The following is a 113393-nucleotide window of genomic DNA, read 5'->3' as shown; positions in this document are numbered from 1 at the left end:
TCAGATACAAGTATTAGAAGGACTAGAAGCCGTACGAAAACGTCCAGGGATGTATATCGGTTCGACCAGCAGCCGAGGACTCCACCATCTCGTATGGGAGATTGTCGATAACTCGATTGACGAGGCGTTGGCAGGACATTGCGATACCATCAACGTCTATATTCGCCCGGACAATTCCATCACCGTAACGGATAACGGCCGTGGGATTCCGACCGGGATTCACGAAAAGACAGGAAAATCAACGGTTGAAACCGTATTGACCGTACTCCATGCCGGCGGGAAATTTGGCGGCGGCGGGTATAAAGTATCCGGCGGTTTGCACGGGGTGGGTAGCTCTGTCGTGAACGCCTTGTCCGAATGGATGGAAGTCGAAGTCAGACAAAATGGCAAAATTTACTTCATGCGCTTCAATGTGGGGGCGCCGGAAGCAGATCTCGCTGTGATCGGTGAAACAGAGGAAACGGGTACAAAAGTAACGTTTAAGCCGGATCCGACCATTTTTACAGAGACGACTGTCTATGAGTATGAGATCTTGCAAAAACGCATTCGCGAGCTGGCTTTCCTGAACAAAGGACTGCGAATCACGCTCCATGACCAGCGTCCAGGGCAAGAGCGCAGCGAGGAGTTCCACTATGAGGGCGGGATTATCTCTTTCGTGGAATATCTGAACAAAAATCGCGAGAAAATGCACGATGTCATTTACTGTGAAGGAGAACGCGACGGACTGCAGGTAGAGGTAGCGCTGCAGTACAATGACAGCTTCGTCAGCGGAATCTACTCCTTCGCGAATAACATCAATACGCACGAGGGCGGAACGCATGAAGCGGGCTTCAAGACAGCTTTGACCCGTGTCATTAACGATTACAGCCGTAAATTCAACTTCCTGAAAGAGAAGGATGCCAATCTGACGGGGGATGACGTACGCGAAGGATTGACTGCGATTATCTCAGTGAAAATCCCTGAGCCGCAATTTGAGGGACAGACGAAAACCAAGCTGGGGAACTCGGAAGCGCGCAGCGTAACTGAGTCCATCTTTGGCGAAAGATTCCAGAGTTTTATGGAAGAGAATCCAGCTGTCGCGAAAAAAGTCATTGAAAAAGCATTGATGGCACAGCGTGCGCGTGAAGCAGCCCGCAAAGCACGCGAGCTGACCCGCCGGAAAAATGCGCTGGAAGTAGGATCCTTGCCCGGAAAACTGGCCGATTGCTCTTCCAAAGATGCATCCGAAAGCGAGCTGTTCATCGTAGAGGGTGACTCTGCGGGCGGCTCCGCGAAAATGGGCCGTGACCGTCATTTCCAAGCGATTCTGCCATTGCGCGGGAAAGTATTGAACGTAGAAAAATCCCGCTTGGACAAAATTTTGGCCAACAACGAGATTCGCGCCATCATCACGGCATTGGGCACAGGGATTGGGGAAGACTTTGACATTTCCAAAGCCCGTTACCACAAAATCGTGATCATGACGGACGCGGACGTAGACGGTTCTCACATCCGTACCTTACTGTTGACTTTCTTCTTCCGTTATATGCGCCCGCTGATTGAGGAGGGCTTCGTCTATATCGCTCAGCCTCCGCTCTATAGCATCAAGCAGGGCAAGACCATTCATTACGCCTATAATGATCAGCAGCGCGATGCGATCCTGGAGACACTGAAGCCGATTCCGAAGCCGGCCATCCAGCGTTATAAAGGATTGGGTGAAATGAATGCCGAGCAATTGTGGGAGACGACGATGGATCCGGCAGCGCGTACTTTGCTCCAGGTGAATCTGGAAGATGCGATGGATGCGGATATGGTCTTCGAGACATTGATGGGCGATGAGGTTGAGCCGCGTCGTGAGTTTATTGAGACGTACTCCAAACATATACGTGATTTGGATATTTAACCTGATAAAACTCTACCCCGACTTGTTATAAGTCGGGGTGTTTTTGTGAAATAGGATGCCCTACGGATCAGCATGCACAACAAGAATTTTGAGTATTAACTAGAGCAGCTCCTCGGTTTTTCCGGTTTGCTTTATCATCCTTCTCCACCGACATCCAAGAATTACGGGCCTTGCATTCTAATTGTTTTTGCATTTGTTTCATCAGAAATTCGACAACATAAACATTTTCAAGCATTATGCTCACCATCCCTTTTTTATGAGCAGCAGCTGTTCTTTTCATGCGTAACACTTGTATCACAGCATTCGCCTGCATGGCTGGGTTGATTGGGGGAACAGCACGCAGCATCATTTCCGCTGTGGACGTCCGTGTCTGCTTTCGTGTAAAAGAACTCCCACTCGTTACCGTCTGGATCATGAATCCAGAACTTATCCTGGAGGGCATAGCAGCATGTGGTGTTCATTTCATCATATTGGGAGAGGATGCCGTTCTCTTCTAGTCTGTTTTTATGAGCAATGACTTCTTCCGTGCTTTCCACCTGAAAACCAAAATGCCCGACTTGGTTACCACTTACCTCGTCACGAAGATTAAGCGTGAAGTTTAACCCTGGTGTTTCAAGCAAGAACTTCGCATAGTCAGGCTTTACTTTTACAGGTTCTGCCCCAAACAGCTTACTGTAAAACGTAATAGATTTCTCCAAATTTGTTACATGAAGACCCACATGCGCGTATTTCATTTCAATGCCCTCCTAATATCAATTTATTTTGATGTATATAACAAAAAAATTTGATGCAAGGTTTAAAAAAATTTAGCAGCAATTGGTGTCCGTTCGAAAGAGGCAGCAAAGTTCTTCGGATAAAAGATGGTTTACCTCTTTGGTGTTCAATTCGTAGTAGTTCATTGTTGCTTCCGTTTCTTTAATCAAGAGGTTCGCGTCGAGAAGGATTTTTAAATGGTACGACAGTTTCGATTGGGCCATATCCATGATATCAGCAAGATCGCAAACGCATGTCTTCCCTCGCTTCGTCAGTTCGTACATGATCTGTAATCTTTTCTTATCGGCCAATGCTTTAAACTTGGCTTCATACTTCTCAAACGTGACATCCATATTGTTTGCAATAGGAAGTTCCTTCATTGTGAGATCACCTCCATCAAATTTTCTTGATAAATTAAGGATATCACCAATGTTTTACAAATGCAATCATAAATATCAAATATTTTTGATGGAGAGCGTCGGTACTCCCCCAACGCTCTCCCATTTTGCTTATTTACTGCAGCAAGAGCTTCCTTTTGAATTTTCTTTTGCTTGAGATTCAACCTTCGTTTCTTCTTTTACTTCAACAATTTTTACGTCACAGCAAGAACTTTCTTTTTTTTGAAACAGTCCTTTTAAAATTCCCATTGTGAAATACCTCCTTAGATCATGTAGAACAAGAATCCGGATATGGTTGACATCGTAAACACAGAGCCAATAAATGCGAAGACAAGTTTCTTTTTAAAGATACTATTTAACAATGTCAGTTCAGGTAAGCTTGCACCTGCCGAGCTAATCATGAGCGCCATAACGGGCCCCAGGGCCATGCCTTTCGCAATCATGATTTGTGAAATCGGGATCATCGTGGAAAGCCTAATGTAGAGTGGAATTCCGATGATCGCTGCAACAGGAACAAGCCACCACTTATCACCTCCCATATAAGTGGTAATCCAATCTGTAGGAACAGCGCCGTGAATGAAAGCGCCAATACCTGCGCCAATGAGCAAATACGGATATACGGTCTTCATGAGTTGAAATGTTTCAGCAAAAGCTGCTTTTATGTCAAACTTTTTGCCTGGCTTTTGATACCCCGAAACGACGACTTTTTTGATTTGATTTTCAAAACCAAACTTCTCTAAAGCAAAGCCAATCACGACAGACAGTACGGAAGTGATTACGGTATAAGCGATCGCCACCTTATATCCAAGAACAGCGGTCATTAGGGTAATAATCGTTGGGTCAAGTACCGGTGAAGAGAACAAGAAAATCATGACGATCCCAAAGCGCACTTTTTTGTTGAGAAGATTGACCACGACAGGGATTGTTGAGCAAGAGCAGAATGGCGTAATAAACGCGAAAGCTAATGCTACTACTGCACTAACCAACGGATGGCTCTTCTCCATGAGTCGTTCCATTTTATCGTAGGGAATCAGGCCTTGAAGCAGGTTGATCAGGAAAGAAATACCGATGAATAACAGGGAAAGCTCCAAAGCGATGGATAAGAAACTTTGAAACACCAGAGACCACATACGTCAACACTCCTTATTACTTGCAAAATGCAAGTATATATTCTATAAGAAGAGCAAGGTGGTTGATCTTGCTCAGGCTAATGGCTTACAACAGACTGATGACTTGGACATAGCCTCGTTGAGAAGCCTAACGGATTTGATAACCATTTCTCGTTCAAATTCACTCATGTTAGCGAATACTTCGTTTAAATATTGATTCATTTGCTCGTCAATCGTTGCTGCAACAAACTTTCCTTCGGTTGTCAGCGCAAGGAGATATACCCGCCTATCTTCAGGAAGAGGCGTTTTTGTCACCAATTCCATCTTAACAAGCGTCTGGATCTGGCGACTAAATGTGGTGATGTCCATCCCTAACGTATCAGCCACATGTTGCATGGACGGTTTATTTTGTCTGCTGATTTCATATAGGATATGGCTCTGCACCAGAGAAACTTCAATTCCGCCAATTTGACAGCAGTTTTTATTTAAAAGACCAAATCGTCTCGTCATAACCTGGAACAATTCGCGAAGGTTTTCCATTAATTTCACCTCTTGCTTCAGTTATATCACTATTATTTGCAAAATGCAAATATTTTCGTTTGGGCAATTCTTAATCAATTTGCCAAGGAGATCGTTTCTTATTTTGGACGTCATCATGTATTGGTCATGGGTGCTGGCAAATATCATATTGGCAGACCACGCCGTTGAAAAGGATAAGAGGAGTGACATGCTGCAAATGCAAAATTATCGTTTGAACATAGGTTTCTAAGGGAATTCAAACTATACCAATAGATTCAGGAGATCAAAAATGAAATACACCGGTAAAGTGTTTGCAACTATCGCCATGCTTATTGTGATGATTTTATGGCATGTCTTATATATCATAACGGACCGTGCAGAGTACCTCACTTACATAACATCTAAAGGATCCCAAATCGAGATTTTTACAAACCTGTTTGGCTTAATGATCGCTTTGTGGGCAGGACATCAGTTTGACAGAGCAACCTTTTTTTCTCAAAAGGATGCTTTGACGAAAGTGTTTAACAGACGTTTTATCGATGGCAAATTCCCAAAAATGTTAACGCAAGCAAGAAAAGGCAATAGGGAATTGAGCCTGCTTGTGATTGACATCAACCAATTCAAACAAATGAATGATCAATACGGCCATAAATATGGGGATACCGTACTGCAAAAGGTAGCGAGCGCGCTGGTGGAGCAAACTAGAAAAACCGATATTGTTTGCAGATGGGGAGGAGATGAGTTCATTGTGATTTTGCTTGATTCGTCCCTTGAAACGGCTCTATCAATAAAAGCAAGGATCGAGAGGACTCTTGCCAATGACGAGATCACGCTCTCCATAGGTTGCGCAGTTTATCCTCACGATGCAACGACAGTGGATGATTTGATGAAAGCAGCTGATCATCATATGTACAAAGTCAAACGCGGCCAATAAAAAAACAGAGGCAAAATCGGAACCCCAGACGGACACTGGATTGTGGCATTCCTTATTGACAGGGAAAATCCGGTTCCTTATTATAGTAAGGCGGCTAATCATTTTTGACGTATATGCATGTATAAAAAGAAAGGAGGAATAACGAGATGGAATTCGACTTACGAGACTTGCCTACCAGAGCGACCCTCCAGGAATTATCCAGAAAAATCCCGGAGCTGGACGTATCCTCCGTGGAAACGGCGCTGCTTTTCATGCGGGTAGCAACCAATGTGTTTCACCACATCCATGATAATCTGGCCAGATTCGGGATATCGCAAGGAAAGTTCAATCTGTTGATGATCTTTTATAAAGAAAGCGATCGTTCCTTTCTCCCATCTGAGCTGGCGGAGAAAGCGGGCATTACCCGGGCAACGGTGACCGGCTTGCTGGATGGATTGGAGAGAGAGGGCTTGGTAGAGCGCAAGAGCCATCCCAAGGACCGTAGAATGATCATGACCAGAATGACGCAAAAAGGGATCGAGCGGATGCAGGCTGTGCTGCCGGACCATTTTTTGCTGATCTCCCGATTAATGCAAGGATTGACGGAAGAGGATCGTCGCATGCTGATTTCTTATATCGAGCGAATCGATGCAGAGATTCCGAAAGCAGAAGGGCAACAGTAGAGTGTCCGCTTCTTCTGTGGGCACAATAGTTAGGTGGCTAACTACATAGAGGGCACCATATGATGGGAATAGGAGAGAAAAATCGCATGAATAAAAATGGAATGATCCCGGCAATCGCCATCGTTTTGCTGATCGGTGGAGGCGCTATGCTCATGAGCAAAGGCTATGACCCGGTAACGGTAGCAAGCGAACAAAAAGGAAGCCTGCTGACGGCTGAGCAAGTCAATGTCTCCTTTCAGCAGGTCGGGGGAAAAATTACCGAGGTGTTGGTAGAGGAAGAACAGCATGTCAAAAAAGGCGATGTGCTCATGAAGCTTGATTCTACCGACATTGACCTGGAAATCAGCAAGCTGCAAAAGGATATCGCGCAGCTGGATGCACAGATCAAGCAGACGGCCAGCTCCATTCAGGTAGGCTACGAAAAAATCAATACGCAGCAAACGCAAGCGCTCATTGGCATCAAAAAAGCAGAGACATCCCAAAAGCAGGTATTCGATGGTGCGAGGGATGAGGACATCAGGCAGCAGCAGCTGGCGGTTCAATCCGCGATGGCCAGCTATGAGGATACCAAAAGATCGTATACCCGCATGAAGCAATTGTACGAGCAAGGTGCATTATCCAAAGCGGACTATGACAATATTTCAACGGCGCTATCCTTAGCAGAAAAGGCGGTCATGCAGCAGCAGGAGGCATTGGCCAAAATGATGACGGGCGCGACAACGGAAGAAAAAATGCAGGCCTCGCTGTCTACCGAAAATGCCAAAACCGCTTTATCCCAGGTGGATCAAGCCCGTAAAGAATTGGATACCCAAAAGGTAGAGATTGAGAGATTGCAGGCGCAAAAAGAAGGGCTGGAGGTTCAATTACAGACGCTTGGGGTAAAACGGGACCGCCTTACGCTGCAGGCTCCGCAAGATGGGAAGATTATCAAGGTCGTTTCCAAGATTGGCGAAAACGTAGCAGCGGGGGCACCGGTCATCATGCTGGAAACCGATCAGCTGTACTACGATGTGTATGTCGATGAACAGCAGGTGACAAAGCTCAAGGCTGGGGAAAAGCTGCAAGGTCATTTGGTCGCTCTGGATCAAAGCATTGACGGTAAGATCGAGTTCATTACGGCAGCTCCGCAATTTGCCAATTTACGCATGAGCAGAGAAAAAGGGCAGGCGGATCTAGCCTCTTTCCAGGTGCGTGTCCAAGTAGAGCGCACCGAAAAATTGCTGCCCGGCATGACGATCGAGGTGAACCTAGATGAAATCCCTGCGCGATGAATTTTTCTTGCTGCTGAGCGGGAAAGCCGGGAAGTATTACATCATGGCGATCGCAGCCCCTGTCGTCATTGTCTTGATTTTTAGCGCCATATTCGTCAATAACCAGGTGAACGAGGGCAAAGTATTCGTCGTCGATATGGACAATACCGCTTACAGTCAGCAATTGATAGAAAAGATGAATGCCTCCCAGTACATCGACATCCAAGAGGTGGTTCATGAAAAAGTAAACGTCGACGAGGTGTTTTACGGGGACAAATATCTGGCGGTCATGTATCTGGCCGAAGGGTTGGAGGAAAATCATTATAAGGCGATGCCCAACACCATCGGCTTGTTTTTGGATAATACGAACACGATGGGGACGGCGAATTTGCGCACCGCTGTACAGGAGGTAGTGACGGCGGAAAACATGGCGGTTTCCTTGCCACGGGTCAAAGCGATGGGGATTAGCGACGATCAAGTGACCGGCACATTGTCCAATATCAGCATCCAGCAGCGCATGCTGTATAATCCCAATAGCAATTATGCCAATACGACCGTACTCGGTTTTGTGATTTTATATCCGACGCTCTTTTTCAATATGACGGCACTGCCTTTGATGGCAAGGCTGCGGATGACTGGGCAAATCAGAGGAGAAATCATGGGGAGATCCGCACTTGATGTGGCGAGTCGTGTGTTGCCCTATTCGTTTTTTATGGGGGTCGGACTCTTCTTCGGGCTTGGGCTGTTGAAGCTCGTTGGCGGTTTCCGATTCGCAGGCAATCCCCTGGAGTTTTTGCTTCCTACATTTTTGTACACCATCTCTACCGGATTATTGGCCATGTTTGCTTCCTGGAAAGCCAAGCACCCAGGCGAAGCGATGAGCAAAATGATGCTTGTCGTGGTACCGGGTTTTGTTTTCAGCGGAGCCACGATCTCACAAGCTATCTTGCCGGTATGGGCCAAGATGATCGGCAATTTTTTCCCGATGGTCTGGTACCTGCGTTTCATTCGCGACATGGGGTTGCGCGGAGCTTCCCTCGGTGACATGATCCCGGAGATCGGCGGATTTTTGCTGCTGACAGGTTTGTTCTTGCTCCTGGTCGTTCTCCGTTACTATCAGGAGCGGCGCAGTATGATGAAAGAAGCGGCTCAGGAAACCGGAGAGCCTATGGCAGCGAGCGGCCACGTCTCCTAGCATTGGCTAGATTGATCGGATTGGATAGGATTCCAAGCAAAGGCTCATAATGTAACCGTTACTTTCTCGTAAAGGGTGAATACCATGCCAAATCAACAGATTAACGAGCTGGTTACGCGGATCAATCAATCTGTCCAATCGATCAATCAATTGGCTGCCAATAACTTGGTTGCCGCCAATCAGGTGCAAACGATCGTGAATTCCTTGCAAAATGTGACCACACAGCTGAGCAACCAAAATGCCAGCCTAAGCAAACAACAAATCGATCCTTTACGCAATCAAATCACGCAGATCAGAACGGAGCTCGAAAAGGCAAACCAGGTCATGGTTGAGTCGGAAGGACAGCTCGCCACCATGTACCGGCAATCCTTGGGTGAAGCAAAAGAACAGTTTGAGCACGCAAGCCAGTCCCAGCAGCAGAGCATGAGCGGGTTTGCCAGTCAGACCTTGCAGGCCTATGAGGAGGAGCAGCAGCTAACTGACCAGCTGCATCAGCTCAATGCGGATTTGATGGCGTTGAGCCACCAGCTGGAGCAGCTGACCTATAGTTCAGTCATTCCCGCTCCGCCTACCGGGAAACCGTTGAAACGCGATAGCGACCCGGGTAAAACGAACCTGGAGTAGACGGCATCACCGTCTCCAATCACGGCGGACGCCAGCTTGATGGTGCCGTAGCCACGCTGGATATGCTCCCCTTGATTGTGCGGAAAGTGGCGGGAAGAGTGCCGGTCCTCCTAGATAGCGGCATTCGGAGAGGCGCGGACATCATCAAAGCCATTGCGCTCGGTGCTGATGCGGTGTTGATCGGCCGGCCCTATATTTATGGACTCGCCGTAGCAGGAGAAGCGGGTGTACAGGAAGTAATCGAGCACTTGATCGCACAAACCGAGCTGCAGCTGGCGATATCCGGCTATACCTCGATCAAAGATCTGGATGATACATGCTTAGCCCAAAAACAAACAGGGATCGCAGAATAATGGAAGTAGCTGTGGAGTTAACAGCGAAGCGGATTGGCCGTTGAAAGAGACGGCTACTTTTTTGTGAAAAAACAAATCGGAAAAATGTTACAATACAGAAAACTGAAAAGAATAAACTTGATAGTGATGTTATGAATCAAAGGATCGCCGAAACGAATGGCGATCCTTTTCGCGGAGGCGGTCAGATGACTTTATTCTTGCTATTTCGAGGACTCCATATTGGAGCGGGATTTACGGCACTGCTCTTGTTTTGGATTCCGATGGTGACCAAGAAAGGGGGGAAGGTACACAATCGCGTCGGTTGGATCTATGTGTGGGCGATGGGGCTCGTCTCTCTATCCGCTTTTTACATGGGGGCGTACCGGATATTTTTTGATAGGGATGCCGATCTGGAACGGATCTCATTCTCCTGGTTTTTGATTTTTATCGCGATCTTAAGCGGTGCGACGGCATGGTATGGGATTCGCGTGCTTCGCTTCAAGAAGCGAAGCGGTGCTCATCGCGTTATTCCCGACCTGTTTGTCAGCGGGCTGCTGCTCGGCTCAGGGATCGCCATCGGCCTTTACGGTTTTACCATCCAATCCCCTCTGATCACCTATTTTCCGCTAATCGGCGTATTTCTAGGCTCCGTTCAGTTGAAATATTGGCTGCGAAAACCAACCGGGCGAATGCATTGGTTTTTTCAGCACTTCAGTGGCATGATTGGGTGCTGTATCGCTACGGTCACTGCGTTTCTCGTGTTCGGTGCCCCGAGGCTTTTGCAGATTCAGTCCACCCATTTGTTGCTCTGGTTCCTTCCTACGATCATCTTTGTTCCGGTCATCATTGGGTTCTCCATTTATTACCGGCGCCTCTTTTCCTCAAAATGATTCCATTTCCGACGGGCCTGCAGAATCGCCAAAATGACGAGGGGATACAAAGCTGACCAACCCAAAAACGGATAAAGACACACCGTGACCACCAACGATATCCATGCAGCAGCGCTCCCCAGCCTGCTGTTCCTGAGCAAACGGACACCAGCCAGGCAACCGCCGATGTACGTAGCGATAAAGGTGGCATTGGGCAATTCGATCAATTGCGCAAGAGTGATGACACCGCTGAATAAAGCCAGCAACCCGAGGAGATTTCCACCCCCGATAAATGCAAGGCCGCCGATGGGAGTCTGGTATTTTGGGTGCAGGACGCCGAACCATTTTGGCGCGGCTCCCTCCTGAGAAAGCGCAAAGGCGATCCGTGAAGCGGCGCTGGAATAGGCATTATGCGCGGCAAAGCAAATGAATAACGCGGCAACGGCGACGATCCAGCCGCCGACAGGGCCTAGCGTTCGCTGCACCATGACACTCAAGGATGCCGCGGAGACATTGCCACCGTAGCTGTGAGTGGCAATCGTCATGAGGGCAACGGTAAAGTAAAGCAGAGCGACGATCCCCGCACTCCACAGAACACCGCGAATGGCATTCCTTTGCGGGTCTACAAACTCCGCGGATAAATGCGTCACCGCTTCCCAGCCGATAAAGCACCAGAACATGAGACCGGCTGCTTGGACCACGCTGAGCCAACCATTCGGGAGGAAAGGCGTAAAGTTGGAGGAGGAATAATGGGGGATCGACGTACCGATAGCCAACAGCAAAATGGATAAGATCAACGAGATGACAATCGTCTGCACCTTTCCCGCCAGCTGAAGGCCGAAAATGTTCATCACGAGCGGTATGATGAGGATAAGCGCGGCCACCGCATACATCTGCAGCTCGCTCCACTGTAGCAATACGGCTACATACTTGGCGCCTGTAACGGCAAGAACGGGTCCGCCAATGGGCACGGAGAGAAGAAAGAACCAGCCGACCATGTTTCCGTAATGGGAACCAAAGGCCAGCCGGACAAAGTGCGAGACGCCACCGGAGCTTGGGTATCTTGCAGCCAGCAGTCCCATCGTGATGGCCATCGGCAGGACAAGAATGGACATCATGAGCCAAGCGATCAGGGAAGCGGGACCTGCCAGCTCCGCAGTGAGTCCGGGAATCAGCAAGATCCCTGAACCGATGACAGAGCCGATATACAGGGCAATAATCTGTGGAAGCGAGAGAACAGCCTGAAGCTTTGTTTCTTGTACGGACGCTTTTGACATGGGATACCTCCTTGCTTCCGGCCAGCTGGCTTACACATGCGAAAAGAGGGTGGAAAGCAGTTGGCGCAGCTCTTGTACGATCACTTGCTGGTATTCGGTGCCTGCGTTATAGAGCTTGGCGATTTCAGTACGTACGCGGGACACATTTTCTTGATAGTCCGGTGCTTCCCGATCGGGGTTATTTTTTCGGAAATCCTCCATGACCGCCTGGATATAGCGCGGTCGCGGTCCCCATTTCCCCAGCACATTGCCTTGTGCATCTACAAATACGGCAATCGGTTGTGCGCGGCCGCCATCTGTCAAAAACAAGTCCATGGTTTCCAAGTGCTGTTCCATGAGCAGCACCTCCACGGTGATCGGGCTTTGCTCCAATACCCGAAATAATACAGGCACATTCCAGATGACATCCGGGCACCAATCCGTACAGAGGATCAGACAATGTACATCCTTTCCGGCACCAATCACATCAAAGAAGGATTTCTCTCCCTCTTTCCAGGAAAACCGGTTATACCAGCTTAGAAACTCATCTTGGTTTCGTGTCATTCCCTCAATAAAGGATTGGGCGTGAATACCTGTCCCCATTTTATGCTTGAGGTTCATCCGTGCAGTCATTCGTCAACATCCCTTTCGTTTGGCCAATTGGTGATTGATGGAACTCACAGTTACAACTTATACTGAAACTGACCTTGCAAAAAGTGTCAGTTTTGAACTGTTTTTAGAAGTCAGTTGACAGAGAGGGATGTCATGCTCCAGCTACATCTAACCACGGAAACCGACCTTCCGTTGTATATGCAGTTATATCATCAGATTCGCAGCCATATTCGCAGCGGGGCCCTTTCCGATGGAACGCGTCTGCCCTCCGTCCGGTCATTGCAGCTGCAGATGAATATTAGCAAAACGACGATTGAGACAGCTTACCAGATGTTGTTGGCGGAAGGATATGCCATCAGCAAACCGAGGTCGGGGCTTTATGTGGCCAATCCGGTAGGGTCCAGGATCAGCTTGGAAATGAACAAGCAGGTTCGCGATCAGCAACCAGGTTCATCAGATACCACCATATGGAGTACGGCTCCTGCCCACATTGAAGTCGATTTCAAACCGTCAGCCGTCGATGAACACACATTCCCCATACGCCTCTGGAGGAAAATGCTCCAAAATGCCATTGAGGGTGCAGGAAGAGAGCTTTGCCAATACGGAGACCCCCAGGGGGAATATTCCTTTCGCAAGGTCCTGGCTGAATACTTGCGGAATTCAAGAGGGGTAATCTGCTCTCCGGAACAAATCATCGTCGGTTCAGGCATCTCTTATAGCGTTGGCATTCTTTCCACCCTCTTTTGCGAGGAAATACGGCATATCGCTTTCGAGGAGCCCGGGTATGCACCGGTGCGGCAGCAATTGATCGAAAATGGCTTCGAGCTGATCCCGATAGCTGTGCATGAGCGTGGACTGTCCCTGTCTGAGCTGGAAAACAGCGCGGCGCAAGCGGTGTACGTCACTCCCTCCCACCAGTTTCCGACGGGCGGGGTGGTCCCTTATGCGGAGCGCGAGCAATTGCTTGGCTGGGCTCGCTCCACAAATGCATACATTATAGAAGATGATTATGACGGTGAATTTCGCTATTTGGGCAAGCCGATTCCCTCCCTGCAAGGCCTCGACCGGGACGGCAGGGTGATCTACATCGGCACGTTTTCCAAGGCATTCACACCTGCCTTGCGTATGAACTATATGGTGCTGCCTATGGAGCTGATGGGAAAAGCAAGACGTATCCAGGAGATGTTCCTTGGGCCATCCCGGATTGAGCAATGGGCCATGCAAGCGTTTATCGAAGAAGGGCATTGGTACCGCCATATTCGGCGTATGCGCAAAACCTATCGCGCCAAGCATCAACGGCTGATTGAATTGATCCAGTCCCATTTTGGAGATAAGGCGGAAATTACCGGGCATAGCGCAGGTCTTCATGTACAGGTCACGATGAAAACGCGGGAAACGGCGGCGTCATTAATCCGGCTTGCGGAGCAGGAAGGTGTGCGGGTCTATGACTTTCGGCAAATGTGGATGAATCCTGCATACGAAGAATATCCGAAGGTTTATGTAGGGTTCGGGGGAATCGGTCATAGAGAAATGGAGAAAGGCATAGGATTATTGCAAAAAGCGTGGTCCGACTGTTTTTGAATCCATAAGAGCGCTAAATTGCTTGCTGCAACCATACTCAACCTTTGAAAAAGAGGTTTTTGGTCAAAAATGATCAATTTCCCACTAATATCGACTTTGAAGAGATGACGAAACAAACGGTATAATAGAAACTGTTGAAAACATTTATAGTAGCATGAGAGGATGATCTTTGTTTGGACAGTATACCGATAGTGCTCAACCTGCTCCTGGTTATTTTTCTCGTTTTGTTGAATGCCTTTTTCGTGGCTGCTGAATTTGCTTTGGTAAAGGTACGGCAAACACGACTGACGCAATTGGCGAATGAGGGGAATAAAAGAGCCCGTTTTGCTCAGAGTGTTACGCAAAAGCTGGACGCTTATCTGTCTGCGACACAGGTAGGGATTACGCTTGCGTCCTTGGGCTTGGGGTGGGTTGGTGAACCAGTCATTGCACATAGCATCGTCGAACCATTGCTGGGAACATTCGCGCTTCCTGACTATGTCACTTCTACGCTTTCCTTTGCCATTGCGTTTGCGCTGATTACCTTTCTCCACATCGTTGCAGGGGAGATGGCGCCAAAATCGCTGGCGATTCAAAGAGCGGAAGAGACATCGCTCTGGGTGGCTGCTCCCTTGGCCTTCTTCTATAAGCTCATGTATCCGGTCATAGTCGTGCTGAACGGCTCGGCAAACCGCCTGCTGAAGTGGTTTGGTCTGGAGCCGGTGTCCGAACATGAAGCTGCTCACACGGAGGAAGAAATTCGCCTGTTGGTGAACGAAAGCCATAAAAGCGGTCATATCGACCAGACAGAGCTTGCTTTGGTGGAACAGGTCTTTGACTTTTCCGAGACGCTTGCACGTGAAATCATGATTCCGCGAATCGACATGGTCTGTCTATATAGATCCAATACCTTTGAAGAGAATCTGGAAGTGATCCGCACCGCGCGCCATACACGTTTTCCGGTAGCGGATGAGGATAAGGACAACATCATCGGGTTTGTCCACGCGACCGATTTTTATATATCCGCACTCTCCAGCCAGGATGTGCAGCTCGATTCCTTGCTGCGCCCGACGATGACGGTACCCGAATCGATGGAGATCAGCCAGGTACTGCGATTGATGCAGAAGCGCCGCTCCCAGATCGCGATCGTCATTGACGAATATGGCGGTACGGCAGGCCTGGTCACCTTGGAGGACATTTTGGAAGAAATTGTGGGCGATATCAAAGACGAGTTTGATGCCAATGAGCTCCCTGATATTGAAAAGACCGAGGCTGGCTTGTCCGTAGCGGGAAAAGTCCTGCTCTCCGAATTGAGCGATCATCTCCCCTTTGAATTGGAGTCGGTTGATGTCGATACCATCGGGGGATGGGTCTACAGTCAGTTGGAGGAAGAGATCGGGGTGGGCAAATCGATCGTCTGGGAAGCTCATACGTTTACCATTACGGAAATGGACAATCACCGGGTTACCCGCATATCCATTACGCCGAATGTAACCGAGCGCATCCAAGCGGAAGAACCGCTGCCCGTAGCGTAAACATTCAGCAAAGAACCGCAAACAGATCCATGGTTTGCGGTTTTTTTCTTTTATGCAACAAATTATATGCCAGGTACGTCTCAATTTTCGGAAGCGTTTTTCCATTTTCTACGTAAAAGTAGTAGAAGGGAGGAAATTGGATGAAATTGATGACGAACTGTTGAAGGGCAACCGGTGGGATCTGACGTGCAGATAGACTTTTTCCTGGATCTTATTCAGCAATATGGGTACTTTGCCTTGTTTTTCGCACTATGGCTGGGGATTGTCGGAATGCCGATCCCGGATGAAGTCATCGTCATGACGGGAGGAATGGTCGCTTCCTTTGATATCCTGCGTCCCATTCCCGCGTTTCTCGTCACCTATCTGGGCGTAGTATCAGGACTCTCCTTGGGATACGTCTTGGGACGTATCGTTGGTGTGTCGGTCCTGGATCGATTGGCGAAAAAGGCAAAGATGCAGCTATACATTGCCAAGTCCCAAGATTTACTGCAAAGATACGGTAATCAGGCGTTGATCATCAGCTACTTTCTTCCGGTAGTCAGGCATGTGGTGCCCTATCTGGTGGGAATCAGTAAAATGTCGTTTCGGCGGTATGCGTTGTATTCCTACACAACTGGTTTTATTTGGACTTTAGGCTTCTTCATTGCGGGTCATCTGTTAGGTGAAAATGCACCGCTTTTTGGGCAAATCATTGCCAATTATAGTAAATATGGGCTGCTACTCATTCCCCTTCTATTAATGGCAGGATACTTTATTCGACACCAGCGGAAGTACTCTAAATGGCGAAAAAACGTCCATGAGTCGTAATGAATGGATATGCTGGGAAAAGAAATAGAATCTATCAATAATTGGCAACTGCGCTTGACATCTGCTTGACATATTCCTTCAGTAATCTATAAACTAAGATCAACATGTGATTTTTGTCGTGGTTGGCAACATGAACGTCTAAAAATACGGAATTGGGGAGATTTTCGATGTTGAATAAAAAGTTGATTATTCCAGTTCTTTCTTCTCTGGTACTGGCAACAGCAATTCCAGCAGTGAATACGGAAGCGTCCGTAGCGAAGAAAACTGTAGTAGCAAACTACAACAATATTAAAGTAAATTACAACGGTTCAGCAGTTTCTGTTGATCCAGAGCCATTCATCATCAATGGCACCACTTACATTCCGCTTCGCGCCATGGGAACTCTGTTCAACAAAAACGTAACTTGGGATGGCGGTTCTTACACCATCAACGTTTCTGACAAGGCAGACACTCGTACAGCTGCTCTGGAAGCAGAAATCGCTTCTCTGAAATCGCAAATCGCTGCGAAAGATTCCACAATCAGCAGCCTGCGCGAAGAGATTGCTGATCTGGAAGATGATGACGATGATGATGATAGTGACTCTATTGACGATCTTGAATCAGATATTCAAGATGAATACGAAGATTACTTTGAAGATGACTATGATGTATCTTTGGATATTTCTGTAGATGGTGACGAGGACAGTGTTGATATTGAAATCGAAGTAGACAGCTCCGAAGGTGACTTCGATGACATTGATGACAGTGACTGGGAAGATCTCGTAAGCGACATTATGGACTCTGTTTGGGATAATGACGACTTTGAAGAAGCAGAGATCGACGGTACAATCTATGATACTGAAGAAGATGAAGACCTGTATGATTTCTTGGGCAACTACGATGATGAAGAAGACGAAGACTACTACAAAGAATTCGATGATGAAGAAATCGACTAATAATAAAAATCTTGCTTCCTGCATGGGAAGCAAGATTTTTTAATATCTAACACATTACAAAAAAGCCAAGAAAGGAGGTACCTCATGAAAACCATCCTGATCGTAGAAGATGAGATCACCATTTCCCGCGTACTGAAGGCCTACCTCGAAAAGGCCCAATTCCACGTCGAGCAGGCCTTCACTGGTGACGAAGCGATCGCCAAGTATGACGCCTTAAATCCATCTTTGGTACTGCTGGATGTGATGCTGCCTGGCAAGAGCGGGTGGGATATCCTGGCCAACATTCGCTCCAAGAGCGCATGTCCTGTCATCATGCTCACCGCTTTGGGCCAGATCAACCATAAACTAACCGGCCTCAACACAGGAGCCGATGATTACATCACCAAGCCGTTCAATGCGGAAGAGGTGGTTGCTCGCGTGCATGCCGTCCTGCGCCGTCCTGCCATCATCGAGGGGTATGACGTGAAGTACTTCGGCGGTCTGAAGGTAGACTTCCGCGCCCATACCGTTACCTTGCACGGCATCGAGCTCAGCTTCACTCCACGCGACCTCGCTTTGTTTTTATTTCTCGTTCAGCATCCGAACCAGACCTTTACACGGGAGCAATTGATCGAACAAGTGTGGGGCATGGATTACGAAGGCAGCGATCGGGCTGTCGATCTGGCGATAAAGCGCATCCGCCGGGCATTGGAAAACTGGCCAGTCACAGAAGGGGAAATCCGGACACTGCGCGGGTTGGGGTACCAGTTTGTCGCCTATGAAAAATAGAAAACGCAAGTCGATGCTGAGCTATTGGACGACTCGTTATCTAGGGACGCTGTTTGTCGGGCTGATTGTCATCGGGGTCATTTCCTCCGTATGGTTGAACTACCACGAGACGGAAAAGCGGCTGAACATCATGAAGCTGATGGTGGAGGATATTGCCGACCGTGCCATAGACAGTGACGGGAAACTGCGGGTAGGTCCATACCTGATGAGGATCATAGATGGAAGACAGCGCATTTTTGAGATTAATCTGATGCCGTTTGTGTTGATTACCGATGGACAAGGAAAGCTTGTCTACGGTCGTGAAGATAAATTTACGCAGCAATTTTTGGAGATAACCGCTCTTGCCAAACCGGAAAATAATACCCCCGCACTCATAACATTACATCATGGGGAACGTTTTTACGTCGTGACACAGGAAATGACTTACGAGGGGAAAGTCGCCGGAAAGGTATATCTCTTTTCCCCTGAAACAGAAATTGTCAAAAGCAACCGCGATCTTTCGCTGCTCTTTATCTTATTGGGAAGCCTGGCACTGCTCGGGTGGTTGGTCATCTATCTGTTTACGCGCAAGCTGTCTGATCCGATTCAAAAGGTCGCGGACGCAGCCAAGCGAATCGTCACCGGGGATTATGACATCCAATTGCAGCAGGATATCCGGGAAAAGGAAATGTATGAATTGATTGATTCCTTTAAAGAAATGGCGGATCGCTTGCGGCAATTGGAGGAGATGCGGACAGAGCTGCTGGCGGGTGTGACGCATGAGCTCAAGACACCGGTTACCTCGATCAGCGGTCTGGTGCAAGCCGTGAAGGATGAGGTTGTCACTGGCGAGGAAGCAAAGGAATTTTTGAATATATGCGTAAAAGAAACCGGTCGACTGCAAAAAATGGTGGAAGACCTGCTGGATTTCAACTCGTTTGCGATCGGGGATATCCGTGTCAGCAAAGAATGGATCGATATGAATATGCTTGTCCAGGAAATTACCCACCAATGGCTGATCACCCAGGAGGAAGACGCCATTCAGCTTCAGACCCGGGTGCCCGCACACAGCGTTACGATCGCCACGGACCCATTACGCGTCCAGCAAATCCTGTATAATCTCTTAAATAATGCGAAGCAGGCTGTCATTGGCAATGGACGGATTGAGGTCACGCTGCACGAAGCGCAGGAGGGCATTCGCATCGATGTGAAGGATAACGGCATGGGCGTACCACTTGAGGAGCAGCCGCTGATCTTCGAGCGTTTTTATCGGGGAGAAGAGAAGAAACACAGGGTAAGAGGATTGGGCCTGGGCTTGCCCTTTAGCAAATTGATGGCGCGAGCGCTAGGCGGGGATTTACGCTTGCAGGAAAGCTCCAGCCAGGGCACGATCTTTTCCCTTACGATTGGACAAGGCAACAAGTAATCAAATGAGAAGAACCCGGGCATGCAGCTCGGGTTCTTTTCGTATCGTAAAAGCACTATTCTTTGTCAGTGATCCAGAGGAAAAAGGTGATCAGCACAAATGCGACGAGGGCCAGAAAAGGAATCGTGATGAATCCGAACCAGTTCAGGTAGTCCACGTTGCAGGGTACGCCAGCCGTGCAAGGAAGCATCTTGGCAAGGCCGGGAACCTTTTGCTGCAGGTAATGATAGAGCGAAATGCTGCCGCCGATGATACTGAGCGGCAGCGCATAGGAGCGGATGGAGTGATCATTGCGAAAGCCGGCGATGCCGAGCAGGATCACGAGCGGATACATGAAAATGCGTTGAAACCAGCACAAGCTGCAGGGGATGTAATGCATGACCTCGCTCAAGAAAAGGCTTCCGCCCGTTGCCACGAGGGAAGTGACCCAGGCCAAATAGATCCCGTATGGCTTCAGCACATGAAGGAAGCTATTTTTGTTCATTCTCCTGCGGTCCTTTCAGCTCTTCGGCGATCAGCTGTTTGATCTCGTTGTAATCAAATGGATTTTGGACGAGCTTGCCATTGATCAGCAGGGTTGGAGTGGAAGTGATGCCCGAGTTGACTGCAAACGCCTCGTCTTCCCGAACCTTCTTGTCAAACGTTCCGGCCTTGAGGTCCTGGGCCAGCTTTTCATAGTCGATTTCCAGCTTCTCCTGCTTGGCCAGGTTTACGAGAAACTCCTGGGTTGCCCATTGCTGATTTTCATCTCCCTGATGCTTGTACACGGCCTCCAAAAATGGCCAAAAAGCTTTCTCATTTTGATGATAGATCGCTTCCCCTGCAGCAGCAGCCGTATAGGAATCCGGACCAAGAATCGGATTGTTCAGAAACGTAAACTTGGCAATACCTTTATCAATGTAATCGCGCTTGATGTACGGAAAATATTCTTCGGTAAATGCTTTGCAAGAAGGGCATTTGAAGTCGCCAAACTCCGTAATGGTGATGGGAGCATTGGCATCGCCTTGCACAGGCTGTCCAGCATACGGCACATTTAGTCCGTCGCCCCCATTATTCCCGGAAAAGGAGACAAGGCCGACGATAATGAGCAAAAGAAGAAAGACGCCGCCTGTGGCCATCATCAAGGTTCGCATCTGTTTTGATTTTTTCGACTTCGTCTCCATCTGCTGCTTTTTTTGCGCTTTTGTCTCTGACTTTTTACTCATGACTGGACATCACCTCTATCAAAATGATATAAACTATAATAAGTATAGTTTAATATACTGCTGATTTATAGACGATGCTGCGATTGTTCCGATAAAAGACACAATCGTCCATCAAAAAAATACTAACACAAAGTTGAGAGAGACATAAGTTTCCCAACAAGAAGGAGAGGAAAATATGGCTACAGTACTTTTCGTCAAAGCAAACAACCGTCCAGCGGATCAAGCGGTTTCTGTGAGACTCTATGAAGCTTTTCTCGCTACTTACAAAGAAACGCATCCGCAAGATACCGTGATCGAGCTCGATCTGTATGCGGAAAACCTGCCTTATCTGGACAATAACATGATTACCGGCATTTTCAAGTCCGCTAGAGGCATTGAGCAGACTCCAGAAGAGCAAAAAGCGTCCGATACCGCAAACAAATATTTGGATCAATTCCTTGCAGCTGACAAGGTTGTTTTCGGTTTCCCACTGTGGAATATGACGGTTCCAGCTGTTCTCCACACTTACATCGATTATTTGAATCAAGCAGGCAAAGTATTCCGTTATACGCCTGAAGGTCCTGTAGGGCTCTTGACTGATAAAAAAGTAGCGATCCTCAACGCACGAGGCGGCGTTTACTCCGAAGGCCCAGCAGCAGCTGCTGAGATGGCTGTTAACTACGTGACAAACATCATGAGCTTCTTCGGCGTGAAAGACATTACCTCCGTGATCATCGAAGGACATAACCAATTCCCTGACCGTGCGGAAGAGATCATCCAAGCCGGCGTGGATAAAGCGGTAAAAACAGCGGAAAACTTCTAAGAAGAACGAAAAGGAAGGCCTTATGCCTTCCTTTTTTGATGTAGGATTTTTTAAAAAGCTTTGTTACCAAAAGAACGAAAATGGCAAAGGAGATTTACGGCGATGAAAATGACCATAGCTTCGGACGCGCTTGCTTGGTTCAAAGAGGAATGGGGTTTTACCCCAGGAGACCAGATTCGCTTCTTTGCCCGTTACGGGGGAAGCAGCACGGTCCAGGATTCGTATTCCATGGGGATATCCAAAGAAACACCCAGAGAAATCGGAATCTCCACGGTAGTAGAGGGCATAACGTTTTATATCGAGAGCGAGGATCTGTGGTATTTAAACGGAATGGACTTGACCGTACAATTTCGCAAAGAAACGGAAGAGATTGTCTTTCTGGTGCAGTAACGATGGAGATGAACCCATCCGGCAATAGGTCACCGGCCGGACGGGTCGTAAGTTACCCTCAGGGTTCACTCTTCAAGGATTCAATCCAATCGGCATAGCAAGTATCGCAGAGCAGCTCAGTACGCTCTTGGGTCCCTTGGAAAAAGGTGATCTGATGAGCGCTTTCCGAGTCATGTTCACAGTAATAGCATTTATACTTGCGCAACTCGATCCCCCCAGCAGAGTTTTGGAAGTGAGAGTAACGAATTTATTTTTCCCGAAAACGGGAGATTGAAGTCGCTTGACAAAAGTTAGCAGCAGCGATTATTATAACTTACATAAAGTAAATAACATAAAGTAAGTAAACGACTAACATCATTGTCGCACTCACGATACAAAACAAGATTGGGAAGGAATGATTACTGTGTCCAAAGATTTCTATGCAGCAGTAGAAGGAAGACGTTCGATTTACGCCATTAGCAAGGAACAGGTTGTATCCGACGAGAGAATTCAAGAAGTGATCGAGCATGCTGTCAAGCATACGCCGACCTCCTTCAACTCGCAAAGCGGACGCGTTGTCGTATTGCTGAATGAGCAGTCCGATAAGCTGTGGAACATCACGAAAGAAACCTTGCGCAAAATCGTTCCAGCCGATCAATTCGCTTCCACCGAGGAAAAAATGAATGCGTTTGGCAGCGGCTATGGTACGGTGCTTTTCTTTGAAGACCAAGATGTCGTGAAAGGCTTGCAAGAGCAATTTGCGCTTTATGCCGACAACTTCCCGGTATGGTCCGAGCAATCTTCCGGCATGCTGCAGTTTGTTGTCTGGACAGCACTGGAGCTGGAAGGCTTTGGCGCGACATTGCAGCACTATAACCCATTGATTGACGATGCAGTGAAAAAAGAATGGAACATTCCAGACAGCTGGAAGCTGCGCGCACAAATGCCTTTTGGCAAACCGGCAGCACCGGCAGGCGAAAAGCAATTCAAACCGCTTGATGAGCGTGTGAAAGTTTTCAAATAAGCATTTCGTTTTGAAGGAGGCATGCAGAAGTGACTGCATGTCTCTTTTTTTGGTAAATCTGAAGGTAGTCCCTTGCGGATTCCCATAATTGCCACGAAGCACGTTAGCTGATCGATGAAAGTACGTGATAAGATAAATAGAATGGATGGAGACTGTTTCCAATTTAGAGAACGAGAAAAGGAGTTTAACGGTACCCATGAAAAAGCAGATCATCACGATTATGTTCAGCGTTTTTATTGTGTTCGTCGGGTTTGGGATCGTCATTCCGGTGATGCCGGAGATCATTTCAGGCTCGGGCGCATCCAATCTCCACCTCGGATTTTTGCTTTCCTTGTTTTCCATCGTTTCGTTTTTTCTTTCACCGATATGGGGAGCCTTGTCTGACAAACACGGCAGGCGACCGGTCATGATTAGCGGACTGATCGGCTATACCATCAGCTTCGTCCTTTTTGCTTTATCGCAAGGAGACTTGCTGTTGATGTATCTGTCCCGCATCATCGGCGGCCTGTTTTCGGGGGCGGTCATGTCCTGCGCGGTGGCGTATGTGTCGGATATATCGACCGAGGAGCAGCGGACCAAAATGATGGGCTTTGTCGGGATGTCGATCGGGCTTGGCTTTATTTTTGGCCCGGCTATTGGCGGGATTGTCAGCAGCATCGATCTGTTCTTGCCATTCTGGATTTCCGCGCTCCTCACGTTTTTGGTAATGCTCGGGGTTATTTTTGTGCTGCCGGAATCCAATCCGCCGGAAAAACGCAAGCCGGTCGTGAAGACGTCGAGGTGGGCCGCTTTTTCCAGCGATTTTACCGGAGCGCAAAAAAACCTGTACATACTTTCGTTTCTTACGACTGCCCTGCTGGCCAGTCTGGAGGCAACCTTCCAGTTCTTTGCCATGCAGCATTTGCAGGCGACGCCTTATGAAATCGGCGTGATGTTTGCGGTGTGCGGGCTGGCAGGGGCTTTGGTTCAGGGAGGTTATATTCGTCGTGTCAAAAAAGGGATGGAGCCAGCGACCATCCGCATCGGTTTTCTTGTCACCGCGTTGGGCTTCGCGCTGTTGCTGATTCCCGTCAACATCGTAGCCATGACGATCTTTCTGTCCATTTTTGGAATCGGCAATGCGCTGGTGCGTCCTTGCGTTACTTCGTTGATTACACAGCATACTTCCCTTGGCAGAGGGGCAGCGTCCGGGCTCAATTCATCCATGGACAGCCTGGGGCGCATTTTAGGGCCGCTGGTCGGTTCCTTTGCCTTCTATTACCATAGCTCCTTGCCGTTTGTTTTAGGGGCGGTTGTGTCCGTCTGCGCGCTCTTTTTCCTGGCGGGCTTTATCAGGCTGAGAGGGAAGCAGCGGGAGCGGGAAGCTCTCTCTTAGAATCTTTGTTCACTTTGGACGAACTGCAGCCAAATATGGTATAATGAAGTATTGCGAAAACCAGTTGGAGGTTTGTCCTTTATGGCATCTGAAACGTTTCCAAAAATTAATATAAGCCAGGAGATGCGAGACTCTTTCATCAGCTATGCGATGAGCGTCATCGTCAGCCGGGCTTTGCCAGATGTGCGCGACGGTCTCAAACCGGTGCATCGACGGGTTCTCTATGCGATGCACGACATGGGGCTTTCTCCGGATAAGGCGTTCCGTAAATCGGCAAACGTCGTCGGGGAAGTTATGGCGAATTATCACCCACATGGTGACTCTTCGATCTATGATACGATGGTGCGCCTTGCTCAAGATTTCAATATGCGCTACCTGCTGGTGGAGGGTCAAGGGAACTTCGGTTCGGTGGACGGAGACCCGGCTGCAGCGATGCGTTATACAGAGTCCCGTATGTCCAAGATCGCCCTGGAGCTTTTGCGGGATATCGATAAAGAAACTGTAGATTTCGTGCCTAACTATGACGGGCGCAAGGAAGAGCCGGTCGTCCTTCCTTCCCGTTTCCCGAACTTGTTGGTGAATGGTTCGTCAGGGATTGCGGTAGGGATGGCAACCAACATTCCTCCGCACAATCTGGGTGAAGTGATCAATGGTGTTACAGCCATGATCGATAATCCGGATATTACCATAGCAGATCTGATGAAAATCATCAAAGGTCCTGACTTCCCGACCGCTGCGGAGATTTTGGGCTACAGCGGAATCCGCAAAGCGTATGAGACGGGGCGCGGCTCCATTATCATGCGTGCGAAGACCTTAATTGAGGAGCACAAAGGCAAACCGCGTATCATTGTGACCGAGATCCCGTATCAAGTCAACAAAGCGCGGCTCGTCGAAAAAATTGCAGAGCTCGTTCGCGAGAAAAAGATCGATGGCATCACCGATCTGCGCGATGAATCGGACCGCAAAGGAATGCGCATCGTGATTGAGCTGCGCAGGGATGTCGTACCAAAAGTCGTGCTCAATAATTTGTATAAGCAAACCCAGATGCAAAGCACGTTCGGCGTGAACATGCTGGCTCTCGTGGATAATCGTCCGCGCGTCCTGAATTTGCGCGACATGATTTACTACTATTTGGAGCATCAGCGCGTCATCGTCCGCAGACGTACCGAGTACGATCTGAGACAGGCGGAAGCGCGCGCACATATTTTGGAAGGCTTGCGCATTGCGCTTGACCATATCGATGAAATCATCAGCCTGATTCGTGCGTCCCGTACAACAGAAGAAGCGCGCGATGGTTTGATGAACAACTACTCGCTCAGCTACGAGCAGGCTCAAGCGATTTTGGATATGCGTCTGCAACGTTTGACCGGCTTGGAGCGCGAAAAAATCGAAAACGAGTATCAAGAGCTCATGGCAAAAATCGCGGAATACAAAGCCATTTTGGCCGATGAAGGCAAAATCTATGCAATCATCAAGGAAGAGATCACAGAGATCAAGGATCGCTTTGCCGACGATCGCCGTACGGTCATTACCTTCGACGAAGAGAGCATTGAAGACCTCGATCTGATCCCTGAAGAAGACGTGGTGATTACCCTCACGCATTCCGGCTACATCAAGCGTCTGCCAGTCTCCACTTACCGCAGTCAGAAGCGGGGTGGCCGCGGTGTCATGGGTGCCGGTACGAAGGACGATGACTTTGTCGAGCATCTGTACATCACCAGCTCGCATGATTCCCTCATGTTCTTTACCAACAAAGGGAAATCCTATCTGCTCCGGACGTATGAGATCCCGGATTTGAGCCGCACCGCCAAGGGTACGCCGATCATTAACCTGATTCAGGTGGAGAAAGGGGAACGAGTGAACGCAGTCATTCCGGTACGGGATTTCAAGGATGACAGCTTCCTGTTCTTTGCCACCAAAAAAGGGGTTGTCAAAAAGACAGAGCTCTCCTCCTTTGCGAATATCCGCAAAAGCGGCTTGATCGCGGTCAATTTGCGTGAAGACGACGAGCTTATCGGCGTGCGCCTGACAGATGGCAATCAAGAGATCATCATGGGAACGAAGAACGGTATGTCCGTCCGCTTCCCGGAAAGCGACGTGCGTACGATCGGACGTAATGCCACAGGGGTTAGAGGGATTACACTCACCGAGGATGACGATGTGATTGATATGGATGTCATCAAGCCGGATGCAGATGTCTTGATCGTAACTTCGAAGGGCTATGGAAAGCGTACGCCAGTCGATGAATACCGGATTCAATCCCGTGGCGGAAAAGGAATTAAAACACATAACGTCACCGAACGCAGCGGCCGCGTCGTAGGCTTGAAAGTCGTGGAAGACACCGAAGACCTCATGATCATCACGACATCGGGTAATATTATCCGACTGGAGATCAAGGGAATTTCTGTCATGGGACGCTACACACAAGGGGTAAAACTGATCCGTGTAGGTGACCATGAAGAAGTCGTATCCGTTGAGAAAGCACCTCATGATAAAGAGGAAGCGGATACGGATTCTGATTCGGATACCAATGAGACTGACGTACAGCAAGACGGTCAGGCTGATGATCAGACAGCAGCAGAAAATCAGGAGGACATCAGCGACAATGACGCTGAGGGAGATTCTGAGGAATAAGCGGAATGACGAGCCGGATTGTCCGTTTTGGACGATCGGCTCTTTTTTCTTGTCACATGTATAGGAAGAAAGTATGATGGAAATAGATAAATCTTTATCATGGGAGGTACATTATGCCCATAGTTGCTGTGAAGAGATTGACGAACGGAGTTAAACTGGCTGAGGACGTTCACACTTCGTTAGGTGGGCTGCTTTTTGCAAAAGGAACCCCCGTGAGTGAAAGAGAAAAAGAGTTCCTTGAAGCATTTCTCGTGGATCAGGTGAATGTGGAGGAGATGGAATCCGCACCGGCTGAACCCAAAAAGGAAGAAACCGTCAAGGAGAAGGAAAGTACGCCTGTCAAAAGCAAGCCAGTAGGTTTCCACCAACAATTTGAAAAAGCGATTTTTTCGTTAAAAGGTTTGCTGCAGCGCGTTCAGGGCGGACAAAATATTCCCGTCATGGAAGTAAGGGAAGTCATTGCACCTATCCTGAAGCTGGCGCAGGAGCAGCCGAATGTGTTGCTCGCGCTGCCGAAAGCAACGAATGTCGATAGCTATACGTATACGCATTCCATCGTGGTAGGACTATTATCCTATATGATCGCCAAGTGGATGAAAATACCGGAGCGGGAATGGATGCAAGTCGCGCTTGCGGGCACTTTGCTCGATGTCGGCAAAACGAAGGTACATCCAAGAATCCTGCAAAAGCCGGGAAAATTGACGCAGCAGGAATTTGAAGAGATGAAAAAACATACGGTATACGGCTATCAGGTGATCAAAGCCTCTACGGGTCTTAGCGAAGGCGTCGCTTTGGCTGCACTGCAGCATCATGAACGTGAAGACGGCTCGGGCTACCCGCTCGGATTGCCCGGAAGCAAGCTGCACCTGTACAGCAAGATCACCGCGGTCGCCGATGTGTACCATGCGATGTGCTCCGACAGGATTTACCGCAAAGCGGCTTCGCCCTATGTGGTAGTGGAGCAGCTGATTCAGGATAGCTTTGGAAAGCTTGATCCTACGATCGTGCATACCTTTGTCAACGGGATTACCCAGTTTTCGGTCGGCATGGCTGTCGAGCTAAGTGATGGCACGATCGGCAAAATCATCTTTAATGACCGGAATCACCCGACCCGACCAATGGTTGAATCAAATGGAAAGATCATCGATTTAAAAACTGCGCGGCAGCTGTCCATTGCCCGCGTCCTGTAAGGATGGAGCGTCCATCCTTTTCTTTTTGCCCATTTCCAAGACAAAAAGAGGAACGACAATTCAGTCAAGGAATCGAAAGCGAAAAGATATACTAGGAGTAAGAAACGCCCGGAAAAGGAGGCAACGTCGCATATGAGACGCACAGGAATCGCTTTACTGTTTTTTTTCCTCTCCTTGCTGGTGGGAATGGGCGCTGCTGACATGACTCCGCAGATCATTGCACAAGGACACGCCCATGCAGCGAGCAATGGCAGTGCCGTCGAGTGGATGGAGGACGAGCTTCTTTCCTCTCCCCAGGAATTGGATCATGCCAAAATTCCGGTAAAGGCCAAAGGCATCTATTTGACAGGCTGGTCAGCCGGCAACAGCAATTTTCAAAAACTCCTGAATTTGGTGAATCATACCGAGCTGAACGCGATGGTGATCGATATGAAGGAAGATGAGGGAAGAGTGACCTACCAGTCCGGTATCCCCCTGGTAAAGGAAGTCAACTCCGACCATACACGCTTTATCCCTGATATCGATCAAATGATGCAAACCTTACAAGAAAACCATGTTTATACAATCGCCAGAATCGTCTGCTTCAAGGATCCCTTTTTGGCAGGAAAAAAAACCGGTTGGGCCATGCAGCGAAAGACAGGCGGTGTCTGGTCTGACAAAAAAGGGGTCGTCTGGATCGATCCTTATCGCAAGGAAGTATGGGACTACAATATCGCGCTGGCCAAAGAGGCAGCGATGAAAGGCTTCGATGAGATCCAGTTTGATTACGTCCGCTTTCCCGATAATGGAAAGAAGGTCGATCAGGAGGTTGCCTTTTATCAGCAAAACGGACGCGCTAAGCAGCAAGTGATCGCTGATTTTCTTGCCTATGCGCGAAAAGAGCTGGCCCCCTACAACGTGTATATTTCGGCGGACATTTTCGGTCTGGTGACATCGGTCTCGGACGACATGGGCATCGGGCAAAAATGGGAGCTGGTCAGTCCGCGCGTGGACTATGTCTCCCCGATGATGTATCCCTCCCATTATGCCAACGGCACCTATGGCTTGGCGATACCCGATGCGCGCCCGTATGAAACGATTTATCACGGGCTTCAGGATGCGCAGGAAAAAGATCAGACGATCAAGGCCAAGCAGCAGCAGCCTGCCATCATACGCCCGTGGTACCAGGATTTTACCGCCAGATGGGTGAAGGGGCATATCCCTTACGGACCGCGCGAGGTGCAGGCACAGATCAAAGCGGGACGGGATCTGGGCGTTGAGGAGTATTTGATCTGGGATGCCGGCAATACCTACAGCGAAGGAGCTTGGCGCAAGTAACAGAATGCCCACACCGCTTTTCGGATCAAGAAAGGCAGTGTGGGCTGTTTGCGGATAACTGGGTGCAGATGAGCGCAGGAAACTGCTCACTGTGCAGCTGCAGAAACCGTTCAATCAAGATCAATTCCGATAGCGTATGGGACAGGACAAGCTCTCCCCACCATTCCGTCTCGTAGCGGCACAGGATGCCGAGCAGATAGAGCAGCAAGTAATGAGTGGCCCATTTGGGAAGAGGCAGATCTGATTCGGAACCATTCCAGAAATACAGATCGCCATGCCGTGTCATGCTGAAGAGGGAATGCTTCGCAAGCTGGTCCAATGAGCCCTGTAAACGGAAGGATTGCCCTGTGATTTGGTCCCGGTCAAGCACTTCGAATGCGACTGAATCTGGTGGAGCCAGGCGATTGAGGTAACCGCAAAGCGTGTCGGCAGAATAGGCAAGCGGCCCCTGGCTTTGTGCTGAGGCGGGGAAAACGAGTACGGAGCCCTTTTCTTTTTGCGTGATGGGCAACCAGGGGCTGGCACCGACAATTCGCTCATAATCAGGCGTCATTTCCGCTAAGGAGGCAAAAAGATGGTCGGTCTTATAGCGCTCTCGCAGCGGGAAAAGCTTGAACAATTGGGCTGCATGGGCAAACAACCCTTCCTTTTGCGGGCGCACCTCGTCATCTAGCAGACGGTAAGGGCTTTTTTTCATTTTCCGGGTAGTGACACCGTGCTGCAGCATCCGGCTGTTTGACGGGTACGAGGGATCGATTGCCAGGATGCATCCTTTTATCATTTGCATGCAACCATAGAAAAGAAGAAGCGGACGTATCAACAGATCGGCATGGGTTGCAGCCTCATAATAGGAGCGAGCCTGCCGCCAGGTGTAAACAAAGCGGGTGCATTGCGAAAAGGCGTGCCGATTGGGATGCTCAATTCCTCGGGATTCGTAGCTGTTTGCTAAGTATTCGCGTGCAGTTGGCTCTGTTTCTAAAAAACGTAAAATCTCCCAAGCGTCGCGCATGAAAGCGATTACCTCCTAGTGCCGCAAATATTCGTCAAATTATCAGAAAAATAGGAAAGAAAGCAGGCATACGTCTATATAATTTCCGAAATTACCGAACATTATTAGTCATTCTTGACAGTAATTTAAGTGGTTTGTTACACTGTCATAAATTATCGAGCGAAAGGGGCAAGTTAGTTGTGAGGGAAGATAAGTTTGCCAAGGAAGGTTTAACGTTTGACGATGTGCTGTTGATTCCATCGAAGTCCGAATTGCACCCACGGGATATTGATGTGACGACCCGTTTGAGTGATACGGTGAAGTTGAACATCCCGCTTATGAGTGCAGGCATGGACACCGTGACGGAATCAGCTCTGGCGATTGCGATGGCTCGTCAAGGCGGTATCGGTGTGATTCACAAGAATATGACCATTGAACAACAGGCCGGTGAAGTAGACCGAGTGAAACGTTCCGAAAGCGGTGTTATCACCAATCCTTTCTCCTTAACTCCTGACCATACCGTTGCAGATGCAGATGCTCTCATGGGTAAATATCGCATCTCCGGCGTCCCCATTGTTGATGAACAGAATCATTTGATCGGCATTTTGACCAACCGTGACCTGCGTTTTGTCCATGATTTTTCCACTCCGATTACACAGGTGATGACCAGAGAAAATCTGGTGACAGCACCGGTAGGCACCACTCTCCAACAGGCAGAAGCCATTCTTCAGCAGCATAAGATTGAAAAACTTCCACTCGTTGATGAAAACAACGTATTAAAAGGGCTTATTACCATTAAAGACATCGAGAAAGCCATTCAATATCCGCATGCAGCCAAGGACTTGCAGGGACGTTTGCTGTGCGGGGCAGCGGTAGGGATCGCAGCAGATACGATGGAGCGTGCAGAAGCGCTTGTACAAGCTGGTGTAGACGTACTTGTCGTGGATACCGCGCACGGACACTCCCTCAATGTGATTGAAGTCGTGAAAAAACTGCGCCAAGCTTACCCAGACCTGACGATCGTTGCCGGGAATGTGGCCACTGGTGAAGGCACACGTGCGTTGATCGAAGCGGGCGCTTCCGTGATCAAGGTAGGGATGGGACCAGGTTCAATCTGTACCACTCGTGTCGTAGCGGGGATCGGCGTACCGCAAATTACGGCAATTTATGATTGCGCCTTGGTTGCCCGGCAATACGGCGTACCGATTATCGCAGACGGCGGCATCAAGTATTCCGGTGATTTGACCAAAGCGATCGGTGCTGGCGCATCGGTAGTCATGATCGGAAGCCTGTTTGCCGGTACGGAAGAGAGCCCTGGTGAATTTGAGATCTTCCAAGGCCGTCGTTTCAAAGTGTACCGCGGAATGGGCTCCATCGGCGCCATGAAGTCCGGCAGTAAAGATCGTTATTTCCAAGAGAATGCGCAAAAACTGGTTCCAGAAGGGATCGAGGGACGCGTTCCTTACAAAGGGCCATTGGCGGATGTTGTCTTCCAATTGATCGGTGGTCTTCGTTCCGGTATGGGCTACTGCGGCACGAAGAGCATCGAGGAGCTGATCAACAACTCCCAATTCATCCGCATTACCGGAGCGGGACTGCGCGAGAGCCATCCGCACGATGTACAGATTACCAAGGAAGCGCCAAACTACTCTGTTTCCTAAAATCTCATCGAAATATGACTGCTGACTCTAGCAAAAATCCCCTCACCCGATTATGATGGGTGGGGGGATTTTTCTGCGGAAGGCATTACCAGCGGAAAGAAAGCCATCCAGACTTCTATGCTTCCTATCATTTATGGTAAACTAACATTTGTGTGTGACAAACGAAGATGGAAACGGGAGAGTGACATAATGAACTTACATAGATGGAAAAAGCGAATTGCAGGTGTAATTCTTTCTGTCGCCCTATTGGGAGCAGCAGGTACAGGTGCGCCGGCTCCAGCAGCTGCAGCGGATACGCCAGCGAATCTGCAGCTTGCTGTGAAATCAGCGATATTGGTCGAACCAACAACGGGAAAAGTGCTGTACAGCAACAATCCGGACATGCCTTTGCCACCTGCGAGCATGTCGAAAATCATGACCGAGTATCTCGTATTGGAAGCTTTGAAGCAAAACAAGATCAAGTGGGATGAAAAGGTTCCAGTGAGCGAATACGCCTTCTTCATCGCCCGCGTGTCGGACTCGGCTGGTGTTTACCTGAATGCAGGAGAAGAGCACAGTGTAAAAGAATTGTACAAAGCGATGGCGATTGCGTCCGCCAATGACGCGACAGTCTTGCTTGCCGAGAAAGTCGGAGGCAGCGAATCGAATTTCGTCACCATGATGAACAAGAAAGCCCAAGAGCTGGGCATGAAAAATACTAGCTTTATCACCGCGACAGGATTGCCTGCCAACGAATTGGGGCCGTATTCGTATACAACCGAGCCAAAAGAAAACCAGATGTCAGCACGTGATGCAGCCATTTTGGCACGCGCTTTGATCCGGGACTTCCCGGAAGCGCTGGAGTATTCCAAGATCCCGCGTCTGGTATTCCGCGAAGGTACAGATAATCCATTGAAAAAAGCAAACTACAACTGGATGCTCCCGGGCTTACCGAATGAGTACCCGGGTGTGGACGGATTGAAAACAGGTTACACGGCAGCAGCGCTCTACTGTTTTACCGGTACTGCCACTCGCGATGGCATGCGCTTGATCAGCGTGGTGATGGGTACCTCTAGTGAACAAAAACGCTTTGAAGAAACCAAGAAGCTCTTCGATTATGGCTTCAGCAATTACAAATTGGTGAAGGTACAGGATAAAGGCGCGACCATCAAAGGCTTCGAAACCGCAGCCGTGAAAAAAGGTGTAGAGCTGAATGTGCCCGCTGTAACAGGCGCAGAGGCGAAAGTACTTACCAAGATCGGTGAAGAAGGCAAATACAAACCAGTTGTCACTTATGATGATTTGACCGCTCCGATTAAAAAGGACCAGCCAATCGGACGCATCGTCTTCCAGGCAGAAGGTGCCGGCAATGCCGAATATCTGCAACCGGAAGACCAGCAAAAAGGCGGAATCGAGATGGTGGCAGCGCAAGAGGTTGAGGAAGCGAGCTGGATTCGTCTCTTCTTCCGCAGCATCGGTCAGTTCATCTCGAATTTGTTCTCTAGCATTACAGGCTAATTCCTTAAAACCTGCTCGATACAGTTTTTCATACCTGTATCTGGGCGGGTTTTTTTGTTTCTAGGAAAGGTGCTTTGGTGAGGCGAGCATATTTCAAAACTCCACTTCATTACTACGCCCCACTGGGTAGCGGAGACTGTCCGCTCCGCAGCAAATCGCGGGGGATCGCAAAAGTGGTAGCCGCTACGCAGTATGGACAGGTTGCGCTTCTTTTTCCCGCGATTTCCTGCTTCAGCTGGGCAGGGCATCGCAGGCGCTCCGTTTTGAAACATGCTTGCCAGCGTAGCAAAAACTATTTTTCAACCTGAAAGAGAATCGAGAAGATAAAGCCAATCTAAAACCGATAATCTTCTAAATGTGTGAATAGATAAGAGAAACCTTTAATACATCATTTATAGAGAAGACAAGCTTTTACTCTGTTTATTTCCTGTTTGAGCTTATTCCAATTGCATCGTGAGGAAGGGAAGAACGGGACGTGCGGAGCTTTTTGTCACACCGACCAAGGTGGAGCTGCCAAAAACGGGACACGCTTGTTGCGCAACCTCTACGTATGAATACGCTTCCCCGAAACTTTTGCGCGACGTCCCGATTTTGGCAGCGGAACCGGACAGTCTACACTCCCTTGCGGGTGTGGCAACTTGCGCAGCCCGCCCGTTCTTCCCTTCCCCACCACAATGTTCGCACAAAGCAGAATAATCTGTTGCCAGAATGAACCACTTGTTTTACAATGAGGGCAAGATCATCTGACCTGATCAATTATCAATAAAACAACAAATTTAATAGGTGCAAATCTCATCGAAATGACAAGGGGAGTGGAACAAATGGCTGAAGTAGGAACATCACGTGTAAAACGAGGTATGGCTGAGATGCAAAAAGGTGGCGTCATCATGGACGTCGTCAATGCGGAGCAGGCAAAAATTGCGGAAGCAGCCGGGGCAGTGGCTGTCATGGCTTTGGAACGTGTTCCTTCCGACATTCGTGCAGCAGGTGGGGTCGCTCGGATGGCTGATCTTGGCATTGTGGAGGAAGTCTTGAAAGCAGTATCCATCCCGGTAATGGCAAAGGCGCGTATTGGTCATTTTGTGGAAGCACGCGTGCTCGAATCCATGGGTGTCGATTACTTGGATGAAAGTGAAGTACTGACACCCGCTGATGATTTGTACCATATCAATAAAAAAGAATTTACAGTGCCCTTCGTTTGCGGTGCGCGTGATCTGGGCGAAGCGCTTCGCCGTATCGGTGAAGGTGCTTCGATGATCCGTACAAAAGGTGAACCGGGCACAGGCAATATCGTGGAAGCAGTGCGTCACATGCGGACCATGCAATCCCAAATCCGCAAAGTGCAAAGCATGTCCTACGATGAGCTGATGGCCGAAGCGAAAAACCTGGGTGCTCCCTATGAGCTACTGGAGCAGGTTCATCAGACTGGCAAGCTGCCGGTTGTGAACTTCGCAGCAGGCGGGGTGGCGACTCCATCTGATGCAGCGCTGATGATGCATCTTGGCGCTGATGGCGTGTTCGTCGGGTCTGGCATTTTCAAATCCGACAATCCAGAAAAATTTGCCCGTGCGATCGTGGAAGCCACTACTCACTACACCGATTACGGGTTGATTGCTCGCGTATCCAAAGGGCTGGGCGCGGCTATGACCGGACTCGAAATTTCCAAGATTCGTGAAGCAGATCGCATGCAAGAGCGCGGCTGGTAAGGTGGCGATCATGAAAATCGGTGTACTTGCCTTACAGGGAGCGGTTTCCGAGCATGTGCGCATGCTGGAGATGGCTGGCGCCACAGCCGGTGCCATTAAAAAGGTGGAAGAGCTGGAGGACCTCGATGGCTTGGTCATTCCGGGAGGAGAAAGCACGGCGATCAGCAAGCTCATGCATAAGTACGGCTTTATGGAGGCTGTCCGCCAATTTGCGGAAGAGGGGAAAGCGATTTTTGGCACTTGTGCAGGGGCAATCCTGTTGGCCAATCGGATCAATGGTCAAGAAGATGTCCACCTTGGCTTAATGGATATGAAGGTCGAGCGCAACGCATTCGGACGGCAAAAGGATAGTTTTGAAGCAAGTCTGCCCATCGCGGGAGTCGCGCCAAATTTCCCTGCGGTGTTCATCCGCGCCCCGTATATCATGGAGCTGGGGCAGCCCGGTGTAGTGCTGGCCAAGTACGACCAAAAAATCGTGGCCGCACGGCAGGGCCCATTCCTTGCGGCGGCTTTCCATCCAGAGTTGACGGACGACTGCCGTTTGCATCAATACTTTCTGGAAATGGTCAAAGAATGCAGCAAAATATAAGCGACAAGAACCGGCACGTCCATACTCGTGCCGGTTTTTCTGTGCTATCAAACCGCTGCTCTCAATAACTACTTTTTCTTTGGATGGGAAATCATAAAGGAAAAGACCCTCCCCTTTACTTTCGAATGGAAATTTAGTACATTACAAGAGATAGCAAACCGTACAAAAACGTAGACGAGAACAAGTACTCTGCATGTTTTTGGTGAAGAGAGTCGGTGGCTGGTGCAAACCGATCCAGGCAGGCAGACGAATCCATCTCCGAGTGGCAGAGGAACAACTTTGCCCGGCAGCGTACCGTTATTTACGTATGAGAGGGCACACCGTTTTCGTAACAGAGTAAAACGGTATGCCAATGAGGGTGGCAACGCGGGTGATACACTCGTCCCTTACCTTAGGGATGGGTGTTTTTATTTTGTATAAAAAGGCCAAACCCGGCCAACAAACGGGAAGGCTTGAAGGAGGATAAAGCAATGTTAGACGTAAAGGTGCTGCGAAATGATCTGGAAGGAGTCAGAGAGCGTCTGCGCTATCGCAACGAAGACATTTCTGCGCTGGATCAATTCGCCGAGGTAGATGAAAAGCGTCGCGAGGTCATCCAAGAAGCTGAGGGATTGAAAAATAAACGAAACACCGTATCCGAGCAAGTGGCAGTCTTGAAGCGGAATAAAGAGAATGCTGACCACCTCATTGCCGAAATGAAGGAAGTGGGCGATCGGATCAAAGTGCTGGATGAAGAGCTTCGTGAGCTGGATGAACAGCTGGAGCAGATCCTGCTGGGCCTGCCAAACCTGCCGCACGAAAGCACGCCGATCGGGACAAGCGAAGACGATAATGTCACGGTGCGTACATGGGGCGCCCCTGAAACCTTTGCGTATGAAGCAAAGCCGCACTGGGAAGTCGCGCAGGCATTGGGCATCATCGATTTTGAAGCCGCGGCAAAAGTAACGGGCAGCCGTTTCGCGTTCATGAAAGGCTTGGGTGCTCGTCTGGAGCGGGCGTTGTCGAGCTTTATGCTTGATCTGCATACGGAAAAGCACGGCTATGAAGAAATTCTGCCTCCATATATGGTGAACCGCACAAGCATGACGGGAACCGGGCAACTGCCGAAGTTTGAGGAAGATGCGTTCAAAGTGGAGGGGCCTGACTATTTCCTGATCCCGACCGCAGAAGTGCCTGTGACCAACATTCATCGCGATGAGATCATGGATGCAGCGGATCTGCCCCGATATTACGCGGCTTACAGTGCATGCTTCCGCTCCGAAGCGGGTTCGGCTGGGCGCGATACACGCGGCTTGATTCGCCAACACCAATTCAACAAAGTGGAACTGGTGAAATTCGTGAAACCGGAAGATTCCTACGAAGAGTTGGAAAAACTGGTGAACGACGCAGAGAAAGTGCTGCAGCTGTTGGGTCTGCCTTACCGGGTACTCAGCATGTGCACGGGAGATCTTGGGTTTACGGCTGCGAAAAAATACGACATCGAGGTATGGCTGCCAAGCTACAATACGTACCGGGAGATCTCTTCCTGCTCCAACTTTGAGGATTTCCAAGCGCGTCGGGCCAACATTCGCTTCCGTCGCGATACCAAATCGAAGCCGGAATTTGTCCATACATTGAATGGCTCGGGATTGGCGATCGGTCGTACCGTAGCGGCGATCCTGGAAAACTACCAGCAAGAAGATGGCTCTGTCATCATTCCAGAAGTTCTGCGTCCGTATATGGGCGGTGTCGAAAGGATCTCGGCAAAAGCATAAAAGTGGTTCGAAGGCTCTCCGTAACAGGCGGAGAGCTTTTTTTGTGTCTGCAACGACGGATCCCGCCATGTATACGCATCAACTTCCCACAAAAAAATTTATTGGAAAATTTGAAAAATGGGATTGATTCCCTCAAAAATGCTGTTATATAATACAAACAAATAAAGGTTGTGTAATAATACAGGGAGGAAGGAGAAAACGCCATGGATTGTTATCGCTGTGATGGAAATGGTGAACAGGATTGCGTACAGTGCGGCGGTGAAGGAACCCATTTTAATGGAGAATTCTGTGGTCATTGCCAGGGGGTAGGAATCGTCAGCTGTGCACATTGCAGTGGCAGCGGTTGCACGGAGTAAGCCACATTTTTTTTGCTACTTCTGTTATATAATACAACAATTATTTTTGTTCTGTATGATAATAGGATGGAGGGACAGTTCTTGACGTTGACAAAATCGAATCATTATCCAGCAGGCGTGGAAGTGTACGGACCTGTTTCCACAGAATTTGCCGAGATCCTGACACCGGAAGCAGTCGATTTTGTAACACAGCTAGTGAGACAGTTTTCACCGGTCAGGGAATCGTTACTGGCAAATCGCGAAGTGCGGCAAAAGGAAATCGATGCGGGCAAACTCCCTGATTTCTTGCCGGAAACAGCTCATATTCGCCAAGGAGACTGGACGATCGCGCCACTTCCTCCTGATCTCCTGGATCGCCGCGTGGAAATCACCGGACCATCGGGAGATCGCAAAATGGTGATCAACGCGCTTAATTCCGGAGCTAAGATCTTCATGGCCGACCTGGAGGACGCCAACTCGCCGACATGGGAAAACACGATCCAGGGACAACTTAACCTGCGCGATGCCGTCAACCGCACGATTTCCTATACCAGCCAAGAGGGGAAGGCGTACACGCTGAAGGATCAGACAGCGACGCTTTTGGTACGGCCGCGTGGATGGCATCTGGAAGAAAAGCATGTCTGGATCGATGGCAAACCGGTTTCCGCCAGCCTGTTTGATTTTGGCCTGTATTTCTTCCATAACGCCAAAAAGCTGCTGGAAATCGGCACAGGACCGTATTTTTATCTGCCCAAGCTGGAAAGCCATCTGGAGGCACGGCTCTGGAACGATGTCTTCCTTTTCGCGCAGCGCGCACTCGGCATCCCAGTTGGCACGATTAAAGCGACGGTGCTGATCGAAACGATTTTGGCCACCTTCGAGATGGATGAAATTCTCTATGAGCTGAGGGACCACAGCGCAGGACTCAACTGCGGCCGCTGGGATTATATCTTCAGCTACATCAAAAAGCTGCGCAACCATCCGGATGTGATTTTGCCTGATCGTTCGCTGGTGACGATGACCGTGCCCTTCATGCGTTCCTATACGCTGCTGACGATCAAGACCTGCCATCGTCGCAACGCCCCAGCAATCGGAGGAATGGCAGCCCAGATCCCGGTGAAAAACGATCCGGCGGCCAACGAGGAAGCGATGAGAAAGGTCAGGGCTGACAAAGAACGGGAAGCGTTTGACGGTCATGATGGCACATGGGTCGCTCATCCCGGGCTTGTACCAGTTGCGCTCTCCGTATTCGATGCCTTGATGCCGGGGGCTAATCAGATCGAACGGAAACGGGATGACGTGAATGTCACCGCAAAAGACCTGTTGGCTGTGCCAGCGGGCGAGATCACCGAGAATGGTGTGCGCACGAATATCAGCGTAGGCATTCAGTACATGGAAGCATGGCTGCGCGGGATGGGGGCGGTTCCGATCTTTCATCTGATGGAGGATGCGGCGACGGCCGAGATTTCCCGGGCCCAGATCTGGCAATGGATCCGCCATCGCAGAGGGGTGCTCCCGGATGGCCGGAAAATCACGCTGGAGATGGTACAGCAGTTCACCCAGGAAGAGCTGGCCAAGATCAAAAAACAGGTGGGAGAATCAGCGTTTCAGGCGGGCAAATATGAGCTGGCGACAGATCTGTTCCTGCGGCTCGTCACGGAGGATGAGTTTGCGGAATTTTTAACGATACCTAGCTATCGATATCTGTAATCGAGAAAAATAAAGGAGGAAGAGAAAATGGGGAAACAAGAAGCGATTACACAATTGCAGGAGAGCTGGAAGTCAGATCGATGGAAAGGTATTGAGCGCCCCTATACCGCTGAAGATGTGGTCAGGCTGCGAGGCTCCATACAGATTGAACATACACTGGCACAGCTGGGGGCTGAGCGACTGTGGAAGCTCTTGCATACGGAGCATCATATCAAAGCGCTAGGCGCGTTGACCGGGAATCAAGCCGTACAACAGGTAAAAGCGGGGCTGAAAGCGATCTATCTCAGTGGATGGCAGGTTGCCGCGGATGCCAATCTGGCAGGACAAATGTATCCCGATCAGAGCCTTTATCCGGCCAACAGCGTACCGCATGTGGTCAAACGGATCAATCAGGCGTTTCAGCGCGCCGACCAGATTCAAACCTCGGAAGGAATAGGAGATATTCATTGGTTTGCCCCGATTGTGGCAGATGCCGAAGCCGGTTTTGGCGGACCTCTGAACGTATTTGAGCTGATGAAAAGTATGATTGAGGCAGGGGCAGCAGGCGTCCACTTTGAAGACCAGCTGGCTTCTGAGAAGAAATGCGGGCACATGGGTGGAAAAGTGCTGATCCCTACGCAGGCGGCCGTACGCAACTTGGTTGCAGCGCGGTTTGCAGCGGATGTCATGGGCGTACCGACGATCATCGTAGCACGTACTGATGCCAACGGAGCCTTCCTGATCACCAGCGATATCGATGAACAGGATCGTCCATTCCTGACGGGAGAGCGCACCACCGAAGGCTTTTTCCGACTCAAAGGCGGTCTCGATGCCGCGATTGCCCGCGGGCTGGCCTATGCGCCATATGCCGATTTGATCTGGTGCGAGACGTCCGAGCCAAATCTCGAGGAGGCTCGCCGCTTTGCGGAAGCGATCCATGCTAAATTCCCTGGAAAGCTGCTCGCCTATAACTGCTCTCCTTCGTTCAACTGGAAGAAAAAGCTGGATGAACAAACTATCGCGGAGTTCCAACACAAGCTGGGGGAAATGGGCTACAAGTTCCAATTCGTGACGTTGGCTGGCTTCCACGCGCTGAACTACAGCATGTTTGAACTGGCCCGAGGCTACAAGGATCGAGGCATGGCTGCCTATTCCGAGCTGCAGCAGGCCGAATTCGCAAGCGAGCCCTATGGCTACACGGCGACCAGACATCAGCGGGAAGTGGGCACAGGCTATTTCGATGAGGTCGCACAAGTCATCGCCGGCGGCAACTCCTCTACGACCGCCCTTAGCGGTTCGACCGAGGAAGAACAGTTTACGCATCAATAAATACAAGGCATCACGGCAGGCGGCTCTCGCAGGGGAGCCGTCTTTTTTCGTTACCGGGAGAAGAGAAGTACCATGCATTTGCAAAAAAGATACAGCGTACATATAATAAAAAGAGGCAATCAGATACGTCCCCGTAGCTCAGCAGGATAGAGCAACGGTTTCCTAAACTGTAGGTCGGAGGTTCGAATCCTCTCGGGGACGCCTGACAAAAAGCCGCGTGGATACGCGGCTTTTTATTTTGCAACTATAAACCAATATCTTTATTTGTTTGTCACTCCCTATAGGGGCTAACCAGCCGCTGGTACAAGACAATATAAGTGTCCAGCTTTTGGCTCAGTTCAATAACGGATTGATCGAGAAACCCTTTTTGACATGCCATTTGATGCAATTGTAATCGCAAGAGCTCAATTTTTTGTTGGAGTTTTTGGACATTCGGCTCAGCTTTTTTCTCCTTTTTCCGGTACTTTTTCGCGATTGTCCGATCATTTTTGGAGTTTTCCCGACAAAGGGAGCGCAGTGTTTTATTTCCGGAGAGGTCCTTAGATCGTGTGGGATAGACAATCGATGGTTCGACGCTGCAGGTATCTATATCAAACTGATAAAATAAATCGAATAAAGTTGGCATATCTGATCAGGCTCCTCTCTTTAATCGATTTTTGCTGCTATTAAAGAAAGTATACTAGGCGTTCTAAAATATATTGGATACACACAAAGTATAGAACGTTTGACAAATTCCCTTATTTTTCAACATTTCTGGAAACAAAAAAAAACGCCCTTAGGCGTTTTTATTAGGAAAACATATGATTCTGTCTATCTGTAGGGAGCTTATCCTCTAGGGTTATCAAGAAATACCCCGACGTTGAGAATTGGTGGCTGATTTTCAGAGGTTTCAACAACATTTGGAAGAAGAAAAGAACAAACTAGAACAAATGAAACAGTTGCAAGAATGGCCATATTTTTCAACACCATAACTCACTCCCTTTTTTCATCTTTGATTTATATTATTACATATGTTTCTCAGTTTTCCCAGAACTTCCAGATCAAGAAACCTACCTTTTTCATAGTGAAAGGCATATAAATCTTCTGTACATGCTAGAATCCCTTTCAAATCATTGATTTCTCCAAAATAATGCATACTTTGCAGGTATGCTTCGATCCCGTCATCAAAACGATTCTGGGACATTAAGAACGATCCTTTCAGTTTGTAATAAGTCCCCAATTCGTGAAAATTGTAGGGGTTAATAAAATCAAAAGCAAAATGCTGCTCTTCTTGTTCCAATATCGTTTCTATCTCGTCTGAATCGTTCATGGAGAAAAGGGCATCGAATAAGTAGTTGACGCGATGCAACCGGTTGTTTCTTGTGGCTTCATTAACGCATTCCTTTAGTAAGGGAATGGCTTCAGCATACCGCCCTTTTTTGGAGAGGATAATTGCCTGAAAATATTTCACCCGCTCGGTAATAAAGCCATATCCCAATTCTACATACAAGGCGAGGTGTTCTTCCAAAGCAGAATAATTGCCCATAAACACAAAGGAGTTACAGATTGCCAAGGCGACTCTTTCCTTCGTCTCATTCCTTGTTGTATCTTCGTCATGACCCTTCTTACCGAGTTCGATGCATGTTTCATATTTCTTCATATCGTGTGAATGAAAAGCCATTTGATAGTACAGCGTAATTCGTTCTCCTTGATGCAAAAAGTCAGCATAATGGAGTGCTTCTACCCCGAGGAGAAATGCTTCTTCCATCCGTTTCAAGTCATTCATTTCAATGAGGAATTGCTGTAACAAGCCTTTTGCTAGGTATTTCTGCATTCCATGTTCTCTCGCAAACCGGACAATCAGTTTGTATAGAGCCAATTTTATTTCTGTGTCAGCTACAGAACATGAAAATGCAAATAAACGTTCCATTAATTCAAGTGTTTCCATGCGGGGAGAATGAAGGAATCGCATTGCTACTTTCACTACCGTTTGGACGTCAGCAACTTCTACTGCGACCGACAAGAGCTCTTGCAGCGTATCAGCACGATGTTCAACTTCGGTATAGAGTTCGATAATGGCGGCAATGGGAATCGTAAGAGGTTTCGCTAGTTGGAGGACAGTTCTGAGACCTGGCCGTTTTGTATCGCCACTTTCGATCATGGAGATAACACCTTTACTTATACCTGATATCCGGGCCAACTCTGAAATGCTAAGATCGGCTTGAATCCTGTATTTTTGGACTAGTTCACCTATGGTTGAATAAAGTAATGGCGCTTCATTGATTCCCATTTCCATCACCCCATCCATTTCCTATATTACCCATTTAATGGTGTGATTCTATCATTAAACGCTCTATTTTGGAATATTGTCTTTTCATTTATTTATGGATTTTTACAATTTTTAGCGATCCGTTTGCGTTTTTGAATGAACACGCAATATATGGGTTCATGTCAATAAAAGCGGCGGTTTTTATTGAATAAAAATTGACTGTGTTAAGGGGGCAGGCGGGGCATATCTTGTTACGGCGGTTGTCACCCACTTATGCTTTTGGGGGTTGGAATTTTTTTCTTGCTGTCCATACATCTATGAAAAGAGTCAGGAATATTCATAGGATATAGGATTTTATATCAATTGTCTGTCAAAGGAGGACAAGCCATGTTTGGATCTGCACGTTTCAAACGAATTCTTTCCACACTCTCCATACCGGCCATGCTCGCGTTTACGGGAAGCACGGCCGTGTTGGCAGCGGAGGACAAGCCTGTCGCATTTGACTATCTGGCGTTGGGCGATTCGCTGGCCGCAGGGGTCACGCCGTACAATCAGATCGATGACGGGTACACGGATTTTCTCGCGGAGAAGATCGAGGAGCTAGGATTTCTCGGGTACTATACCAACCGCTTTGCAGTCCCCGGATATACGACGGAGGACGTATTGGATGACATCCAGGACGATGTGGAAAAGGGAGGTGATCACCCTGAATGCGGGGGCGAATGATCTGCTGAAGCAGCTGACGATCAACCAAAGCGGCGTATCGCTTGACTCTGAAAAGGTGCCTGTGATTCTGGAGCAGGTACAGAAGAATACAAGAGAGATTCTGAAAGAAATCAAGATCCAAAACTTTCGGGCCAAGGTATATGTGATGGGATATTACAACGCCTTCCCGTACATCCCCGAGGAACAGCAAGAACAGCTGCTTCCGGTGCTGGATCAGTTGAACAAGGTCATCGAAAAAGAAGCGAAGCGAGCGGATGCTGCCTTTATTCCGACAGCGAAACCGATCGCCAAAGATTTCGCTGCGTACCTCCCCAACCCGCAAAACATCCATCTGAGCGAAGAAGGCTATGAAGTCGTGGCAGACGCCTTTTGGAAGGAAATGAAGAAACAATTTATGTTCCGCCTGACTACTGAGGATCGCTCGATTACCTTGCAAACAGGTACGGAGCAAAAACTGACACTCAAAGCTGTCTTCAACGGCAAGCAGGAGTATGCCGTCGAAAAGCTGGCGGAGTGGAGCAGCTCGAATGAAGAAATCGCATCAGTCGAGGATGGCGTTGTGACCGCACATCAAAAGGGGACAACGACGATCACGGCGAAATACGGAGGACAGCAAATCAAATTCGTGGTGAAAGTGATCGGCCCTCGCTAAGCAGCGGGGGTTTTCCCATACCCATCGACTAATTAGATGTTGATCTAATTAGATATGCAAGTTACGATAAAGGCAATAATCTAAAAGTGTTCGAAAGGGAGAAGGAATGCAAGGATGGAGCAGCTGCATCGTAATCAATACAAAACCATATTTCCGATCGTGTCAAACATAAAGACTACGCCAGCCTTTGTGTATTCTGCGATTACCGGGATATTGCCAGGAAAGGTATGGGTAGATCGGGTTGAGCGGCCCGCATCTGTTTTGGTGGCTCTGGACAACGGCCTGTATTTTGCAGCCGGAGAGGAGCCAGATCCGGAATTCGCGAGCTATCTATCCGAAAAGAATAAAGAAACATCCCAACGTTTTACGCTGTTTTCCCCTTCTTCCGCGTGGAATGACTGGCTGTTGGCATCTGTAGACGGAGCATTTCAAGCGATTCAGCGGTTGGCTTTTCAATATCCGCAGCACGGGTTTTGGAAGCAGGGAGAATCCGTGGGCGCCATGGCTTCCGGCGAGTTTGTCTTAAAGAGGATTGACGAGGCTGTGATCGCACACAGCCGGGAATTTTCAGCGGAGTACTACCGCAACTATTGGGGGAGTATCGCTCAATTTATACAGCATGGTCTCGGTTATGCGGTGATGCAACAGGACAAGATCGTGTGCGAATGTACCTCGATTTTTGGCAATCCGGAGCAGGCGGAGATGGATATCGTGACGTCGGAGGAATATCGGGGGCAAGGATGGGGGCTGGTATGCGCCCAAGCCTTTATCGAGGAAACGCTGCGGCGAAAAGCGGTACCCCGATGGGATTGTCATGCAGATAATACCGCATCGAAGAAAATGGCGTATCGACTCGGGTTTGCTGACCCAGTAGCGTATACCGTATATGTCCGAAAATAAAAAAAGAAGGGAACCGTACTATGATTTCCGCTTGGCTCCCAATACGATCGCAATCACAAATAAAGCAATTCCCGTAAAATAGCCGATGTTATTCGTCTGCCAATGCAGCACTTTTCCGACGGTTTCCAAACCTATCGCGATTGCGGCGATGCCGATCAGCAAAAAAATGACCCAGTTATTCATCATGCTCACTCCTCTAGCGGCTATTGTAACAAAAATAAGAAGGAGTGACAAAGAAGGAGCCGGGAAAGGGAACCCGGCTCTTCTTACGGTGAGATTTCCTTATTTGGTGTACAGATCCGCAATGGTGGACGCACAGAAGGAATCTGGCTTGATTTCGGCCTCAAAATTGTTCGATCGGGCCACGTGGAGCAGATTGGAGATGAATTTCCGGGTAGGGCCGTTTCTGCCGATGTCAAAATGCAAGCGGATCGGAACGTTCACTTGACGCGACTGTAAAAATTCGCGCAGTTCACTGGCTACGCCCAGCGCATAAAACGCCTCGAGATAGATGCGCTGCTGCAGCGAAGAGACACGCCGCTCCTGGAAGGTATGGTAAAAAAATGTGCCGCCCTTCCCGGGACGAACCAAGGAGATGACAATGGCAAACGCAGTGACACTGCGACGGTTTTGTGAATCAGCCCCTACGATGATTTCATAGTGATCTGTACCATGCGACACGGTTTGTTCCAGATCAGTAAACAGCGCTTCCTTATCGAGCCGCCCTTTTGTCGGACTGTGAAAGCAGGTGAATTCTCCTGATGGCAAGACCTTTGAGCTTAACCCCACTTACATCCCTCCTCATCAAGGTGCAGACGGATCGGTCCGTCAGTCTTCCGATCAATCCATCTAAACAACAGTGATGGACTTGATACTCTTATCGTATGGAATTACCTGCTTTTTCATCACAGATTAGACGCCTAGAATGCGAACCCTCCCTATGTACTGGTATACAGTAACCATATGGCAAAAGAAGGGCAAAGAGAGACAACTCACAGAAATTTAGCAAAATCTTAACGGGAAACACATAATGCCGCAGCTAAGGAAATCATGCCCGCTTTCGAAACAGGCTGATCAGCGATAGCAAAAGCGCCAGTGCGGAGAGAATGAGCGGGAGCGTTCCATTTGTGAGCAGGCTGCTTGTTTCCTCAGGCTCCATAACACCAGTTTTTTCCGAAAACGTAGGGGCAGCGTGACCGTGGTCTTGATCGCCTGTCCCTGGATTCACGGTTGTGACAGAAGCAGGCTTATCCGAATCGGGTGACCCGGTCCATTCGACGACTGAGCCATCCGCGTAGGTCTGGTAGGCTTTCCACGAAAGCGATGTTGCCTGCTCCGGATTTTTTCCGACAAAGGAAAACTCCATAAATTCATGGGGCTTGATCCCCTCGCCGACGGCTTTCCAGGTGATGCCGGTAAAACGTCCTTCCGCATCCTTTGCAATTTCGTAGCTCCAACCGACTGCAGGCATGACGGTGCTCACCTTTACTCCGGCAGGGAACTCCAGTCTGACAGCGGTGGTGCTCACCTCTTTTTCGACGGGAACCCGGACTGTATATTTTTCATAAGCATTGGTGGATGTCTCTTTCGGATAAACCGATACATGGGCATAGATGCCGCTAGAAAACGAAAAAAACAGGCAAGCAGTAAGAACAATCATAAACAAGCGGTAACGATTCATTTCAAAAACTCCTTTTCAATGGGAAATATCAGCAGGTGGCAGCGGATAGGCGCTCTGGCTCATCCATACACCCAACACAATGGCAATCAGCCCGAAGAACAGCTCCCACGCTAGCAGGCTTTGAACAGGCAGGATCCCTTGTCCTCTCCAGCGCAAATGCTGCCGCAGGGCGAAAAGCAACATGATTAGCAGCAACGTGGTTTTTCCAGCCAACAGCAGACTCCATCCGGATTGACTGGAGATGATTGCCTCCCAGTTCGTTTGTACAGCCGTCATAAGCATGCCGGAAACGGCCACCGCCAGGGAGGAAAAGAGCAGGAGCGTTAGCATGACAGGGCGAAAGGAAGGCGAATGGTTCCAAGCAGCGAGCTTGTTTTTCCAGAGCGAGAGCAGCAAGACCAAAAGCGTTCCGAGCCAAAGGGCGATGCCAAAAAGATGGAGCAAGCGAAGTAAAAGGGCCATCCACCACGGATCCAGTCCCCACACATGGCCGCTGGCTGCCTGTATCGCGATAAGGAAAATAGACAGCAGCAGATACCAGCCTTGTACCATGCCGGGCACTAGCAACAGCAATAAAACCATGCATTGCGCCAAAAGCGACAGGAAAAACGGCGATGACCATGCCCAGGAAGAATCTGTAGAAGAAATCGTGCCGTAGTAGAAGAGTGCCTGAAGGAAAAGGGCTGCAAGGACAAAGAGCATTCCAACTCGCATGAACCGTGCCGTAATGCCGGAGTGAAAGGAATATCCCCGCCAGATCAGGAGCTGCCATATCCAAAAGCAGCCTGCTCCGACCAGGAGGGCACCCTCGGTCACGGCACGCAAGCGAATGAGCCTAGCCGGGAGGGGGTCAGATTGGGAATGACCCTCTGCCATTGGTGGGCGAGGCTGGATCAAGCGTTCTCCGATCGAAAAGGTGTATGATCCTGTCACGGGATGGCCATCCTCGGAGAGCAGCCGATACAAAACGGTATATCCCCCGGGTTTCATCGCAGGCAAGTCGACCACCAATCCGCTTGCGTTACCGGGCATAATGCGTGGCTTCTGCAGCGGGACAGGCAGGGCATGTGTATCATAGAGTTCTACGCTGACATGCTCGATCTCCACTGGCTCGCTAAAGGTTAACGTCAATTGGGCTGGAGCTTGAGACACCAATGCTCCTTTTTCCGGTGTGCTGGCAACCAGATTGGCATGGGCATAAATGATAGCAAAAGAAGAAAAGAAACAGAGAAAAAATAGAATCAGCGCGGTGCATCGCTTCCTCGTATGAAATCACCTCCTCTTTGTCATTTTTGCCAAGAGGATGGCGAATAGAAACGTACCCAAAAGGGCTATTTTGATAGGGGACAGCACGAGCCTTGCTAGAATCGAACCGCTTTTGATTTGACGCAGGCAGCATGTCATCGTAAGGTAGTCATGAACAGAGTAAAGGAAAGTAGGGCGAAACGTACAAGTGGACAATCATGAACGTTTTATGCAGGCTGCCATGGAAGAGGCGAAAAAAGCGGCAGAAATCGGCGAGGTGCCGATCGGGGCGGTCATCGTCCGTGACGGAGAGATCGTCGGACGCGGCTATAATTTGCGGGAAACCCGAAAAGATCCGACGCTGCATGCGGAAATGATCGCGATACGGGAAGCCAGCGAGCGGCTGGGCGGCTGGCGGCTCATCGGGTGTACGCTGTATGTGACGTTGGAGCCGTGCCCGATGTGTGCGGGAGCGATCGTCCAGTCGCGTGTGGAGCAGGTCGTTTACGGGGCAGCGGATCCGAAGGCGGGCTGTGCGGGGACACTCATGGATCTGTTAAATGAGCCTCGCTTCAATCACCAGGTGCCGGTTGTATCGGGCGTTTTGGGGGAAGAATGCGGCCAATTGCTGAAGGATTTCTTTCGACGTTTACGCAAAAAAGGAAAATGAACCCGGGATACTGATGCCGATCCGGGTTCATTTTTTAGGTACGTAAGGGCAGGAGGTTATTCTCCGCGAAGTCCGGCAAGCTCTTCTTCGGTCAGTTCCCGGAAATCTCCCAATTCCAGCGACTCGTCCAGCAGGAGCGTGCCCATCCGCAGTCGTTTCAGATAGGTGACCTCCAGTCCGAAGGCAGCAAACATGCGCTTCACCTGATGAAACTTCCCTTCCATGATCGTGACCTTGATCTCGGATTCTTCGCCTGAGGACAGGATCTCCAATTTGGCGGGCATGGTATGATAGCCGTCATCGAGGGTTACCCCTTTGGCAAATTCATCGACGTGGTGCTGGGTCACTTGCCCGCGAATTTTCGCATAATACTCCTTGTCCACTTTCTTTTTGGGGGAAAGGAGACTGTGGGAAAGCTGTCCGTCATTGGTTAACAGTAGCAGCCCTTCGGTATCGATATCCAGCCGTCCAACCGGATGAACCTTATCCGCCCATTCGATCGGCAGCAGGTCGACGACGGTCTCATGACGGGGATCTTCCGTGGCAGAGATCACGCCCGGTGGCTTGTTCAGCATGACATAAATCCAGCGCTTATAGTTCAGCGGCTCCCCTTCGACGAGGATCGTCTGCTCCTCCGGGATGACGTGCATGCCGGGGTCGGTCGCAACGACACCGTCTACTTCGATCAATTTCTGTTTTACGAGCGCTTTTACTTCCTTGCGTGTACCCAAGCCCATATTGGCCAGTACTTTATCGAGACGTTCGCGTTTCATATGGTTCCTCGCTTTAATCAGTTCTTTTGATTTCTTCCTATATTGCCGGAAGAAGCCATGCAAATCAAGTATGCCAATATTTTTCATCTTGCATGGGGAAAATATTTTTGCTATAGTTATTTTTGCTTCGGGATGTTCTGGAGAGATACCCAAGTGGTCATAAGGGGACGCACTCGAAATGCGTTAGGCGTCGTGAGGCGTGCGTGGGTTCGAATCCCACTCTCTCCGCCATACATAACAAGTTCAACAAGCATGAGTTTGCCAGTGAGGCAGCTTATGCTTGTTTTTTTGTGTTTTGCCAAAGCTGCTGGATCTCATCGGACGTTAGCGGCTGACCATGCCCGTGAACATACCACTGGATGGAATCTTTCCGCAATCGGTTCAGCATGTCCCAATCCGGGGTATCGTCCGGCTTGCGCAGATGAAACGGCGGTGGATAGAAACAGTCCGCTACAAAGAGCACACCTTGGCCAACGACTTCCACCGTGATCGAATCGTTCGCATGGGGGCCGCCTACCCATTGCAGTTGCAGTGTGATCCCGTCTACCTCCAGTGTCATCTGATCGGCAAAGACGCGAGTCGGCTTCACGATCCGCAGCTCGCTCCAATCCTCGATGACAAGAAGCTTCGCACGGTTACTTCTCTCCAATAAAGGATTTTCCTTCATCTCATGCTCCAGCCATGCCGGCCCCCACGGAATCTCGGCCATGCTGTCCAGCTCGTCGGCACACTGCCGACAGGCGATCACCTCAGCGTCAAACACACAGCTGCCAAAAATATGGTCCCAATGATGGTGGGTATAGATGATGGTTGAAACAGGAGGCGCCTTTCTTTCATGCAGTGCCCGCTGTATCTCTCTGGCATGCCCCGGGCTATTTCCGCAATCAATCAATACGGTTTGGTTCGCGGTCATGATTACCCCTACTGCGGGCTCAATCCGCTCCAGGTTTTCCCCCTGAGGGTAGATCCAGACATGATCTGCAAGCTGCAGCAGCATCCCTTTTTTATCCGCCATGTTATCATCCCCGCTTTTTGACATAAGCACATCTACTGTCCACTTTAGCAGGGAAACTGGAAAACTGTCATCCAAAAAGAAATCATCCCCCCGACAGCTTCCTGCCTGCCGGGGGGATGTGTGATCCAACGCTTATTCGAAGGTGAGTACAATACGACCGTTAATTTCTCCTTTTTCCATCTGCTCAAAAATCTCATTAATTTCTTCCAACGGTTTGGTCTGAACGATGGTTTTCACCTTGCCCTCAGAAGCAAACTGCAGGGCTTCGATGAGATCTTTGCGTGTTCCCACGATGGAGCCTACCACTTTAATGCCTTTCAGTACCGTATCAAAAATCGGAACAGGCATGTCTTCCGGCGGCAGACCTACCGCTACGCAAGTACCGCCGCGGCGAACACTGTGGAAGGCTTGCTGGAAGGCGATCTTGTTCACCGCTGTACATACGGCAGCGTGAACACCGCCTACTTTTTCTTGAATCGCTTCATCGGCTTTTTCCATGCGGAAGTCAACCGTCAAATCTGCACCCAGCTCGCGAGCGAGCGCCAGTTTTTCCTCGCCTGTATCGACGGCTGCGACATGCAGTCCCATCGCCTTCGCATATTGGATCGCCACGTGACCGAGACCGCCAGCACCATAAATGGCTACCCATTCTCCCGGCTTGGCTCCCGTTACTTTCAGCGCTTTATAGGTGGTTACCCCTGCGCAGAAAATCGGTGCGGCTTCCACAAAATCAAGGTTTTCCGGAATTTTCACGACATAATCAGCTGCCGCCTTGCAATACTCCGCATAACCGCCGTCTACCGAATAACCGGAGTTATGCTGGTTGGGGCACAGCGTCTCCCATCCGCTCAAGCAGTACTCACAATGACCGCAAGCAGAATACAGCCATGGAATGCCGACACGATCGCCTGCTTTGAGATGCGTAACGCCCGGTCCCACTTTTTCAATGACGCCAACACCTTCGTGCCCAGGGATCAATGGCAGCTTGGGCTTTACCGGCCAATCTCCATGGGCCGCATGCAAGTCGGTATGACATACCCCGCACGCATGAATGTGAACGAGCACTTCACCTGGTCCTACCTCTGGCTTTTCCACCTGTTCAATCGTCAGCGGTGCTTTAAAGTGTTTGACAACTGCTGCTTTCATTGTGGTTCCTCCTTCATTCTCCCTGAAAAGTGGATGAATGTTCTCTATCGGATGGTTACATCTTCTATTTTGCCGATTTGGGAGAATGATGGAGTGAAATAGATCACTTGGGCTAAAATTGTTTTATTTCCCTTTGTAACATTTTGGATTTTCCTGCCGTCTTGGTAATATGAACCAGGTAAATGAAAGGGGCACACATTCGTGAAACGCATGTTAGGGGCGCTTACCCTTATCGCAAGTCTTTTGACAATAAACATTTCGATTACCGAGGCAGGCACGGCAGCGACTGTCAAGCCCGCCGCTGCGAAGGCAGCAGTCAACGTCCAGCAGGTGGATGCCTTGAACGGTCAGCCATATGTCGTGAGAGGTGGAAAGGTGTACGTGGGCAATTCCACAAAGCCTCTCGCCATTCCGGAAAAAGTGAAGGAACTGATCGCCGGTGAAAAATTTATGCTGTTCTTGACGGAAGGAAAGCGGGTCTATTTCCAAGGAACCTTGTATGACCAAAGCGACATGATTTATTACCAGAAGCCGGTTCTGAGCTCGGCAAAGCCGGTCCCCCTGCCGATCACCACGGTGGAGAAGGTCATGACTGGACGAAATGAAATCCTGTTCCTCACAACGAACCGGGATCTGTATGTCATGGGAGCCAATAACCTGAATCAATTGGGGATCAAAGGTGTGAAAAAAGTGGGCACGCCGACCAAGCTGATGAGCAAGGTTCGTTCAGCGGCGACCTCCGCGAATACAACGGTCATCATTGCAGACGATGGCATTTACGTGTGTGGATACAACCATATGCTGCATCCGACCACATTAGATCTGCAGCGCATCGGAGCGGCGGGGGCGTACCAGCATGTCTTTGCCCTTGACAAGAGCCTCAATCGATCCATCTATGGGAAAACAGCAGCCCAACCGCCATTGTTTTATCTCCCGACTGCACAGGGAGGCTCGGTCATCTATACCTACTCGTTGAGAAAGCTGGATCCGCTGACCGACCCGATGTTTATCAATGCTACCGGCTATAAAACCACGCCCTACACCGATTTCTTGTACAAAGCGAATGGAGAGGTATGGGTGAGGTATGCGTACCGGGCAAATGGACGAATTTACATCAGTGACACCAAAGGATTCGACTTTATGGGATTTCTCTATACGAACTATGAGAAGCTGGCGTCGAATGCGACAAGCGCTGGGATTCATGGAAAGACGCTCTATGCTTTCGGAAAGGGGACGGTTCAGACAAAGCCGTATCCGACCAAAGAGCAATTGATCGAACGAATCAAAAAGGATAATAGCCACATTACTACCCTTCATTTTGATCCAAAGGAAGGAATCTTCTTATTCGAAGATATTGAATTTACGACTCATCCATAGCTTTGACTGGAAAGCCTGGACGGGCACCGGTTTATGTGGGGAAGCATGCTACCATGCTTCCCTTTTTCATGGAAAGGAAGCGGGATTGACAAGAGTAAAAATGGTCTTTAATATACATATAGGGGTATAAGTATATAAAACGGCTGGGAGGAACACGAATATGAAAGCAGATATCACCGTGGATACAAAAGGACTGGCATGCCCGATGCCGATCGTAAAAGCGAAGAAGGCATTGGACGGCTTGCAGCCAGGGCAAATCATGGAGGTTCTGTCCACAGACAGAGGATCTCTCAACGACTTCCAGGCGTGGGTGAAACAGACCAACCATGAGCTGGTTCATCATGAGGCAGAAAACGGTGTTTACAAATTCCTCGTAAAAAAGGTCTAATGAAAATAGGCGAGCACTGCTTACCAGTGTTCGCTTATTTCGGTCGATAGGAATTTATAAAATACCCATCGGCATGAGAAAAACTAAGCTCCGCCAAAGACTTGGCAAAGTCAAGTTTTTCTAAAATCGTGATAAACAATGCTGACGCCTAAATGGGGATAGGTTTCTTCTTTAAAGTGACCATGGGGACATGCTTTGACGCTGCTAAACGCGTCTCTTTCCGAGCGAAGGGGTTCATTGCAGGTTGGACAATGCTGTTGGAAAAGCGATTGTAACAGTCGAACCACAAATACCACCCTATTCCGATTATTTTACTTGGTATTATCATACCCGAAATGCCCCGATTTGAAAACAGGTATCGGCAAGTTTGCGCGACGGAGGTAGGCAACGGGGAGGACGTATGGACATTCTGCTGTTTCTCGTATTGTTTTCGTTGGGGTTGGTGGGCTCTTTTTTCTCCGGGCTGCTAGGAATAGGCGGGGCAATTATTAACTATCCCCTGCTCCTGTTTGTTCCCGATTGGCTGGGGGTTGCCCGGTTTCCCACACAGGAAGTCGCTTCGATTTCCATGTTTCAGGTGTTTTTTTCCTCTTTTGCCGGGGTGCTCGCTTTCCGGAAGAAAAGCGGAAAGAACACTTCGCTGATCCACAAAGGACTGGTCAAGGACATGGGCGGGAGCATTCTGGTCGCGAGTCTGCTCGGAGGATTCATTTCAAAATATATGTCCAGTGAGGGCATTAACCTTATATATGGAGTATTGGCCGTCGTGGCTGTCTTCCTCATGCTGCTGAAAAACAAGGGGACTGAAGAAAACGCGGAGGAAATTGCCTACAACCGCATGATCGCGATCCTGGCAGCATTTGCGGTAGGCCTAGTTTCGGGGATAGTGGGCGCTGGCGGTGCGTTTATCTTGATTCCGATCATGCTGACCGTCCTGAAAATCCCGACGCGTGTGACGATCGCCTCTTCTTTGGCTATTGTATTCATCTCCGCCATTGGCGGTGTATTGGGCAAGCTGACAGCTGGGCATATTCCGCTGATGCCTACCGTATTCACTGTATTGGGAAGCATCCTGGGAGCGCCAATCGGCAGCTTGCTAAGCGCGAGGATCAATGTGAAATGGCTGCGTTACGGGTTAATCGCACTGATTTCCCTGACTGCGGTTAAAATTTGGGCCGATCTTTTACAAGTATAGCGATCGAAAAGGAGATAGAGATCATGGAGCAGCAAAAAGAAAAGACGACGATTGTGTTATTCAGCGGGGATTTGGATAAAGCGATTGCCGCGTTTATTATTGCCAATGGAGCAGCGGCGTACGAGCATGATGTGACGATTTTCTGCACCTTTTGGGGGCTGAATGCGCTGCGCAAAGATGAGTCTGTCCTGGTGAAGAAAAATTGGCTGGAAAAGGCGTTTGGCTGGATGATGCCGCGCGGGGCGAATAAGCTGGGGCTTTCCAAGCTGAACATGCTGGGGATGGGACCGCAAATGATCAAGCACGTCATGAAGAAGCATAATGCCTTGTCCCTTCCCCAATTGATTGAGCTGGCCCAGGAGCAGGGCGTCAAACTGGTGGCTTGCACGATGACGCAGGAACTGCTTGGGCTGAAAGACGAAGAGTTGATCGATGGTGTCGAATTTGCTGGTGTTGCCGCTTACTTGGGAGATGCGAACCAGGCGAAAATCAATTTGTTTATTTAATTTTTTTTGCGACTATACTATACGTATACACGTATATGTTACAGGAGGAGAAAATCGATGGACTACGACTACGGTGATGATATCAAAAAACGTCTGCGCCGAATCGAGGGCCAAATTCGCGGTGTGCTGAGCATGATGGAGCAGCAAAAAAGCTGCAAAGAGGTGGTAGCCCAGCTGACTGCCATCCGCAATGCTTCGGATAAAGCGATCGCCCAAATCGTCGCAGAGAATCTCCAGCGTTGTTTGAGGGAGGAGCAGGAGAAAGGCGGGGACACGAGCAAGGTGGTGCAGGAGGCAGTCGAACTTTTGGTCAAAAGCAGATAATGCAGTTTGACAGCAACCCCCTATTGCATAATACTAAACGAAAAAGTATATTTAATCATACCCCAGTCAATTTTGTGCAATGCTAGTATGATAGGAAATAGGAGAAGGGGTGTGTGGCACATGAGAATTGAATTTCAACCGGATCGTACTATTCTGTTGTTTTTGGATAATGAAGAATTGACGAAAAGAGGTTTTCGTAACGGAGATGATCCGGCGAACATCCGTATGATTAATGAGTTGGTGGATGACGTGATCCTGTTTGCCGCCTCTTCCGCAACTGATTTTCCATTTGAAAGTCCGATTCGAACGGAAGCTTCCTACATTCCGCATGAAGGAGCCTATATTCGCATAGAAGCACTGACAGAGGAGCAGGACGAGGATCTCGATGCGATGCAGCGGGAAAAAGCAGCGGCTGAGCAGCATACTGCAACCATGCTATTTTCCTTCGCCGATTTTGAAGATCTGATCCTGTGTGCGCATAAAATGCCGGAAAGCGTGGGCGAGGTCGGCACTGTCTACGCCTACGAAAACAAATATTATCTGCAGATCGATTTGACGGACACAGCCGAAGAAGACGCAGCGCTGATTCGTGCCGTGGTCAGTGAATACGGAAAAAAAGCAGATCTGGCCGAAGCCTTTTTGCAGGAATACGGAAATCTCATTTTTGCGTCGGCTGCCCTGCAAGAAATCGCAAAAAAATTTCTGTAAAAACGAAACCTTAGACTTTCAGGCTCGTATACTAGGGTAGGAATGTTAAAGGGGAGTAGCTGCTACAGCAAAGTCGTCATTACGGGGAGCATCCCTCGGCTTTGTTGGCAACGATTGCGTTGTTAGCGAGACCTTTACCAACGATACGGTAAAGGTCCTATGGATAAAAAGGAATGACCTTTACCGATAGCTGGTAAAGGTCATTTTTTTGTGCACAATCCGCTTCCGGAAAGGAGGGTACGCCATGATGAAGTATTGGAAACGAATTCGGTTTGTTTTCAAAGTGAGGAAGTTCATCCCCTTCCTGTTTGAATTTTTTACAACGAGGAAAGTGCCAACCAAGCAAAAAGTATGGTCGGTTCTGCTCCTCGTCGGGTACATCTTTTTTCCGTTTGATGTGATCCCTGACTTTCTTGCCTTTTTTGGAATTCTCGATGATGTCACGGTTTTGATGTTTGTCTTGCAGCAGATTGTCAAAATGTCTCCACCCGAGCTGAAAGAGAAACATGGAATGAGGGAATAACACCAGTAGGGTGATAAGGAGGAATGGAAACGATGGATTTTTTCACGGCAGATTTCTGGTCGGCATTATTGGCTATTGTCATCATTGATCTTGTACTGGCGGGAGATAATGCGATCGTAATTGGCCTGGCTGCCCGTAATCTGGCCAAGGAGCAGCAAAAAAAGGTGATCTTTTGGGGAACGTTTGGTGCGATTGCGATCCGCGCATTGCTCACCATGGTTGTCGTATGGCTGTTGAAGATACCGGGTCTTCTGCTGCTAGGAGGAGCGCTGCTTGTATGGATTGCCTACAAGTTGTTGGTTGAAGAGAAAAACCATGACAATGTCAAGTCGGGTGGCAGTGTCTTAGCAGCGGTCAAGACGATCGTGATTGCCGATACCGTGATGGGTCTCGATAACGTATTGGCGGTAGCGGGAGCGGCTCATGGTGATTTCCTGCTCGTTATCCTTGGCCTGATCATCAGCGTACCTATTGTCGTCTGGGGAAGCACACTGATCTTGAAATGGGTCGAAAGATTTCCGGCTATTATCTACGTTGGGGCAGCGGTATTGGCATGGACCGCATCCAAAATGATCGTGGACGAACCGATTGTAGAAGGATTTTTTGAAGACAATCCCGTCTTTAAATACGGCTTGATGGCGGTCTTGATTGGCGGTGTCCTGCTGGCAGGCTACTTGAAGAAAAATGCGCAAGAGAAGGCACCGGCTAACAACGGCTAAAGAACCGTGCGGAAAAACCATCCATCATTGGTTATGTTTAAGACTTGCGGCGAATGTCCATGTCTGATATTCTAATTAAGCAGTCTCGCAAGGGATTGCCTGGTGGCGATGTTAGGACTGGGTCCTGTGCAACGCGAACCCGCGAACGGGTCAGGTCCGGAAGGAAGCAGCCATAAGCGGTCATTCGTGTGTGCCGCAGGGTTGCCTGGTCTGAAGTCGCCATTTGCTATATCCAATACGTGAAAACAACCTTACTTGCCTGCAACATATCGGTCGTGACCGGTATGTTGTTTTTTGGTTTGTCGAAATGTGCGGTTTCCCTCATTTTTTGACGGAATATAGCGAAACATTTTGTAGACCGATCAAGCCTGTAACGGCAGGGCTTCCTCTATTTTTTAGCGAAACCCTAACAGTGGACTGTTCACAAGAAATAAAAAGGTTGGGGGGGAGCGACAGTGGAGGCAGCGTATTCTTTGCAACTGTTAGGTTCGCCTAAACGTTTGCAGCAGTATATGCGGCAACTACCCAATGCTGTTTTATTGGTTGATCGAACAGGGATGATCGTGGAAGTAAATGAGATACTGCTGCGTGCAACCGGATTTGCACGGGAAGAGCTCATCGGTCGACCTTTTCGGCTGATCGTGCCGGGGAAGGGAACAATCAGGCAGTTTTATGAGCAAATGCTGGAAAAGGAAGAGCAAAACAGCCTGCCCGTTGAGCTGGAATGGCGCAATAAGCAGGGAAAAAGCGGAACATCAAGCGCGATGGTCCTGGTGCAGGAGTCGGAGGATACCCTCTATATGGTGCATCTGTTCCAGTTGGGGCGCGAGCAGGGATATCCGTTAGCGCAGCGCTTTTTTCAAAGGCTCGGCAACGACAACAGTCTCGGCTTCATCATGATTGATGCCAAGGGTGACATCGTGGAGATCAATCAGCTGGCCTGTCGAGTGCTTGGGGTTGAAAAGATAACGGTGCTCAACCGCAATCTGGATGATGTGTTTGCGAGAGTGCCGGAAAGCCACCGCTTGATTCAACGGGATCTGCTGACAGGGGTCAAGCAGCAGAACAATGCGATGTATTGGTCCAACAACAACCAGCGATTCGAGCTGCTGGTCGATTCCGGGACACTGCAGGATGCGAGTGGCCAAACCGTGGGCGGATACATTTTGTTCAAGGATATTACCAACCTGCGCTCGATTGAACAAAAGATTGAACGTAACGAGCGGCTCGCCATGATTGGACAAATCGCAGCGGGCACTGCGCATGAAATCCGCAATCCGCTTACCTCGATCAAGGGGTTTTTGCAGATGTTCTCCCAGCTTTTCGAAGATATTGGAATGGCGCGGGAAAAGAGCTACACCGAAATCATGCTGACGGAAATCAACCGCATCAATTCTCTGGTGAATGAATTTTTGCTGCTGAGCAAACCGCGTGATGTGCAATATTCCATGGTTGATTTGAATACGGTTTTTGAAGAATTGCTGCCTATAGTGGAAAGCCAGGGGCTCTTGCACGGAATAGATGTAAAGTATTCATCACGGGGGGTATTGCCTACCGTGGTGGGCGATGCGGAACTGCTCAAGCAGGTATTCCTGAATATATGCAAAAACGGGATCGAGGCGATGGGCAATGAGGGAACCATCCATATCTCGCATCACTTCGAGACGGACAGCAATCGTCTGAGCATCGACATCCATGATTCGGGGCCGGGTATCCCGCCGTATGTCATCGATAAAATTTTCGACCCGTTTTATACCACCAAAGAAGAAGGAACCGGTCTGGGACTTGCTGTATGTCAAAAGATCATTCATGACATAGGGGGCCAGATCCGCGTTTCGTCAAAAGGATACGGGACAACGTTTCATATCCTGCTGCCGTATATGTAGCCATACGAACAAAAATCCCCTTTTACAACCATGGTGGTTGCGTAAAGGGGATTTTCTCTCATTTTCGTACGTAGATCGACTGCGAGCGGCTCGAGCGAGTAAGGGCAGGCTCCGCGGCAAAAGCGGTAGCTGTAATCGTAAGCCCTATCAGCAGAGAGTAGGAGCGGATAACATGTGGACCTCGCATGAAATCCTCCTTCAGGTAGTTTCCGCTAGATAATCCCATTTCGCTGACGAGTTGGTTGCCGAAGCTTGAACGTTTTCTTTGTACCCCCGCTCATGTATAATAAGAAGATATGAACAAAAGCCGACACGGCAAGGACGGAAAATCATAGACAGGGGGTGTCATTGGATGGCTTATACAGCGTTATATCGTGTCTGGAGACCGCAAACCTTCGGCGACGTCGTAGGGCAATCTCATGTGACGACCACCTTGCGCAATGCCATTCGGGAGGGCAGGCTCTCCCATGCCTACCTGTTCAACGGCCCACGAGGTACGGGAAAAACGAGTGCTGCGAAAATCATGGCCAAAGCGGTCAACTGTGAACGCCCGATCGACGGGGAACCATGTAATGAGTGCGGAACGTGTGTCGCCATCACGGATGGCTCGGTGACGGACGTATTGGAGATTGACGCCGCCTCGAACCGCGGGGTGGAAGAGATCCGCGATATCCGCGACAAGGTGAAGTTTGCGCCAAGCGACGTAAAATATAAAGTGTATATCATCGATGAAGTGCATATGCTGACCACGGAGGCATTCAATGCGCTCCTGAAAACGCTGGAGGAGCCGCCATCCCATGTACTGTTCATTTTGGCGACAACCGAGCCGCATAAGCTTCCGGCGACGATCATTTCGCGTTGTCAGCGCTTTGACTTTCATCGGATCGCGCTGTCTGAAATGGTCGGTCGTTTGCAGCAGATCTGCCAGGCTCATCAGGTGGAAGCGGATCCGCAGGCATTGCAGCTTGTAGCCAAAATGGCGGAAGGCGGCATGCGGGATGCGCTCAGTCTGCTGGACCAGGCGATCAGCTACAGCGGGACATCGGTGACGGCAGCGGCTATTATGCAGATCACCGGTACAGTATCCCAGACGTATTTTTCAGAGTTGGCCAAGCTGGTGGCTGAGCAAAATGTCGCTGGTGTCATGGAGCAGTTTGATCAGGTGATGGTGCAAGGAAAAGATCCGGAGCATTTTTTACAGGATTTCATGTATTATTACCGCGATATGCTGCTAATGAAGACGGCGCCGAAGCTGCAGGAGATCGTCGAGCGCACCTTGATCGATGACCAGTTTTCTAACGTGGCGCAAGCCTATTCGCTCCCGGCTCTCTATGAAATCATTGAGGTGCTCAATACCGCGTTGACTCAGCTGAAATGGTCGACCTATTCCCGTGTGCTGGTGGAGCTGACGCTGGTCAAGCTCTGCCAGCTGCCGCAAAAGGGCGCTGCACAGGCAGCGGGAGGAGCCGATTCCGAGGAACTACGGACACTTCTGGGGAGAATTCATACGCTGGAAGAAAAACTCCAGCAGGTGCTTTCCGGGCAGGCCGTACTCCCGCAAGTCGGTGCCGCAGCGGAAGAGCCGAAGTCACGGGAGCCAAGACGAGTGCCGGCAGCCGGCGGCGGCTCTCGCGTCTCGATCACGAAGCTGCGTGACGTAGCCCGCGCGTACGACGAGGGCATGACCCAGAAAGTACGGGGCATGTGGAGCCAGATCTTGCAGGAAGTGAAAAAGATCAAGATTCAGCACCAGGCGTGGCTGGTCAACGGTACGCCGGTCGCTGTCGGGCAGTCGACGCTCGTCCTGGCCTTCAAGAGTCCGATCCATTGTGAAAAGACGATGGAGCCAGAGTTGAAAGGTATTGTGGAACGGGTCCTGCAGATGGCAACAGGCAAGCAGCTGTCTCTGCTTTCCGTCATGGAAGAAGAGTGGCAGAGCGTAGAGGAAGAAAAAGGAGCTGGCGATTCTTCCGGGCAAGGCTCCGCAGAAGTGCAGGAAGATCCCCTGGTGGCGGAAGCGCTCAGGCTGGTCGGGGAGCATTTGGTAGAAGTAAAAGAGTGAAGATACAAGGAGGAATAAACCCATGAAAAACATGCAACAAATGATGAAGCAAGTAAAGAAAATGCAGGATGAAATGCAAAAAACGCAGGAAGCGCTGAAAGAGAAAATCGTAGAAGGTTCTGCAGGCGGCGGAGCAGTAACCGTAAAAGCAAACGGTCACAAACAGATTCTGGATATCGCGATCAAGCCGGAAGTGATTGACCCGGAAGATGCGGAGATGCTGCAAGATCTCGTATTGACCGCTGTGAATGATGCGCTGCGCAATGTGGATGAAATGGTAAACAAAGAGATGGGCCGCTTTACCGGAGGAATGAACATTCCGGGCCTGTTCTAAGGGAGCAAAGGTGGCAGCTAAAAGGAGCCTAACGAAGTGAGCATGTACTATCCAGAACCCGTTTCCAAGTTGATTGAAGGTTTCATGAAGCTGCCAGGTATCGGGCCAAAAACAGCCAGCCGCCTAGCCTTTCACGTGCTGACGATGAAAGAGGATGACGTCTTGGATCTGGCCAAAGCATTGGTCAATGCCAAGCGGCAGCTGTCCTACTGCTCGGTCTGCCATAATATTACCGATGTAGATCCTTGCCATATTTGCCGCGATAAACGCCGGGACGCCTCGATGATCTGCGTGGTGCAAGAGCCCAAGGACGTCGTGGCGATGGAAAAAATGCGCGAATACGAAGGGTATTACCATGTCCTCCAAGGGGCGATTTCCCCGATGGATGGCATTGGCCCCGAGGATATCCGCATCCCGGATCTGCTGAAGCGGTTGAGCGACGAGCAGGTAAAAGAAGTGATTCTCGCCACGAACCCGAATATTGAAGGGGAAGCAACGGCGATGTATATTTCCCGCCTGATCAAGCCTTTTGGCGTCCGTGTCACCCGCATCGCACATGGTCTGCCGGTCGGCGGCGATCTGGAATATGCGGACGAAGTGACGCTGTCCAAAGCGCTGGAAGGGCGTCGGGAAGTCTGACGATCAAACAGCTATACGATTTTGGAAACACCTGGCCATCACGACGCCGGGTGTTTTTGCTATCATAGAAGCAATTTACGAGAAAGTTTTCCGCGGACAAGACATAGAGTAGGAAATAGGAGCGTGAGGAGATGCAGACAGAGCTTATAGTGCCTCGCAGAAGCACGAGACTGACGCAAGGGTCAGGACCATGGGCCATCCTCTTATGTGCCGGGTTCATCCTGACGACGGTGTTGGAGCTGCTGACGGTCCGGTTCACAAAAGGGGCAGATGGGCGCTGGGTGGCAACTGTCTCGGAAACCCCGGAGAGTTGGTTTCTCATTTTGGTCTTGATCGTCAGTGTGATCAGCATGATCGGAGGCGTGATTTTTCTCGGCTACCGAATCGGGGAGTGGAGACGTGGCGAAAGGGTCTCCTGGTCCCGGCTGGCTACGGGTGCAGATGTGATTTACATGTGTGCGTGGCTGCAATTCTTAAACATCGGAATGCTCATAGCCGCGGAATTTTTCTTGCAGACTCCCCTGTTTCCGGAGGGGACCATCGGCAGCCTGTTCAGCTCTGCTTCCTTGCAGATCATGATCCTGGTCGTTGCCTTCTTCCAATTCAGAGGCAGGCATCAGGCCATTGGCTTAGGGAGGCCTCGCCATTTAGGCAAGATGCTGGCCGTTATTGTTGTGTTGTTTTTGCTGATCGTGTTTGCCATGGATTTCCTGATCACCAATCCACTGGCTGATTTATTGAACCTCTCTCTGGAGTCAGAGAGGGAACAGCAGATTGAAAGCGAGATCCTTTCTGCCAAGCAAACGAATCTCCCCAATGTGATCACAAGCATCCTGGTCATTGGCGTTTTGGTGCCGATCGCGGAGGAAATCCTGTTTCGCGGAGTCATTCAGACGTTTTTGGTCAGACGCCTTGGTGCATGGATTGGGATTGGTCTTTCCAGCCTGTGGTTTGCTTTGCTGCATGTGGATTTAGCGCTTTTTGCCCCGTTATTTTTAATCGGTGCGGCGCTTGGCTTTATCCGGCATCGCTTTCAAAGCCTGTGGGGGGCCGTACTGCTTCACAGCCTGAATAATTTGATGAGTATGTTCGTGTATTTCCAATAAGCGAGGGGATGGGTTCATGAGTTGGAAAGCGAAAACGAGAGCCGTCTACAGGGCGGGAAGCGAGCAGTGGCTGCTCCCGGATGCCGTGGACAATGCGCAGGTGGTGTGGAGGAATGCGCAGCAGCTGGTCGATCTTGCGGAGGAGCGTGATGTGGAGGAAGCCATCTATTATCTCCACCTCACCGAAAAGCGATATATGTATCTGCTCCAGAAAACCAGGCAGATGTATGCGGGCGAAGAGCTGTAGGGAGGCGTAAGACATGGAATGGCTGGTCGCGTTAGTGGTTGTCGGGCTCCTGCTGCTGGTATCTGCCAGCAAATCGATGGCGCGTCCCATACGCTGGGCAGGTATGGCAGCGCTGCAGGTCGTCATCGGAGCGGTTCTTCTGTTTTTTGCCAATCTCGTAGGGGAAATGGCCGGATTTCATATCCCCATCAATCCGATTACCGCGCTGTTGGCAGGATTTTTACGGCTGCCGGGCTTGCTTGCCTTGGTGGTCATCAAGCTGTACATCGTGCCTTGAAAAAGTTGCTTACAGGTTGGTTAAGAGAAATGCCACGCTTCTCAACTCGTATTTGACCCGGCAGTGCTTGGGCTGGGACAGAGAGGCGATGAGTGACAGGAGCCTGGGCAAGAGTAGTACCAGCGAAGCGATGATCAGGGCAAGACCATAGGTTCGCGGCAGCCACACAAAAAGGCCAAGCGATACAAGCAGACTGCCGATGATCACCGTAGCTTCCGCTTTCCAGAAGAATGCCAGCGTGACGGGCAGCGCGGTGCCTGCACCCCACCATGCGGAAAACAAAGTGTCGGCCGTGATGCTTGTCCGTTGTGCAGCCAGATAAGCGTAAAAGCGAAACAACGAAAAATGCAGGATCGGCAGGATCACCAAAATCGACGTGGAAACGATGAGATTCGGCATGGGAATGGAAAAGTATACGGAGGCGGCCAGACAGCCTGAGATCAGCAAAATCAATTGAAAGAGAAGCCCAAGTCCTCCCCAACGGAAACGACGCAGCAGTTTATAGCTATAGATAGTCTGTTCTTTCATCGTTAATCCCTCTTTTGCCTCAGGTTCTCCCCATTATCGCATAGCAAGCGCTGGCAGCAAAGGTGTTGTCATCGGCTATGGACGAATAAAAAGGACCGGCCCCAGTCCACAATGTACATGATGGACGCTGGAGCGAGTAGGGAAGGAGGCGGGTCTCTTTGCATGAAAAAGCGATTCTCTTGCTGCAAGGTCAAGCGCAAGAGCAGCATCTAGAAGACTTGCTTGCACGAAACATCATGATCGTCGATAACGTCCGGGAAGCGACCTTTCCAGCCGAATCAAGCGGCTTTTATCTGGATCGTCCCGAGCATGTTTCTGTCTTACAGGAGCGACTGATTGCCCGAAAAGAGGGGAGTCCTTCGCTTCTTTTGCTTTATGGCGAGGAGCTTCCTTATGGCTACGCAGATCGTCTTCAGGAAAAGCTGCCCGGCGACGTGGAAATCGTCCGTTTGGCTATCTTGTACGGGCAGGAGCGCGCGTTGATCGGCGGCAGCCCGACAGGAAAAGGGGTGCAGCGCATTCGCAGACATCTGGCGGAACACGGGGTGATTTCCTTGGTCTGTCGTCCGATCGAGGTGGATGCAACGCTTCGGCAAGTACCCGCCTACCTTGATTGGAAAAGCCGTTTTTACATCAAGCTGGGGGAGGCTTGCGACCAAACGAATGCACGCCTGGAAGTGGTTGCTCAGGCGCTTGGCATGGATGCACGCATTGGACAGGGCTGGCTTCCGGAAGCAGAAGACAGGATGCCGCAGCAAGCGGCGGAGCGCGATCGCTGGTTGCAGCAGGAATGCGCGAGCATCCGGGAAAAGACGAAAATGAACCGGGTCGCATTTTGGGGAAGCAAGACACAGCTAAAGGCGATTGAAAACGTGCTGCCAGCAGCTGTTGAAGTGCAACAGTGCGACCCGTTACAGCTGCCAAAGGCGAACGAACCGGCAGAGCTGGCAAGCACGCTGGAGGGAGCAGACCTGCTCATCATCCGAACGGCCAGTCCAGCGGTGAGAGCGCTTGGCCTGCAAGAGCTTGTCTTGCGGATGAGCCGTCCGCTTGTCCTCGATGCCTGCAGCTGCTTCCCGCTGATGGAAGCGGAAGCCTTGCAAATTGGTTATCGGACTTTTGGGCAAAACACGAACGTTTGGGAATGGAACGGATTATAATAGGGTATAATGGGTGGTAGATTAAGGAAGGAAGTAGGCGTAAACCATGGAAAATATCCATCAGCGTTGCATCGTCTGCGGGGAAGAACGGACAGCAGGAATTGCCATCTGGGATCAGTTCATCTGCCAGCCCTGTGAGCAAGAGATGGTCAAAACCGACGTGAACGATGAGAAGTATCCGTTCTTCATTCATCAAATGAGGCAGATTTGGCTCAAGAAAAATGCATAGCGGATTGATGATATCGTGATATTTGCAGTGGCATCGGCACTTTGCTGATGCCCTTTTGCTTTTTGTCCCTGACCGGCTTTTCCATGGTACAATGGTAGCAGTATGAAACATAAGGACGTGTAGATAGATGGCGAGCAGGGTAGCCGATTTTTGGGAGCGACAAAGGAGAGCGCCGTTGTTTGAAGCGTTGGAGCAGCATGCCGGGCAGCAGCCGTATCCGTTTCATGTGCCCGGCCATAAAATGGGGGCTAGCTTTGACAGCGAAGGGAAAGCCCGTTTTCAAACGATCCTTCCTCTTGACTTGACGGAGCTGACCGGACTCGACGATCTGCATCAGCCAGAAGGGGTCATCGCCATGGCCCAAGAGCTGGCGGCAGAGGCCTTTCACGCGGAATGGACAAGGTTCTTGGTCGGCGGCACGACTGTAGGCAATGTGGCACTGATTATGACTGTCTGCAAGCCGGGTGAGAAAATCCTCGTCCAGCGCAATTGTCATAAATCGGTTTATCATGGGATCATGATGGCCCAAGCCATTCCGGTATTTATCGTTCCGGCTGTCGATTTATCGAGCGGAGTGGCTGCTGGGCTGCGGCGCGAGGATGTAGAGCGGGCGCTGCAGGCTCATCCGGATGCCAAGGCTGTATTTCTGACCAACCCTACCTATTACGGCATGGGGATCGATCTGGTCAAAATGGCTGCTGTCGTCCACCGCCACGACATTCCTCTGTTGGTGGACGAAGCGCATGGAGCCCATTACGGGTTTCATCCGGCATTGCCGCTTTCCGCGATGCAGAGTGGAGCGGATGCTGCGGTACAGTCCACGCACAAGATGGGGACATCAATGACGATGACCTCCATGCTCCATATCCAAGGGGAGCGTATCAATCGGGACCGACTTCAGCGGATTTTGGGGATGCTGCAATCCTCCAGCCCGTCCTATCCATTAATGGCTTCACTAGATCTAGCCAGAAGGCATATGGTGTACCAAGCCGGAAAAGAAATCGATCAGATTCTGCCGTGGCTGGAGCGGCTGCGCGAGCAGATTGATGCGCTCGATTGGCTGGATACGCCGACCCTGACGGAAAACAGCGTCTTCGCCACGCTCGACCCGTTGAAGCTGCTGCTTTGTGTGCGCACCGGGACGTTTACAGGCTACCGGCTGCAGGAAATGCTGGAGAAAGAAGGCATCTACCCGGAGCTAGCCCAAACCACACACGTTTTGCTTGCCGCCTCGACAGGAACTTCGCCCCAGGACGTCGAACAAGTATCACAATTCCTCGAACGTGTACATGCAGACGGTGTTCCCGGAGAAAAGCTGTCGACGGACATCGGGATACTGGCCTCCAGCTTTTTGCGGGAGCAGGTGCTGCCGATGCATGAAGCGGTGGATGTGGAGACCGAGCGAGTTTCCTTGCAGCAGGCGATCGGACGAATCAGTGCGGAGATGGTGATCCCTTATCCGCCGGGGATCCCGGTGCTGCTGCCGGGTGAGCGAATTGATGCGCAAGTGATCGCTCTCTTACAGGAGCTGAAGGCTGCCGGAGCAAGGTTTCAAGGGATCAAAGATTCAGAGCTGCAAATGATCGATACCATCAAGCGGTCATGACCGTATAGAAGCAGCACACATAGTTAGGAGGAGCAGGTTTGACCGGCTTGTTTATTACTTTTGAAGGACCGGATGGCGCAGGCAAGACTACACAGGTGCAGACATTTGCCAAATGCCTCGCAGACATGGGCTATGATGTCCTCGTGACGCGAGAACCGGGCGGAACCGCGATTAGCGACAAGATTAGAGGTCTGATTCTGGACCCTTCTCATACAGAAATGGACGATTGCACCGAGGCGTTGCTGTACGCCGCATCCCGCGCCCAGCATGTTCGGGAAAAAGTGCTTCCGGCGCTGGCCCAGGGCAAGGTGGTTGTGTGTGACCGCTTTGTCGATGCAAGTATTGCTTACCAAGGTTTTGGATTGGGACTGCCTGTGCATAGGATTAAAGAGATCAATCATTTTGCCACAGGAGGACTTGTCCCTGATCGCACCTATTTGCTCGATATTCCCGTAGCGATTGGTCGCTCCCGGCTAGCAGCAAGAGCGGGGCTGGACCGCATCGAGCAAAAGGAATCCGGCTATCATGAGCGTGTGCGGGATGGATTTATGGATATTGCCAGCGAGAACCCGTCACGCATCTGCTTGATAGATGCTAATCGCAGTATGGAGGAAGTGTCCGCAGCTATTCTGTCAGACTTCTCCCAATGGGCTGCTTCCAGAAAGTAACACCACTACAAAGCGGAAAGGGTGAGATACAATGAAAATGGTGATCGCTGTTGTGCAGGACAAGGATAGTGGACGACTGTCGCAGGTGCTGGTCAAAAATGGATTCCGCGCGACAAAGCTTGCCAGTACAGGTGGCTTTTTGCGGGCCGGGAATACCACTTTTCTCATTGGAACGAATGACGAGAGCGTTCCCGAGGTGATTGAATTGATTCAGCAGAGCTGCAAATCCCGTAAACAGATGGTAACCCCCGTATCCCCGCTCGGCAATGCCGTGGACTCTTTCATGCCGTATCCGTTGGAAGTTCAGGTGGGGGGAGCAGCGGTGTTCGTCTTGGATGTCGAGCACTTCCATTCGTTCTAAGGCGTTCGCGTAAAAATGTCCATATAACGCGGAAAGCAGAGGTGACAGCATGAAAATTGGTGATGGTTTACGCCCTCAGTTTGACCCGTTGAAGCCAAATGACTCCCGACGAAACAGTCCGGCCGAGCGTATCAATTTTGGTGAGCTTGTAAAAGGGCAAGGGGAGCGGATGTCGCAGGAACGATTGACCGAGATGTTGAATGAGATCGACAAGCAGAGCCAGATTCTTGCTCGTTCACGCTCTGTTCGCGATTTTTATCTGTATAAAAATCTGGTCAAACGATTCATGGAGGAAGCGGTCAAGTACGGCGTCTCCCTCGATGACCGAAAAGGAACGAATCGGCGGGGCAGAAGCCGACTCTACAAAATCATCAAGGAAGTCGATTCCCATTTGCTGCAGCTCGCGGATGACTTGATCAGCGAGCAGGCGCCGATGATCGACCTATTGGCGCGAATTGGCGAAATTCGCGGAATGTTGATCAATCTTTATTTCTAGGTGTGACGAGACCATGACATGGAAACAGATACAGCAGCCGCGGGTGGCGGAAATACTGGAAGGCAGCTTGCGCAACGATCGGCTTGCGCATGCCTACCTGTTCGCCGGCCCCCGCGGCGCGGGCAAAATGGAGGTAGCGCTCCATCTTGCCCAATCGCTTTTTTGTACAGAGCTTGCCCATGACGCATGCGGTGAGTGTCTGCAGTGTCACCGCATTGCGACGGGAAATCACCCCGACGTGCATATCATCGTGCCGGATGGGGCTTCGCTGAAGATTGACCAAGTGCGTGCGCTGCAAAGAGAAATGACGATGCGTGCCGTTGAAGCCGGACGCAAGGTGTATGTGTTGGAGCATGTAGACCGGATGACGACGCAGGCGGCCAACAGCCTGCTGAAATTTTTGGAAGAGCCGCCAAGCGGTGTGGTTGCGATATTGATAACAGAGAACAGCCATGCTGTGCTTCCGACCATACTCTCCCGCTGCCAGATCCTCCCGTTTGCTCCCTTGCCTGCAGAAAATATTGCGGCAAAGCTGGTAGCAGAGGGAATCGCCCCCGGCATTGCGAGAGTCGCCTCCCAAATTACAACTGATTTAGTGCATGCGAGGGAACTTAGCCAGTCAGAATGGTTTGCACAGCTTCGAAATATAGTGATACAATTGGTGCAGGAAATCAAACAGCGCAATTCTCTTGCGCTCTTTACCATACAGGATCAATTAGCAAAGCACGATAGATTGAAGGAGGAACTAGCCCTCTTTCTGGATTTGCTCATCCTTTGGCTGCGAGATATTCTATATGTGCAAGTAGGGAGAGAGACCCGTCTGATCAATAGCGACCAACAGGATGTGCTTCAAGGACAAGCCTTGGTATGGACTCAAACCGAGCTCTTGCACGGAATTGATGTAGTCATGGATACAAGAAAACGGATAGAGCGAAACGCCAATGCGCAATTGGCGCTAGAGAGGTTGGTTCTCCAAATCCAGGAGGGATAAACCTTGTACGAGGTAGTAGGCGTCCGCTTTAAAAAAGCGGGTAAAATATATTACTTCGATCCCGACAAGCTCTCGATCGAGAAAGATAGCCATGTGATCGTCGAGACAGCACGCGGGGTTGAATACGGGAAAGTCGTCGTCGGACAGAAAACGGTTGGCGAGTCAGATGTCGTCCTGCCGTTGAAAAAAGTAATCCGGGTGGCCGATGACCGGGATGCTTCGCAAGTCGAAGAAAACAAAAGAGCGGCAAAAAATGCGTTTTCCATTTGCCAGACCAAGATCAAGGAACACAAGCTTGATATGAAGCTGGTAGATGTTGAATATACATTTGACCGTAATAAAATCATTTTTTATTTTACGGCGGATGGCCGGGTTGATTTTCGTGAGCTCGTAAAGGATCTGGCAGCCGTATTCCGTACGCGTATCGAGCTGCGCCAGATTGGTGTGCGGGACGAGGCAAAAATGCTGGGCGGGATTGGTCCGTGCGGCCGCTTGCTCTGCTGCTCTACGTTTTTGGGGGATTTTGAGCCCGTCTCGATTAAAATGGCAAAAGACCAGAATCTGTCGCTCAATCCGGCGAAAATTTCCGGGCTTTGCGGCCGGTTGATGTGTTGTTTGAAATACGAAAATGACAACTACGAGGGCAGCAAGGATGAATTGCCTGATGTGGGTGCATACGTCATGACTCCGATGGGAGAAGGGCGTGTGGCAAGCGTTAATATTCTGGATTTGACCGTGCAGGTAGAATTGAAGGATAAAATGCGCATGCTGGAATTCACACTGGATGAAATCGTCCTGACGGAGCTGGCAAAGGATTAATACGCGTCGGTTAACGGAGATGGGGTGGGGTAGTGGAAAAACGAGAAATCTTCGTAAAGATGGCCAGTATCGAAGAGCGAGTTGGCCACCTACACCGAGAGATTGGTGAATTAAAAGACGTTATTGTAGAATTGATGGAAGAGAACGTTCAACTGCTCGTTGAAAACGAACATCTTCGCAATCGGTTAAATACAAAAACAGCAGATCGACCGAAAAAAGAGGCTGAGAAAAAAGTCTCCCACTCCAACCATCAAACAAGCAAGAAAACAGCAAAAGAGAAAGACAAGAAGAAGATCGTGGGGGAAGGATACGACAACCTGGCGAGATTGTACGCCGAGGGTTTTCATATATGCAATGTCCACTACGGCAGCTTGCGCAAAGAGGGAGACTGTTTGTTCTGCCTGTCCTTCCTCAGTGGAGGAGCGAAATAACGAATCGACACGGAAATGACCTCGACCTCGAGAAAAGGTCGGGGTTTTTTTCTCTTTTAAAAAGGGGCTGCGGTGGGGAGAGCATGTTTTAAAACTCCGCTTCATTCTACGCCCCGCTGTGGGCAGTGCCTGTCCGCTCCGCAGCAAATCGCTGGGGTCCGCAAAAGTAGTAGCCGCTATGTAGAATGGGCAGGTTGCGGCCCTTATTCCAGCGATTCACTGCTCCGCTAGGCCGGGCTTAAGCAGGCGCTCCGTTTCAAAACATGCTCTCCAGCGTAGCAGGAGCTATTTTTAAAAGACAAAAAACTTGTAGAAAAACAATCATTCAGTTCATACTCTCTTCTTTTCATCGTGCGACTTAATGCAATCGTCACGTGAGGAAGGGAAGAGAGGGACGGGCGGAGTCTTTGTCACACCTACAGAGGTGGAGATTCCAAAAATGGTACACGCTTGTCGCGCAACTCCATCGGTTGAATATGCTTCTTGAAACTTTTGCGCGACGTACCGTTTTTGGAAGCGGAACCGGACAGTCCCCACTCCATTGCGGGTGTGGCAAGAACGCAGCACCGCCCTCTCTTCCCTTCCCCCACCACCATGTTTGCACAAACTAATTTAAACAAAAGGCTCCGACAAAGGTTTGGAAGAGCCAATTTTTCTACATTTAGAGGGGTAACAAGTCTATGCTAGAGGAAAACAACGTTCCACTGTATGAATCGGAACGAATTGATGATCTGCTCACCCATGAAATGAAGATCATTCAGAGCAAGGAAGTATTCTGTTTTTCCTTGGATGCGGTGTTGCTGGCGAGATTCGCCTCAGTGCCCAAACGCGGGAGAATCCTTGATCTGTGTACGGGCAATGGAGCCATTCCGTTGATCATGAGCACGCGGACACAGGAAGCCACGTTTGACGCTGTAGAAATTCAACCGAGACTGTATGATATGGCGAGCCGAAATGTCCGTCTGAACGGCCTGGAAGCGCGGATGAAGGTGCACCATGGTGACGTCAAGGATGCGGTCGAGGTATATGGTCATCAAAAGTTCGATTTGATCACCTGCAATCCGCCCTATATGCCGCCAGCCAGCGGCGAGCAAAACATCAATGAGCACTATGCCTTTGCACGTCATGAGATCCTGCTGAATCTGGAGGATGTCATTCGGGTCAGCAGCAAGCTGGCGAAAAACGGCGGTAAAATCGCATTGGTCCATCGAGCGACACGTTTGATCGATATCGTGACCTTGATGCGGCAGTACGGGATCGAGCCTAAGCGCATGCGGTTTGTCCATCCGAAAAGGGATGCTGAGCCCAATATCGTACTGGTAGAGGGCATCCGCGGAGGCAAGCCGGAGCTGCGCATACAGCCTCCTTTGATAGTGTATGAGGCGGAAGAGGTATATTGTGATGAGTTACAGGAAGTTTACTATGGAAGACGAGATTCCCTCACATAAAAGTCATTTTGTCTATATCCTTCGCTGTTCGGACGGAACGTTGTACACCGGATATACAACGGAGCTTCCCCGGCGCATCCAGATGCATAATGACGGCAAGGGTGCGAAGTATACAAGAGGACGCGGGCCTGTTGAACTGCTGTACGCCGAAGAAGGAGAGAGCCGTTCGTGGGGAACCAGACGGGAGAACGAAATCAAGCGTCTCACCCGCGGGGAAAAGGAAGAATTAATCCGTACAGGGGGCACCATGCGCCAATGAAGATACAAAAAAGCTTTCAAACAGATCAGGAGGGTATGCTGTATCTGGTCGCCACTCCGATTGGCAACCTGGATGATATCACGGTGCGGGCACTGGAGACGCTAAAGTCCGTTGATGTGATCGCATGTGAAGATACCCGCCAGACCCGCAAGCTTCTGAACCACTTTCAGATCGAAAAGCGGACCGTCAGCTATCATGAGCATAATAAAGAAACGAGCGGCTCCGGACTTTTGCAATGGCTGGAGGAGGGCAAAAAAATCGCGCTCGTGAGCGATGCCGGGCTACCTGCTATCTCCGACCCGGGAGCAGACCTCGTGCGTGATGCCACGGCAGCCGGCTTTTCTGTTATTCCGATCCCGGGAGCGAATGCCGCGTTGAGTGCGTTGATTGCATCTGGTCTTCCAACAGAAAGATTCTTGTTCGTCGGATTTTTGCCGCGTGAAAAGAAGGAGCGGCGTACGGAACTGGAAAGGCTGCGCCGATATCCAGAGACTCTGCTATTTTATGAAGCGCCGCACCGCATTGAAAAGACGCTCGTCGATATGCAGGAGGCTTGGGGAGATCGTCAGGCTGTTTTGGCAAGGGAATTGACCAAGCGCTATGAGGAATTTGCCCGCGGAACGCTGTCCGAGCTGATTCAATTTCTGGAGGAGACGGAAGCGCGAGGCGAATATTGCATTGTGGTGGAAGGCAATACCGGTCAAACGAAAGATCCGGATGAGGCTGGCGAGGCTAACTGGTGGCAAGCGCTGGGTATGATTGAACATGTCGATCATTATGTCGGACAGGGCTTGTCGAATAAGGAAGCGATCAAGAAGACGGCGGAGGATCGCGGGCTGTCGAAGCGGGATGTGTATAATGCTTACCACCGGGAAGAGGAGTAACGCGGATCCTTAGGCAGGACTTGATTTTTTAGAGGATTTTTGGATATATAAGTTATATAACTTCGACTAGAACGATACATTGAAAAAAGACCGCTGGTGTTGGTCGCACCAAACGGTCTTGCACAATAGCGGTTCCCTATAGGGGACGGCTCTAGGTGGGGAAGTAGATCACTTTGGATGGCGAGCTCAAGGGTGATCTACTTCTTTTTATGGAAAGACAGTACCAACACGATGAGTGAAGCAAAAGAGATCATCAGTGTTAATGCTTTTGAACCACACCCAAAATGTAGGTGTGGTTCATTTCTTTTTGAAAAGAGTTCGATGCATGATAGTAGCGATCACACCTGATAAACCAAGCGAGATCAGCCATACCATCCAATGACGAGAAACAAAACCGTCAGAGGCAAAGCCGAATGTGGTTTCGGACGGAAGGTCATCTTGGCCTTGCATCTGATAAGCATCTACCACATCCGGAACGTATGTGGTGGTCAAATACATCCCCATACCTATTTGTACAAGAGTCTGGATGGCGAGAAAACACACCACAAAAATAGCCCCTACTAGCACATACCGCTTCATCGGAACTCCTCCACAAACAGCCTAATTTCCAAAATTATAACATGAATCACATTTTTTCCAAAAAACAAATACGCCTCTAAGAAAAGAGGCGTATAGTAACGAATAAAAGTATATTTCCTTTTACCAATTAGCGTTGAACGACTGGCATTTCAGTCAAGCAATCTTGGCAAACGATTTTCCCTTTGAAGTGAGTCACTTTGTCTGCGTTGCCGCAGAAAATACAGGCAGGCTCGTACTTTTTCAGGATAATGCGTTCACCATCTACGTAGATTTCCAAAGCGTCTTTTTCCGCGATGCCCAGTGTACGGCGCAGCTCGATAGGAATAACAACGCGTCCCAATTCATCGACTTTTCTTACGATTCCAGTTGATTTCATCATGTGTGTAATTCTCCTCTCTTGGTCGCTTAGAATGATGGTGGTGATTGTCGATTATTCTATTTATTAATCGTCATTATTCGACAATTTAAGCTGATTTCATAATACCAGTCATTCCCAAAGGTGTCAATACAATTTTTTCAATTTTGTTGGATCAAAGTGCGATAATTTCAATGGATATAACACTTAGGTCAAGCTGTTTTTCGCTTGTTCGACAAACATGGGAAAAAATTACTGGTAATCATCAGGTGAGGATAATGATGGATAAAGTCGAATTGTGTCGAATAACAACGATTATATTCGACATACTTCCCTTTTTTTGTCGACAGAAAACCATCCGCTGATTAGGGTTTACAAATAGAGTTGGAAGAGTACAATAAGAATGGTAAGACTTCCTATAAAAATCGCATAGGACAGACAATGACGGGAAGAGTATGCTTGACCTCCCTTATTCCAGAGAGCCGGGGTAGCTGAGAACCGGCATAAGGAACCGAGCAGAAGATGGCCCCCGAGTCTTTATGGATGAATCGCCTCCTCTATATGGGGAAGGTTGACTAGTCGATAACGTTTCCTCCACGTTACGGAGAAGGTCGCATGCGACTTGCTGAGTCCGCTGCTTGTGAGAGAGCGGAGCATTTGGGTGGTACCACGAGTGATGAGACTCGTCCCAATCCGGGATGGGTCTTTTTTTATTTTCAAAAAACAGGAGGACATGCTATGTCAAAACCCACTTATTACATTACTACCCCGATTTATTATCCCAGTAACAAGCTTCATATCGGAAACGCGTACACCACGATTGCGGCAGATACAATGGCACGGTACAAACGTTTACGTGGATTTGACGTCCGTTATTTGACAGGGACGGATGAACACGGCCAAAAGTTGCAAGAACGTGCAGCCCAGGAAGGTTTGCAGCCGCTAGAGTTTATCAATCCGGTCGTCGATTGGATTCGCGATCTGTGGCAAAAGCTTGATATTTCCTACGATGACTTCATCCGTACGACCGAGCCTCGCCATAAGGATGCCGTGCAAAAAATCTTCCAGCAGCTCGTTGACCAGGGCGACATTTATCTGGGCGAATACGAGGGCTACTACTGTGTGCCGGATGAATCTTTCTGGACGGAGACACAGGCGAAAACAGACAAAGGCTACATCTGCCCGGACTGTGGCCGCGAGCTGAAAAAAGTGAAGGAGAAAAATTACTTCTTCCGTCTGTCCAAATACCAGGACCAGCTCCTGAAATACATCGAGGAACATCCGGATTTCATCCAGCCGGATACGCGCCGCAATGAAATGATCAACAACTTCCTCAAACCAGGCTTGCAGGATCTCAGCGTGTCGCGCAGCACCTTTGATTGGGGAATTAAAGTTCCAAATGATCCGGAGCATGTCATCTATGTATGGATCGACGCGTTGGCCAACTACATTACAGCGCTTGGCTACGGATCGGAAGATGACAGCTTGTTTAAACGGTACTGGCCAGTCGACGTTCATCTGGTCGGAAAAGATATCATTCGCTTCCATACCATCTACTGGCCGATCGTGCTGCTGGCGTTGGGTCTCCCGCTGCCGAAAAAAGTATTCGGCCATGGCTGGCTGCTGATGCCGGATGGAAAAATGTCCAAATCGAAAGGAAACGTGATCGATCCGAAGCTCCTCATTGATCGTTACGGTTCCGACAGCGTGCGCTATTACCTGCTGCGCGAGATTCAATTTGGGCAGGATGGCGTATTCACACCGGAAATCTTTATTCAGCGTCTGAATTTCGACCTGGCGAATGACCTGGGCAATCTGCTCAGCCGCACGCTGGTCATGATCGAGAAGTATTTCGATGGCGTAATGCCAGCGCCTACGCAAAAGGGCGAATTTGACGATAGCTTGATCGAATTGGCTACCAAGACCAAAGCGCTTGTCGAAGAGCATCTGGATGAAATGCGCTTCAGCAACGCACTGACGCATATTTGGGAACTGATCAGCCGCAGCAACAAATACATCGATGAGACCATGCCGTGGAACCTGGCAAAATCGGAAGACACCCGCGAGCGTCTGGGCACCGTCATGTACAACCTGGTGGAAGCGATCCGCATTGTGTCGATCCTGATCCAGCCATTCATGACCAAGGTTCCCGTGAAAATCTGGGAGCAGCTGGGCATTGCAGACAAGCCGGAAGCGACCAGCTGGGACTCCACCGCAGCATGGGGCGGAATGCCGGTAGGAAGCCGCGTCAGCCGCAGCGAGCTGTTGTTCCCGCGTCTGGATATCGAAGCAGAGCTTGCGTTCATTGATGAATCGACGGCAGAAGCTCGCCGCCAAGCGGAAGAGAACAAGAAAAAACAAGAAGCGCTTCAAGGAGGACCAACCGTGAGTGAGACAACCAACCAATCGACAGCGGCTGAAAAGCCTGCAGATGCCAAAGAAGAGATCGGCATCGATGACTTTGGCAAAGTAGAACTGCGCGTAGCCCAAGTAACGGCCTGCGAAAAGCATCCTAATGCCGACAAACTTCTCATTTTGCAGCTGGATCTCGGTTATGAGCAACGTCAGGTTGTTTCTGGAATCGCAAAATACTATACACCGGAAGAGATGGTCGGCAAAAAAGTCATTCTGGTTGCCAACCTGAAGCCGGTAAAACTGCGTGGAGAGCTGTCCCAAGGCATGATCCTCGCCGCATCTGTGGGTGAACAGTTGACCCTTGCGACGGTAGATCCGAGCATGCCAAACGGTGCCATTGTAAAGTAACCACTGCAAAAGGGGTGAACCAACCTTGTTATTTGATACACACGCCCATTTGAATGCACCGGAGTTTGAAGAAGACCGTGATGAGACCATCGCCCGGGCGAGAGAAAATGGCGTCAGCACAATCGTCAATATCGGCTTCAATGCGGAAACGATCCCTACGTGCATGGAGCTGGCGGAGAAGCATGATTTCATTTACGCTGTGGTTGGCTGGCATCCGCAAGACGCCAAGGATATGACCGATGAGCATTTGGAATGGATTGAAGAGCTGAGCCGCCATCCAAAGGTTGTCGGCTTAGGGGAAATGGGCCTCGACTACTATTGGGATACGTCGCCGCGCGATGTGCAGGCAGACGTGTTCCGCAAACAGATACGCCTTGCCAAAAAGCTGCAAATGCCGATCATTATCCATAACCGTGACGCTCATCAGGATGTCATCACGATCCTGCGCGAGGAGAAAGCGGCGGAAGTGGGCGGAATCATGCACTGTTTCTCGGGAAGCTGGGAGACGGCCAAAATGGCGCTGGATATGAACTTTTACATTTCCTTTGGCGGACCGCTGACGTTTAAAAATGCGAAGCAGCCCAAGGAAGTGGCGGCGAAAGTGCCGCTTGACCGCTTGCTCATCGAGACGGACTGCCCATATTTGACCCCGCATCCATTTCGGGGCAAACGCAATGAATCCGGTTATGTCCGGTTTGTGGCGGAAGAGATGGCGAATATCCATGGGGTGTCCTACGAGGAAATGGCCAAGATTACGGCTGACAATGCGAGAAGACTGTTTCGACTGTCTTGATCGGATTAGAAAACTTGGCTTCGTTAAGCCTTTGGCGGAGCCTTCGCTGAATGAACTGAACAAGGTGCCTGCGATGACAGGCACCTTTTTTCTATATCAGGAAAGCTTGAAATGTTTGACAGCATTCTGCAAGTCGCCCGCCATGGCTGATAAGGAGCTGGTGGAAGCAGTGATTTCTTCCATCGAGGCGAGCTGCTCCTCGCTGGCGGCGGCTACACTTTGTGAATTCGCCGCAGATCGTTTGGAAATCTCCGAGATTCCCAGCATCGCGGAGGAGACTTCACGCGTAGCACTGGAAATCGATTGGCTGGTAGCCGACACTTCTTGTAAACGATCGCTCACATTCGCCAGCGAAGACAATATGGTTTGAAAAATCTTTTCCGTTTCATGTACAACGGAGATGCCCACGTGTACATCACCCTGCACTTGTCCCATAGCCTGAACAGACTTTTTCGTATCCTCCTGAATTTCATGAATCAGATCCGCGATTTTTTGGGCGGAATGAGACGATTGATCCGCGAGCTTCCGCACTTCGCTCGCCACTACGGCAAAGCCTTTTCCGTGTTCGCCCGCTCTTGCTGCTTCGATGGCTGCGTTTAAGGAAAGCAGGTTGGTCTGTGCCGCAATCGAATGAATCACCTCGATGATTTCACCGACCGCTTGAGATCGCTCATGGAGACGGGTGATGGCTGCATGCGTATCATGAACGGAGCTCGTGATCATGTTCATCTGTTCTACCACGTTGTTCAAAGAGGCGTTGCCTTCCGCTGCTTGTGTCATGGAGAGGGTAGACGCTTCTTCTACGATCGTGGATTGTGCAGCGATGCGTTCCACGCCTTCACGAATCGCCTCCATAGAAACGGTTGTTTTTTCCGCACTTTGCAGCTGATCATCCATGCCGATGGCAACTTCTTGAATCGCCAAGGTGATGTTTTCTGTCGCCTTGCTTGTCTCATCGGCGGAGACGGATAATTGTTCAGCGGTGGATGCGACCAGGTCAGTAGAGTGGGCGATCTGCTGTAAAAGCGCTTTCATATTTTGGGCCATTTTCATGAAGCTATTGGCCATATCGCTAATTTCATCTCTGTTTTGAATCGTTAGCGGCTCAATCGTCAGATCTCCGTTGGTCACCCGCTGAGCTTGCTCGGTTAATGCGACCAGCGGTTTCGTCATGCGGTTGGAGACGAACAAGACAACCCCTGCGCCGATCAGTAAAAAGAAACCTAATGTTCCCGCCAGAATATATAGAAGGTAATTAGCGCCAGCATTAAAATCGCTCAGATAGGAACCCGAACAAACAATCCAGCCCCAGGCAGGTTCAAATTCCGAATAGGTAAGCTTCGGTGCAAACTTGTCTGGTTGATTTGGTAGAGGCCAAATATAGTGAGTGGTACCCCCGCCTTTCAACCCGTTCTTCACCAGCTCCTGCCCGAGCATGACTCCATTGGCATCCTTGGTTTCCCATAGGCTGGTTCCTTCCTTCAGAGGGTGGCCCAGCAGCATTCCGGTTTGATCCATGATAAATATGTATCCATTCGGCCCGACGTCGATCGCTTTATTGATCGGTCTGGTGCCGTCTGCTCGTTTCTCCCCTAAAATGGAAGCAATCACAGACTCCTGTGCTTCCTTCAACGGGAGCTTCCCCGCCTTTACTTGCTGATCTAGCACTTTGATCATTTCAATGACTTGTTTTACATTGTTTTTCAAGGCCATTTCACCGCTTTTGTCCAACGCCTGCTTCGACATAGAGTATCCTACGACTCCAGTGACAAGGGTAGGAATGGCCAAAAGTAGAAGTGCAGTGAAAATGAGCTTTGTTCGTATCCTTATATATCTCTTCATATTGAATCCCCCCTTTTCTTTATTTCGGTTATTTACCCAAGAAAGGAGAGATTAAAACCTAATAATTTTAAATTTTCAGCACATTTTTTGCGCCTTTACACAAATAGCTGACAAGCGCCGTTCTATCAACCCTCTTTTTTGCATACACTGTACAATGTCGAACGAAAAGGAGGAATCGACAGGTCACTCGACAGAAAGCTGCTATCATTCGCAATTCGGTTCTGTTACCTTGTAAATAGTTTTCGGCAGGGCGACAGAGGGGTCAAGAGGGGAAATTTGACAAACCGGAAAAAGTAGCATACAATCAAGACCGTTCTACGTTCACTCACCCCGAAACTGGCTTGATATCCGAAAGCTGCGGCTACAGGTACCTTTTCTCTCCAAAAAGAATGGGCTACCGGTAGAAGCTTTTAACGGAAAAGGAGTGTGAGAAATGGAGTTGAGCAAGATATGGATGGCACACAAAAAGACGATCCTGATTGCAGGGGGCTGTCTGGCGCTGTTGTTATCCGTACTCAGCATCTTCATCCTCACTTCCCAGCCAAAGCAAATTACGCTGACATCAGACGGTAAGACTGAAGTGTTCGAGACTACCGCAGAAACCGTCGGAGAGTTTTTGTCCGAACAAAACATCGCACTCGCAGAGAAGGATCTGCTGACACCTTCAGCAGATACGCTGCTATCAGACAAACAAACCATTACCTTACATACCAGCTGGGAAGTACCTGTCCTCGTTGACGGGCAAAAGAAGATCATCCGCACCCTGAAACGGGATGTGGCGGGTATCATTCAAGAAGCAGGCATCACGCTTGGTCCCAAGGACAAAGTAGCGCCTGCGCTGACATCAACGATCACCAAGGGAACTTCTGTCCAAATTACCCGAATAACCGAGCAAATCGTACAATTGTCAGAAGAAGTACCATTTCAGGAGATTCGCAAAAACGATTCTTCTTTAGCAAAAGGGGAGACCCGTGTCCTGCAGCAAGGGCAACAGGGCAAGGTGGTCAATCATTACAAACTAGTTTCGGAAAATGGCAAGGAAGTGTCGCGTGAGTTAGTCAAAAGGGACGTGGTAGCACCAAAACACGATCGCATCATCGCAGTAGGCACCAAGGTAGCATCGGCAGTTTCAGCAGAAGCGCCGAACAAGCAAGCCGTGGCTGCAGCGGGGATGGTATCGCGTGGTGGCAAAGTATTCCGACCGCAGCGGGTACTTACCAACGTGACCTTGACAGCCTATACGCCAGCAGGCGGTGGTAAAAGCCCGAAATCGCAGGGCTACGGTCGTACTGCTACTGGTAAAAAAGCGACAGAAGGAACGACAATCGCTGTTGATCCCGATGTGATTCCATTGGGATGGTGGGTATATATCGAAGGAGTCGGATACCGTCGTGCCGAGGATACCGGTGGAGCGGTCCAAGGCAACAAAATCGATGTATTCTTCGATAATCATGCAGAGGCTGTTTCTTTCGGACGTAAACGAGGGAAAAAGGTGTATATCATCGGGCCCAAACTACCGTAAAGCGGGGCAGGAGGATTTTCTCCTGTCTTTTCTTTTTGGTAAAATGTGATGGTCGTTAGAAATTCGGGTCCTACTTCTTTTACGAGTCGCATCGGATTTTTGTTTCAGGACTTTTGCCTCAAAAAAGGCGGTTTTGGAAAAACTACAACCATCGATACTAATGATTGGGAGAAAGAAAGATGAAAATCAGGGAACTTATCGTCGTCGAAGGGCGTGACGATACAGCCGCGATCAAACGTGCCGTAGTAGCAGACACGATCGAAACGGGAGGCTCCGCCATTAACGCGGCAACGATCAGAAAAATCCGCCTGGCTCAAGAAAAGCGCGGCGTGATCATTTTTACCGATCCGGATTATCAGGGAGAGCGTATCCGGAAAATCATCAGCCGCGAAGTTCCTGGCTGCAAGCATGCATTTATTAATCAGGAAGAGGGAACAAAAAAAGGGGATATCGGCGTAGAAAACGCTTCGCCGGAAACGATTATCCGCGCGCTGTCCGAGGTGCGTACGGAGATGGCCGAGCAGGCAGGAGAAATCACTGCCGAGGATATGGTTGCCTACCGTTTGACCTCCGGCGCAGACTCCAAGGAGCGCCGCTTAAAGCTGGGCGACATATTGGGGATCGGTTATGCAAATGCGAAGCAAATGCTGCAGCGGCTGAACGCGTTTCAGATCAGCAGAGATGAATTTGTAAAAGCAATGGAATCCATTGATCGAGGAGGGGATCAGGGATGATGGAACAAACAGGAAAGGATATCGCTACCCCTTCTCGGACGCGAGACATCGTCGAAAAGCACGGCTTTTCCTTCAAGAAGAGCCTGGGACAGAACTTCCTGACCGACACGAACATTTTACATAACATTATCGATGCCGCTGACTTGAGCGAGGAGAGTGCGGCTATTGAAATTGGACCGGGGATCGGGGCATTGACCGAACAGCTTGGCCGCCGAGCCGGTAAAGTCGTCGCGATTGAAATCGATCAGCGCTTGCTGCCGATTTTGGCGGAGACACTTGCTCCCTATCCGAATATTGAAGTGGTGCACGGCGATGTCCTGGAGCTCAATCTGCACAAGCTCATCGAGGAGAAGCTGTCAGGCTTCAAGGAAATCAGCGTGGTAGCCAATCTGCCCTATTATGTGACCACGGCGATCTTGATGAAGCTGCTGGAGGAAAGGCTGCCTCTTTCCTCTATCGTCGTGATGATACAAAAGGAAGTAGCGGACCGGATCGCAGCCAAACCGGGAAGCAAAGATTACGGATCGCTCAGTGTGGCGGCCCAATTCTACGCGGAAGCGCAGGTAGCCATGATCGTTCCTGCCAGCGTATTCATCCCCCGTCCGAATGTAGATTCAGCCGTGATCAAGCTGAAGATTCGGGACAAGCCGGCCGTAGATGTATTGGATGAAGCATGCTTCTTCAGGCTGGTACGGGCATCGTTTGCCCAAAGGCGCAAGACCTTGTTGAACAATCTGCAAAATAATCTGTTTACAAAGGATCAGAAGGAGCAAATAATACAGGTGCTCGAGCAAGTCGGAATTGACCCCGCAAGACGTGGAGAAACGTTAGGTTTGGATGAGTATGCTGCACTTACAAATGCCTTCATTCGTGCCAAAATGTTGCAATAAAGGAGAAACCACCCGTTCGTTTGACACAACTTTGTCGAATGGACGGGTTTTTTCCATGATCCATGAAATTTTTCACGAAAAAACCCCGTTGACAAAAACTTATTCGGGTTGCTATAATTTTAAATTTCTTTGACAAAATAAGTATGAGCTGTTATAATGGAAACAAGCGAGGTGGATGGAACAATGGCTAGAAACGCGTTACTTGATATTAAGCGCAGTTTGGATGAGCACATTGGTGAACGAATTCTGCTGAAGGCCAACGGCGGACGGCGAAAAACCGTTGAGCGGACGGGCATCCTCGAAGAAACATACCCATCGGTTTTTGTTGTAAAGCTTGACGATGATCAATTGTTTGAAAGAGTTTCGTATAGCTATGCGGACATTCTGACAGAGACGGTAGAACTTACCGTATGCCGGCAGGAAGAGCATATTCGCATTACATTTATTCAACAACAGTAGAGCCTATGGCTCTGCTGTTTTGCTTTTTTTACACATATCTTGCCCCGGTAAAATGTCCTCCAATCGTACATACTAAGTTTGTCAGTGAGAAAGGGAGGTTGTGAGGCATGAGTCGCAGACGAGGCATTATGTCAGATGCATTTAAAATGGAACTCGCCAAGGACCTGGGGATATACGATACCGTCAAGTCAGAGGGTTGGGGCGGCATTACCACACGGGATGCCGGTAACCTGGTGAAACGGGCGATCCAAATCGCTGAGGAAGCGCTGGCCAACCAAAACAACAAATCATCTCACTGATCGAAAAGCCGGGAGCCATCCCGGCTTTTTTGTAAACTAACCCGCTTTTCCATGAAAAGCGGGTTTTTGTGTGCCACAAAGAAGAAATAGCCCGAATAGGCAGACAGTGGCAACCAAGAATCTCCCTATGCTACAATAGTAGCCTAGGAAAAGGAAGAAGGTGATCGACGTTGCGTATCTCTGTGAAAGCGCCGGCCAAAATCAACTTAACATTAGATACCCTCTACAAAAGACCGGATGGCTATCATGAGGTAGAGATGGTAATGACTACCGTCGATCTGGCAGACCGGGTGGAGTTGACATTGCTGGCTAGCGATGAAATCAGGCTGGAGTGTTCCGCCAGCTTTGTCCCTGATGATGCCCGAAATCATGCCTATAAAGCAGCCCAGCTCTTAAAGGAAAAATATAAGGTCAAACAAGGTGTACGCATCTACATACATAAACAGATCCCGGTCGCAGCCGGACTGGCTGGCGGAAGCAGTGATGCAGCAGCTGCCTTGCGTGGCTTGAACAAGCTGTGGAACCTGGGGTTAACGCTGGATGAATTGGCTGAGATCGGGGCCCAGATTGGTTCTGACGTGCCTTTTTGCGTTTATGGCGGTACGGCATTGGCTACAGGACGCGGGGAACGGATCGAACATCTTACGCCGCCTGCCCCTTGTTGGGTCATTTTGGCAAAGCCGCCGATCGGTGTTTCTACGGCAGATGTCTATGGAAATTTGCGAATTAACGAGAGTACGAAACATCCCGACACGGCATATATGCTCAAAGCGATCGAGACGCAGGATTTTCAGCTCATGTGTAAATCTTTGGGCAATGTGCTTGAGGATGTGACCCTATCGCTGTATCCCCAAGTAAAACAAATCAAGGAATTGATGCTGGCCTCGGGAGCCGATGGCGTATTGATGTCGGGAAGCGGTCCCACGGTCTATGCATTGGTGCAAAAGGAAGCAAAGGTCCAGCGCATCTATAATGCCTTGCGCGGATTTGTCAAAGATGTATATGTAGCCCGGTTATTAGGATGTACGGAAGCGGAAATACTTGCGTAAATCCGTACAAAAATGATACATTAACAACAAATATTCGGGTTTTATATGGAGGAACAAGCATGAAAAAATTGCGCAGAAGTGCGCGGTTGGTGGATATGACACAGCATTTGTTGGCACATCCCCATACACTGATTCCGCTGACGTTCTTTTCGGAACAGTATGCTTCCGCCAAGTCATCTATCAGCGAAGACTTGTCGATTATCAAGGAAGCGTTTGAAACGCAAGGTGTCGGTGTGTTACGGACAGTTGCCGGTGCTGCTGGCGGGGTGAAATTTATTCCCCAGACAGGAGATTCCCAGGCGCGGGAGTTTATGAAAGAACTGATTGGACATCTGGAAAGTCCGGATCGTTTGCTGCCAGGCGGTTATTTGTACATGTCGGATATTTTGGGCGACCCCCAGACCTTGGCCAAAATCGGCAAGCTGTTTGCCAGCGCGTTTGCAGATCAAGATGTGGAAATGGTGATGACCGTGGAAACCAAGGGGATCCCGCTGGCATATGCGGCGGCTGCCTACTTGAATGTACCGGTAGTCATTGTGCGTCGGGACAACAAAGTGACTGAAGGTTCGGTTGTAAGCATTAACTATGTATCCGGCTCCAGCAAACGTATCCAAACCATGTCACTCGGCCGTCGCGCATTGCCTGAACAATCGCGTGTGCTCATCATCGACGATTTCATGAAGGCAGGCGGGACCATTCGCGGCATGATCGATCTGTTGCAAGAGTTTCGGGCAACGGTCGTGGGCTGCGGCGTTTTGGTAGAAGCCACTGACGTATCGGAGCGTCTGGTCGATGAATACATTTCGCTGGCCAAATTAAAGGATGTCGACATTAAAGGCAAGCAGATTCAGGTTGAGCTAGGCAGTTATTTTCAATAATTCCATAGAAGAAGAAGGGATGATTTCGATGAGCAAGCTTTCTTTGGTGGCTACGGATAAAGCACCCGCGGCGATCGGTCCATACAGCCAAGCCGTACAAGCAGGTCCATTTTTGTATACCTCTGGGCAAATTCCGCTGAAAGCGGACGGCACCCTGCTGGAAGGGGATATCGTGGCGCAGACGCATCAGGTTTTCGCCAATCTCCAAGCGATCTTGGAAGCGGCCGGAGCTTCCCTTTCTCAAGTGGTAAAGGCAACCGTTTTCATTAAAGATATGAATGATTTTGCCCAGTTAAATGAAGTCTATGCCCATTATTTCGGCGATCACAAGCCAGCTCGTTCCACCGTGGAAGTAGCGCGCTTGCCGAAAGATGTCCGCGTAGAAATCGAACTGGTTGTCTATAAAGGCGAATAACAGCAAAAAATGTAAAACCGATCATAATTTTTTTGCAATTTTGTGGAAAAGCAGGAGGAATTTATACCCAGCATGTGGAAATAGTTACACAAGGCTGTTATAGATAAAGGGAGTGAATACTAGATGGAAGTTACAGACGTCAGACTGCGCCGTGTCAATACGGACGGAAGAATGAAAGCCATTGCCTCTATTACGATCGATCACGAATTCGTGGTTCACGATATCCGAGTAATTGATGGCAACAATGGTATGTTCGTTGCGATGCCAAGCAAACGTACTCCTGATGGCGAATTCCGTGACATTGCTCACCCGATCTCCTCTGCTACCCGCGAAAAGATTCAAGCAGCTGTTCTGGCTGAATATGATCGTGCAGGTCTGGAAGAAGAAGATCGTATCGAAGCTGGCGCATAATGCTTTAAAAAAGAAGGAGAGCTGTATAGGCAACTATACGGCTCTCTTTTTTTCGTTATAAAGGGGCTGCGGTGAGGAGAGCATGTTTCGAAACTCCGCTTCATTCTACGCCCCGCTGTAGGTAGAACTGTCCGCTCCGCAGCAAATCGCGGGGGTGTGCAAAAAGTGGAATCGCTTCGCAGCTTAGCCAAGTTTGCACCCCTTTTTCCCGCGATTCACTGCTCCGCTGGGAAGGGCTCCGCAGGCGCTCCGTTTCGAAACATGCTCTCCAGCGTTGCAGAAGCTATTTCAAATGATAAAAGAATGAAGGGAAGGCTACAGTCCTCGAACGTTTCCTTATGAATCCGTGCGATATTATCATCCGCACCGTGAGGAAGGGAAGTGAGGGACGGGGCGGAGTCTTTGTCACACCAACCAAGGTGGAGCTGCCAAAAACGGGACACGCTTGTTGTGCAACCTCTACGTATGAATACGCTTCCTCGAAATTTTTGCGCAACGTACCGTTTTTGGCAGCGGAACCGGACGGTATTTACTCCCTTGCGGGTGTGGCAAGAACGCAGCACCGCCCTCTCTTCCCTTCCCCCACCACTATGGTTGTACAAACATCATCACGCGTAGCATTTTTCCAAATCGGCAATGATCGCTTCCTTTTGCAAGCCTTCTCCAATAAAAACAGCGACCATTTTCGGTCCAAAATTCTCAAACGGAATCAAGTGCACCTGATTGTCGGTATGCTGAAAGGAGATGAGATCGTCCTGTCCGGCAAACAGCACATAGCCTTTGGCGCGAAACACATTTTTCGGCAAGTCATAAAGGAAGTTTTCAAACTTGCTCGGATCGACCGGCCCTGTAAACGCATAGGAAAACGATTCGATGCTGTGATAGAGGGAAGGAGTGGATTCGATACCGAGCGTCTGTTTTAGCTTGGTCATTGGGGAAAAGCGCCCGATGCTCTTCTGCACGGGACGGCTCTGGTTGGCGCGATCCTGCATCTGCTCTTCTCTTGCCCGCTCAGCGAGCCGTTTCACGGAAAGCAGCGCGTCCAGATCTACCTCGCTATGGAGCGTAGAGTGGATGGGCGCATGCGGATTCAGCTCTTCCAGCTTGCTTTTGACTTTCGTCAGCGTATCTGCACTCGTCAAATCGATTTTATTGAGCAGCAGCAGGTCTGCATATTTCACTTGATTGCGGATCGTTTTGACCAGGGCCACGCTGCTTTGCAGGCGCGAATTCAGCTCGAGAAAGCGAGAAGCGTCCACCACGCTGACAATGCCTTTGATGGAGAGTGTCTCGACCAGCTCAGGATGGGTAAGGGTATCCACGATTTCGATCGGGTCGGCCACTCCTGTCGTTTCGATCAGGATTTGATCGGGATGGAAATGAGCGATAATCTCCTTCAGGCCATCGGTCATTTCTCCGCGAATGGAGCAGCAGATGCAGCCATCCAGCATTTTTTTCACCGGAAAGCCATAGCCTTGGAGCTGTTCTCCGTCTACATCTTCTTCGCCCATTTCGTTCATCATGACGACCACATTGCCGCCCTTTTGCTTCAGATGAGTGAGAAGTCGTTGCAAAAGTGTCGTTTTTCCACTGCCTAAAAATCCTGTCAGTACAAATACATCCACGCTCATGCCGCGGTTTTCCTCCCCTGGATTTCGCTCTGTTTGTCTGCGAGTGACAAGCTTTTCCAATATATTATGACAGCTTGTGAAACACCGTCAAACTTCTCTTGAAATCGCCATAGTATTAAGATATAGTCATTGTGGAACTTATAAGCTGGAGGGTTATCATGTCAAAAATACATGCCGTGGTACTGGCTGCTGGCCAAGGGACACGGATGAAATCGAAGCTGTACAAAGTTCTCCACCCCGTTTGCGGGAAACCAATGGTTCAGCATGTGACGGACACATTGGCCGCGATGAAGGTGGATGACGTCGTTGTAGTAGTGGGACATGGTGCCGAAGCGGTACGTGCCACACTGGGTGACCGGGTCGCGTACGCTTTGCAAAGTGAACAATTAGGGACTGCGCATGCCGTGCAGCAAGCGGTTCCGCATTTGTTGGACAAAGAAGGAACCACCTTCATCCTCTATGGGGATGTGCCGCTTCTCTCCGAGGAGACATTGCGGGCATTGCTGGCTTTTCATGAGGAGCAACATGCGGCGGCTACCGTCTTGACGGCGGATATGGCTGATCCAACGGGATATGGCCGCATCATTCGCAATGAAGCGGGCGAGGTATTGCGAATAGTCGAACATAAGGATGCCTCCGAGGAACAACGGGCAATCCGCGAGATCAATACAGGCATATACTGTTTTGATAACAAAAAGCTGATTACAGCGCTTTCTCAAGTCAAAAATGACAACGTTCAGGGCGAATATTACGTGACGGACTGCATCGGCATTTTGCGGGATGCAGGCGAAAAAGTGGTTGCGTACGTTGCCAAGGATGCGGACGAGACGATGGGTGTCAACGACCGTGTGCAGCTCGCGCAGGCGGAAAGCTACATGCGCCGTCGCATCAACGAGCGCCACATGCGCAACGGCGTGACGATTCAAGATCCTGCTTCTACCTATATTGAAGCAGATGTGGTGATTGGACCGGATACGCATATCCTGCCAGGAACCCATCTTCGTGGAAAAACGACAGTAGGAGCCGATTGCACCCTTGGACCGCAGGCTGATCTGCGGGATATGACGATTGCGGATCGCGTGACAATTTCGTACTCTGTCTTGGTAGAATCGACAGTGGGCGAGAATGTGACAGTTGGTCCGTATGCTTATGTGCGCCCAGGTTCGGAGATTGCAGCTGAAGTGAAAATTGGTGACTTTGTTGAACTGAAAAACGCAAAAATCGGAAAAGGCTCCAAAGTTCCGCACCTGAGCTATGTAGGAGATGCGGAAATTGGAGAAAATGTAAATATTGGCTGTGGAACGATTACCGTTAACTACGACGGAGAAAAGAAACATAAGACGATTGTGGGCAACGATGTATTTATCGGCTGCAACAGCAATCTGGTGGCCCCTGTAACCATCGGAGAAGGCGCTTATGTCGCCGCGGGGTCTACCATTACGCATAATGTGCCAGAGGATGCATTGGCGATCGCTCGAGAACGGCAGGTCAACAAGTCGGGTTACGCGACGAAATTGCCTCGCAAAAAAAAGAAATAAGAAAAGGTTATGGAGGTTCACAGGAAAATGGCTAACTACCGCGACCCGAAACTGAAAGTGTTTACATGCAGTGCGAATCCGCAATTATCCCAAGAAATTGCTGAACATATTGGTCTGCAGCTTGGAGATTCTGAAGCTGTTCGCTTTAGTGATGGAGAATGCCAAATCAAGTTGAACGAAAGCGTGCGCGGCTGCGACGTGTTCATCATCCAGCCTACCAGTGCACCTGTCAACGAACACCTGATGGAATTGCTGGTTTTCGTAGACGCCTTGAAGCGTGCCTCTGCAAAAAGCATCAACGTGGTGATTCCGTATTACGGTTATGCGCGTCAGGATCGGAAAGCACGCGCGCGTGATCCAATCACCGCGAAGCTGGTTGCCAACCTGATTGAAACAGCGGGCGCTCATCGTGTGATCACGATGGATTTGCACGCAACCCAGATCCAAGGCTTTTTCGACATTCCGGTTGATCATTTGCTGGGTGTGCCGATCTTGGGCAAATATTTCGCGGATAAAGGGCTGGATGACATCGTTGTCGTTTCTCCTGACCACGGTGGCGTTACCCGCGCTCGCAAATTGGCAGAGCGTCTGGAAGCTCCAATCGCGATTATTGACAAGCGCCGTCCTGAGCCGAACGTGGCAGAAGTTATGAACATCGTAGGGAATATCGAAGGCAAAACCGCGATCATTATCGATGACATCATCGATACTGCTGGTACGATTACTTTGGCAGCCAACGCGTTGGTGGAAGCGGGCGCACGCGATGTTTATGCTTGCTGTACGCATCCGGTGCTTTCCGGTCCAGCCATCGAGCGCATTGCCAACTCCAAGATTCGTGAGCTGGTCGTGACCAACACGATTCCGCTTCCGAGCGACAAATGTATCGATAAGATCAAGATCCTCTCCGTAGCGCCGATCATTGGCGAAGCGATCATTCGCGTACACGAGGAGCTGTCTGTAAGCAAGCTGTTCGATTAAGAAGAAAGAACCTCTTTTTGGATAGATATGCCTCCGTTGGACAAGCTAGAAGAGAAATGATCTCTAGTTCGCCAAGGAGGTTTTTTTGTGGAGAAAATTCAAGCATCCTCGCGAGCCACGAAAAGGATGAATGAACTGCGCCGTGATGGCTGGCTGCCAGCGGTCGTATACGGATCAGATGTAGCGAGTACACCCATCCAGTTGAAAGCTGTTGAGCTGGATCAAGCCCTGCGCAAACAGACCACGAATAAGCCGTTTACCTTGTCGGTTGATAACAAGGAATATTCCGTCATGGTAACCGAATTGCAGCGGCATCCGGTGACTGGCACCGTGCTGCATGTTGACTTCCGACAAATAAATATGAATGAGCGTGTCTCCACAAGCATACCGATTGTCATGACGGGAGATCCGGAATTGGGGGTGGCGACATTGGTCCGCCACAGCGTAGAAATAACGTGTCTCCCGATGGATATTCCGGAGACGATTGCCGTCAACGTGGATGGACTCAATATTGGGGATGTAATCCTGGTGAAGGATCTGCCTATCCCGCAGAATGTCACCGTCGAGCTGGATGAGCTGGAAGTGGTCATCAGTGTGATGGCAGTCAAGGCTAGAACGCCTGAATCGCTGGAAGCGCAGAAGGAAGCGGAAGGAATTGCGGAAACGGCAGAGAAACCGATCGAAGAGGCAGAAAAAGTGTAAGGAACGCAGGGGCGAAAGCTTGCCCCTGTTATTTTTTTACATTTACGTGCGTAAGATAGGGGTAAAAACGCCTGGGACGTGACGCGAATGGATAAACTGATTGAACAGATCGGAAAGGCGATCACGGCAGCCGCTGCACAGCCTTGGGTCATGACCATTTTGGGGATCTTCCTGATCGGCTTTATCATCTGCATCGGTGTCATGACTGTCTGGAAGGTCAGACAGGGAGCGGAGTTTTCCATCCCCGGACTGCTGGTCGTACAGCCAAATGAGCTGATCGGGCAGCTACGAGAAGAAAATACAAAGCTATCGACAGAATCCAAACAGAAGACCTTGCTCATCAAACTGCTCCAGCAGATGTCTGTGGAAATTGCCAAGGCGATGACTTGTCGGACCAATCAGGAGTTTTCCGAGCTTTGCAAAGCGGTGTACCAATATGCGCTGCCGGGAATCGGTATTGTCTTGACCAAGCAGCAGGCGAATAACCATCGGATCGCGGTCTTCATTCCAGACAGCGATGCAGAGCTGAAGATTCACGTTGCCGTCAATTTTAGCCCGGATGGGATGAAGCATTTGCGGCTCTCGACTGTCGATTCGGCAGCAGGCAAGGTCTACCGGACGGGTGTTCCCTATTTTTGCGGTGATGTCACCACGGAAGGGAACAGCTTCACAGCCCATCCGAAGGCCTCGAAGCAGTATTTATCCCTGATCTGCGTGCCGATCAAAATGGGGGAAGAGATCGTCGGGGTGCTCAGCATTGACGGGGAAGAGAAGAATTCGTTCTCTAACGAAGAAGCCGAATATCTGCGCTACTTTGCCAACACGTTAGCCCCCTTCCTCTACTTGGAGTTGTATCGCGGTGAAATCGAGCGCATCCTCCCCAATCGTGCAGAAAAGCAGGAGGGGACCAGTGATATTGCCTGACCAATGCTTTCGTTCCTGGAGAACGGAAGCATTCTTTTTCTTGTCCCTTTCTTTTAGTACAATAGATAAGACGAATGGAGGGAACCAACGTGAAACTCATTATCGGCCTGGGCAATCCAGGGAAAAAATACGAAGATACCAGACATAATGTCGGTTTTATGACCATAGATAAAATTAGCGACAAGTATTCTATTCCTGTACAGCAAAACAAATTCAAGGCATTAGTGGGAGAAGGGCGTATTGGCACAGAGCGCGTCCTTTTGGTGAAGCCGCAGACTTATATGAATCTGTCTGGAGAATCGGTAGGAGAAATTCTCCGTTTTTATAAGCTGACCCCGGAAGACCTTTTGGTGATCTATGATGATCTCGACCTGCCGCTGGGCCAAATCCGGTTACGGGAAAAAGGGAGCGCTGGCGGTCACAATGGCATCAAGTCGTTAATCGCGCATTTAGGCACGCAAGAGTTCAAGCGGATCAAAATTGGGATAAGCCGTCCCGATCAGAAATCCGGTGTCAAAGACTTTGTGTTGAGTACGTTTTCTGCTGAGGAAAAACCGGTCATTGAGGAAGCAGTCACGCTGTCTGCTGAGGCCAGCGTCATGTCCTTGACGGAGGATTTTTTGAAGGTGATCAGCCATTATCATTCGTTAAAGAGATAGGTCCAATTTGTATGTTTTTCCACCTCCCGGGCGATACTAGATCATATCATCAGTCTGGGGGTGGAGCATATGAGTTTTCGCTATGTGTGTCGTTGCTGTGGGATGAAAATTGGCGAAATCGATCAATCGATGGCGACCGAAGTCAGTCTCGGCCTAGATTCCTTGACCCCTGAAGAGCGGCAACATATAATATCCAGAGAACATGGTGGAGATACGGTCGTGCGTGTCTTGTGCGATTATTGCAAGGAAGCGTTGGATCAAAATCCGGAGCTCTCACTCATCGGCACTCCGATACAGTAAAGGAGTGCTTGTGTTCGTGAGAAAGCGAATAGTGTGAATATGCTGAAAAATTGTTCTGTTGGGATTAGCCTTGGCTTACCGAAGCTAAGGCTTCTTTGGTCCATAGAAACGAGAAACCCCGCCTGGTTCAGCTCGGCTGCATCAGGTGGGTTTCGTGCATGTTTTGAAAGTGTAGAGAAAAGGTGCCCCGCCCGGCTTTACAGGAAAGCCGAGTGGGTTTTCGTACGTAGATTCAGGTCTGGAGAGGAGACAAATCGATGCAAGTCATCATTCATCCAATAAAAGAGGATACGCAGTTTGGCACCATCGTTGCCGGTCTGTCACGGGGACTCCATGAGCAGCTGGTATCAGGGTTGGCAGGGTCCTCCAGGCAAGCATTGATGGCCGCTTTGCACCAGGCTACGGAGCGACCGATTTGCGTGGTCACGCACAATATGTTTCAGGCGCAAAAGGTGTACGAGGATCTGACCGAGCTGGTTCCAGCCGATCGCGTTCTCTTGTATCCGGCCAATGAGCTGGTAGGCGCGGAATTGGCGATTGCCAGTCCGGAGATGCTGGCCCAGCGCATTCAAGTGCTCAACCGTTTAGCCCAAGGCTTCACGGGTATTTTGGTCGCTCCTTTTGCGGGCTTGCGGAGGCTTGTGGTCCCTTCCGAGGTATGGAAGGAAGCCCAGATCACCCTGCAGACAGGCGAAGAGCTGGATGTGGAGCAGTTTTTACATGATTTGATCGAATTGGGCTACGAGCGTGTCGATATGGTAGAGCGCAAAGGCGAAATGAGCGTGCGCGGCGGTATCATCGACTTATATCCGATTGATTCCGACTGGCCGATCCGCATCGAGCTGTTTGATGTGGTAATCGACTCGATCCGCACCTTTGACATGGCGACACAGCGTTCCCATGAGAGCGTGCAGAGCTATACGATCGGTCCGGCCAAGGAAATGATCGTTTCCACAAAAGTGCTGCAGGAGTCTGCGCAGCGGCTTGAGAAAAAACTGGGGGAATCCCTGGAAAAATTGAAGGACAACAAGGCCAAGGACAAAATGATGGAGCGCATTGGCGGCGATGCGGAGCGGATGAGGGAAGGCCAGCGTCTGCCGCATCTGTATGCCTATATTTCTGCGATTTATCCAACGGCTGAAACGATCCTGTCATATATGCCGAAGGATACCTTCCTGCTGGTCGATGAACCATCCCGCGTGCTTGAAACAGCCGCGCAGCTGCAAAAGGAAGAAGCGGAATGGATGACAAACCGCATTGCGGAGGGTGAGCATATGGGCAACCTCATCCTGTCGCAATCGTATGAAGAGATCATGACCCAGCGTGGCAGACAACTGGTGTACATGTCTTTGTTTTTGCGGCAAACGCCGAAAACGCAGCCGCAGAACATCGTCAACTGGACTTGCCGCACGATGCAGAATTTCCATGGGCAGATGAACGTACTGAAAAGCGAGCTGAACCGCTGGATCAAAGCGCAGGACCAGATCGTCTTCGTCGCGGCGGACAGCGAGCGGGCCAAGCGGCTGGAGCGCGTGCTGCATGACTATGAGATGGAGGCCGATCTGCTGACGGAGAAGGTAGAAACGATTCCGCCGGGACGTCCGACCATCATCATCGGAAACCTGCAAACCGGCTTTGAGCTGCCGATGAACAAGCTGGTGGTGATCACCGAAGGCGAAGTATTCACAGCCAAGCAGCGCAAAGCACGCAAGGTCCAGCAGCCGATGAACAATGCCGAGCGGATCAAAAACTATCTCGAGCTGAAGCCCGGGGACTATGTGGTCCATATCAACCACGGGATCGGGAAGTACCTCGGCATTGATACCAAGGAGATTCTCGGCATTCACAAGGATTACTTGCATATCCGCTATGCGGGAGGCGACAGCCTGTTTGTGCCGATCGAGCAGATCGATCACGTGCAGAAGTACGTCGCCAGCGAAGAAAGCGAGCCGAAAATCTACAGCCTTGGCGGAAGTGAATGGAAGCGCGTCAAAAACAAAGTACAGTCGTCGGTGAAGGACATCGCGGAGGATCTGATCAAGCTGTATGCGGCGCGGGAAGCGGCTGTTGGCCACTCCTTTTCGCGTGATACCGAGGAGCAGCGGGAGTTTGAAGCGATGTTCCCGTATCAGGAGACAGCCGACCAGATTCGCGCGATCCAGGAAGTCAAAAGCGACATGGAACGAAGACGCCCAATGGATCGTCTTGTATGTGGGGATGTAGGGTACGGAAAGACCGAGGTGGCGATCCGCGCAGCATTCAAATCCGTGATGGATGGCAAGCAGGTTGCTGTACTGGTGCCGACCACGATTTTGGCGCAACAGCATTATGAGACCTTCCGCGAGCGCTTTGCCGATTTCCCGATTCGGGTAGAGGTGCTGAGCCGTTTCCGTTCACGCAAAGAGCAGAATGCCACCATGAAGGGCTTGAAGGATGGCACGGTGGATGTCGTCATCGGTACACATCGCGTCCTGTCCAAAGACATTCAATTCCGTGATTTGGGACTCTTGATCGTGGACGAGGAGCAGCGCTTTGGCGTGAGCCACAAAGAGAAGCTGAAGCAGCTCAAGACCAATGTAGACGTGCTGACGCTGACCGCGACGCCGATTCCGCGCACCCTGCACATGTCCATGCTCGGGGTAAGGGATCTGTCTGTCATTGAGACGCCGCCGGAAAACCGTTTTCCGGTGCAAACGTATGTCATGGAATACAGCGCCTCGCTGGTGCGGGAAGCGATCGAGCGGGAGCTGGCACGTGGCGGACAGGTATTTTTCCTGTACAACATGGTGCAGGGAATCGAACAGATGGCGGAGCAAATCTCAGCGCTGGTCCCGGATGCCAAGGTTGCGGTCGCACATGGCCAGATGAACGAGGGAGAGCTGGAGGGAGTCATTCTCGACTTCCTGGAGGGCAACTCCGATGTGCTGGTCAGCACGACGATCATTGAAACCGGTGTAGATATTCCAAACGTCAATACGCTGATTATTTACAATGCCGATCGGATGGGCTTGTCCCAGCTCTATCAATTGCGCGGACGGGTAGGTCGTTCCAACCGGATCGCGTATGCGTATTTCACCTATCAGCGGGATAAAGTCTTGACCGAGGTGGCGGAAAAGCGTCTGCAGGCGATCAAGGAGTTTACGGAGCTTGGTTCCGGCTTTAAAATCGCGATGCGCGACTTGTCGATCCGTGGTGCCGGGAATCTGCTGGGTGCCGAACAGCATGGATTCATCAATTCCGTCGGTTTCGATCTGTACAGCCAGATGCTGAAGGAAGCCATTGATGAGCTGAAGGGGGAAGTGAAGAAGGAAGCTCCTCCGGCAGTGGAAATCAATCTGCACGTGGATGCGTACATCCCATCCCTCTACATCACCGACAGCCGTCAAAAAATCGAGATGTACAAAAAATTTGTGGCCGTCACCACCTTGGAAGATGTGGATGATCTGGCCGAAGAGCTCATCGACCGTTTTGGCGACCTGCCGCGACCGGTAGAGAACCTGCTGATGATCTCCAGGCTGCGTGTGTACGCAATGCAGCACCATATTACGGAGATCAGCCAAAAGGATCCAGAAGTGATCAAGCTGTTCTTGGATCCGAGTCAAAACAACAACATCGATGGCGGTGCCTTGTTTGCTTTGACCGGGGATTGGGGCCGACGCGTGGGCCTGTCGGGTGGACAACAGATTATCATTACTGTTAAAGTAAAAGGGTTGAGCGAAGAAGAAGGCGTGAAGTTAGTGGAAAAGCTGCTCAGCCAATTTCACATGGTGCGTAAAGACACCGGTTCTGGAAGCCCGGTGATGTGATGGGCAGGCCAGAAGAAGGGAGAATTATTGGGATGAAACGACTCGTAACGTTGATAGCCATTCCCGTGCTTGCTTTCGGTATCCTGAGCGGCTGCGGAAAAGACGATGAAAAGGCAGCAGCACCTGCCGACCAAACCAATACGTCACAACCTGCAGCAGGCGGCGAAAAGCCGGCCGATGCGCAGGATCCATTGGCACAATTTCCAGCGGTCAAGCTCGGTTTTACGGTGGAAAATGAGGCTGCTGTTGTTGAATATCAAGGAGGCAAGCTGACAGGAAAGGAATTTACTGAATTCCTGAAGGTCATCAGCTTCTTGAATCCGCCTCAGCGTCAAATGATCGAAATGGCCGATCAGGAAACCTTGAAAACGTATGCCCGTGAGTATACAGCAACCAAAATCCTTGCTTCGCGGGCGGATGACGCTATTCGCAAGCAAGCTGAAACCGACTCGGCTAGCAGCTTTGAATTGGTAAAAGGTCAATATCTCTCCCTTTTGGGTAAAGATGAGAAAAAGTTTGATAAGCTCATGGAGAACCAGGGAGTGACCAAAGAAGAGGTCCTCTCGCAAATGACGCTGATCAATGCTTCCATCGGTGTCCTTAAAAAAGATATCAAGGATGCTGACCTGCAAAAACAATACAACGAAGCGGACAAGGCTAGCTTCACAACGGCTTCGGTCCGTCACATTCTGATTTCTACCGAGTCCCGTAAGCCGGAAGAAGCATTGAAGCTGGCGAATGAACTGGTAGCCCGCATCAAGAAGGGTGAAGATTTCGCGGCGTTGGCCAAACAATATACGGATGACCCAGGCAGCAAGGAATCGGGCGGCTTGTATGAAAACGCAGACGTGACCCAATGGGTACCTGAGTTCAAGGATGCTGCGTTGAAGCAGCCTGTTGGACAAGTAGGTGAGCCCGTGAAGACCGATTACGGCTACCACGTCATCCGCGTGGAAGACCGCAAAGTAAAAACGTTTGAGGAAGCAAAAGATACGCTTCGTCAGCAGGCGCTCGAGAAAAGCTACGGAGAGTTCGTCAATACGGAAATGGAAAAGCTGGTTACCAAGTGGAACATTCCACAGCCGAAAACACCGGCTTCATAAGGCGATAAAGCTTGGGAGAAAACAGGGAATCGATGCGGATTCCCTGTTTTTTCGTATGCTCGCATATTCTTCAAAACGAGGAGAATACTATAGTCACTCGCTACCGCCCGGGGGAGAGTGTAACAAGGGAATTGGCAAACTTTGAGGCATCGATTGGATAGTTAATTTTAGGTGTCGTGGAGAAAATACAGGTAACCCGGTAAAAGACTCACAACCCAATTTCTCAAGAAAGCGAGGCAACATGAATATGAAAGCAACTGGTATCGTTCGTCGAATTGACGACCTCGGACGGGTCGTGATTCCAAAAGAGATCCGTCGTACGCTGCGCATTCGTGAAGGCGACCCACTTGAGATTTTTGTCGATCGTGATGGGGAAGTTATTTTGAAGAAATATTCGCCAATTGGCGAACTCGGCGATTTTGCAAAAGAGTATGCCGATTCCCTTTATGAAAGCTTGAATCACATTGTGCTGATATCGGACAGAGATACCGTCATCGCCGTTGCGGGCGCTTCGAAAAAGGAATACTTGGAGAAGCCGGTCGGCAACATCGTGGAAAAATGCTTAGAAGACCGCAAGAGCCGGGTAGAAAAGAACAGTGGCCAATACGAGATCATTCGCGATATGAACGAGCAGTACTCCTCTTTTGTGGTATCGCCGATCGTGGCAGGCGGCGATCCAATCGGCGCGGTGATTTTGGTAAGCAAGACCGATACGTCCAAGATGAGCGATCTGGAATTGAAAATGGCGGAGACCGCAGCCGGTTTCCTGGCCAAACAAATGGAGCAATAGCTGAAAGAACCAACAGTCTCGCAGAAGCGGGGCTGTTTTTTCGTGCTCTCCGGGGTAAGTGGGATTTGATGGTGATTGTGGTATAATGTACGAAGCTTTGGCTCGAGAGGAGAACAACCTTACATGTCTGACAGAAGCTCTGCCCATTTTGTAAAAGGAGCAGCGATCCTCGGCATTGCTGGATTATTATCCAAATTGCTCGGTGCTGTTTACCGCATTCCGTATCAAAATATTGCCGGAGATATCGGCTTGTACGTCTATATGCAGGTATATCCGCTTTATACGACTCTGCTGATCCTGGCGACAGCTGGCTTTCCGATTGCGATTTCCAAGCTGGTATCCGAAAGGCTGGCCGTGGGAGATGCGTATGGCGCGAAAAAAGCGTTTCGTGTAGCCAGCTTTACCCTGTTCATTTTGGGTTTCGTATTCTTTCTGCTTTTGTATGCAGGAGCCCCGCTCGTCGCGGATTTTATGGGGGATGAACAACTGACCATGCCGCTTCGCGCGGTAGCCTGGTCCCTTCCTCTGGTACCGATCGCGGCAATCATGCGCGGATACTTCCAGGGACAGCAAAACATGGTGCCCACTGGCGTATCGCAGGTGGTCGAGCAGTTGATTCGGGTGATTTTTATCCTCATCGCGGCCTATTGGGCGATGATCGTGTACCAGGACGCCTATCTGGCCGGTACAGGTGCCGTGTTTGCGGCGTTTCCGGGTGCGGTGACCGCCGTTATCGTGCTGTTGGTGTACTGGCGGAAAAATGCCCGCAAACAAAATCAAGCAAATGAAGAAATCAAGCCAACGGCCAACAGCTGGACAACTAGACAAGTCCTGAGAAGCCTGGTCTACTATGCGCTTCCGATCTGTCTCGGGGCGTTGGTCTTGCCGCTGATTCCGCTGGTTGATTCCGTGACCGTGGTCAATATGCTGCAATACAGCGGGATGGATGAGGAAATGGCCAAGGTCGTCAAAGGCGCTTTTGACCGTGGACAACCGTTGATCCAATTCGGTACGTTTTTTGCCACTTCGCTTTCCTTGGCCCTGGTTCCGGCGATCAGTGAGGCTGTAGCCCAGGGACAGCATCGGGTAGTTGCCTCGCGTACGGAGGTTGCGCTGCGCTTGACCAGCCTGCTCGGAATTCCGGCATCTTTTGGCCTTGCGTTATTGGCGGAGCCAGTGAACGTGATGCTCTATGGAGATACAAAAGGGACAGAGGCGCTCGCGATCCAGTCCTTTACCATCTTTTTTGCCACATTGTCGATCGCGACCTCTGGAATCCTGCAAGGTTTGGGACAAGTCATGCTGCCAGCCCGCCATCTCTTTGTCGGCGTAGTCGTCAAGCTGATCCTGAATATGATATTGATCCCGCTGGCTGGCATCTCGGGAGCGGCTCTGGCAACAGTTGTCGCGTATATGGTCGCGATGCTGTTAAATATGCGGGGAATTGCCAAGCATACAGGTGTCGTGATCAGCGTGCGAAACATTATCGGGAAACCGCTGCTTGCGGCCTTGTGCATGACGGTGGTCGTGCTCTTGGTAGAATGGGCGACTGCATCGGTATTAAGCGGTTTCGTCCACTCGGCTCGCCTGCTGCAGACGCTGGTGGCCTTGGCTGCTGTAAGCAGCGGGGCGCTGGTATATTTGCTGGCACTCTTGAAAACAGGCGGTTTGACCAAAGAAGATATGCGTTTCTTGCCGAAGGGCGGCAAATTAAGTGCAGTGCTCGTCCGTCTGCGGCTGCTGCGCGGATAATCATCGATCACAGCGAAAAGGAGTGGAAGGCAAATGACAGCTGCTATCCATATCGTCGGATTGGGTGCAGGCACGCTTGAGCAGCTTCCGTACGGGATTTTTAAGACGTTAAAGAATGCCTCGCATCTTTATTTGCGCACGAAGGAACACCCGGTTGTCACCGAGCTCGTGCAGGAGGGCATCGCTTTTGCTTCGTTTGATGCGATTTACGAAAAGCATGGAGATTTTTCGTCCGTATATGAGGAAATTACAGCCAACCTGTTGAATGCCGCGAAGGAACAAGGAGCGATCGTCTATGCCGTTCCGGGCCATCCGCTGGTAGCGGAACGGACGGTGCAGCTGCTGCTTGCGCAAGGGGAAGCAAACGGGGTAGCGATCACGATCGGCGGCGGCCAAAGCTTTCTGGACCCGGTTTTTGCCAGGTTGCAAATCGATCCGATTGAGGGATTCGCGCTGCTGGATGCGACGGCTTTGTCCACCCAACAGATCAATCCGTCGCTTCATACCATCATCGCCCAAGTCTACGATCAGCTGACAGCATCGGATCTCAAGCTGACGCTCATGGAAGTGTTCCCCGATGATTACATGGTTACCGTGGCGACCGCAGTTGGAGCGGGAGAGCTGGAACGGATCGAGTCCGTTGCCTTGTACGAGCTGGACCGGGTCGATCATCTCGGCAATTTGACCGTTGTCTATGTGCCACCCACACAAGAGGCGGCTGTGCGCAACCGGCAATTCTCCTACTTGAAGGAAATCGTCGCGATTCTGCGCAGTCCGGAAGGTTGTCCATGGGATAGGGAGCAGACGCATCAAAGCATCCGCAAAAACCTGATCGAGGAAGCCTATGAAGTGCTGGAGACCATCGATGATGATGATCCGGATGCGATGTGCGAGGAATTGGGTGACTTATTGCTACAGATCATGCTGCACTCCCAAATGGCAGCGGAGGACGGCTACTTCAGTGTCGAGGACGTCATCGCCGCTCTCAACAGCAAGCTGATTCGCCGTCATCCCCATGTATTCGGGGAAATGGCAGCCGAGGACGCTGAGGAGGCTTTGGCCAACTGGGATGAGATCAAGCGCCAGGAAAAAGCGGCAAAAGGTGTGGATGTGGAGGCGCAGTCCAAGCTGGCGGGAATCCCTCGTGAGCTGCCTGCCCTGATGTATGCCTACAAGCTGCAGAAGAAGGCGGCTGGAGTAGGGTTCGACTGGGACAACGTAGAAGATGTCTACAAAAAAATCGAAGAAGAATACCAGGAAGTGCGGCAGGCATCCCCAGAGGAACGAGCGGGTGAGCTAGGCGACTTGCTGTTTGCCGTGGTCAACCTGGCCCGTTTTTACAAGGTGGAGCCTGAAGAGGCGTTAAGCATGACCAACCGCAAGTTCAAGCAGCGTTTTTCATATATCGAGCAAAAGCTGCGTGAAGCGAATAAATCGTTTGACCAGACCGATCTGGCGGAGATGGATCGCTGGTGGGAAGAAGCAAAGAAGCAAGGGTAAAGAGGGAGGAAGACCGATGAGACTGGACAAATTTCTAAAAGTATCGCGGCTGATCAAACGCCGTACCTTGGCAAAGGACGTATGCGATCAAGGGCGAGTAGAGATCAATGACCGCGCTGCGAAGGCATCCAGCAATGTAAAGATTGGCGATAAGCTGTCCATTCGTTTTGGCCAGAAGATCGTTTCGGTAAAAGTGGAGGATATCAAGGAGAATCCGCGCAAGGAAGAAGCGGCTACCTTGTATCAGGTGATCGGGGAAGTACCGGTACCACGGGATGAAAAAGAAGAGGACGATTACTTGAGAGGGTAGTCGGACTGGGAAGAGCCACTCGTCGCAGTGTATGAACACTGCGGCCGAGTGGCTTTTTTGCTGTATCAGAGAGTATACACTTCACGACGAATCAATCTGATACAGCATGAAAAACTCCCTCTAAAGAAGGACTCGACGACCTCTTCGAGAGGGCTTCTATGGAAGTTTTTCTTACTGGATCAGCTTCAATCCCGCGACCGCAACAATGACAATGGCGATGAAGAAAAGACGCAGCGTATCCTTTGGTTCCTTGTAAAACACCATCCCGATCACCGTGCTGCCCACAGTGCCGATCCCTGTCCACACCGCATAGGCAGTCCCCATCGGAATTTCCTTCATCGCGAGGGAGAGGAAGAGGAAGCTCAACAAGAACCCGCCCACCATGATCAAGTAAGAGCGGAATGCCGGGCGCTGATTGACTTGGGTAATGCCAATGACACCCACCACTTCAAAGCATCCGGCGAAAAGTAGCGAAAGCCAGCTCATGCGGTATCTCCTCCCGATTCTGCAGGATGCTCATGATCGGGCGTCACGATTTTCAATCCGATAATCCCGATTAAAAGAAGCGCAATGAGTCCGATCTTCGGCCATTGAAACGGCTCGCCAAACCAGATCATTTCACTGATGACCGTACCGACCGTGCCTAATCCGACAAAGACCGCATAAACCGTGCTAGTCGGCAGCTTTTTTCCGGCATGAATCAGCCCGCCGAAGCTAATGGCAATGGCGGCGAAGGTGATGAGCCAAGTCAAGATGCTGTCTGCATGCTTCAAGCCTGCTACCCATATCACCTCGAAAACAGCTGCAGCGACAACAAGCAGCCAATGTCTGGTCATTTTCCGCATCTCCCTTCTGTTTGTAGTTTCTCCAGGAAGGCCATGAACGCAAAAAAGCCCGAGAGATATCCAGATGGATGATCTCCCGGGCTTTTATCCCTCCGTGTCCACAGTGGTTTGTACACTGTGTGTTTTCTCTCGGACCAGTCCGGCTAAAAAATGCCGCGGAACCCTAGAAAACTCATACTTATTATATGACAGGGGGCAGTGATGTCAAGCCTCCATGCGTTAAGCTATTGTTCGGGCAGCTCGGCCCACTTGTGTGCGTAAGCCGGTGGCGTGTATTGGGCCATCCGCTCCAGCAGCAAGTCAGGCTCACTTTCTACGATCAGCAGCTGCAGGTGTGTTTCAGGCATAAAGCCAGCGGCCACTGCGTTTTTCACCATGTCGACAAGGGGATCATAGTAGCCGCGGATATTGAGAATGCCTACTGGTTTGCTGTGAATCCCGAGCTGTGACCAGCTGATCACCTCAAACAGCTCCTCGAAAGTCCCGTATCCGCCAGGCAGGGCGATGAACCCATCGGACAGATCGGACATCATGGCTTTTCGTTCATGCATATTGGCGACTTCATGCAGTTCGGTCAAGCCTGTATGCGCCATTTCCCCGCGAAACAGGTTGCGCGGCATGACGCCGATCGCCTTTCCGCCTTCTTGCAAGACGTGATCGGCGACACGTCCCATCAGACCGATCTTAGAGCCGCCGTAGACAAGCTCCATTCCTTTTTGGGCCAACAGATGGCCAAGCTCCGCAGCTTTTTGCTCATATTCGGGATGAAGACCGGCATTGGAACCGGCAAAGACACAAATCCGCTTCATCGTTTACCTCCTGTCTGTTCATAACGTTTCTGCAATTTTTCTTTATGCGCCGTGAGGATCTGCTCCATCGTGATGTCATACATATTTGCCAGGATCACTAAATTCCCCAGCACATCGCCCATTTCTTCGATCAGCTCTTGGTGCTTCTCAGCCTTTGAGGCCTCGGTTTCATCAGGACGGTCTCTGCCGATTTCCAACGCGCGGACGGCACGAGCCGTTTCCCCGACCTCCTCCATGAGAAAGCCGATACGCTCAAACGGGCCGTACTCGGACCAGCCGCGCTTGCGGTAGAATTCTTCAATCCAATGTTGCAAGTCTGCCTGTAGCATGCGGTTTCCCCCCACCTGGCTGCTTCTATTAGTATGAAGTCGAATGCATATGGAGCAAGGTCTATGCCCATTATACACAACTGCAAAAGGGAATCCCTTACTATCTTTGGTGCGCTGCTGTCGATCTAACCAGTCCGTTTTTGTTCTAAAAGGACATCCCTCCCCATACGATGGTACAAGAATCGGTTGAGGGAGGTCTTTCGATGAACGAGCATACGAAAAAACCGCGTCACGAGATCGTCATGATCAATCGGCGCAGTTTGGCAATATCCGGGGTGAAGAATGTGGAAAGCTTCGACAGCGAGGAATTCCTGCTGGAAACGGAAGCTGGATTTCTCACCATTCGCGGGCAAAATTTGCATATGAAAAACTTGAGCTTGGAAACAGGGGAAGTGGCAATCGAAGGGTTGGTGCACGAGATGGGATATCTTGAGCAGGGGCAAGCCGGAGATCGGTCGCGGGGATTCTTCGGTAAGTTGTTCAAGTGAGCATCAGTGTTCAATTACAGACGATTTTTTCCATGTCGGTCTGTGGCTTGCTGATGGGCATGGGATACGACACCTATCAGGTATTCCGGGGGAGAGGACGCTTTCCCGCGTGGCTGGTATTCCTGCTGGATGTCCTTTTCTGGCTTGTCAGCGTTGGGTTTGTCTTTTGGATTCTGGCTTACGTGAACAATGGTGTCGTTCGCTTTCCGATCTTTATCGGGCTGTTTGGAGGAGCATGGTTGTACTTCTTGTTGGGGAGCAAGCAGTACGTCCAATTTCTCCAAGCGGCGATCCGATTTGCGCAATGGCTGTTTCGCACGGTCATGCTGATCATCGATACCTTGATTGTACGTCCCATTCTCTTCATTTATCGACTTATCGGCATGCTGCTCAGTTTTTTGATCACCATGATTCTAGGAATTTTTCAATTCTTGTGGAGAATCCTGCAAATTCCGATTGCTCCTGTGCAAAAATGGGGTCATAATGTAGGGAGAAAAATCCATCGTCGTGGAAAAGGATTTTGGGCAGACGTGAAGAAATGGATACGTCCAAGGAACAAACAGGAATAATTGGCAAAGGTGGATTCAACGATGAGCAGCAACGCATCCCCATCTAATAAGCAAGGACAAAAGCGCAGAATACGTCTCGTCATGTTCTTTGTGCTGTGCTTTGCCGTCTGGACGGGCTATACGGCCTATTTGCAAAGCGGCATCTTGTCTGAGAAGGAAAAAGAATTGGAGACGCTTCGCCAACAGGCAACCGAGATAAAGCAGACACAAGCAGAGCTCACCTATAAAGTGAGCAGATTGAATGATAAAGAGTACATCGCCGAGCTTGCGCGCAAGGAGTATTTCTTGTCCAAGCCGGGTGAGCAAATATATGTGATTCCAGAGTAAGGTCGATCATTCCTGGTGGAACATTCTTTATGCATGAGGGAGGCTTTCCGCGTTCATGGGAATTGAGGTAGGCAGCAAACTGGTCGGAAAAGTCACGGGTATTACAAAATTTGGTGCATTTGTCGAGCTTCCTGACGGGTCCACCGGCCTCGTCCATATCAGCGAAATTGCTGAGGCGTATGTGACCGACATTCACCAACACTTGAAAATTGGGGATACCGTCACCGTGAAAGTGCTGCATATTCGGGAAGGAAAGATCGGCTTGTCGATCAAAAAGGCTGTTGACCGTCCTGACAAACCGGAACGACGACCCCCGAACCGTTCTCCTCGCGAACGTGTAGAAAACTTTGAAGATAAACTAAATCGCTTCCTGAAAGACAGTGAGGATCGGCTATCTCCTTTACGAAAAAACATGGACAAAAAAGGGCGCGGTCGCTAATTTTGCTGGTGGCAGCAACTTCCATCCAAAAATGCGCAAATTGGCGAGAAAAAAAGGAAGGTACTTTTCTATTGATGACGAATATACATATTATAAGCCCGTATCACCGAGCGCGAATCACCTGCCGGCCGACGTTGAACGCCTAAAACGTCGGTATTTTTTTGTCCTTTTTTAGGCTGCCGTGGTGGGGAGAGCATGTTTCCTTGTCTGCGCTCGGATTCTCCGCCCCGCTGTGGGTTAGGACTGTCCGCTCCGCAAGCAAGCGCGGGGGAGACGCAAAAGCAGTAGCTGCTCCGCAGCTCGGACAGGTTGCGCTCCTGTTTCCCGCTCTTCCTTGCTCCGCTGGGCAGGGCTCCGCAAGTCGCTTGGCAAGGAAACATGCTCTCTGTCGATGCAGAGGCATTTTAAAGATAAAAAATAGTAAGTGTCATTTCGATTAGATCTTTGAAATGGATTACAGTAAAAGATCGGCGAGGAAGGGAAAAACGGGACGGGCGGAGTCTTTGCCACACCTACCGAGGTGGAGCTTGCAAAAGCGGTACACGCTTGTCGCGCAACCTCTACGTTGAATTTGCTTCCCCGAAACTTTTGCGTGACGTACCGCTTTTGCAAGCGGAACCGGACAGTTTTCATCCCCCTGCGGGTGGGGCAAGAACGCAGCCTCGCCCGTTTTTCCCTTCCCCAACCACTATGGCCACAACCTCCACTTCATCCTACAAAGTTTTTCATAGAATTTGTCGGACGATTTCTTGAATGGGAATCGTTATTTTGACATATTTTACAAAGCCCACTCTTTATAATGAGAACCACATGAAAATCAGAACGGGGTGGTGCGAACATGATCATCAATAAAAATGTTTCTGACATGGGACAAGCGTGGACACAAAAAATGAGTCAGCAGTGGACGCAAGCAACAGGGTCGTGGGGGGAGAGAATCGCTGAAATCGGACAGCGCTATAAGCTGCTTCCGATGTTAATGGGGTTTTTGTTGGGACGAGCTCTCATCCTTGAGGAACTGACTCCGTTCGTTGTTCCTTACTTCATCGTGATGTATTATGTTCGGCGCGATCATCTGCTGGTGAGTGCGCTGGCAATGGCATTGGGCGCTTTTTCTCACTCTTTGCCTGTTGGATTGGAAGCGGTTCTGAGCATGGCGGTGTCACTCATTGTCTGCCGGTTCACAGAACGCTTTCCACGAAAAGATTTTTCCCGAACACCGTTAATCGTGCTGATCACTCTTTTTGCCAGCCACATGCTGTTTGATACGATCACCAACCAGATATCTACCTATAGCCTGGTTATGGTTGCCGTAGAGTCCATTCTCGGCTTTGTCTTAACTTTGATTTTCATTCAATCCTTGTCGATCATTCATTTGGCCAAACCATACGAACCGTTAAAAAATGAAGAAATCGTCTCCCTGGTGATCCTGCTGGCATCTCTGATGACAGGTACCGTTGGTTGGGTAGTCGAAGGTGTCTCCATGGAGCATATCCTTTCACGTTATTTATTGCTGCTGTTTGCTTTTGCCGGAGGCGGGACAGTCGGTGCTGCAGTCGGCGTCGTCAGCGGATTGATTCTCAGTCTGGCGAATGTAAACGCTCTCCAGCAGATCAACCTGCTTGCGTTTTCCGGATTGCTCGCCGGATTGCTACGGGAAGGTGGGAAGGTTGGCGTCTCCGCAGGTCTTTTGCTCGGAACCGCGATTCTCGCGATATATGGGGGAGCGGAGGATACACTGCCGCTTTCCTTGATCGAGACGTCCTTGGCGATCCTCCTTTTCATTCTGACACCAGCCGTGGTGTGGAAGAAGGTTGCCCGATTTATTCCGGGGACAGCCGAAAACATGCAATCCCATCAAGAATACATGCGGCATGTACGTGACGTCACCGCTGGAAAGATCCGTCAATTCTCTGATTTATTTACACAGCTGTCGCGCAGCTTTGCCCAGACAGCAGAACCTGCGGCGAAAGAAGAGCAGGTCGATATTTTCTTGAGCAGGGTAACCGAGTTCACCTGCGAGCGCTGCTGGAAAAAAGAGCAATGCTGGGAGCGCGAGACGCAGGCAACCTATCAAGCGATGCGCGCCATGATGGAACATATGATGGAAGCCGGGACAATGGCAGGGATGGTTGTCCCGCGCGATTGGGAACGAAAATGTGTCAAAACAGATAAGGTGCTCACGACGATGGAGCAGGAGTATGAACGGTTTCAATCCTATAACCAATTAAAGAAACAGGTTCATGAAAGCCGAAAGCTCGTCGCGGATCAGCTCTCCGGGGTTTCCCGGGTGATGAGCGACTTTGCCCGGGAAATTCAACGGGAGGGCATCGAGCTGAGTTTTCAGGAAAAGCAAGTAACGAGAGCGCTGGAAGGTTTGGGCCTTTCCGTGCGGCGCGTGGATATACACAGTCTGGAGGAAGGGAAAGTCGATATCGAAATTATCCAGCCGACCTGCTATGGACGGGATGAGTGCGCCAAGATCGTCGCACCGCTCATTACCGATATTTTGGGTGAAAACATTGTCGTCAAAGAGCGGCATTGCGAAGCATTCAAGGATGGCACCTGCAAAATGTGCCTGGGCTCCGCGCGAACCTATGAGATCGATATCGGCGTAGCCGGTGCGGCCAAGGATGGCAAGCTCCTTTCCGGAGACAGCTTCAAGACGATGGATCTGGGCAACGGGAAGATGGCATTAGCGATCAGCGACGGCATGGGCAATGGCGAGCGAGCCTATCTGGAGAGCCAATCCGCCTTGGATATCCTGCAGCAGCTGCTGAAGTCGGGCATGGATGAAAAGCTGTCGATCAAGACGATCAATTCTGTGTTGGCTCTTCGCTCGACGGATGAGATGTTTGCCACGGTAGATCTGGCACTGATTGATCTGCAGACAGCTCATACCCGATTCGTAAAGATCGGTTCCACCCCCAGCTTTATCAAGCGGGGTTCGGAAGTGATCACCGTGACGGCCAATAATTTGCCCGCCGGTATTTTGGAAGAAATCGAAGTGGATGTGGTGACGCGGACGCTGAAACCGGGTGACCTGCTGGTAATGATGTCAGACGGGATTTACGATGCACCGCGCCATATCGAAAACCGGCAGATGTGGATGAGGCGGATGATCGCTGAGCTCGACACGGATGAGCCGCAAGAGGTAGCAGACCGTCTGTTGGAAAAAGTCATCTTCCAGCATTCCGGCCAGATCGTCGATGACATGACGGTCTTGGTAGCCAGAATCGATCGCTTTGTGCCGCAATGGTCCTCCATTCAGGTGCAGGGCATGGATCGGGTAGAGCGGCCACGGATCGTCAGTTAGACAACGACTTCCCGTAAGGTATGATTTTCCATCCCCCCGTCGATACTGATAGAAAAACGATTAGCAATAGTCGGTAGTCTGTAAAAGACGGGGAGGTTATCGAGATGAAAGAACCTACACTTCGGCAAATATTGTTGGTAACGGACGGTTGCTCCAACAGCGGGATCAGCCCAGTAGCTGCCGCCACGCTGGCCAGAGAGCAAGGCATCACCGTGAATGTGATTGGCGTCGTCGAACGGAATGAAATTGGTGAGCAAGGGATTCGGGAAATTCGGGAGATTGCAGAAGCGGGCGGCGGTTTGAGTGACATCGTATACCCCGCGCAATTGGCACAGACAGTCCAGATGCTGACGCGAAAAGCGATGACCCGAACCATTCATCAAGTTGTAAATAAAGAATTGAAAGACATTTTGGGAGATTCCGCTTTGGAGCAATTGACTCCCGAAAAGCGGATTCAGGTAGCGGGGATGGTAGACGAGCTGGGTGAACGCAGCAGTATGAATGTGGTCATGCTCGTGGATACGTCAGCCAGCATGAAATCGAAGCTGCCTGCCGTTCAACAGGCAATTCATGATTTCAGCATCAGCCTTCGCTCACGGAGTGGCCGCAGCCAGATGGCCGTCTGTTCATTTCCTGGGAAACATCAGCATCTGGATGTCCGGATTCCGTGGACCGAACAGGTGGAAAAAGCGCATCAGCTGACAGAAGGGCTGACGATGAGCGGTCTTACTCCGTCGGGGCCTGCCATCGTAGAGGCGATTGCTCTGTTCGAGGATGTTCCAATGCCAACTTCCCTGGAGGATCGCTACCGCCACGAACGTACAGGGAAACGGGATGATGAAATGGACGGTTACCTAGAGGATCATGTATTCTAATCCTGCTTTTCCAAAGCTGCCTGGCGAGTTTTCAGGCAAATGGAATCACAAGCGTTATCGTGTCGTTCGTCCCTTGGGTCAAGGGGCGAACGGCGCTGTTTATTTGGCGGAGCAAGCAGGCAAAAAGCTTGCGGTGAAAATCGGGCTTGATCCCCTGGATCTGCTCATGGAAGTGAATATGCTCAAAAGCGTGCAACAGCTTCCCAAGCAACAGATCGGGCCGCTCTTATGCGATGTCGACGACCTTACCATCGATGGGCAAAATTGCACCTTTTACAGCATGGAGTACCTGGAAGGGGAAAGGCTGGATCGCTATGTTGCACGTGTTGGCGTGGAGTGGGTGCCGGTCCTGGCTGTCCAATTGCTCGCTCATTTGCATGCACTGCACGGCCAAGGCTGGGTGTTTGGCGATCTGAAGCCGGAAAATATCATGATGATGAGCGCCAACAAACAGCTGCGTCTCGTCGATTTCGGCGGCGTTACCAAAATGGGCAATGCGGTACGCCAATTTACCGAGGAATACGATCGGGGCGGCTGGCAGGCAGGAGACCGGCGTGCCGAAGCTGCGTATGATCTGTTTTCCGTCAGCGTGATGATGATTCGCCTGATGACGAACGAGGCGCGATGGAAAAAAGTCGGTCATGAAAAAAGGACGATCCAGGACCTCTGTGATATAATACGGGAAAATGACAATCTTTACCCATACCGCGCACCGCTTCTCAAGGCGCTGTATGGAAAGTATCCGCAAGCAATGATGATGAAGCAGGAATTAATGGCGGCTATCAGACAGCGAAATGTGACGCCTCCATCCAAGCGCGGGCGCAGTGGAAGCGTGGCGAGCGCGCTGCTGGGCGGCCTTTTTGTTGCCTCTATGCTGATGTTGGCGGGGACGCTGTATCATCTATGGTTATAAAGGGTGTGAAAAGCTGGTGTCCGATGAATTGGTGATGGAAACCTGTCTGTTGGCGGGTGAAATCATGCTGAAAAATGGGGGAGAGACTTACCGGGCGGAAGACACGATGGCTTTGATCGCCAAAGCGGCTGGAATGAAGAATGTAAACAGCTTTGTGACCCCTACCTGTATTATCCTTTCCTACTGCTACTTGGATAAAGACTACACGCGCATGATTCGAACGAGGATCCGCACGATCGACCTGAATAAGGTAACGCTGGTCAATGAAGTGTCGCGCAACTACGTATCCGGAAAAATTACGCTGCCTCAAGCTTATTTGCAATTGCAGGAAATTGATCAAAAAAAGCCGATTTATCCGGCTTGGCTGCAAAATGTGGCAGCTAGTGTTTCCAGCGGAGCCTTTGCTGCGCTTTTCGGAGCAGGCGTGATTGAGATTATCATCGCGGGTGTTGCCGGGATGATCGTCAATGCAAGTGTCGGATATTTCGAACCGTACCTGCGGGTGAAATTTTTTAATGAATTTTTTGCCGCCATTCTTGGGGGCTTATTGGCGTTGGTTTGCTACAAGATGAATGCCCGACTTCAACTGGATCTGATGATCATCGGGACCATGATTCCGTTGTTCCCGGGGATCGCGGTAACCAACTCATTGCGGGATTTGATGGCAGGTGACTTGATGGCAGGGGTATCGCGGGGGGTCGAGGCCCTCTTGACCGCATTATCCGTGGCCATCGCGACCGTGACACTGCTGTTTTTGGCGAGGTGATGGCGATGGGCTGGTGGCAAGGACTTATTCTCAGTTTCTTTTCAACCGTTGCATTTTGCATGTTGTTTAACGTCCCGATTCGCGCCTTGTTGGCTGGAGGGTTCGCGGGTAGCCTGGGATGGATCATATACAATGTCCTGATCGGAAACGGCATTTCTATCACAGTGGCAACCTTTTTGGCTGCTACCGGTGTTTCGCTGAGCAGCCAGCTGTTTTCTGTGTATCTTCGCGTCCCTTCCACAAACTTCAGTGTGGCCGGGATTATTCCGCTTGTGCCCGGCTCTGTCGCATACAAGGCAATGCTGTCCTTTGTGAATGGAGATGATCTTGGCGGCATTACGCTGGCGACGCGCACGTCCCTGATCGCAGGAGCGATTGCTTCGGGATTGATACTCGGGCTCTCCATTTTTTCAGTGTGGAAAGGAATTGTGACGAGAAATGCTGGCACGCGTGCAAAAACAGATTGAGGACGAGCGGCTGCTTACCGCCGGGGAGAGCTTGGTCGTGGGCGTATCAGGCGGAACGGACTCCATGGCTCTCCTGCATATCTTGATGTCTCTCAATAAACAATATCAGTACGGATGGAAGATCCACGTTGTTCACGTGAACCACAGCTTTCGCGGTGCAGAGTCCGATGCTGAT

At 50.1% G+C, this 113393-nt stretch carries 122 protein-coding genes, 2 tRNA genes, 1 other RNA gene, 1 pseudogene, 1 riboswitch and 2 other annotated features (2 of these 129 cut by a window edge); of the genes and pseudogenes, 95 read left to right on the top strand and 31 right to left on the bottom strand.

The features are described from left to right. Nucleotides 1-1882, top strand: partial view of a DNA topoisomerase (ATP-hydrolyzing) subunit B gene (gene gyrB, locus EIZ37_RS14625; RefSeq protein WP_134685357.1) — the 3' portion only. 35 nt of this gene lie to the left of the window's left edge; 1882 of the gene's 1917 nt are visible here — the last part of the coding sequence; its start codon lies beyond the left edge, outside the window; it ends in the stop codon at nt 1880-1882. Between the two features lie 254 nt (nt 1883-2136). Here the strand turns inward: gyrB and EIZ37_RS14620 are convergent, their stop codons facing one another. The 5 genes from EIZ37_RS14620 to EIZ37_RS14605 all read right to left on the bottom strand — a co-directional run bounded on the left by EIZ37_RS14620 (nt 2137) and on the right by EIZ37_RS14605 (nt 4682). Continuing rightward, nucleotides 2137-2616, bottom strand: coding sequence for an ArsI/CadI family heavy metal resistance metalloenzyme (locus EIZ37_RS14620; RefSeq protein WP_134685355.1), 480 nt, complete (start codon nt 2614-2616; stop codon nt 2137-2139). Between the two features lie 72 nt (nt 2617-2688). Next, nucleotides 2689-2988 carry an ArsR/SmtB family transcription factor gene (locus EIZ37_RS14615; RefSeq protein ID WP_134685413.1) on the bottom strand — a complete coding sequence of 100 codons (300 nt, stop codon included), beginning with the start codon at nt 2986-2988 and terminating at the stop codon, nt 2689-2691. Nucleotides 2989-3144: 156 nt separating this feature from the next. Then, nucleotides 3145-3282: a hypothetical protein gene (locus EIZ37_RS25990; RefSeq protein WP_167568885.1), complete on the bottom strand. Its 138-nt coding sequence runs from the start codon at nt 3280-3282 to the stop codon at nt 3145-3147. Between the two features lie 14 nt (nt 3283-3296). Further along, the gene (locus tag EIZ37_RS14610; RefSeq protein WP_134685353.1) at nt 3297-4163 is read right to left on the bottom strand and encodes a permease; all 867 of its coding nucleotides are present in this window, start codon (nt 4161-4163) and stop codon (nt 3297-3299) included. A 72-nt stretch (nt 4164-4235) separates the two neighbouring features. After that, nucleotides 4236-4682 (bottom strand): MarR family winged helix-turn-helix transcriptional regulator, encoded by a 447-nt coding sequence (locus EIZ37_RS14605; protein ID WP_134685351.1) that lies wholly within the window; start codon nt 4680-4682, stop codon nt 4236-4238. A gap of 268 nt (nt 4683-4950) precedes the next feature. Between EIZ37_RS14605 and EIZ37_RS14600 the strand changes: the two genes are divergently transcribed. The 7 genes and pseudogenes from EIZ37_RS14600 (at nt 4951) to EIZ37_RS14570 (ending at nt 10548) form a co-directional block, all read left to right on the top strand. Next, nucleotides 4951-5595, top strand: coding sequence for a GGDEF domain-containing protein (locus EIZ37_RS14600; protein WP_134685349.1), 645 nt, complete (start codon nt 4951-4953; stop codon nt 5593-5595). A gap of 146 nt (nt 5596-5741) precedes the next feature. Next, entirely contained in the window at nt 5742-6257 is a 516-nt protein-coding gene (locus EIZ37_RS14595; protein WP_134685347.1) for a MarR family winged helix-turn-helix transcriptional regulator, read from the top strand. A gap of 86 nt (nt 6258-6343) precedes the next feature. Next, complete coding sequence (locus EIZ37_RS14590) at nt 6344-7528, top strand: HlyD family secretion protein (RefSeq protein ID WP_134685345.1); 1185 nt, start codon at nt 6344-6346, stop codon at nt 7526-7528. Then, complete coding sequence (locus EIZ37_RS14585) at nt 7509-8702, top strand: ABC transporter permease (protein WP_134685343.1); 1194 nt, start codon at nt 7509-7511, stop codon at nt 8700-8702. Before EIZ37_RS14590 ends, EIZ37_RS14585 begins: the two co-directional genes overlap by 20 nt. A gap of 84 nt (nt 8703-8786) precedes the next feature. Next, the gene (locus EIZ37_RS14580) at nt 8787-9326 is read left to right on the top strand and encodes a hypothetical protein (protein WP_134685341.1); all 540 of its coding nucleotides are present in this window, start codon (nt 8787-8789) and stop codon (nt 9324-9326) included. Further along, nucleotides 9314-9679, top strand: a pseudogene (locus tag EIZ37_RS14575) (alpha-hydroxy acid oxidase); the annotation flags it as partial. The gene EIZ37_RS14580 and the pseudogene EIZ37_RS14575, both read left to right, overlap by 13 nt. Before the next feature lie 185 nt (nt 9680-9864). Further along, nucleotides 9865-10548 (top strand): DUF2306 domain-containing protein, encoded by a 684-nt coding sequence (locus EIZ37_RS14570; RefSeq protein ID WP_134685337.1) that lies wholly within the window; start codon nt 9865-9867, stop codon nt 10546-10548. Here the strand turns inward: EIZ37_RS14570 and EIZ37_RS14565 are convergent. Then, nucleotides 10521-11804, bottom strand: coding sequence for an APC family permease (locus tag EIZ37_RS14565; RefSeq protein ID WP_134685335.1), 1284 nt, complete (start codon nt 11802-11804; stop codon nt 10521-10523). The two genes, EIZ37_RS14570 and EIZ37_RS14565, sit on opposite strands and share 28 nt — an antisense overlap. Before the next feature lie 30 nt (nt 11805-11834). Further along, a complete protein-coding gene (locus EIZ37_RS14560) occupies nt 11835-12416 on the bottom strand; it encodes a thioredoxin family protein (RefSeq protein WP_134685333.1) in 582 nt (193 codons plus the stop codon). A gap of 132 nt (nt 12417-12548) precedes the next feature. Between EIZ37_RS14560 and pdxR the strand changes: the two genes are divergently transcribed. The 6 genes from pdxR to EIZ37_RS14530 all read left to right on the top strand — a co-directional run bounded on the left by pdxR (nt 12549) and on the right by EIZ37_RS14530 (nt 19405). Continuing rightward, entirely contained in the window at nt 12549-13976 is a 1428-nt protein-coding gene (pdxR, locus tag EIZ37_RS14555; RefSeq protein WP_134685332.1) for a MocR-like pyridoxine biosynthesis transcription factor PdxR, read from the top strand. Nucleotides 13977-14149: 173 nt separating this feature from the next. After that, nucleotides 14150-15490, top strand: coding sequence for a hemolysin family protein (locus EIZ37_RS14550; RefSeq protein ID WP_134685331.1), 1341 nt, complete (start codon nt 14150-14152; stop codon nt 15488-15490). A gap of 186 nt (nt 15491-15676) precedes the next feature. Beyond that, nucleotides 15677-16297 carry a DedA family protein gene (locus tag EIZ37_RS14545; RefSeq protein WP_134685330.1) on the top strand — a complete coding sequence of 207 codons (621 nt, stop codon included), beginning with the start codon at nt 15677-15679 and terminating at the stop codon, nt 16295-16297. A 167-nt stretch (nt 16298-16464) separates the two neighbouring features. Then, nucleotides 16465-17232: a copper amine oxidase N-terminal domain-containing protein gene (locus tag EIZ37_RS14540; RefSeq protein WP_134685329.1), complete on the top strand. Its 768-nt coding sequence runs from the start codon at nt 16465-16467 to the stop codon at nt 17230-17232. 84 nt (nt 17233-17316) lie between these two features. Continuing rightward, on the top strand, nt 17317-18000 hold the full coding sequence (locus EIZ37_RS14535; protein WP_134685328.1) for a response regulator transcription factor: 684 nt from the start codon (nt 17317-17319) through the stop codon (nt 17998-18000). Further along, entirely contained in the window at nt 17990-19405 is a 1416-nt protein-coding gene (locus EIZ37_RS14530; RefSeq protein WP_134685327.1) for a HAMP domain-containing sensor histidine kinase, read from the top strand. Before EIZ37_RS14535 ends, EIZ37_RS14530 begins: the two co-directional genes overlap by 11 nt. A 55-nt stretch (nt 19406-19460) precedes the next feature. On the opposite strand, the gene EIZ37_RS14525 is transcribed toward EIZ37_RS14530, so the two are convergent. Together EIZ37_RS14525 and EIZ37_RS14520 are read right to left on the bottom strand one after the other, a co-directional pair. Then, nucleotides 19461-19889, bottom strand: coding sequence for a disulfide oxidoreductase (locus EIZ37_RS14525; RefSeq protein ID WP_134685326.1), 429 nt, complete (start codon nt 19887-19889; stop codon nt 19461-19463). Continuing rightward, nucleotides 19876-20610, bottom strand: coding sequence for a DsbA family protein (locus tag EIZ37_RS14520; protein WP_134685325.1), 735 nt, complete (start codon nt 20608-20610; stop codon nt 19876-19878). The genes EIZ37_RS14525 and EIZ37_RS14520 overlap by 14 nt, the downstream gene beginning before the upstream one ends. Before the next feature lie 175 nt (nt 20611-20785). Between EIZ37_RS14520 and EIZ37_RS14515 the strand changes: the two genes are divergently transcribed. The 7 genes from EIZ37_RS14515 to EIZ37_RS14485 all read left to right on the top strand — a co-directional run bounded on the left by EIZ37_RS14515 (nt 20786) and on the right by EIZ37_RS14485 (nt 29321). Further along, nucleotides 20786-21412 (top strand): FMN-dependent NADH-azoreductase, encoded by a 627-nt coding sequence (locus tag EIZ37_RS14515; protein ID WP_134685324.1) that lies wholly within the window; start codon nt 20786-20788, stop codon nt 21410-21412. A 102-nt stretch (nt 21413-21514) separates the two neighbouring features. Then, nucleotides 21515-21802, top strand: a complete 288-nt coding sequence (locus EIZ37_RS14510; RefSeq protein ID WP_134685323.1) for a HesB/YadR/YfhF family protein — start codon at nt 21515-21517, stop codon at nt 21800-21802. Nucleotides 21803-22196: 394 nt separating this feature from the next. Further along, on the top strand, nt 22197-22805 hold the full coding sequence (locus EIZ37_RS14505) for a nitroreductase family protein (RefSeq protein ID WP_205683834.1): 609 nt from the start codon (nt 22197-22199) through the stop codon (nt 22803-22805). A gap of 145 nt (nt 22806-22950) precedes the next feature. After that, nucleotides 22951-24180: an MFS transporter gene (locus EIZ37_RS14500; RefSeq protein WP_134685321.1), complete on the top strand. Its 1230-nt coding sequence runs from the start codon at nt 22951-22953 to the stop codon at nt 24178-24180. A gap of 81 nt (nt 24181-24261) precedes the next feature. Next, nucleotides 24262-26814, top strand: a complete 2553-nt coding sequence (gyrA, locus tag EIZ37_RS14495; RefSeq protein ID WP_134685320.1) for a DNA gyrase subunit A — start codon at nt 24262-24264, stop codon at nt 26812-26814. Between the two features lie 113 nt (nt 26815-26927). After that, nucleotides 26928-28004 (top strand): HD-GYP domain-containing protein, encoded by a 1077-nt coding sequence (locus EIZ37_RS14490; protein ID WP_134685319.1) that lies wholly within the window; start codon nt 26928-26930, stop codon nt 28002-28004. 132 nt (nt 28005-28136) lie between these two features. Then, nucleotides 28137-29321, top strand: a complete 1185-nt coding sequence (locus tag EIZ37_RS14485) for a putative glycoside hydrolase (RefSeq protein ID WP_235828035.1) — start codon at nt 28137-28139, stop codon at nt 29319-29321. 25 nt (nt 29322-29346) lie between these two features. Here EIZ37_RS14485 and EIZ37_RS14480 read toward each other — a convergent pair whose 3' ends face one another. Beyond that, the gene (locus EIZ37_RS14480) at nt 29347-30330 is read right to left on the bottom strand and encodes a YaaC family protein (RefSeq protein ID WP_134685318.1); all 984 of its coding nucleotides are present in this window, start codon (nt 30328-30330) and stop codon (nt 29347-29349) included. A gap of 179 nt (nt 30331-30509) precedes the next feature. Between EIZ37_RS14480 and guaB the strand changes: the two genes are divergently transcribed. The 8 genes from guaB to EIZ37_RS14440 all read left to right on the top strand — a co-directional run bounded on the left by guaB (nt 30510) and on the right by EIZ37_RS14440 (nt 41070). Continuing rightward, nucleotides 30510-31970: an IMP dehydrogenase gene (gene guaB / locus EIZ37_RS14475; protein WP_134685317.1), complete on the top strand. Its 1461-nt coding sequence runs from the start codon at nt 30510-30512 to the stop codon at nt 31968-31970. Between the two features lie 189 nt (nt 31971-32159). After that, nucleotides 32160-33467 (top strand): D-alanyl-D-alanine carboxypeptidase family protein, encoded by a 1308-nt coding sequence (locus EIZ37_RS14470; protein WP_134685316.1) that lies wholly within the window; start codon nt 32160-32162, stop codon nt 33465-33467. A gap of 821 nt (nt 33468-34288) precedes the next feature. Next, nucleotides 34289-35173 carry a pyridoxal 5'-phosphate synthase lyase subunit PdxS gene (pdxS, locus tag EIZ37_RS14465; protein WP_134685315.1) on the top strand — a complete coding sequence of 295 codons (885 nt, stop codon included), beginning with the start codon at nt 34289-34291 and terminating at the stop codon, nt 35171-35173. A 7-nt stretch (nt 35174-35180) separates the two neighbouring features. Next, nucleotides 35181-35762: a pyridoxal 5'-phosphate synthase glutaminase subunit PdxT gene (gene pdxT / locus EIZ37_RS14460; protein ID WP_205683836.1), complete on the top strand. Its 582-nt coding sequence runs from the start codon at nt 35181-35183 to the stop codon at nt 35760-35762. Between the two features lie 162 nt (nt 35763-35924). Next, nucleotides 35925-36152, top strand: a binding site (T-box leader). Nucleotides 36153-36232: 80 nt separating this feature from the next. After that, nucleotides 36233-37516: a serine--tRNA ligase gene (gene serS, locus EIZ37_RS14455; RefSeq protein ID WP_134685313.1), complete on the top strand. Its 1284-nt coding sequence runs from the start codon at nt 36233-36235 to the stop codon at nt 37514-37516. 422 nt (nt 37517-37938) lie between these two features. Further along, the gene (gene aceB / locus EIZ37_RS14450) at nt 37939-39561 is read left to right on the top strand and encodes a malate synthase A (protein WP_134685312.1); all 1623 of its coding nucleotides are present in this window, start codon (nt 37939-37941) and stop codon (nt 39559-39561) included. Between the two features lie 27 nt (nt 39562-39588). Then, the gene (gene aceA / locus EIZ37_RS14445; protein ID WP_134685311.1) at nt 39589-40869 is read left to right on the top strand and encodes an isocitrate lyase; all 1281 of its coding nucleotides are present in this window, start codon (nt 39589-39591) and stop codon (nt 40867-40869) included. A gap of 127 nt (nt 40870-40996) precedes the next feature. After that, a tRNA-Arg gene (locus EIZ37_RS14440) sits at nt 40997-41070 on the top strand. A gap of 70 nt (nt 41071-41140) precedes the next feature. On the opposite strand, the gene EIZ37_RS26565 is transcribed toward EIZ37_RS14440, so the two are convergent. Both EIZ37_RS26565 and EIZ37_RS14430 read right to left on the bottom strand, forming a co-directional pair. Next, complete coding sequence (locus tag EIZ37_RS26565) at nt 41141-41494, bottom strand: aspartyl-phosphate phosphatase Spo0E family protein (RefSeq protein WP_134685310.1); 354 nt, start codon at nt 41492-41494, stop codon at nt 41141-41143. Between the two features lie 360 nt (nt 41495-41854). Further along, nucleotides 41855-43156 (bottom strand): helix-turn-helix domain-containing protein, encoded by a 1302-nt coding sequence (locus EIZ37_RS14430; protein WP_235828034.1) that lies wholly within the window; start codon nt 43154-43156, stop codon nt 41855-41857. 348 nt (nt 43157-43504) lie between these two features. Between EIZ37_RS14430 and EIZ37_RS14425 the strand changes: the two genes are divergently transcribed. From EIZ37_RS14425 to EIZ37_RS14415, 3 genes are all read left to right on the top strand, one after another. Next, entirely contained in the window at nt 43505-43843 is a 339-nt protein-coding gene (locus tag EIZ37_RS14425) for an SGNH/GDSL hydrolase family protein (protein ID WP_134685309.1), read from the top strand. Continuing rightward, complete coding sequence (locus EIZ37_RS14420; RefSeq protein WP_134685308.1) at nt 43785-44495, top strand: GDSL-type esterase/lipase family protein; 711 nt, start codon at nt 43785-43787, stop codon at nt 44493-44495. The genes EIZ37_RS14425 and EIZ37_RS14420 overlap by 59 nt, the downstream gene beginning before the upstream one ends. 114 nt (nt 44496-44609) lie before the next feature. Beyond that, nucleotides 44610-45395 (top strand): GNAT family N-acetyltransferase, encoded by a 786-nt coding sequence (locus EIZ37_RS14415; protein WP_134685307.1) that lies wholly within the window; start codon nt 44610-44612, stop codon nt 45393-45395. An 18-nt stretch (nt 45396-45413) separates the two neighbouring features. Here EIZ37_RS14415 and EIZ37_RS25985 read toward each other — a convergent pair whose 3' ends face one another. From EIZ37_RS25985 to EIZ37_RS14400, 4 genes are all read right to left on the bottom strand, one after another. Further along, nucleotides 45414-45581, bottom strand: a complete 168-nt coding sequence (locus tag EIZ37_RS25985) for a hypothetical protein (RefSeq protein WP_167568883.1) — start codon at nt 45579-45581, stop codon at nt 45414-45416. Nucleotides 45582-45677: 96 nt separating this feature from the next. Continuing rightward, a complete protein-coding gene (locus EIZ37_RS14410; protein WP_235828032.1) occupies nt 45678-46184 on the bottom strand; it encodes a ribonuclease H-like YkuK family protein in 507 nt (168 codons plus the stop codon). A 259-nt stretch (nt 46185-46443) separates the two neighbouring features. Continuing rightward, nucleotides 46444-47076, bottom strand: coding sequence for a YcnI family copper-binding membrane protein (locus EIZ37_RS14405; RefSeq protein WP_134685306.1), 633 nt, complete (start codon nt 47074-47076; stop codon nt 46444-46446). Nucleotides 47077-47091: 15 nt separating this feature from the next. Beyond that, on the bottom strand, nt 47092-48261 hold the full coding sequence (locus EIZ37_RS14400) for a copper resistance CopC family protein (protein ID WP_268898752.1): 1170 nt from the start codon (nt 48259-48261) through the stop codon (nt 47092-47094). Nucleotides 48262-48529: 268 nt separating this feature from the next. Here EIZ37_RS14400 and tadA point away from each other — a divergent pair, with 268 nt between their 5' ends. Further along, entirely contained in the window at nt 48530-48991 is a 462-nt protein-coding gene (tadA, locus tag EIZ37_RS14395; protein WP_268898751.1) for a tRNA adenosine(34) deaminase TadA, read from the top strand. A gap of 56 nt (nt 48992-49047) precedes the next feature. Here tadA and EIZ37_RS14390 read toward each other — a convergent pair whose 3' ends face one another. Then, nucleotides 49048-49764, bottom strand: a complete 717-nt coding sequence (locus EIZ37_RS14390; RefSeq protein ID WP_134685304.1) for a pseudouridine synthase — start codon at nt 49762-49764, stop codon at nt 49048-49050. A 139-nt stretch (nt 49765-49903) separates the two neighbouring features. Here EIZ37_RS14390 and EIZ37_RS14385 point away from each other — a divergent pair. Continuing rightward, nucleotides 49904-49995: transfer RNA gene (locus EIZ37_RS14385), tRNA-Ser, on the top strand. A 43-nt stretch (nt 49996-50038) separates the two neighbouring features. Here the strand turns inward: EIZ37_RS14385 and EIZ37_RS14380 are convergent. Together EIZ37_RS14380 and adhP are read right to left on the bottom strand one after the other, a co-directional pair. Then, the gene (locus tag EIZ37_RS14380; RefSeq protein WP_167568879.1) at nt 50039-50779 is read right to left on the bottom strand and encodes an MBL fold metallo-hydrolase; all 741 of its coding nucleotides are present in this window, start codon (nt 50777-50779) and stop codon (nt 50039-50041) included. 132 nt (nt 50780-50911) lie between these two features. Further along, the gene (gene adhP / locus EIZ37_RS14375) at nt 50912-51925 is read right to left on the bottom strand and encodes an alcohol dehydrogenase AdhP (RefSeq protein ID WP_134685302.1); all 1014 of its coding nucleotides are present in this window, start codon (nt 51923-51925) and stop codon (nt 50912-50914) included. A gap of 201 nt (nt 51926-52126) precedes the next feature. Between adhP and EIZ37_RS14370 the strand changes: the two genes are divergently transcribed. The 10 genes from EIZ37_RS14370 (at nt 52127) to EIZ37_RS14325 (ending at nt 59551) form a co-directional block, all read left to right on the top strand. Continuing rightward, nucleotides 52127-53302: an RCC1 domain-containing protein gene (locus EIZ37_RS14370; RefSeq protein WP_134685301.1), complete on the top strand. Its 1176-nt coding sequence runs from the start codon at nt 52127-52129 to the stop codon at nt 53300-53302. Nucleotides 53303-53462: 160 nt separating this feature from the next. Beyond that, nucleotides 53463-53690: a sulfurtransferase TusA family protein gene (locus tag EIZ37_RS14365; protein ID WP_134685300.1), complete on the top strand. Its 228-nt coding sequence runs from the start codon at nt 53463-53465 to the stop codon at nt 53688-53690. Between the two features lie 400 nt (nt 53691-54090). Beyond that, a complete protein-coding gene (locus tag EIZ37_RS14360; protein ID WP_134685299.1) occupies nt 54091-54885 on the top strand; it encodes a sulfite exporter TauE/SafE family protein in 795 nt (264 codons plus the stop codon). Nucleotides 54886-54908: 23 nt separating this feature from the next. Beyond that, nucleotides 54909-55391 (top strand): DsrE/DsrF/DrsH-like family protein, encoded by a 483-nt coding sequence (locus EIZ37_RS14355; RefSeq protein ID WP_134685298.1) that lies wholly within the window; start codon nt 54909-54911, stop codon nt 55389-55391. A 57-nt stretch (nt 55392-55448) separates the two neighbouring features. After that, a complete protein-coding gene (locus EIZ37_RS14350) occupies nt 55449-55715 on the top strand; it encodes a metal-sensitive transcriptional regulator (protein ID WP_134685297.1) in 267 nt (88 codons plus the stop codon). Nucleotides 55716-55835: 120 nt separating this feature from the next. After that, nucleotides 55836-56423, top strand: coding sequence for an adaptor protein MecA (locus EIZ37_RS14345; protein ID WP_167568877.1), 588 nt, complete (start codon nt 55836-55838; stop codon nt 56421-56423). A gap of 244 nt (nt 56424-56667) precedes the next feature. Next, nucleotides 56668-56946, top strand: a complete 279-nt coding sequence (locus EIZ37_RS14340; RefSeq protein WP_134685295.1) for a YkvA family protein — start codon at nt 56668-56670, stop codon at nt 56944-56946. A 32-nt stretch (nt 56947-56978) separates the two neighbouring features. Beyond that, nucleotides 56979-57665, top strand: coding sequence for a TerC family protein (locus EIZ37_RS14335; protein ID WP_134685294.1), 687 nt, complete (start codon nt 56979-56981; stop codon nt 57663-57665). 115 nt (nt 57666-57780) lie between these two features. Then, nucleotides 57781-57879: signal recognition particle sRNA small type (gene ffs, locus EIZ37_RS14330), an RNA gene on the top strand. 241 nt (nt 57880-58120) lie between these two features. Next, nucleotides 58121-59551 (top strand): PAS domain-containing sensor histidine kinase, encoded by a 1431-nt coding sequence (locus tag EIZ37_RS14325; protein ID WP_134685293.1) that lies wholly within the window; start codon nt 58121-58123, stop codon nt 59549-59551. A gap of 58 nt (nt 59552-59609) precedes the next feature. Here EIZ37_RS14325 and EIZ37_RS26560 read toward each other — a convergent pair whose 3' ends face one another. Further along, nucleotides 59610-59738, bottom strand: a complete 129-nt coding sequence (locus tag EIZ37_RS26560; RefSeq protein ID WP_268898750.1) for a hypothetical protein — start codon at nt 59736-59738, stop codon at nt 59610-59612. 165 nt (nt 59739-59903) lie between these two features. On the opposite strand from EIZ37_RS26560, the gene dnaX reads away from it, so the two are divergent. The 6 genes from dnaX to EIZ37_RS14295 all read left to right on the top strand — a co-directional run bounded on the left by dnaX (nt 59904) and on the right by EIZ37_RS14295 (nt 64216). After that, nucleotides 59904-61613 carry a DNA polymerase III subunit gamma/tau gene (gene dnaX / locus EIZ37_RS14320; protein WP_134685292.1) on the top strand — a complete coding sequence of 570 codons (1710 nt, stop codon included), beginning with the start codon at nt 59904-59906 and terminating at the stop codon, nt 61611-61613. A gap of 22 nt (nt 61614-61635) precedes the next feature. Next, complete coding sequence (locus EIZ37_RS14315; RefSeq protein WP_134685291.1) at nt 61636-61947, top strand: YbaB/EbfC family nucleoid-associated protein; 312 nt, start codon at nt 61636-61638, stop codon at nt 61945-61947. A 42-nt stretch (nt 61948-61989) separates the two neighbouring features. After that, nucleotides 61990-62586, top strand: coding sequence for a recombination mediator RecR (gene recR, locus EIZ37_RS14310; RefSeq protein ID WP_134685403.1), 597 nt, complete (start codon nt 61990-61992; stop codon nt 62584-62586). A gap of 131 nt (nt 62587-62717) precedes the next feature. After that, nucleotides 62718-63692 (top strand): CPBP family intramembrane glutamic endopeptidase, encoded by a 975-nt coding sequence (locus EIZ37_RS14305; RefSeq protein WP_134685290.1) that lies wholly within the window; start codon nt 62718-62720, stop codon nt 63690-63692. Between the two features lie 16 nt (nt 63693-63708). Next, nucleotides 63709-63939 (top strand): DUF2508 family protein, encoded by a 231-nt coding sequence (locus tag EIZ37_RS14300; protein WP_134685289.1) that lies wholly within the window; start codon nt 63709-63711, stop codon nt 63937-63939. A 13-nt stretch (nt 63940-63952) separates the two neighbouring features. After that, the gene (locus EIZ37_RS14295; protein WP_134685288.1) at nt 63953-64216 is read left to right on the top strand and encodes a pro-sigmaK processing inhibitor BofA family protein; all 264 of its coding nucleotides are present in this window, start codon (nt 63953-63955) and stop codon (nt 64214-64216) included. Between the two features lie 9 nt (nt 64217-64225). Here the strand turns inward: EIZ37_RS14295 and EIZ37_RS14290 are convergent, their stop codons facing one another. Continuing rightward, nucleotides 64226-64744 (bottom strand): hypothetical protein, encoded by a 519-nt coding sequence (locus EIZ37_RS14290; protein WP_134685287.1) that lies wholly within the window; start codon nt 64742-64744, stop codon nt 64226-64228. A gap of 158 nt (nt 64745-64902) precedes the next feature. Between EIZ37_RS14290 and EIZ37_RS14285 the strand changes: the two genes are divergently transcribed. From EIZ37_RS14285 to rsmI, 12 genes are all read left to right on the top strand, one after another. Beyond that, nucleotides 64903-65904: a Rossmann-fold NAD(P)-binding domain-containing protein gene (locus tag EIZ37_RS14285; protein WP_134685286.1), complete on the top strand. Its 1002-nt coding sequence runs from the start codon at nt 64903-64905 to the stop codon at nt 65902-65904. A 46-nt stretch (nt 65905-65950) separates the two neighbouring features. Further along, nucleotides 65951-66133, top strand: coding sequence for a sigma factor G inhibitor Gin (locus EIZ37_RS14280; RefSeq protein ID WP_134685285.1), 183 nt, complete (start codon nt 65951-65953; stop codon nt 66131-66133). 127 nt (nt 66134-66260) lie between these two features. Beyond that, nucleotides 66261-67739: an aminotransferase class I/II-fold pyridoxal phosphate-dependent enzyme gene (locus tag EIZ37_RS14275; RefSeq protein ID WP_134685284.1), complete on the top strand. Its 1479-nt coding sequence runs from the start codon at nt 66261-66263 to the stop codon at nt 67737-67739. A gap of 38 nt (nt 67740-67777) precedes the next feature. After that, nucleotides 67778-68407, top strand: coding sequence for a dTMP kinase (gene tmk, locus EIZ37_RS14270; protein WP_134685283.1), 630 nt, complete (start codon nt 67778-67780; stop codon nt 68405-68407). A 31-nt stretch (nt 68408-68438) separates the two neighbouring features. Next, the gene (locus EIZ37_RS14265) at nt 68439-68768 is read left to right on the top strand and encodes a cyclic-di-AMP receptor (RefSeq protein ID WP_134685282.1); all 330 of its coding nucleotides are present in this window, start codon (nt 68439-68441) and stop codon (nt 68766-68768) included. A gap of 49 nt (nt 68769-68817) precedes the next feature. Further along, a complete protein-coding gene (locus EIZ37_RS14260; protein WP_134685281.1) occupies nt 68818-69264 on the top strand; it encodes a YaaR family protein in 447 nt (148 codons plus the stop codon). Between the two features lie 13 nt (nt 69265-69277). Beyond that, a complete protein-coding gene (holB, locus tag EIZ37_RS14255) occupies nt 69278-70255 on the top strand; it encodes a DNA polymerase III subunit delta' (protein WP_134685280.1) in 978 nt (325 codons plus the stop codon). A 3-nt stretch (nt 70256-70258) separates the two neighbouring features. Further along, nucleotides 70259-71074 carry a PSP1 domain-containing protein gene (locus EIZ37_RS14250; RefSeq protein WP_134685279.1) on the top strand — a complete coding sequence of 272 codons (816 nt, stop codon included), beginning with the start codon at nt 70259-70261 and terminating at the stop codon, nt 71072-71074. 32 nt (nt 71075-71106) lie between these two features. Continuing rightward, entirely contained in the window at nt 71107-71505 is a 399-nt protein-coding gene (gene yabA / locus EIZ37_RS14245; protein WP_134685278.1) for a DNA replication initiation control protein YabA, read from the top strand. A gap of 680 nt (nt 71506-72185) precedes the next feature. Continuing rightward, on the top strand, nt 72186-72953 hold the full coding sequence (locus EIZ37_RS14240) for a tRNA1(Val) (adenine(37)-N6)-methyltransferase (protein WP_134685277.1): 768 nt from the start codon (nt 72186-72188) through the stop codon (nt 72951-72953). Further along, the gene (locus EIZ37_RS14235) at nt 72928-73212 is read left to right on the top strand and encodes a GIY-YIG nuclease family protein (protein ID WP_134685401.1); all 285 of its coding nucleotides are present in this window, start codon (nt 72928-72930) and stop codon (nt 73210-73212) included. Before EIZ37_RS14240 ends, EIZ37_RS14235 begins: the two co-directional genes overlap by 26 nt. Then, nucleotides 73209-74096 carry a 16S rRNA (cytidine(1402)-2'-O)-methyltransferase gene (rsmI, locus tag EIZ37_RS14230; RefSeq protein WP_134685276.1) on the top strand — a complete coding sequence of 296 codons (888 nt, stop codon included), beginning with the start codon at nt 73209-73211 and terminating at the stop codon, nt 74094-74096. Before EIZ37_RS14235 ends, rsmI begins: the two co-directional genes overlap by 4 nt. Nucleotides 74097-74293: 197 nt before the next feature. Here rsmI and EIZ37_RS26755 read toward each other — a convergent pair whose 3' ends face one another. From EIZ37_RS26755 to EIZ37_RS14220, 3 genes are all read right to left on the bottom strand, one after another. Next, on the bottom strand, nt 74294-74419 hold the full coding sequence (locus EIZ37_RS26755) for a putative holin-like toxin (RefSeq protein ID WP_407921144.1): 126 nt from the start codon (nt 74417-74419) through the stop codon (nt 74294-74296). Beyond that, a complete protein-coding gene (locus tag EIZ37_RS14225; protein WP_134685275.1) occupies nt 74394-74675 on the bottom strand; it encodes a hypothetical protein in 282 nt (93 codons plus the stop codon). The genes EIZ37_RS26755 and EIZ37_RS14225 overlap by 26 nt, the downstream gene beginning before the upstream one ends. Nucleotides 74676-74802: 127 nt before the next feature. Further along, nucleotides 74803-75054, bottom strand: coding sequence for an AbrB/MazE/SpoVT family DNA-binding domain-containing protein (locus EIZ37_RS14220; protein ID WP_134685274.1), 252 nt, complete (start codon nt 75052-75054; stop codon nt 74803-74805). 408 nt (nt 75055-75462) lie between these two features. Next, nucleotides 75463-75724 (top strand) — a binding site (T-box leader). On the opposite strand from EIZ37_RS14220, the gene metG reads away from it, so the two are divergent. Together metG and EIZ37_RS14210 are read left to right on the top strand one after the other, a co-directional pair. Continuing rightward, nucleotides 75688-77793: a methionine--tRNA ligase gene (gene metG / locus EIZ37_RS14215; protein WP_268898749.1), complete on the top strand. Its 2106-nt coding sequence runs from the start codon at nt 75688-75690 to the stop codon at nt 77791-77793. It overlaps the preceding feature by 37 nt. 25 nt (nt 77794-77818) lie before the next feature. Beyond that, on the top strand, nt 77819-78586 hold the full coding sequence (locus EIZ37_RS14210; RefSeq protein WP_134685272.1) for a TatD family hydrolase: 768 nt from the start codon (nt 77819-77821) through the stop codon (nt 78584-78586). 96 nt (nt 78587-78682) lie between these two features. Here the strand turns inward: EIZ37_RS14210 and EIZ37_RS14205 are convergent, their stop codons facing one another. After that, nucleotides 78683-80332, bottom strand: coding sequence for a methyl-accepting chemotaxis protein (locus EIZ37_RS14205; protein ID WP_167568873.1), 1650 nt, complete (start codon nt 80330-80332; stop codon nt 78683-78685). A 529-nt stretch (nt 80333-80861) separates the two neighbouring features. Between EIZ37_RS14205 and EIZ37_RS14200 the strand changes: the two genes are divergently transcribed. The 9 genes from EIZ37_RS14200 to spoVG all read left to right on the top strand — a co-directional run bounded on the left by EIZ37_RS14200 (nt 80862) and on the right by spoVG (nt 87085). Beyond that, the gene (locus EIZ37_RS14200; protein ID WP_134685270.1) at nt 80862-81950 is read left to right on the top strand and encodes a 3D domain-containing protein; all 1089 of its coding nucleotides are present in this window, start codon (nt 80862-80864) and stop codon (nt 81948-81950) included. A gap of 179 nt (nt 81951-82129) precedes the next feature. After that, entirely contained in the window at nt 82130-82684 is a 555-nt protein-coding gene (gene rnmV, locus EIZ37_RS14195; protein ID WP_134685269.1) for a ribonuclease M5, read from the top strand. Continuing rightward, entirely contained in the window at nt 82681-83574 is an 894-nt protein-coding gene (rsmA, locus tag EIZ37_RS14190; protein ID WP_134685268.1) for a 16S rRNA (adenine(1518)-N(6)/adenine(1519)-N(6))-dimethyltransferase RsmA, read from the top strand. Before rnmV ends, rsmA begins: the two co-directional genes overlap by 4 nt. Nucleotides 83575-83757: 183 nt before the next feature. Beyond that, on the top strand, nt 83758-84033 hold the full coding sequence (veg, locus tag EIZ37_RS14185; RefSeq protein WP_134685267.1) for a biofilm formation stimulator Veg: 276 nt from the start codon (nt 83758-83760) through the stop codon (nt 84031-84033). Nucleotides 84034-84140: 107 nt separating this feature from the next. Then, nucleotides 84141-84332, top strand: a complete 192-nt coding sequence (locus tag EIZ37_RS14180; protein WP_134685266.1) for a small, acid-soluble spore protein, alpha/beta type — start codon at nt 84141-84143, stop codon at nt 84330-84332. Nucleotides 84333-84502: 170 nt separating this feature from the next. After that, complete coding sequence (gene ispE, locus EIZ37_RS14175; protein WP_134685265.1) at nt 84503-85381, top strand: 4-(cytidine 5'-diphospho)-2-C-methyl-D-erythritol kinase; 879 nt, start codon at nt 84503-84505, stop codon at nt 85379-85381. Nucleotides 85382-85440: 59 nt separating this feature from the next. Then, on the top strand, nt 85441-86259 hold the full coding sequence (gene purR / locus EIZ37_RS14170) for a pur operon repressor (protein ID WP_134685264.1): 819 nt from the start codon (nt 85441-85443) through the stop codon (nt 86257-86259). Between the two features lie 28 nt (nt 86260-86287). Beyond that, nucleotides 86288-86674 carry a RidA family protein gene (locus EIZ37_RS14165; RefSeq protein WP_134685263.1) on the top strand — a complete coding sequence of 129 codons (387 nt, stop codon included), beginning with the start codon at nt 86288-86290 and terminating at the stop codon, nt 86672-86674. Between the two features lie 123 nt (nt 86675-86797). Beyond that, nucleotides 86798-87085 carry a septation regulator SpoVG gene (spoVG, locus tag EIZ37_RS14160; protein ID WP_134685262.1) on the top strand — a complete coding sequence of 96 codons (288 nt, stop codon included), beginning with the start codon at nt 86798-86800 and terminating at the stop codon, nt 87083-87085. Nucleotides 87086-87693: 608 nt separating this feature from the next. Here the strand turns inward: spoVG and EIZ37_RS14155 are convergent. Continuing rightward, complete coding sequence (locus EIZ37_RS14155; RefSeq protein WP_134685261.1) at nt 87694-88716, bottom strand: CobW family GTP-binding protein; 1023 nt, start codon at nt 88714-88716, stop codon at nt 87694-87696. A gap of 158 nt (nt 88717-88874) precedes the next feature. Between EIZ37_RS14155 and glmU the strand changes: the two genes are divergently transcribed. The 12 genes from glmU to EIZ37_RS14095 all read left to right on the top strand — a co-directional run bounded on the left by glmU (nt 88875) and on the right by EIZ37_RS14095 (nt 103078). Then, entirely contained in the window at nt 88875-90254 is a 1380-nt protein-coding gene (gene glmU, locus EIZ37_RS14150) for a bifunctional UDP-N-acetylglucosamine diphosphorylase/glucosamine-1-phosphate N-acetyltransferase GlmU (RefSeq protein ID WP_134685260.1), read from the top strand. A 27-nt stretch (nt 90255-90281) separates the two neighbouring features. Next, the gene (locus EIZ37_RS14145) at nt 90282-91232 is read left to right on the top strand and encodes a ribose-phosphate diphosphokinase (RefSeq protein ID WP_134685259.1); all 951 of its coding nucleotides are present in this window, start codon (nt 90282-90284) and stop codon (nt 91230-91232) included. 87 nt (nt 91233-91319) lie between these two features. Continuing rightward, complete coding sequence (locus tag EIZ37_RS14140; RefSeq protein ID WP_134685258.1) at nt 91320-91934, top strand: 50S ribosomal protein L25; 615 nt, start codon at nt 91320-91322, stop codon at nt 91932-91934. A gap of 87 nt (nt 91935-92021) precedes the next feature. After that, nucleotides 92022-92858: a GAF domain-containing protein gene (locus tag EIZ37_RS14135; RefSeq protein WP_134685257.1), complete on the top strand. Its 837-nt coding sequence runs from the start codon at nt 92022-92024 to the stop codon at nt 92856-92858. Between the two features lie 89 nt (nt 92859-92947). Further along, entirely contained in the window at nt 92948-93517 is a 570-nt protein-coding gene (pth, locus tag EIZ37_RS14130; RefSeq protein ID WP_134685256.1) for an aminoacyl-tRNA hydrolase, read from the top strand. A gap of 69 nt (nt 93518-93586) precedes the next feature. Then, nucleotides 93587-93817: an anti-sigma-F factor Fin family protein gene (locus tag EIZ37_RS14125; RefSeq protein WP_134685255.1), complete on the top strand. Its 231-nt coding sequence runs from the start codon at nt 93587-93589 to the stop codon at nt 93815-93817. Between the two features lie 257 nt (nt 93818-94074). Then, nucleotides 94075-97623, top strand: coding sequence for a transcription-repair coupling factor (gene mfd / locus EIZ37_RS14120; protein WP_134685254.1), 3549 nt, complete (start codon nt 94075-94077; stop codon nt 97621-97623). A 32-nt stretch (nt 97624-97655) separates the two neighbouring features. Next, a complete protein-coding gene (locus EIZ37_RS14115; protein ID WP_134685253.1) occupies nt 97656-98726 on the top strand; it encodes a peptidylprolyl isomerase in 1071 nt (356 codons plus the stop codon). A gap of 247 nt (nt 98727-98973) precedes the next feature. Next, nucleotides 98974-99516: a stage V sporulation protein T gene (gene spoVT, locus EIZ37_RS14110; RefSeq protein ID WP_134685400.1), complete on the top strand. Its 543-nt coding sequence runs from the start codon at nt 98974-98976 to the stop codon at nt 99514-99516. Nucleotides 99517-99639: 123 nt separating this feature from the next. Further along, complete coding sequence (locus EIZ37_RS14105; RefSeq protein ID WP_134685252.1) at nt 99640-101268, top strand: putative polysaccharide biosynthesis protein; 1629 nt, start codon at nt 99640-99642, stop codon at nt 101266-101268. Nucleotides 101269-101301: 33 nt separating this feature from the next. Continuing rightward, entirely contained in the window at nt 101302-102768 is a 1467-nt protein-coding gene (gene yabN, locus EIZ37_RS14100) for a bifunctional methyltransferase/pyrophosphohydrolase YabN (RefSeq protein WP_134685251.1), read from the top strand. A gap of 16 nt (nt 102769-102784) precedes the next feature. Then, a complete protein-coding gene (locus tag EIZ37_RS14095; RefSeq protein ID WP_134685250.1) occupies nt 102785-103078 on the top strand; it encodes an RNA-binding S4 domain-containing protein in 294 nt (97 codons plus the stop codon). A gap of 171 nt (nt 103079-103249) precedes the next feature. Here EIZ37_RS14095 and EIZ37_RS14090 read toward each other — a convergent pair whose 3' ends face one another. The 4 genes from EIZ37_RS14090 to EIZ37_RS14075 form a co-directional block, all read right to left on the bottom strand. After that, the gene (locus EIZ37_RS14090) at nt 103250-103564 is read right to left on the bottom strand and encodes a DMT family transporter (RefSeq protein ID WP_134685249.1); all 315 of its coding nucleotides are present in this window, start codon (nt 103562-103564) and stop codon (nt 103250-103252) included. Next, nucleotides 103561-103914, bottom strand: a complete 354-nt coding sequence (locus EIZ37_RS14085; RefSeq protein WP_134685248.1) for a DMT family transporter — start codon at nt 103912-103914, stop codon at nt 103561-103563. The genes EIZ37_RS14090 and EIZ37_RS14085 overlap by 4 nt, the downstream gene beginning before the upstream one ends. An 80-nt stretch (nt 103915-103994) precedes the next feature. Further along, nucleotides 103995-104101: riboswitch (guanidine-I (ykkC/yxkD leader) on the bottom strand. A 46-nt stretch (nt 104102-104147) separates the two neighbouring features. After that, nucleotides 104148-104732 carry an LOG family protein gene (locus EIZ37_RS14080; RefSeq protein ID WP_134685247.1) on the bottom strand — a complete coding sequence of 195 codons (585 nt, stop codon included), beginning with the start codon at nt 104730-104732 and terminating at the stop codon, nt 104148-104150. Continuing rightward, the gene (locus tag EIZ37_RS14075; RefSeq protein ID WP_134685246.1) at nt 104729-105061 is read right to left on the bottom strand and encodes a MazG nucleotide pyrophosphohydrolase domain-containing protein; all 333 of its coding nucleotides are present in this window, start codon (nt 105059-105061) and stop codon (nt 104729-104731) included. The genes EIZ37_RS14080 and EIZ37_RS14075 overlap by 4 nt, the downstream gene beginning before the upstream one ends. Nucleotides 105062-105264: 203 nt before the next feature. On the opposite strand from EIZ37_RS14075, the gene yabP reads away from it, so the two are divergent. Genes yabP through EIZ37_RS14055 form a run of 4 tightly spaced genes read left to right on the top strand, consistent with a single transcriptional unit; the run spans nt 105265 to nt 106884 of the window. Beyond that, nucleotides 105265-105549: a sporulation protein YabP gene (gene yabP / locus EIZ37_RS14070; RefSeq protein WP_134685245.1), complete on the top strand. Its 285-nt coding sequence runs from the start codon at nt 105265-105267 to the stop codon at nt 105547-105549. Further along, complete coding sequence (gene yabQ / locus EIZ37_RS14065) at nt 105546-106118, top strand: spore cortex biosynthesis protein YabQ (protein ID WP_134685244.1); 573 nt, start codon at nt 105546-105548, stop codon at nt 106116-106118. The genes yabP and yabQ overlap by 4 nt, the downstream gene beginning before the upstream one ends. A gap of 21 nt (nt 106119-106139) precedes the next feature. After that, the gene (locus EIZ37_RS14060) at nt 106140-106445 is read left to right on the top strand and encodes an FtsB family cell division protein (protein WP_134685243.1); all 306 of its coding nucleotides are present in this window, start codon (nt 106140-106142) and stop codon (nt 106443-106445) included. Nucleotides 106446-106500: 55 nt separating this feature from the next. Continuing rightward, nucleotides 106501-106884 (top strand): S1 domain-containing RNA-binding protein, encoded by a 384-nt coding sequence (locus tag EIZ37_RS14055; protein ID WP_134685242.1) that lies wholly within the window; start codon nt 106501-106503, stop codon nt 106882-106884. 237 nt (nt 106885-107121) lie between these two features. Here EIZ37_RS14055 and EIZ37_RS14050 read toward each other — a convergent pair whose 3' ends face one another. Beyond that, on the bottom strand, nt 107122-107517 hold the full coding sequence (locus EIZ37_RS14050) for a hypothetical protein (protein ID WP_134685241.1): 396 nt from the start codon (nt 107515-107517) through the stop codon (nt 107122-107124). Nucleotides 107518-107722: 205 nt separating this feature from the next. Between EIZ37_RS14050 and spoIIE the strand changes: the two genes are divergently transcribed. The 6 genes from spoIIE to tilS all read left to right on the top strand — a co-directional run. Further along, nucleotides 107723-110197: a stage II sporulation protein E gene (gene spoIIE, locus EIZ37_RS14045; RefSeq protein WP_134685240.1), complete on the top strand. Its 2475-nt coding sequence runs from the start codon at nt 107723-107725 to the stop codon at nt 110195-110197. 104 nt (nt 110198-110301) lie between these two features. Beyond that, nucleotides 110302-111072 (top strand): VWA domain-containing protein, encoded by a 771-nt coding sequence (locus tag EIZ37_RS14040; RefSeq protein WP_134685239.1) that lies wholly within the window; start codon nt 110302-110304, stop codon nt 111070-111072. Then, nucleotides 111062-111985 (top strand): serine/threonine protein kinase, encoded by a 924-nt coding sequence (locus tag EIZ37_RS14035; protein ID WP_134685238.1) that lies wholly within the window; start codon nt 111062-111064, stop codon nt 111983-111985. Before EIZ37_RS14040 ends, EIZ37_RS14035 begins: the two co-directional genes overlap by 11 nt. 16 nt (nt 111986-112001) lie before the next feature. Continuing rightward, entirely contained in the window at nt 112002-112751 is a 750-nt protein-coding gene (locus EIZ37_RS14030; protein WP_134685237.1) for a threonine/serine exporter family protein, read from the top strand. Between the two features lie 5 nt (nt 112752-112756). Beyond that, nucleotides 112757-113218, top strand: coding sequence for a threonine/serine exporter family protein (locus EIZ37_RS14025; protein ID WP_134685236.1), 462 nt, complete (start codon nt 112757-112759; stop codon nt 113216-113218). Beyond that, nucleotides 113190-113393 carry the 5' end (the start) of a tRNA lysidine(34) synthetase TilS gene (gene tilS, locus EIZ37_RS14020; protein WP_134685235.1) on the top strand. Its footprint extends 1227 nt past the window's final position, so 204 of the gene's 1431 nt are visible here — the first part of the coding sequence; the start codon lies at nt 113190-113192; its stop codon lies beyond the right edge, outside the window. The genes EIZ37_RS14025 and tilS overlap by 29 nt, the downstream gene beginning before the upstream one ends.

This window comes from Brevibacillus migulae (assembly GCF_004521915.1).
GTDB lineage: Bacteria > Bacillota > Bacilli > Brevibacillales > Brevibacillaceae > Brevibacillus_F > Brevibacillus_F migulae.
Note: the sequence above shows the minus strand (reverse complement) of the source record. Positions and strands in the feature narration are given on the sequence as shown.

Coding starts and splice junctions, on each gene's coding strand:
- EIZ37_RS14620 (WP_134685355.1), bottom strand. CDS start 2,616: ATGAAATACGCGCATGTGGGTCTTCATGTAACAAATTTGGAGAAATCT.
- EIZ37_RS14615 (WP_134685413.1), bottom strand. CDS start 2,988: ATGGATGTCACGTTTGAGAAGTATGAAGCCAAGTTTAAAGCATTGGCC.
- EIZ37_RS25990 (WP_167568885.1), bottom strand. CDS start 3,282: ATGGGAATTTTAAAAGGACTGTTTCAAAAAAAAGAAAGTTCTTGCTGT.
- EIZ37_RS14610 (WP_134685353.1), bottom strand. CDS start 4,163: ATGTGGTCTCTGGTGTTTCAAAGTTTCTTATCCATCGCTTTGGAGCTT.
- EIZ37_RS14605 (WP_134685351.1), bottom strand. CDS start 4,682: ATGGAAAACCTTCGCGAATTGTTCCAGGTTATGACGAGACGATTTGGT.
- EIZ37_RS14600 (WP_134685349.1), top strand. CDS start 4,951: ATGAAATACACCGGTAAAGTGTTTGCAACTATCGCCATGCTTATTGTG.
- EIZ37_RS14595 (WP_134685347.1), top strand. CDS start 5,742: ATGGAATTCGACTTACGAGACTTGCCTACCAGAGCGACCCTCCAGGAA.
- EIZ37_RS14590 (WP_134685345.1), top strand. CDS start 6,344: ATGAATAAAAATGGAATGATCCCGGCAATCGCCATCGTTTTGCTGATC.
- EIZ37_RS14585 (WP_134685343.1), top strand. CDS start 7,509: ATGAAATCCCTGCGCGATGAATTTTTCTTGCTGCTGAGCGGGAAAGCC.
- EIZ37_RS14580 (WP_134685341.1), top strand. CDS start 8,787: ATGCCAAATCAACAGATTAACGAGCTGGTTACGCGGATCAATCAATCT.
- EIZ37_RS14570 (WP_134685337.1), top strand. CDS start 9,865: ATGACTTTATTCTTGCTATTTCGAGGACTCCATATTGGAGCGGGATTT.
- EIZ37_RS14565 (WP_134685335.1), bottom strand. CDS start 11,804: ATGTCAAAAGCGTCCGTACAAGAAACAAAGCTTCAGGCTGTTCTCTCG.
- EIZ37_RS14560 (WP_134685333.1), bottom strand. CDS start 12,416: ATGACTGCACGGATGAACCTCAAGCATAAAATGGGGACAGGTATTCAC.
- pdxR (WP_134685332.1), top strand. CDS start 12,549: ATGCTCCAGCTACATCTAACCACGGAAACCGACCTTCCGTTGTATATG.
- EIZ37_RS14540 (WP_134685329.1), top strand. CDS start 16,465: ATGTTGAATAAAAAGTTGATTATTCCAGTTCTTTCTTCTCTGGTACTG.
- EIZ37_RS14535 (WP_134685328.1), top strand. CDS start 17,317: ATGAAAACCATCCTGATCGTAGAAGATGAGATCACCATTTCCCGCGTA.
- EIZ37_RS14530 (WP_134685327.1), top strand. CDS start 17,990: ATGAAAAATAGAAAACGCAAGTCGATGCTGAGCTATTGGACGACTCGT.
- EIZ37_RS14525 (WP_134685326.1), bottom strand. CDS start 19,889: ATGAACAAAAATAGCTTCCTTCATGTGCTGAAGCCATACGGGATCTAT.
- EIZ37_RS14520 (WP_134685325.1), bottom strand. CDS start 20,610: ATGAGTAAAAAGTCAGAGACAAAAGCGCAAAAAAAGCAGCAGATGGAG.
- EIZ37_RS14515 (WP_134685324.1), top strand. CDS start 20,786: ATGGCTACAGTACTTTTCGTCAAAGCAAACAACCGTCCAGCGGATCAA.
- EIZ37_RS14510 (WP_134685323.1), top strand. CDS start 21,515: ATGAAAATGACCATAGCTTCGGACGCGCTTGCTTGGTTCAAAGAGGAA.
- EIZ37_RS14505 (WP_205683834.1), top strand. CDS start 22,197: ATGATTACTGTGTCCAAAGATTTCTATGCAGCAGTAGAAGGAAGACGT.
- EIZ37_RS14500 (WP_134685321.1), top strand. CDS start 22,951: ATGGAGACTGTTTCCAATTTAGAGAACGAGAAAAGGAGTTTAACGGTA.
- gyrA (WP_134685320.1), top strand. CDS start 24,262: ATGGCATCTGAAACGTTTCCAAAAATTAATATAAGCCAGGAGATGCGA.
- EIZ37_RS14490 (WP_134685319.1), top strand. CDS start 26,928: ATGCCCATAGTTGCTGTGAAGAGATTGACGAACGGAGTTAAACTGGCT.
- EIZ37_RS14485 (WP_235828035.1), top strand. CDS start 28,137: ATGAGACGCACAGGAATCGCTTTACTGTTTTTTTTCCTCTCCTTGCTG.
- EIZ37_RS14480 (WP_134685318.1), bottom strand. CDS start 30,330: ATGCGCGACGCTTGGGAGATTTTACGTTTTTTAGAAACAGAGCCAACT.
- EIZ37_RS14470 (WP_134685316.1), top strand. CDS start 32,160: ATGAACTTACATAGATGGAAAAAGCGAATTGCAGGTGTAATTCTTTCT.
- pdxS (WP_134685315.1), top strand. CDS start 34,289: ATGGCTGAAGTAGGAACATCACGTGTAAAACGAGGTATGGCTGAGATG.
- serS (WP_134685313.1), top strand. CDS start 36,233: ATGTTAGACGTAAAGGTGCTGCGAAATGATCTGGAAGGAGTCAGAGAG.
- aceB (WP_134685312.1), top strand. CDS start 37,939: ATGGAGGGACAGTTCTTGACGTTGACAAAATCGAATCATTATCCAGCA.
- aceA (WP_134685311.1), top strand. CDS start 39,589: ATGGGGAAACAAGAAGCGATTACACAATTGCAGGAGAGCTGGAAGTCA.
- EIZ37_RS26565 (WP_134685310.1), bottom strand. CDS start 41,494: ATGCCAACTTTATTCGATTTATTTTATCAGTTTGATATAGATACCTGC.
- EIZ37_RS14430 (WP_235828034.1), bottom strand. CDS start 43,156: ATGGATGGGGTGATGGAAATGGGAATCAATGAAGCGCCATTACTTTAT.
- EIZ37_RS14425 (WP_134685309.1), top strand. CDS start 43,505: ATGTTTGGATCTGCACGTTTCAAACGAATTCTTTCCACACTCTCCATA.
- EIZ37_RS14420 (WP_134685308.1), top strand. CDS start 43,785: ATGACATCCAGGACGATGTGGAAAAGGGAGGTGATCACCCTGAATGCG.
- EIZ37_RS14415 (WP_134685307.1), top strand. CDS start 44,610: ATGGAGCAGCTGCATCGTAATCAATACAAAACCATATTTCCGATCGTG.
- EIZ37_RS25985 (WP_167568883.1), bottom strand. CDS start 45,581: ATGATGAATAACTGGGTCATTTTTTTGCTGATCGGCATCGCCGCAATC.
- EIZ37_RS14405 (WP_134685306.1), bottom strand. CDS start 47,076: ATGAATCGTTACCGCTTGTTTATGATTGTTCTTACTGCTTGCCTGTTT.
- EIZ37_RS14390 (WP_134685304.1), bottom strand. CDS start 49,764: ATGAAACGCGAACGTCTCGATAAAGTACTGGCCAATATGGGCTTGGGT.
- EIZ37_RS14380 (WP_167568879.1), bottom strand. CDS start 50,779: ATGGCGGATAAAAAAGGGATGCTGCTGCAGCTTGCAGATCATGTCTGG.
- adhP (WP_134685302.1), bottom strand. CDS start 51,925: ATGAAAGCAGCAGTTGTCAAACACTTTAAAGCACCGCTGACGATTGAA.
- EIZ37_RS14365 (WP_134685300.1), top strand. CDS start 53,463: ATGAAAGCAGATATCACCGTGGATACAAAAGGACTGGCATGCCCGATG.
- EIZ37_RS14360 (WP_134685299.1), top strand. CDS start 54,091: ATGGACATTCTGCTGTTTCTCGTATTGTTTTCGTTGGGGTTGGTGGGC.
- EIZ37_RS14355 (WP_134685298.1), top strand. CDS start 54,909: ATGGAGCAGCAAAAAGAAAAGACGACGATTGTGTTATTCAGCGGGGAT.
- EIZ37_RS14350 (WP_134685297.1), top strand. CDS start 55,449: ATGGACTACGACTACGGTGATGATATCAAAAAACGTCTGCGCCGAATC.
- EIZ37_RS14345 (WP_167568877.1), top strand. CDS start 55,836: ATGAGAATTGAATTTCAACCGGATCGTACTATTCTGTTGTTTTTGGAT.
- EIZ37_RS14340 (WP_134685295.1), top strand. CDS start 56,668: ATGATGAAGTATTGGAAACGAATTCGGTTTGTTTTCAAAGTGAGGAAG.
- EIZ37_RS14335 (WP_134685294.1), top strand. CDS start 56,979: ATGGATTTTTTCACGGCAGATTTCTGGTCGGCATTATTGGCTATTGTC.
- EIZ37_RS26560 (WP_268898750.1), bottom strand. CDS start 59,738: ATGCGAGGTCCACATGTTATCCGCTCCTACTCTCTGCTGATAGGGCTT.
- dnaX (WP_134685292.1), top strand. CDS start 59,904: ATGGCTTATACAGCGTTATATCGTGTCTGGAGACCGCAAACCTTCGGC.
- EIZ37_RS14315 (WP_134685291.1), top strand. CDS start 61,636: ATGAAAAACATGCAACAAATGATGAAGCAAGTAAAGAAAATGCAGGAT.
- recR (WP_134685403.1), top strand. CDS start 61,990: ATGTACTATCCAGAACCCGTTTCCAAGTTGATTGAAGGTTTCATGAAG.
- EIZ37_RS14305 (WP_134685290.1), top strand. CDS start 62,718: ATGCAGACAGAGCTTATAGTGCCTCGCAGAAGCACGAGACTGACGCAA.
- EIZ37_RS14300 (WP_134685289.1), top strand. CDS start 63,709: ATGAGTTGGAAAGCGAAAACGAGAGCCGTCTACAGGGCGGGAAGCGAG.
- EIZ37_RS14295 (WP_134685288.1), top strand. CDS start 63,953: ATGGAATGGCTGGTCGCGTTAGTGGTTGTCGGGCTCCTGCTGCTGGTA.
- EIZ37_RS14290 (WP_134685287.1), bottom strand. CDS start 64,744: ATGAAAGAACAGACTATCTATAGCTATAAACTGCTGCGTCGTTTCCGT.
- EIZ37_RS14280 (WP_134685285.1), top strand. CDS start 65,951: ATGGAAAATATCCATCAGCGTTGCATCGTCTGCGGGGAAGAACGGACA.
- EIZ37_RS14275 (WP_134685284.1), top strand. CDS start 66,261: ATGGCGAGCAGGGTAGCCGATTTTTGGGAGCGACAAAGGAGAGCGCCG.
- EIZ37_RS14265 (WP_134685282.1), top strand. CDS start 68,439: ATGAAAATGGTGATCGCTGTTGTGCAGGACAAGGATAGTGGACGACTG.
- EIZ37_RS14260 (WP_134685281.1), top strand. CDS start 68,818: ATGAAAATTGGTGATGGTTTACGCCCTCAGTTTGACCCGTTGAAGCCA.
- holB (WP_134685280.1), top strand. CDS start 69,278: ATGACATGGAAACAGATACAGCAGCCGCGGGTGGCGGAAATACTGGAA.
- EIZ37_RS14240 (WP_134685277.1), top strand. CDS start 72,186: ATGCTAGAGGAAAACAACGTTCCACTGTATGAATCGGAACGAATTGAT.
- EIZ37_RS14235 (WP_134685401.1), top strand. CDS start 72,928: ATGGAAGACGAGATTCCCTCACATAAAAGTCATTTTGTCTATATCCTT.
- rsmI (WP_134685276.1), top strand. CDS start 73,209: ATGAAGATACAAAAAAGCTTTCAAACAGATCAGGAGGGTATGCTGTAT.
- EIZ37_RS14225 (WP_134685275.1), bottom strand. CDS start 74,675: ATGAAGCGGTATGTGCTAGTAGGGGCTATTTTTGTGGTGTGTTTTCTC.
- EIZ37_RS14220 (WP_134685274.1), bottom strand. CDS start 75,054: ATGATGAAATCAACTGGAATCGTAAGAAAAGTCGATGAATTGGGACGC.
- EIZ37_RS14205 (WP_167568873.1), bottom strand. CDS start 80,332: ATGTCGAAGCAGGCGTTGGACAAAAGCGGTGAAATGGCCTTGAAAAAC.
- EIZ37_RS14200 (WP_134685270.1), top strand. CDS start 80,862: ATGGAGTTGAGCAAGATATGGATGGCACACAAAAAGACGATCCTGATT.
- rnmV (WP_134685269.1), top strand. CDS start 82,130: ATGAAAATCAGGGAACTTATCGTCGTCGAAGGGCGTGACGATACAGCC.
- rsmA (WP_134685268.1), top strand. CDS start 82,681: ATGATGGAACAAACAGGAAAGGATATCGCTACCCCTTCTCGGACGCGA.
- veg (WP_134685267.1), top strand. CDS start 83,758: ATGGCTAGAAACGCGTTACTTGATATTAAGCGCAGTTTGGATGAGCAC.
- EIZ37_RS14180 (WP_134685266.1), top strand. CDS start 84,141: ATGAGTCGCAGACGAGGCATTATGTCAGATGCATTTAAAATGGAACTC.
- purR (WP_134685264.1), top strand. CDS start 85,441: ATGAAAAAATTGCGCAGAAGTGCGCGGTTGGTGGATATGACACAGCAT.
- EIZ37_RS14165 (WP_134685263.1), top strand. CDS start 86,288: ATGAGCAAGCTTTCTTTGGTGGCTACGGATAAAGCACCCGCGGCGATC.
- spoVG (WP_134685262.1), top strand. CDS start 86,798: ATGGAAGTTACAGACGTCAGACTGCGCCGTGTCAATACGGACGGAAGA.
- EIZ37_RS14155 (WP_134685261.1), bottom strand. CDS start 88,716: ATGAGCGTGGATGTATTTGTACTGACAGGATTTTTAGGCAGTGGAAAA.
- glmU (WP_134685260.1), top strand. CDS start 88,875: ATGTCAAAAATACATGCCGTGGTACTGGCTGCTGGCCAAGGGACACGG.
- EIZ37_RS14145 (WP_134685259.1), top strand. CDS start 90,282: ATGGCTAACTACCGCGACCCGAAACTGAAAGTGTTTACATGCAGTGCG.
- EIZ37_RS14135 (WP_134685257.1), top strand. CDS start 92,022: ATGGATAAACTGATTGAACAGATCGGAAAGGCGATCACGGCAGCCGCT.
- EIZ37_RS14125 (WP_134685255.1), top strand. CDS start 93,587: ATGAGTTTTCGCTATGTGTGTCGTTGCTGTGGGATGAAAATTGGCGAA.
- mfd (WP_134685254.1), top strand. CDS start 94,075: ATGCAAGTCATCATTCATCCAATAAAAGAGGATACGCAGTTTGGCACC.
- EIZ37_RS14115 (WP_134685253.1), top strand. CDS start 97,656: ATGAAACGACTCGTAACGTTGATAGCCATTCCCGTGCTTGCTTTCGGT.
- spoVT (WP_134685400.1), top strand. CDS start 98,974: ATGAAAGCAACTGGTATCGTTCGTCGAATTGACGACCTCGGACGGGTC.
- EIZ37_RS14105 (WP_134685252.1), top strand. CDS start 99,640: ATGTCTGACAGAAGCTCTGCCCATTTTGTAAAAGGAGCAGCGATCCTC.
- yabN (WP_134685251.1), top strand. CDS start 101,302: ATGACAGCTGCTATCCATATCGTCGGATTGGGTGCAGGCACGCTTGAG.
- EIZ37_RS14095 (WP_134685250.1), top strand. CDS start 102,785: ATGAGACTGGACAAATTTCTAAAAGTATCGCGGCTGATCAAACGCCGT.
- EIZ37_RS14090 (WP_134685249.1), bottom strand. CDS start 103,564: ATGAGCTGGCTTTCGCTACTTTTCGCCGGATGCTTTGAAGTGGTGGGT.
- EIZ37_RS14085 (WP_134685248.1), bottom strand. CDS start 103,914: ATGACCAGACATTGGCTGCTTGTTGTCGCTGCAGCTGTTTTCGAGGTG.
- EIZ37_RS14080 (WP_134685247.1), bottom strand. CDS start 104,732: ATGAAGCGGATTTGTGTCTTTGCCGGTTCCAATGCCGGTCTTCATCCC.
- EIZ37_RS14075 (WP_134685246.1), bottom strand. CDS start 105,061: ATGCTACAGGCAGACTTGCAACATTGGATTGAAGAATTCTACCGCAAG.
- yabP (WP_134685245.1), top strand. CDS start 105,265: ATGAACGAGCATACGAAAAAACCGCGTCACGAGATCGTCATGATCAAT.
- EIZ37_RS14060 (WP_134685243.1), top strand. CDS start 106,140: ATGAGCAGCAACGCATCCCCATCTAATAAGCAAGGACAAAAGCGCAGA.
- EIZ37_RS14055 (WP_134685242.1), top strand. CDS start 106,501: ATGGGAATTGAGGTAGGCAGCAAACTGGTCGGAAAAGTCACGGGTATT.
- EIZ37_RS14050 (WP_134685241.1), bottom strand. CDS start 107,517: ATGAAAACTGTCCGGTTCCGCTTGCAAAAGCGGTACGTCACGCAAAAG.
- spoIIE (WP_134685240.1), top strand. CDS start 107,723: ATGATCATCAATAAAAATGTTTCTGACATGGGACAAGCGTGGACACAA.
- EIZ37_RS14040 (WP_134685239.1), top strand. CDS start 110,302: ATGAAAGAACCTACACTTCGGCAAATATTGTTGGTAACGGACGGTTGC.
- EIZ37_RS14035 (WP_134685238.1), top strand. CDS start 111,062: ATGTATTCTAATCCTGCTTTTCCAAAGCTGCCTGGCGAGTTTTCAGGC.
- EIZ37_RS14025 (WP_134685236.1), top strand. CDS start 112,757: ATGGGCTGGTGGCAAGGACTTATTCTCAGTTTCTTTTCAACCGTTGCA.